Raw genomic sequence first — 110,870 nt, 5'->3', positions numbered from 1 at the left:
GAAGCCGTGGAGCAGGATCTTGTCGAGCTCGGCGACGTCCCGGCCGAGCTCCGCGCAGGCCTTGCCGAGCCTCTCGATCTGGCCGGCCAGGGCCGCGCGGGACTGCTCGGGCGTGCCCTCCTCGTACAGCTTCGGGTCGCCGGTGGTGACCCAGGCCTGCCCGTGCCGGGCCGCGAGCCGCAGGCCGCGCGGGCCGGTGGCCGCGACCGCGAAGGGCAGCCGGGGCCGCTGGACGCAGCCGGGGATCGCGCGGGCCTCGACCGCCGAGTAGAAGGTGCCCTCCTGGGTCACGGCCTCCTCGGTCAGCAGCCGGTCGAGCAGCGGCACGAACTCGGAGAGGCGGTCGGCGCGCTCCTTGGGCGTCCAGGCCTCCTGGCCGAGCGCGGTGGCGTCGAAGCCGCTGCCGCCCGCGCCGATGCCGAGGGTGACCCGGCCGCCGGAGATGTCGTCGAGCGACATGAGCTCCTTGGCGAGGGTGACCGGGTGGCGGAAGTTCGGCGAGGTCACGAGGGTGCCGAGACGCAGCCGCTCGGTGGCGGTGGCCGCGGCGGTGAGGGTGGGCAGCGCGCCGAACCAGGGGTGGTCGCGGAACGAGCGCCACGTGAGGTGGTCGTAGGTGTACGCGGCATGGAACCCGAGGTCCTCGGCCCGCCGCCAGATCTTCTGCCCCTCGGCCCACCGGTGGATGGGGAGGATCACGGTACTCAGACGCATGACCTCGACGATACGCGGGCTTCCCGCTGCCGCGGATATGCCGACGGAGCGGGGCTCAGCCGGGGAAGCGCAGGAACTCCGGCGGTACGGAGGCGGTGAGCCAGACGCCGTTGGCGCTGACGTGGAAGACATGGCCGGCCCGGTGCATCGCGCCCGCGTCGACGCTCAGGACGACGGGGCGGCCGCGGCGGGCGCCGACCCGGGTGGCGGTCTCGCGGTCGGGCGAGAGGTGCACATGGTGGCGGGCCATGGGGCGCAGGCCAAGCCGACGGATGTCCGGGAGCCGGGCGGCGACCGTACCGTGGTAGAGGTACGCGGGCGGTTCGGCGGGCGGCAGGCCGAGGTCGACCGGGACGGTGTGGCCCTGGCTGGCCCGGATCCGGGTGCCCTCGATCGCGAAGCGCTTCTTGTCGTTGGCGGCGACGACATGGTCGAGCTCGGCGCGGGTGATCGGGAAGCCGTGCGCGGCGGCGGCTCTCAGGAGCGCGTCGATCTCGGTCCAGCCCTGCGGGTCGAGGACGAGTCCGATCCGCTCGGGCTGATGACGCAGATGCTTCGAGAGGTATTTCGACACCTTCACGGTGCGTTTCTCGTCATTCATGAATCCATTGAAGCCGCAGGTTTGTTCCACAGCCAAGTGGGTTTATCCACAGGTCAGTTGCGGATTCTGTGGACAACACCCATGACGAACAAGGGCTATTGCCCGACTTGCCTGCTGTCTGCGGCATTTGAGGCAAGAGTGTCCAATGTTCTTTTCTGTACCTCTCGTTCGGCCGCCGCAGTGACGAACGCCGCCACGTTCTCCGCGCCAACGAGCCGCTCCACGGCGCGAATCGTCTCCGGCGGCAGGGTCACCGCACGCGGCTCCGGCTCCCTCGGAGGCGGGTTGTCCCAGGAGAGATGGTGCTGGAGGTGCCGGGTGGCGAACAGGCGCATCGCCCGCGCCAGTTCGGCGTCCACGGTCTGCTGGGCCAGCGGCCGCAGGCGCCGAACCAGGGTCGCCGCCTCGGCCGCCTCGGCGTCCGACGGAGGCCGGTGGTCCAGATAGCGGGCGAAGACATGCTCGCCGGTGAACTCCAGGAAACGGGCGGCGATGTGCTCGACCTGGCCGCGAAGTTCCCGCAGATGCCCGGTGATTGCGGCGAGCGGCACACCCGCGGCGTGCAACTCGGCGGCCACCGCCAGCTCCTGGGGGCTGGGCACCAGATACTCCTCGGTCTCCCGGTCCGCGATGCGCTCCAGGACCCCGAGCTCGATCGCCTCGCGGACCGCGTCCTCGTCGGGAGTGCCGCCGAAGCGCGCGTCCAGGTCGGCGCGGGAGATCCGGTCGGCCTCCTCGTCCGTCCACGGGCCGTCGACCTCGGCCACCAGACCCAGCACCCCGCCGAGCCCGCGCCCCGCGTCCCAGGCCTCCAGGAGCTCCTTGATGGAGGCCAGGGTGTAGCCGCGGTCCAGCAGGTCCGCGATCTGCCGCAGCCGGGCCAGATGGCTGTCCCCGTACACGTTCGACCGGCCGCGCCGCTCCGGGCGGGGCAGCAGACCGCGGTCCTGATAGGCGCGGATCGTCCGCACGGTGGCCCCGCTGTGATGGGCCAGATCCTCGATCCGGTACTCCGGCTGTGCCGCCCGCTCGGACAAACCCGTTCCCATCGCCCGCTCCCTTCACCCGTCGAGGGATGGTACGACTGCCCCGCCCGCCCCTACGCCGGCGGCCGCAGCCGGGCGAGCGCCCGCAGGGCGCCCGGGGCCAGGCGGGACAGCAGATGGGCACCGCGCGCCTCCGGGGTCACCGGCACGACCGCCCGGTCGTGGAGGACCGCGCCCAGGATCGCGTCCGCGACCTTCTCCGGCGGGTAGTTGCGTATCCCGTAGAGCCGCGAGACCTTCTGCTGCCGCCGCTTCTCCTCGGCCTCGTCGGTCACCCCGGCGAACCGCGCGGTCGCCGTGATGTTGGTGTTCACGATGCCCGGACAGATCGCCGAGACCCCGATGCCCTGCTCCGCCAGCTCGGCCCGCAGACACTCGCTCAGCATCAGCACCGCCGCCTTGGACGTGCTGTACGCGGGGAGCGCGCGGGACGGCTGGAAGGCCGCCGCCGAGGCCGTGTTGACGATGTGGCCGCCCTGGCCGCGCGCCGCCATCTGCCCGCCGAAGATCCGGCAGCCGTGGATCACACCCCACAGATTGACGTCGAGGACCCGCTGCCACTCCTCGCTGGTGGTCTCGAAGAACGAGCCGGTGAGCCCGATCCCCGCGTTGTTGACCAGCACGTCCACCACGCCGTACTCGCTCGCCACCTTCGCGGCCAGCTTCTCCATCGCCTGCTCGTCGGAGACGTCGACGGTCTCGCCCCAGGCCTCCGGCGCCCCGATCAGCCGGGCCATCTCGGCCGTACGGGCCGCGCCCTCCGCGTCCCGGTCCACCGCGATCACCCGGGCGCCGGCCTCCGCGAAGGCGAAGGCGGTGGCCCGGCCGATGCCGCTGGCCGCGCCGGTGACAAGGACCAGCTGCCCGCCGAAGCGCTCGGCGTACTCCGGACGCACGTCAGTCTTCGTGGCCGGACGCGGGGCCCCGGCCGCCGGGTCCTCGTGCGTCTCGACGAACTCGGTGATCCACGCCGCCAGCTGGTCGGGCCGGGTGCGCGGCACCCAGTGCTTGGCGGGCAGGCTGCGCCGGGTCAGGTCCGGCACCCAGTCGGCCAGGCCGTCGTAGAGCCGCTCGGAGAGGAAGGAGTCGCCGGTCGGCGTGATCAGCTGCACCGGCGCGTGCGCGAACGCGTCCGGGCGCGGCCGGGTGAGGCGCGAGCGCACGTTGTCCCGGTAGAGCCAGGCGCCGTGCGCCGCGTCGTCCGGCAGGGAAGCGGTCGGGTAGTCGCCGGCCGGGACCCGCTCCAGGCGCTCCAGGATCCGTGGCCACCGCTTGCCGAGCGGCCCGCGCCAGGCGAGCTCGGGCAGCGCGGGCGTGTGCAGCATGTACACGTACCAGGACTTGGCGCCCTGGCCGAGGAGCTGGCCCACCCGGCGCGGGGTGGGCCGGGTCATCCGGGTCTTGATCCAGTGCCCGAAGTGGTCGAGCGACGGCCCGGACATCGAGGTGAAGGAGGCGATCCGGCCCTCGGTGCGCGGCACCGTCACGAACTCCCAGGACTGCACCGAACCCCAGTCGTGGCCGACCAGGTGCACCGGCCGGTCCGGGCTCACCGCGTCGGCGACGGCGAGGAAGTCGTCCGTCAGCTTCTCCAGGGTGAAGCCGCCGCGCAGCGGGGTCGGCGCGGTCGACCGGCCGTGGCCCCGCACGTCGTAGAGGACCACGTGGAAGCGCTCGGCGAGTCGCGTCGCGACCTCCGACCAGACCTCCTTGGAGTCCGGGTAGCCGTGCACGAGCAGCACCGTGGGGCGGCTCTCGTCCCCCAGCTCGGCCACGCACAGCTCGATCCCGCCCGTGCGGACCCGGCGCTCGCGCGCCTCCTTGAGACTCACGCTCACGCTGCCTTCTCCTCGTTCCACCGCCGCACGTGCGGCAGGTCGTCGTCCAGCCAGAACGCGCTCTGCTCGGGGTCCCTGGAGTCGGTGACGACCAGGATCTCCTCGAACTTCGCGCCCGTACCCCGGAATCCGAGGTGTGGCTCGACCGCCCACAGGCCCGGCTTGGGCGGGTGGTCGGAGAACCTGTACGGCGACCAGAGCGGCGACCAGCCCTCGCGGTGGCCGTGCAGGGCGTCGCTCGCCAGGCCCTTGAGGGACTCGGCGCCGAAGCCGAACAGGGTCGGCGCCCAGCGGCGCTCCTTCACCCGGCCGACTTTGTGGGCGATCACGCCGAAGGGATAAGCCCGGTGCCGGTTCGCATAGCCCTGGCGCACCATGAGCCGGTCCACGTCCTGGTAGATCTCCCGCAGCGTGCGGCGCTCGCGCACCTCGCGCAGGATCAGCTCGCGGTGGTCCTTCAGATCGGCGAGCAGCTTGTCGTGCACCGGGTTCAGACCCAGGCAGCCGGAGTAGCCGATGTCGGCGGCCCGGCCCTTGTACACGGGCGCCATGTCCAGGATGAACGGCATCCCGGCCTCCAGGCGCTTGTTCGTGGGGAAGAACTGGAGCGGGACCTTGAAGTCGACGAAGGCCGTGCGGTCCCCGAACCAGGCGAACGGGCGGTGGAACCAGTCCTTCACGCCCCGCGCGTACAGCCACTCCCGCTGCATCCGCGCCGCCTCGCGCTCGGTCACCCCCGGCCTGAGCTGCGCCGCGACGGCCTCCGCGCACTCGTAGGAGAGCCGCTGGACCTCTCTGAACCCCGCCAGCTCCGCGGTGAGTTCGCGCGTCACTGCCGTACCTGCCGATGCCATGCGACCCCGCCCGTCCCTGTGTGAGCTCGCGTGAGCGTCCGGTAGCCCTACGCGTCCGTAACTTGACATCGATGAATGTGACAATGCTCGGCGGCTGCGTCAAGGGGTGTGCAGCGCCCTGTGGAAAACGAGACCTTGGTCGCTCCGCCCCTACGGGCTTGTACTCCTGGAGTCGGACAAGGATCGAGCCGTTGGGCTGACGACTCGCGTGACCCACGCCACTACCGTCGAAGCGTGACTGTGATCGCGACCGAAGGCCTCAGCAAGCGGTTCCCCCGGGTGACCGCTCTTGACCGGCTCTCCCTGGACATCGGACCCGGTGTGACCGGACTCGTGGGTGCCAACGGAGCCGGCAAGTCCACCATGATCAAAATCCTCCTCGGCCTGTCCCCGGCCACGGAGGGCCGCGCCGAAGTCCTCGGACTCGACGTCGCGACCTCCGGCGCCCGGATCCGCGAGCGGGTCGGCTACATGCCGGAGCACGACTGCCTGCCGCCCGACGTCTCGGCCACCGAGTTCGTCGTGCACATGGCGCGCATGTCCGGGCTCCCGCCGGCCGCCGCCCGTGAGCGCACCGCGGACACCCTGCGCCACGTCGGCCTGTACGAGGAGCGCTACCGCCCCATGGGCGGCTACTCGACCGGCATGAAGCAGCGGGTGAAGCTGGCCCAGGCCCTGGTGCACGACCCGCAGCTGGTGCTCCTCGACGAGCCGACCAACGGCCTCGACCCGGTCGGCCGCGACGACATGCTCGGACTGATCCGCCGGGTCTGGACCGACTTCGGCATCTCCGTCCTCGTCACCTCGCACCTGCTCGGCGAGCTGGAGCGCACCTGCGACCACGTCGTCGTCATCGACGGCGGCCGGCTGCTCCGCTCCAGCTCCACCAGCGACTTCACCCGCACCACCACGACCCTCGCGGTCGAGGTCACCGACTCCGACACCCACCCGGACGGTACGGAGGCACTGCGCGCGGCACTCACCGCGGCCGGCGTCACCCTCCACCCCGGCGTCGAGGACGGCCTGCCGGGCGCCGGCCACATCCTGCTCCTGGAGGCCTCCGGCGACGAGACCTACGACCTGGTCCGGGACACCGTCGCCGGGCTCGGCCTCGGCCTGGTGCGCATGGAGCAGCGCCGCCACCACATCGCCGAGGTCTTCAAGCCGCAGCAGCAGGAACAGGAGGAGGTGGCGGCGCGATGAGCTCCCAGACCCCCGGAGCAGGTCTGACCCCCGGGGCCGTCCAGGCCCCCGAGACCAGCCGGATCCACAACATCGGCTACCGCAGCTACGACGGACCGCGGCTCGGCCGCGCCTCCGCCCGCCGCGCCCTGTTCTCGCAGTCGCTGCGCGGCGCCTACGGCCTCGGCCGCAGCGCCAAGTCCAAGGTGCTGCCGATGGTGCTGTTCGCCGTGATGTGCGTGCCCGCGCTGATCATCGTCGCGGTCGCCGTCGTCACCAAGGCCTCCAAGCTGTCGATCGAGTACACCCAGTACGCGGTCTTCCTCCAGATGGTCATCAGCATCTTCGTGGCCTCCCAGGCCCCCCAGTCCGTCTCCCGCGACCTGCGCTTCCGGACGGTCCCGCTGTACTTCGCCCGCCCGATCGAGCGCGTGGACTACGTCCTCGCCAAGTACGGGGCGATGGCCTCGGCGCTCTTCATCCTGACCGCCTCCCCCCTGCTGATCCTCTGGATCGGATCGCTGCTCGCCAAGATGGACTTCGCCGACCAGACCGCGATGTTCGGCCAGGGCCTGGTGTCCGTGGCCCTGCTCTCCCTCCTCTTCGGCGGCATCGGGCTCGTCATGGCGGCCCTCACCCCGCGCCGCGGCTTCGGCGTCGCCGCCGTCATCGCCGCCCTGGTGATCTCGTACGGAGCGGTCTCCACCCTCCAGGGCATCGCCTACGGCACCGACAACATCGACGTCGTCCAGTGGATCGGCCTGTTCTCGCCGATCACCCTCATCGGCGGCGTGCAGGACGCCTTCCTCGGCGCGCCCACCCAGTTCCCCGGCGGGGAGGGCGCGGGACCCGGCACCGGCGCCGGCGTGGTCTATCTGCTGGTCGTCCTCGCGCTCATCGCCGCTTCGTACGGTGTGCTGATGCGCCGCTACCGAAAGGTCGGGCTGTGACAGAGCCCACCCGTCTCCCACCACCACCCTTCCAAGGAAACGGGCTGCGCCCATGAGCATTCTTTCCATCGACCACGCCTCGCGCTGGTTCGGCAACGTCGTGGCCGTCAACGACGTCACCATGACCATCGGTCCCGGCGTCACCGGTCTGCTCGGCCCCAACGGCGCCGGAAAGTCCACCCTGATCAACATGATGGGCGGCTTCCTCGCCCCCTCCACCGGCACCGTCACCCTCGACGGGCAGCCGATCTGGCGCAACGAGTCGGTGTACCGGCAGATCGGCGTCGTCCCCGAGCGGGAGGCGATGTACGACTTCCTCACCGGCCGCGAATTCGTCGTCGCCAACGCCGAGTTGCAGGGCCTCGGCGACACGGAGGCCCAAAGGGCCCTCACCACGGTGGAGATGGAGTACGCGCAGGACCGCAAGATCGCCACGTACAGCAAGGGCATGCGGCAGCGCGTGAAGATGGCCTCGGCCCTCGTCCACGAGCCGTCCGTGCTGCTGCTCGACGAGCCGTTCAACGGCATGGACCCGCGCCAGCGCATGCAACTCATGGACCTGCTGCGGCGGATGGGCACCGAGGGCCGCACCGTGCTCTTCTCCTCGCACATCCTGGAGGAGGTCGAGCAGCTCGCCTCGCACATCGAGGTGATCGTGGCCGGACGGCACGCCGCCTCCGGCGACTTCCGCCGGATCCGCCGGCTGATGACCGACCGCCCGCACCGCTATCTGGTCCGCTCCAGCGACGACCGGGAGCTCGCGGCCGCGCTGATCGCCGACCCGTCGACGGCCGGCATCGAGGTCGAGCACGGCGCCGAGGGCGGACTGCGCATCCAGGCCGTGGACTTCGGCCGGTTCACCGAACTCCTGCCGAGGGTCGCCAAGGAGCGCGGCATCCGGCTGCTCACGGTCTCGCCCTCGGACGAGTCCCTCGAATCCGTCTTCTCGTATCTCGTAGCGGCCTGAAAGGAGCCCGACCGATGTACAACCCCACTGTCGCCCGGCTCACCTACCGGGCCCTGCTCGGCCGCCGACGGGCCCTGATCCTGTTCGCGCTGCCCGCGCTGCTCATCCTGATCGCCGCCGCGATCCGCGCCTTCAACGGCGCCGACGACCAGGTCGCGGCCGATGTCCTCGGCGGCTTCGCGCTCGCCACCATGGTGCCGCTGATCGGTGTGATCGCCGGCACCGGCGCGATCGGCCCGGAGATCGACGACGGCTCGATCGTCTACCTCCTCTCCAAGCCGGTGAAGCGGCCCACGATCATCTTCACCAAGCTGATCGTGGCCATCGCCGTCACCATGGTCTTCTCGGCCGTGCCCACACTGATCGCCGGTTTCGTCCTCAACGGCAACGGGCAGCAGGTCGCCGTCGCCTACACCGTGGCAGCCCTGGTGGCCTCGATCGCGTACAGCGCGCTGTTCCTGCTCCTCGGCACGGTCAGCCGGCACGCCGTGGTGATCGGCCTCGTCTACGCCCTGGTGTGGGAGGCCCTCTTCGGCTCCCTCATCGCGGGCGCCCGCACCCTCAGCGTCCAGCAGTGGGCGCTCGCCCTCGCCGAGAAGGTCACCGGCGACAGCCTGATCAGCTCCGAGGTGGGCCTGCCCACGGCGATCACCCTCCTGGTCGCCGTCACCGTCGGCGCGACCCTCTTCGCCGGCCACAAGCTGCGCACGCTCACCCTGGCGGGCGAGGAGTAGCGGGTCCGGCCCCCGGGACCGCGGGCCCGGGACCGCACATCCCGGGACCGTACGGCAGCTCCGGCCGTACGGTCCCGGGCCGCACAGCCGCTCCGGGACGACCGGACTACTGTGGGGCCGTACGTGGCCTCGAAAGCCGGACCCGTACGTGGACCGAACACCCTCACCACCCTCGGGAGTCAGTCATGTCAGACCGCTTCGACGTCGTCGTACTCGGAGCTGGCCCCGGCGGCTACGTCGCCGCCATCCGCGCCGCCCAGCTGGGCAAGCGGGTCGCGGTCGTCGAGGAGAAGTACTGGGGCGGTGTCTGCCTGAACGTCGGCTGCATCCCCACCAAGGCGCTGCTGCGCAACGCCGAGCTCGCCCACATCTTCAACCACGAGGCCAAGACCTTCGGCATCAAGGTCGACGGCACGGTGTCCTTCGACTACCGCGAGGCGTTCAGCCGCAGCCGCACGGTCGCGGACGGCCGCGTCAAGGGCGTCCACTTCCTGATGAAGAAGAACGGCATCACCGAGTTCGACGGCCGGGGCACCTTCCTCGACGCGAACACCCTCCAGGTGGCCAAGGCCGACGGCACCACGCAGACGATCGGCTTCGACAGCTGCATCATCGCCACCGGCGCCTCCCCGCGCCTGCTGCCCGGCACCGCCCTCAGCGACCGCGTCGTCTCGTACGAGCAGCAGATCCTCGCCGAGGACGCCCCGCAGTCGATCATCATCGCCGGCGCCGGCGCTATCGGCATCGAGTTCGCGTACGTGCTCAACAACTACGGCACCAAGGTCACCATCGTCGAGTTCCTCGACCGGATGGCCCCGCTGGAGGACGAGGAGGTGTCGAAGGAGCTCGCCAAGCAGTACCGCAAGCTCGGCATCGACGTCCTCACCTCGACCCGCGTCGACGCCATCGACGAGTCCGGCCCGCAGGTCCGCGTCACCGTCACCGGCAAGGACGGCGCCCAGAAGGTCCTGGAGGCCGACAAGGTCCTGCAGGCCATCGGCTTCGCGCCGAACGTCTCCGGCTACGGCCTGGAGAACACCGGTGTCGCCCTCACCGAGCGCGGCGCCATCGACGTCGACGGCCGCTGCCGCACCTCCGTGCCGCACATCTACGCCATCGGTGACGTGACCGCGAAGCTGATGCTCGCGCACACCGCCGAGGCCATGGGCGTCATCGCAGCCGAGACGATCGCGGACGCCGAGACGATGGAGCTCGACTACCCGATGATCCCGCGCGCGACCTACTGCCAGCCGCAGATCGCGAGCTTCGGCTACACCGAGGCGCAGGCCCGCGAGAAGGGCTACGACGTCAAGGTCGCCAAGTTCCCCTTCATGGCGAACGGCAAGGCGCACGGCCTCGGCGACTCGACCGGCTTCGTGAAGATCGTCGCCGACGCCAAGTACGGCGAGCTCCTCGGCGCCCACCTGATCGGCCCGGACGTCACCGAGCTGCTGCCCGAGCTGACCCTGGCCCAGCAGTGGGACCTCACCGTGCACGAGGTCGCCCGCAACGTCCACGCCCACCCGACCCTGGGCGAGGCCGTCAAGGAAGCGATCCACGGCATCGCCGGACACATGATCAATTTCTGAGGTCCCGGGAATCACCCGGCTCGGGGTGATAAGCACTGATATGTGCTGAGCGAAACCCCTCCGGGTGGCAAAACCCCTCCGGGTGGCGAGACCTCTCCGGGTGGCGAACCGTCCCGGCCGATCCGGTCGTGGGTGCGTTCGTCACCCGGTACGCATGTCTGGCTGGCCGTCATCGCGATCACCAGCCTGGTCATCGCGCTGTCCTCGGACGGCCTTGAGCACTATCTGCTGCACCGCAACAGCAGCAATCTCTACGAGCTCTCCCGGCACCCGATGCGGGCCCTGGTCGGCAGCGCCTTCTGGATCGAGAACCCGGCGAGCCTGCTGCTCTACGCCGTGCTCTTCGAGCTCTTCCACGCGCCCGTCGAGCGCTGGCTCGGCACCCTGAAATGGCTGGTCGTCGTCGGCACCGCGCATGTCACCGCCACGCTCGTCAGCCAGAAGGTCGTCCTGGAGGCGATCAAGGACCACGACGTGCCGCGCAGCATGGCGCATGTCGTCGACATCGGGGTGAGCTACGGGCTCGCCGCCTCGGTCGGCATCCTCACGTACCGGCTGCCGCGCCCCTGGCGCTGGTTCTACCTGGCCGGCGCGGTGGCCTTCTTCGCCGTACCGCTGGTCTCCGACCGCACGTACACGGACCTCGGGCACGCGGTCTCGCTGCTGATCGGTCTCGCCTTCTGGCCGCTCACCCGCCCGGAAAAAGCGCTGGTGGGCCGCGAAGGACGCGGCGCACACTGAAGGAGTACGGGAACGGGGCGGCCGCTTCGAGCGCGCGGAGGCGAACCGCGCGGGCCGCCCCGCTCCTCGTACCGAAGTACCGACTTCTACGGCTTACGCGCCGAGCAGCCGCTCCAGGACGACGGCGATGCCGTCCTCCTCGTTGGACTCCGTGACCTCGTCGGCCACCGCCTTCAGCTCCTCGTGTGCGTTGGCCATGGCCACCCCGCGGGCCGCCCAGCCGAACATCGGGATGTCGTTGGGCATGTCGCCGAAGGCGATCGTGTCCGCGGCCTTCACACCGAGCCGGCGCGCGGCCAGGGAGAGCCCGGTCGCCTTGCTGAGGCCGAGCGGCACGATCTCCACGATGCCGGGACCGGCCATGACGATGTCGACCAGACCGCCCACGGTCTCCCGCGCGACCCGGGTCAGCTCGTCGTCGCCCATCTCCGGGTGCTGGATGTAGAGCTTGGTCAGCGGCGCCGACCACAGCTCGGCCGGGTCCTCGTACGGCACGTACGGCAGCGGCCCGTCCTGGGTCCGGTAACCGGGGCCGATCAGGACCTCGCCCTCCAGGCCGTCGCGGCTGGCGGCCAGGGCCAGCGGCCCGACCTCCGCCTCGATCTTGGAGAGGGCGAGCCCGGCGAGCTGCCGGTCGAGGGTCAGCGAGGTGAGCAGCCGGTGCTCGCCCGCGTGGTAGACCTGCGCGCCCTGCCCGCACACCGCGATCCCCTCGTAGCCGAGGTCGTCGAGGATGTGCCGGGTCCAGGGCACGGCCCGCCCGGTCACGACGATGTGCGCCGCACCGGCCGCGGTCACCGCGGCCAGCGCCTCGCGCGTCCGGCCGGAGACGGACTCGTCGGCCCGCAGCAGCGTGCCGTCGAGATCCGTCGCGACCAGGCGGTAGGGGAACGCGGTGCTCACTTGGAGATCGGCTCCAGGACCTCACGGCCGCCCAGGTAGGGGCGCAGGATCTCCGGCACCCGCACCGAGCCGTCGGCCAGCTGGTGGTTCTCCAGGATCGCCACGATGGTGCGCGGGACGGCGCACAGCGTGCCGTTCAGGGTGGCCAGCGGCTGGACGACCTTCTTGCCGTTCTTCTCGTCGCGCATGCGGACGGAGAGGCGGCGGGCCTGGAAGCCGTCGCAGTTGGAGGCCGAGGTCAGCTCGCGGTACTTGCCCTGGGTCGGGATCCACGCCTCGCAGTCGAACTTGCGGGAGGCGGAGGCGCCCAGGTCGCCGGTGGCGACGTCGATCACCTGGAACGGGAGCTCCAGGGAGGTCAGCCACTGCTTCTCCCAGTCGAGCAGCCGCGCGTGCTCGGCCTCGGCGTCCTCCGGCGCGACGTACGAGAACATCTCGACCTTGTCGAACTGGTGGACGCGGAAGATGCCGCGGGTGTCCTTGCCGTACGTGCCGGCCTCGCGGCGGAAGCACGGCGAGAAGCCGGCGTACCGCAGGGGCAGCTTGTCGGCCTCGATGATCTCGTCCATGTGGTACGCGGCGAGCGGGACCTCGGAGGTGCCGACCAGGTAGTAGTCGTCCTTCTCCAGGTGGTACACGTTCTCCGCGGCCTGGCCGAGGAAGCCGGTGCCCTCCATGGCGCGCGGGCGGACCAGCGCGGGCGTGAGCATCGGGACGAAGCCGGCCTCGGTGGCCTGCGCGATCGCCGCGTTGACGAGGGCGAGCTCGAGCAGCGCGCCGACGCCGGTCAGGTAGTAGAAGCGCGAGCCGGAGACCTTGGCGCCGCGCTCGACGTCGATGGCGCCGAGCGCCTCGCCGAGCTCCAGGTGGTCCTTGGGCTCGAAGCCCTCGGCGGCGAAGTCGCGGATGGTGCCGTGGGTCTCGAGGACGACGAAGTCCTCCTCGCCACCGACCGGCACGTCCTGGTGGACGATGTTGCCGAGCTGGAGCAGCAGCGCGCGGGCCGTCTCGTCGGCCTCGTTCTGCTCGGCCTCGGCGGCCTTCACGTCGGTCTTGAGCTGTTCTGCCCTCTGCAGCAGCTCGGCGCGCTCCTCGGGGGAGGCCTTGGGGATCAGCTTGCCGAGCGACTTCTGCTCGGAGCGGAGTTCGTCGAAGCGGACGCCGGACGACCTGCGCCGCTCATCGGCGGAGAGCAGGGCGTCGACGAGGCCGACGTCCTCTCCACGGGCGCGCTGGGAGGCGCGAACACGGTCGGGGTCCTCACGGAGCAGGCGAAGGTCAATCACCCCACCAGGCTACCGGTGCGGCCGGATCGGCCCCTACTCGATATGGGTTTGCGTGTCGCTTTGCCCGAATTGCTTTACTTTCCGGTGAATCGGCGAATTCCCCGTTCCGGAGTTCTGCACAGTGAGGGTGGGTTATCCACAGGCTGTGCGAAAGATCTGTGGACGAATGCGAGCCGTCGATCTTTCCCGCATTTTCCCACTCCTTCGAGTGGGAATCGCTCGCTCCATAGGGTGGGGCCCCGGACCTGGGGTGACAGCGATTTGTCGACCTTCGCGGACCGCCTTGTCGACTTGTCCCCAGGTCGAGGAGCGGCCCTGTGGATAACTCGGGGTAACGCTAGGCCCGCCCGTCCTGGGCGCGCGCCAGCCAGTCGGAGGCGTCGGTGAACTCCGTGTCCGAGGTGCCGCGGCGCAGCGGCGCGACGTCCTCCACCGCCACCCCCGCGCGCGGATACGAGCCGAGGAAGCGCACCTTCGGGCAGATCCGCTTCAGGCCCATCAGCGCCTCACCGACCCGCCGGTCCGAGATATGGCCCTCGGCGTCGACGGCGAAGCAGTAGTTTCCGATGCCGGCGCCGGTCGGCCGCGACTGGATGAGCATCAGGTTGACCCCGCGCACCGCGAATTCCTGGAGGAGTTCGAGCAGGGCGCCCGGATGGTCGTCACCGAGCCACAGCACCACCGAGGTCTTGTCCGCGCCCGTCGGCGCCGCCGGCCGGGCCGGCCGGCCCACGAGCACGAAGCGCGTCTCCGCGTTCTCGGCGTCGTGGATCTCGGTGACCAGCGGTTCGAGCCCGTACGTCGCCGCCGCGAACTCACCTGCGAAGGCCGCGTCGAAGCGGCCCTCCTGGACCAGGCGCGCGCCGTCCGCGTTGGACGCGGCCGACTCCCACACGGCGTCGGGCAGATTGGCCCGCAGCCAGTTCCGTACCTGCGGCTGGGCGACCGGATGACCGGTGACCGTCTTGATCTCCGACAGCTTCGTCCCCGGCCGTACGAGCAGGGCGAAGGCGATCGGCAGCAGCACCTCGCGGTAGATCATCAGCGGCCGGCCGGAGGCCAGCTCGTCGAGGGTCGCGGTGACGCCGCCCTCGACCGAGTTCTCGATCGGCACGAGCGCCGCCGCCGCCTCGCCGTTGCGCACGGCGTCCAGCGCGGCCGGGACCGAGACCATCGGGACGAGCTGCCGGGTCGCGGCCTCGGGCAGCGTGCGCAGCGCGGCCTCGGTGAAGGTGCCTTCGGGACCGAGATACGTATACCGGGTGGCGGACATACCGTCACCCTAACGGCAGCGTGCCCCGGGAGGCCGGGGCACGCTGCGGCAGACCACGGGGGACCGGCCCCGGGCTCCTACGACTCCAGCAGGCGCTGGCCCACGTACTCGCCCTCCGCCGGACCGCCCGGCGCCGCGAACAGACCGCTCGACTCGTGCCGCAGGAACGCCGACAGGGCGTCGCCCCGGTCGAGCTTGCGCTGCACCGGCACGAAGCCGCGCAGCGGGTCCGCCTGCCAGCAGACGAAGAGCAGCCCGGCGTCCGGCGTGCCGTCCGCCGCGATCCCGTCGTGGAAGGAGAACGGACGGCGCAGCATCGCCGCCCCGCCATTCTGTGCGGGGGCGGAGATCCGGGCATGGGCGTTGCTGGGGATGGCGGGCTTGCCGTCCGGGCCGAGCTTGTTCAGGTCCAGCGGGGTCGTCTCGGTCCCGCCGGACAGCGGCGCGCCGTCCGACTTCCGGCGCCCGATCACCTGCTCCTGCTTGTCGAGCGACAGCTGGTCCCAGTCGTCGAGCAGCATCCGGATGCGCCGGACGACCGCGTACGAGCCGCCCGCCATCCAGTCCTGCGCACCGGTCGCGTCCTGCGGCACGAAGATCCGCCGGTCGAAGTCGGGTGCGGTCTGCTGGGGGTTGTTGGTGCCGTCGACCTGGCCCATCAGATTGCGAGCGGTCATCGGGCGGGCGGTGGCGCCGGCCGAGCGGTTGAAGCCGTTCATCTGCCAGCGCACCCGGGCCGCGTCGCCCGCGTCCTTCTGGAGCGCGCGCAGCGCGTGGAAGGCGACCAGCGCGTCGTCCGCGCCGATCTGCACCCACAGATCGCCCTCCGAACGCTTCGGGTCGAGCACGTCCGAGGAGAAGGCCGGCAGCGGATCGAGCTGGGGGGGGCGGCGCGCGGTGAGGCCGGTGCGGTCGAAGAACGTACGGCCGAAGCCGAAGGTCACCGTCAGGGAGGACGGGCCGGCGTCCAGCGCGATCCCGGTGTCGGCGGTCGTGGGCTTGCCCGCCATCAGTGCCTTCGCCGTGGCCGACCAGCGGCGCAGCAGCGCGGCGGCCTCCTTGCGGCCCGCGCCCGGCGCGAGGTCGAAGGCGACCAGATGGCCCCGGGACTGAAGCGGAGTGGTGATCCCCGCTTGATGTTTCCCGTGAAACATCACCTCGGTCGAACCGACCGTGGTCAGGGCCGGGGCACCGTCGTCTCCCACCTTCCCGGTGTCGGAACCGCCCCCGGAAAGAGCCGAGGAGATCCCGGCGCCGCCGGCCGCGCCGATCACCAGCCCGGCCGCGCCGGCGGCCCCGACGGTGCCGAGGATGCGGCGCCGGGAGATTTCGAGCTTCTCGTCGTTGACGGGGGCGTTCGCGGGGGCGTTCGCGGGGTCGTTCTCGGGGTTGTTCACGCGGTTGTTCACGAGGGTCAGCCGATCTTGACGTTCTTCTCGATGGTGGTCTGGTCGATCTCGGAGGTACGGACGGTCACCTGCATCAGCCACTCGCCGGCCATCGGCAGCTGGACGCCGGTCGCCGTCCAGTGCCCGGTCTGGACGCGGTCGGGCAGCACCGGCAGCGGGCCGATGTCCTTCGACGTGAGCGTGAAGGAGACCTTCACCTCGGGCACGTCCAGGGCTCGGCCGTTCGGCCGCAGCACGAAGAGGTGCAGGGCGTTGGCGCCGGTGCGGCCGGGGTCGAGGGTGAGCTGCACGGTGCCCTTGCCGTCCGGGCCGCCGGTGTCGAAGGGCAGCCGGACGTCGATCGGACGGTTCGGCACCGCGGCCGCGCCGGCCGCGGCGCGTCCCTGGCCGGCCTGCTCCTCGGTACGGGCGGGCTCGGTGGAGGTGAGCACGGTCGTCACGGCGAGGAGCACGACCGCCACGGCGGCCTCGGTCAGCACCGAGCGGCGGAGGCCGGCCCGCTCGGGGTCGGCGTCCCGCGCCTTCCTGCGCTGCGCGGTGGCGACGGCGGCCCGCTGCCGGGCGAGCTGCGCGGCCCGCTCGGCGTCCGGCTCCCCGGCCTCGGCCTCGGTCTCGGCCTCGGCCTCGGTCTCGGCCTCGGCCTCGATGTCGGGTGTTTCATCGGAGGCTTCACCGAGGCCGGTGTCCGCCCCCTCCGGCTGCTCCGCGAGCCGCCGCACCCACCTCCGCGACACCCACCCGATGCCGACCAGGACGGCCACCAGGCCGGCCTTGACCATGAGCAGCTGTCCGTAACGGGTGTCGACGAGCGCCGACCAGGTGCCGACCTGCCGCCAGGACTGGTAGAGCCCGGTCGCGGCGAGGACGACGACCGAGCCGAAGGCCAGGTTCGAGTAGCGCTCGACGGCGGAGCGTTCGACCGAGGGCGCCCGGTGGAGCGCGACGAGCAGCGTGGTGAGCCCGCCGAGCCAGGCGGCGACGGCGAGCAGGTGCAGGATGTCGACCGGCATCGCGATGCCCGGCTGCAGCCCGGTCGAGGCGTGCTCGGCCAGCGCCCACGTACCGGCGATGCCGGCCGCGACGACGGTGCCGCCGAGGGCGAGGCCGAAGGCGAGGTCCTTGTGCTCCTTCTCGTCGCGCCGCCGGGCGTAGGCGCCGAACAGCACGGCGACGAAGAGCGCGGCCGCGCCGAGCAGCAGCAGCCGGGAGGAGAGCGCGGCGCCGGTCTTGGTCTCCAGGACGGCCCGCAGCCCGCCCAGGTCGAAGACGTCGCCGAGCTGTCCGGTCCTGGTGTACGGGTGCCGGAGCAGCAGCAGCGCCAGGGTGGCCCCGGTCAGCGTGAGCCAGCCCCGGACGACCAGTCGCTGCACCGGGCGCACGGCGGCCCCGCGCGGCCAGCAGGCCAGGACGAAGGCCCCGCCGCCGACGAGGACGACGAACCCGGCGTACGAGAGGTAGCGCGCGATCCCGTACAGCGCGCCGACCAGGCCGCCGCCGACCGGGGTGTCGGGCAGCGCGACGGAGGTGGCGGAGGGGGCGCCGACGGAGAAGGTGAAGGCGCCCGAGACCGGGTGGCTGTCGGCGGAGACGGTCTGCCAGGCCACGGTGTAGGTGCCGTCGGGCAGCCCGGGCAGCAGCGCGACGCCGTACCGGACGGTCGAGCCGCTGCACAGGTCCTGTATCTCGCCGGTGTCGACCCGCTTCCCCGCCGGGTCGAGGACCCGGATGGAGTCGCCGCTCATGGCGACCTCCTCGGAGAAGGTGAGGTTGACGTCCTTGGGGGCGGTGGCGACCACCGCCCCGTCCTGCGGGTCGCTGCCGGTCAGCGCCGCGTGCGCGGACGCGGGGCCCGCACCGGCGAGCAGTGCGCCGAAGAGCGCGGCGGCGACGAGCAGCAGCCGGATCAGGACATGCCTCCGGGCGGGGGCATGGCTGCGGGCCGGCCGCCCGAGGCGCGGGGCGGTGGTCGTCATGGGTCGGTCACTCCCTCACAGGTCAGTGCTGCTTCGGGTTGTGGTTCGGTGCCTCGACGGGAAGCTCGACCTTGATCGGGTCGGCCTTCTCGAAGTGCAGCTCGATGGCGACCTTGTCGCCCTGCTTGGGCTTCTGCTTGATGTTCATGAACATGATGTGGCTGCCGCCGCGTTCGAGCTTGAGCTCGCCGTTCGCCGGGATGTCGAAGAACTTCACCTGCTGCATCTTCTGGTTCTTCGTCTCGTGGATCTGGACGTCGTCCGAGAGACCGCTGGTGACGGAGAGGAGCTTGTCGGCGGTGGCGCTGTCGTTCTTGATGGTGAGGAACCCACCGGCCATGTCCATCACGGGCTGGGGCATGAACGCGCCGCTGACCTCCAGCTTCGGCTTGCCCTCGGCGCCCTTGGCGGAGGCGGTGTCGTCCGACGAGCAGCCCGTCAGGCCCAGGGCGAGGGCGGCGGTCAGCGCGGTGGCGGCGGACAGGGCGGTGGCGGTGCGGCGGTTCACGGGTTCTCTCCCTTGATGAGCTTCGGCAGATCGGCGGCGTACTGGTCGGCGGTGGTGCTCTCGCCGTAGAGCACATAGCCCTGGTCGGTGGTCGGCGAGAACGCGATCACCTGGGCGCCGTGCATGGAGACGACGTCGCCGCTCGCCTCCTTCTTCGGCGGGTCGATGCCGATGCCGATGGAACGGGCCCCGGCCTGGATGGCCGAGAAGTCGCCGGTGAGTCCGGTGAAGGACGGATCGCCGGCGGCGGGCAGCCACTTGCCGAGCTCGGCGGCGGTGTCCCGCTCCGGGTCGGTGGTGACGAAGACGACCTGGAGCTTGTCCTGGTCGGCCTTGGGGAGCTCCCTGCGGGCGATGGCGATGTTGCTCATCGTCATCGGGCAGACGTCCGGGCAGTGCGTGTAGCCGAAGTAGATGAGGGTCGGCTTGCCCTTGGTGCGTTCGCGCAGGTCGTACTTCTCGCCCTTGGTGTCGGTGAGGACCAGGTCGGGCTTGGTGAACGGCCGGTCGAGGACGGTGGCGGCCTTGGTGCTGTCGGTGCCGCCGGAGATCTGGGTGACCGCCCCGTGCTCGTGGCCGGACGCCGTGTCGTCGCCACCGCCGAGGCCGACGGCCGCGGTGACGCCGATGGCCGCGACGATCGCCGCCGCGGAGATCAGCAGCGGGGCCCGGCGGCCGGGGCGGCCGCCGTCCTTCCCGCCCTCGGCACCGGGGATCTGACCAGGCGTCTTCTTGCCGGACTTCGTGCCGGACTTCGTGTCGGACATGGTGATTCTTTCGGTGAGGGTGACGGCCGTCAGGCCGAGCGGCGGCGCCCGGCCAGGACGCCGAAGGCGATTCCGGCGACACCCACGAGGATGCCGACCACGCCGAGCACGCGTGCCGCGGTGTCGGACGTGGCGGCGGCGGTCTCCTCGTGCGCGCCTGCCTTGTCGTCGTGGCCGGCCTTGTCGTCGGCGGCCGGGCCGGCGCCCGCGGCGGCGCCGTGGTGGTCGTCGGCCGCGGCGGACAGCTTCAGGACCGGCGCCGGGCTCTCGGGCTCGGCGGCGCCCTCCTTGGGCTCCTCGATCCAGCGCACGACCTCGTTGTTGTCGTAGGTCTGGATCGCCTTGAGGACGAGCGTGTCGGTGTCCTCGGGCAGCTTGCCCAGGGAGAGCGGGAACTGCTGGAACTGGCCGGGGCCGATCTTCGAACCGTCGGCGGTCCAGGTGACCTTGGCGACGGCCTGGTCGATCTTCTTGCCGTGCAGCTCCAGCGGCTTGGCGAGCTTGGCCTTGGTGACCTCGACCTTCCAGCCGGGCACCGGCTGCGCCATCACGGACGCCAGCGGGTGGTCGGTCGGGAAGTCGACCTCGACCTTGACGGTGGAGGCGTTGTCGCGCTCGTTCGGCACCTTCACGTTGACGGTCGCGTAGCCGCCCTTGGCGGCCTGGCCCACCGGCTGCACGCTCACGTGCGCGGAGGCGGTGCCGGCGAGCAGCAGGACGGCGGACGCGGCGACACCGCCGGCGACGGCGGCGCGGGCGAGGAACGTACGGGACAGGGCGGTACCGGACAGGGACGTACGGGAAACGCTCATGGCGAAAGACACTCCAGCTCAGGAGAGGTACGAAGACAGGGGCGAGCGGTCCGCGCGCGGATGACGCGGACACCGCGGACCCGGCTCCGTGGCCGTGCCGGCCGGTGCGGAGCGGTCCGCGTCAGGCTGCGAGGACGCAGCGGGCGGCGGCCGGTGGGCCGCGCCTGATCACCGTGTGCTGAAGTGCCTCGGCCACCGGCGGCGGCGAGGAGTCGAAGGCGGTACGGGGCAGGCCGCGCGGCCCGGTGGCCGGAGCGCCCGGCAGACCGGCGAGCAGCGCCCGTACGAGGGAGAGCGCGCCGCGCAGCGAGCGGACGAGCGCGCACTCGGCGAGCTCGACGGCACCCTGCGTGGAGAGCGTCACCAGACGGCCGAGGGCGAGGTCGCCCCGGCGCAGCAGCCAGCCGGTCGCGAGCGCGGCGAGCAGGTGGCCGAGCAGCATCGGCAGGCTGGGGAGGAGAGCGGCCTGCCCGGCGGCCGCCCCCGCGGCGTCCGTCATGCCGGCCATGCCCGTCATGCCCGCCATGTGCGTGTGCGCCCCGGCCGAGGCCGGGACGGTGAGTCCGGCGTCGCCGACGATCCGGGCGGCGTCGGCGGGGCTGAGCGCGGTGGCGCCGTCCCCGCAGACCAGCTTGGCGGCGAGCCGGATCAGTGCGTCGTCGGCCTGCGGGCCGAGCGCGATCCGGCGCTGCCCGAGCCCGAACAGGATGTGCAGGGCGAGCTGTCCGCCGGCCAGCGCGGTGACGATCGCGGGCAGCGAGCGCTGCCGGTCGGTGAAGAGCACCGTGACGCCGAAGACGCCGAGGAAGCCGGCGACCAGCGACCACAGCGCGATGCCCGCACACGCGGCGAGCGCGTGGCCGAGCCCGGACAGCACGACGCAGACCGCGGTGAACACCGCGGCCCTCAGCAGACGTGGTGCGAGCGCGGGGGCAGACATGGCGGGCCCATCATCGCACCAGCCTCACCCCCTTCATACGGCAGGTCCGGAAGGTCGCTCTTGGGCGTCTTCCGGGGGCTTCCGGGAGTCTTCTCGGGGTCTTCGCGGGCGACATACACCGGGCCGCCGGACGCGCACATCCGCCGAACAGGTGCAGTCGACACCGCAAGGGGCTTATCGACCACGCCGCACGGCAATACGTATCGGTATGTCGTGCCGCAGCATGTCGAGCCGCAGCCAGGAGGCTGGAGCATGAGCATCTGGTGGTCCCTGCATCTGCGGCGCGAGGCCGCGAGCGTCCCGCTCGCCCGGCGTCTGCTGCTCGGCACGATGGAGACGGCCGGGGTCGACCCGGATGTGTCGTACGAGCTGTCGGTGGCGCTCACGGAGGCCTGCGCCAACGCGGTGGAGCACGGCGGCACCGCCACCGGCCGGGGAGGCCCGGCCTCGGAGGCGTACCGCGTCACCGCCTACCTGGACGGCGAGACCTGCCGTATCGAGGTCGCCGACACGGGCCCCGGCTTCTCCGGCACCGTCCCCGCACCGGCCGCCGCGGACGCCGAGAACGGGCGCGGCCTTCGCCTGATCGAGGAGCTCGCCGACCATGTGCACTTCGGGCGTACGGGCCGGGGCGGCGCGCTCGTCAGCTTCGACAAGATCATCAAGTGGCGCGCGGACGCGCCGCTGGCGCTGACCTGAGCCCCCTGGGGCCCGGGACGCGAGAGCCCCCGCCGGCACCAGGCCGACGGGGGCTCTGCGTACGTACGGGAGAGGTCAGCCCTGCAGGCCGGCCATCCACGCCTCGACCTCGTCGGAGCGGCGCGGCAGCTGGTCGGAGAGGTTCCGGTTGCCGTCCTCCGTGACCAGGATGTCGTCCTCGATCCGGACGCCGATGCCGCGGTACTCCTCCGGCACCGTCAGGTCGTCGGCCTGGAAGTAGAGCCCCGGCTCGACGGTCAGGCACATGCCCGGCTCCAGGGTCGTGTCGACGTACGCCTCGGTGCGCGCGGCGGCGCAGTCGTGGACGTCCATGCCGAGCATGTGACCGGTGCCGTGCAGGGTCCAGCGGCGCTGCAGACCGAGCTCCAGGACACGCTCGGCCGGGCCCTCGACCAGGCCCCACTCGACGAGCTTCTCGGCGAGCACGCGCTGGGCGGCGTCGTGGAAGTCGCGGTAGGCGGCGCCGGGCTTCACCGCGGCGATGCCCGCCTCCTGGGCCTCGTACACGGCGTCGTAGATCTTGCGCTGGACGTCGGTGAACGTGCCGTTGACGGGCAGCGTGCGGGTGACGTCGGCGGTGTAGAGCTCGGTGGTCTCCACGCCGGCGTCGAGCAGCAGCAGGTCGCCGGAGCGGACCGGGCCGTCGTTGCGGACCCAGTGCAGGGTGCAGGCGTGCGGTCCGGAGGCGGCGATGGTGCCGTAGCCGACGTCGTTGCCCTCGACGCGGGCGCGCAGGAAGAAGGTGCCCTCGATGTAGCGCTCGCTGGTCGCCTGGGCCTTGTCGAGGACCTTGACGACGTCCTCGAAGCCGCGGGCGGTCGAGGCGCAGGCCTTCTCCAGCTCGGCGACCTCGAAGGCGTCCTTCACGAGGCGGGCCTCGGAGAGGAAGACCCGCAGCTCCTCGTCGCGCTCGGCGGTCACCTTGTCGGTGAGCGCGGCCTCGATGCCGGCGTCGTGGCCGCGCACGGCGCGGACCGGGCCGGTGGCCTCCTTGAGCAGCTCGGGCAGCGTGCGGACGTCCTTCGCCGGGATGCCGAGCAGCTGCTCCGCCTCGGCGAGGGAGTGACGGCGGCCGACCCACAGCTCGCCCTGGCCGTCCAGCCAGAACTCGCCGTTCTCGCGGTCGGAGCGCGGCAGCAGGTAGAGCGTGGCCTCGTGGCCGTCCTCGACCGGCTCCAGGACGAGGACGCCGTCCTGGGTCTGGTCGCCGGTGAGGTACGCGTACTCGGTGGAGGCGCGGAAGGCGTACTCGGTGTCGTTCGACCGGGTCTTCAGGTTGCCGGCCGGGATCACCAGGCGCTCGCCCGGGAAGCGGGCGGACAGCGCGGCGCGGCGGTCGGCGGTGTGGGCGGCCTGGGCGATCGGCGCGAGGCCGTGCAGCTCGGTGTCGGCCCAGCCGGACTTCATGTTCTCGGCGAGCTCGTCGGAGACGCCCTGGTAGAGGCCGTTCTTGCGCTGCTTGATCGCCTGCTCTTCGGACTCCTCCGGGGTCTCCGGGTTGTCCGTCGTGAGCTCCTCGGCCACGGGTCTGCCTCCTTTGGGTACGACACTGAACCGCCACCATCGTACGGGCGTGCGGTCAGGTGCCAAAGGCCGAAGACCCATTACCGACGGGTCACCGTGGCGACGACGTGTCCGGGCTCACGCGAAGCGGCTCGCTCGAAGCGCTCACTCGAAGCGGCTCGCTCGAAGCGGGCGACCCGGTGCCGGCTCACTCGAAGCGGGCGGCGAGCAGCACCACGTCCTCGCCGTCGTCGGCGCCGTGGGTGCCGTGGGTGCCGGCCGTGTCCAGGCCTTCGGGCAGCACCGTCCGCAGGACATGGTCCGCGATCGCGCCCGGATCGGCCCGGTCCGCCTTCGGCACGCTCGCGGCGGCGGCGTGCAGCCGGGCGAAGGCCCGGTCCATGGCGTCGCCGGTCCGCCGGAGCAGCCCGTCGGTGTAGAGAAGCACCGTTTCTCCGGGGGCGGGAGACAGTTCGACGCTGGGCGCCTCCCAGCAGGAGAGCATGCCGAGCGGCGCGGACAGCGAGGTCTCCACGTACTCGGTGCGCTGCTCGCCGATGAGCAGCGGCGGGGTGTGACCGGCGCCCGCGAGCACGATCCGGCGCGCGGCCGGCTCGCAGAAGGCGAAGAGCGCGGTGGCCGAGCGGGCGGGTTCGGTGAGCCGGAGCAGCAGTTCCAGGTCGGAGAGGACGGCGACCGGGTCCTCGCCCTCCATCACGGCGTACGCGCGCAGCGAGGCGCGCAGCCGGCCCATGGCGGCCAGGGCGCTCGGCCCGCTGCCGGAGACGGAGCCGACGGCGAGCCCGAGGGCGCCCTCGGGCAGCGGCAGCGCGTCGTACCAGTCGCCGCCGCCGTGCGGGCCGGTGCGGTGCCGGGCGGCGAGCTGCACGCCGGGGACCCGGGGGAGGCGGCTGGGCAGCAGTTCCTCGGCGACGGTGGCGATCCGGACGCGGGCCCGCTCGACCTCCAGGAGGCGGGCCAGGTGCTCGGTGGCGAACCTGCCGTACAGGCCGATGAGGTGGCGCTGCCGTTCGGTGGGCTCGGCCGGTTCGTCGTACAGCCAGACGAGGGCGCCGAGCTTTCCGGCCGCCTCGGTGGCGAGCGGCAGGGCGTAGCTGGCGGCGTAGCCGAGGCGGGCGGCGACCTCGCGGTGGCGGGGGTCGAGGTCCTCCTCGGAGCGCAGGTCGGGGTGGGCGACGGGGCGGGGCAGGGCGCCCTCGGGGAGCGGGTCGAGTCCGTCGAGGATGCGGCCGTACGAGGTGACGCTGCGCGGGACGGTCTCGATGGTGCCGAGTTCGGCGTGGGCGAGACCGAGGCCGACGGTGAGGGAGGGGCCCTGGCCGTCGGCGGGTTCGAGGACGGCCATGCCGCGGCGGGCGCCGACGAGGGCGGCTCCGGCGCGCAGTACCTCGCGCAGTGCGCCGTCGAGCGAGCCGGTCCTGATCAGGGACTCGGTGAGCTCCTGGAGGAGGGTGAGGTCGGAGACCCAGCCGGCCAGGCGGTCCTGGAGCTGGAGCGCTCCGCCGATCGGACCGCTGCCGACCGGACCGCCGGCGGCCGTCGTGGGGAGCGGCGCGCCGAGGGAGGCCGTGGCGGGGATCCCGGCACGGGCCCCGGGGTGGGCCGTAGTGTGCGGGGGAGAAGGAACAGTGGAATCGATTCCGGCCACTTTCGGCGCGCGTGGTGTACTCATGGCACTCGGCTTTCCGACCTGCGCGTTTCATGCAATAGCATCGCAAACCCCCAAGTCATTCTGCGCCGCTATCCATCGATCCACATCTACACGCACATGTAGATCGATGTCCAGCATTGTCACCATGGGACTTCTGGTGTCCGTGAGATGCGGCGAGAGGGTTGAAGACTAGGGGAAGTTGGCTGAAAATTGCCCCCGGTGTGCACCATTTGCGGTCGACTGGCGTCGTTTGAAAGCGCGTCATTGAGAGCGTGACGGGTACGTAATCGGTGACGGGCAGGGGCAGTTGGAGACGCCCCTGAATACGGACGCGGAACCCGAGCGTCCACATCACCGCATGCCGCACCCCTACCCCGAGTGGCGGGGAACGTGTTCCGGCGGGATCGCCGCCTGAACGCCCGCCGCCCGCCGAGAGCACGCCGAGAGAGCCCGCACGGGCCGGGCGAGGCTCGTCAGTGCCAGGACGCGCAGTGAGTACGCGAGTGATACGCGCAGCGATGCGCTCAGTGATACGCACGGTGAAGGCAGCGCCACGTAGGGTGACATCCGCGTGGTGTGTGGATTCGGCGTTCAACGGAAAGGAACGAGCGCTCATGCGCGAGATCCTCGGAAGGCGACGCAGGCTCCGGTTCGGGCGCGGCAAGCGCGGGGCGGGCACGGAGGGCATGCAGGGCCCGGCGGAAGTGCGGGCCTCGACGGAGGTACGGGAGCCGGCGGAGGCGCGGCGCGACGCGGCGCTGCTGTTCGGCACCGAGTGGGGCTGGCCGGTGCTGCCGGGCGTGGGGCTGCGGGTGGACGCGGCGGCGGCCGGTGCCGGCGACGGTGACCCGTCGCGGGAGGAGTCGGTGACGGCGGGGCCGGCCGCGGGGCCGGGCTCGGGGCCGGGCGTACGGCGCAGGGCGCCGTGGTGGGCCGGCGGGACGTCGGCCCGGGCCCGGGCGGCGCGGACGGGCGGTCTGTGGGCGGCGGTGGCCGCCGGGTCGCTGTCCGGGGCGTTGCCGGGGTCCGGGACCCGGGCCGGGTCCGGGGCCGGGTCCGGGGCCGGGTTCTTGTCCGGAGTCCTGTCCGGAGTCCTGTCCGGGGCGGCGCGGGGCGGCTCCTCGTCCGGCTCCTCGGGCTTCTCCGGCTCCTCGTCCGGCGGCGGGTCGCTGCCCGCCGTCGTGGGCTGCGCCTGTCCCGATCCCCAGTGCGTCGTGCCCGGCGCGCACCCCCTCGACCCGGGGCTGCTCGCGGCCACCACCGACGCCCGCATGATCCGCTGGTGGTGGACCCGCCGCCCCGAGGCCCCGGTCCTGCTCGCCACCGGCGGTCGCGCCCCCTGCGCGGTCAGCCTCCCGGCCGTCGCCGGCGCCCACGCGCTCGCCGCGCTCGACGCGCAGGGCATGCGGCTCGGCCCGGTCGTGGCCACGCCCACCCGCTGGGCGATCCTCGTCGCCCCGTACGGCCTCGAACGGCTCGGCGAACTGCTCCACACCAAGGACAGCGTGCCCAGCTCGCTGCGCTTCCACGGCGACGGCGGCTATCTGCCGCTGCCGCCCTCGGCCACCGGGACCGGGCAGGTGCGCTGGGAGCGCGCCCCGCTCGCGGGCTCGGCCCGGCCGTGGCTGCCGGACGTCGAGGCGGTCGTGGACGCGCTGGTCGAGGCGAGCACGAGCATGCCGGGCGGCGGCAGCCGGCTCGCGTACTGAGCGGTGGCCCGAGGGGCGGGCGTTCACCCGAACGGGTGCGGAACGGCCCGCCATCCAGCAGAAACGCGCGCGCGGCCGGCCGGGAGTCCGCCGGCCGCGGCTATCTTCGCCGGAGGATCCGTTCGGGAGGATCCGTTCCCGAGGAGCAGGTGAGCCGACGATGGGGCGCAAGAGTGGGCGCAGGACTCCGGCACGCATCAGTCCCGCGCGCCTGCGCGCCCTGGGGCTCGGCGCCGCCGTTCTGATCGCCGTGCTCGTGCCGGTCGTGGCGGCGGCGGGCCCGGCAGGCGACAGGGACGGGGGCGGAGGCGGCGACGCGAAGCCGAAGGGGCTGCTCCAGGATCTGGGCGGCCTTGACCTGGCTCCGTCCCGTACCGAGGAGACGGCGGACTCCTCCGTCACCCGCTGCGGACCCGAACTCGCCTCCCCCGACGGCGTCGAGGCGCAGACCTGTGTGGTGGCCGAGGGGCCGGACACCTGGGCGCGTACGTACTACCGCAACGCGACGGGCCAGGAGCTCGACGCCGTCCTCACCCTGATGGCGCCCGGCGGGCGGACCGTACAGGTGAGGTGCGCGATCGCGGCGCGGGACGAGCCGGGGACGTGCGAGACGCCGAGGGAGCGGGGCCGGGGCGCGGCCGAGGCGCACACGGCGGTCGCGGAGTTCGCGGGAAAGGGCGAGGACGGCAACGCACCGCTGCTGCTGCGCTCGGGAAGCAACACGGCGGAGCCGGAGAGCAGTTGAGCCGCCGAGGGGCTCCCGATGGGCAGCCGAGTGGCGGACGAATACGGAATTCGATCTTCCGGACCGCCGACCGGATCATGAACGCATCGGTGTCCGGGCATGAGAACGCCCGATCGCTGGCGACGGGGGATGCACCAGCGACCGGGCTTCAAGAACGGTAACAAGAGATTGGCCGTTCGCAAATTCGATCTCGGTTATTCGGACAGGGATTTAGCCCTTCCGAGGGCGACTTGTGGCGGACATCACCGACTGGTCGGTCTGTCAGTCACGGATACCACCCCGGGTATCAGCTGAGCGTCACCTGACGGTTGGTGAGACCGCCGCGCGCCCGGCGCTCCTCGATGCTGAGCGGAGCGTCCGAGGCGAGCGCCGCCGCGAGCCGCTCGGCGAACTCGGCGGCCGGCTTCTCGCAGTCCTCCGCCGTCATCGAGGTCGGCAGGTCCCACACCGGGACCATGAGCCCGTGTGCGCGGAACGAGCCGACGAGGCGGGTGTCGGCGCCGAGCGAGGAGGTGCCGGCGGCCTGCAGCCGGGCGAGCGCGTCGAGCAGCTGCTCCTCCGGGTGCGGCATGACCCAGCGCAGGTGGTTCTTCTCCGGCGTCTCGCACCAGTACGCGGAGTCCACGCCGGCCAGCTTCACGGTCGGGATGGCGGCGGCGTTGGCCCGCTCCAGGGAGGCGGTGACCTCGGGGTTGGAATTGTCCGCGGACTCCGGAATCCAGAATTCGAATCCCTCGTGCACGACCGGCGAGAAATCGCCGTCCGCGTCGAGCAGATCCTGAAGTCGCGGACCCTCCGCCGGTACGCGGCGGGGCGCGACCGGCGTGCCCGGCTCGGCCACCAGGGCGCGCTCCAGGGTGTCGGCGAGGTCGCGGCCGAGGTCGCCGGAGGACGAGTCGTTCTGCAGCGCGAGCAGCACGGAGCCGTCGTCGCGGCGCAGCGCCGGCCAGGCCATCGGCAGCACGGTCGCGAGCGTCACGGACGGCACGCCCTCGGGCAGCCCGGCCTTGAGGGTGAGCGGCACGGTCGCGGCGGGCACCAGCTCGCGCAGCGCGACCCAGTCGCACTCGCCCGGCAGGCCCTCGAAGGGCCGCTGGACCAGCTCGGTCCCGGCGTGCGCGGCGGCCCGCCCGTGGCACGCCTTGTAGCGGCGACCCGAACCGCAGGGGCACGGCTCGCGCGCGCCGACGACCGGGATCTCCCCGTTCGTGACCTGTGCCTGGCCGGTGCTTCCGGCCTTCGCGGGCTTCGTCTGGGGGCGCTTCTTGGCCATGGTGTGGCTTTCTCCCGATCGCGGCGGTGCTGTCTCGGGCGCGAGCCTAGCCGTCCGCGGTCCCCGGCGCGGGGAGGCCGGTGCGGCTTCCCCCGGGAGGGGTGGGGAGTCCCTGAGGCCCGGGCGGTCCGGGAGGTGCGGGCGGCCTTGGTGGTCCGGTCGGCCCGGTAGGTGCGGGAGCGAGGTGTGCGGGGCGCGCTGCTCCCCGTACACCTCGCGGACCCCGTTCGTCCTGCCCGCCTCGTACGCCTGGTACGTCATTCCAGGTCGTCGTACGCGTCGAGGAACCCGAGTCCGAGTCCGAGCCCGGAGCCGCCGCCGACCCGGGCGGCGAAGTCCTCGCCGCGGTGGCCGCCGGTGACCTGGACCCAGACGGTCACCTCGCCGGTCGCGCTGTCCCGTACGCCCCAGTCCTGGGCGAGCGCGCTGATGATGTTCAGCCCGCGGCCGCCGTGGGCGGTGACCGACGGGGTGGCCGGAACGGGACGGGTGGGACCGCCGCCGTCCGTGACCTCCACCGTGAGCCCGCCGGACCGGTCGATGCTCCAGGCCGCCCGTACATCTCCGTCGCCCATGTCCGCGCGGCCCAGCGGTCTGCCGTGCCGGCAGGCATTGCTCAGCAGTTCGGAAAGGATCAGTACCGCGTCGTCGACGACCGAATCGGCCATTCCGCTGCGGTGCAACTGCTCCCGCATCCGGTGCCGTGCCTCACCCACGCCCGCAGGGCCATGGGGTACGGCCATGCTCGACGACGTGGGCACTTCCTGTGCCACCACCAACGCCACCCCCGAGACCTCCTTTGCCCCACGCCACGTGGTGAATGCCCCAATGGCCTGGACCGGAAACCGGCCAGTACGCCTCCGGTGACGCACTCGTGACGATCGCGTACGTCCCGAACGCGCCGGGGCACACCCCGCACCCGTGTGGTGGCCGGGGCAAAAGGGACGAGAGTGTAGGAAAGCGGTCCGAGAGTTACGGTCCGGGAGTTGCGGGTTGGGAGCTGCGGGCCGGGGTCAGGCGCGGCCGAGGTGGGCGAGGACCTGCTTGGGCCGGTTGGTGATGATCGCGTCCACGCCGAGCCGTACGCACAGCTCCACGTCCTCCGGATCGTCCACGGTCCACACGTGGACCCGGTGGCCCGCCTTCTGGAGCCGCAGGATGACCGCCGGGTTGTGCCGCACGATCCGGACCGAGGGGCCGGCGATCCGCGCACCGGCCGGCAGCCCGCCGACCCGCAGCCGCGGGGTGACGAACTGGGAGAGCGAGACGGTCGGCATGCTCGGCGCGGCCTTGGCGATGCGGTACAGCGAGCGCGCCGAGAAGCTCATGATCCGTACGGCCGACTCCTCGGGCGTCGCCGGCTCGGCGAGGCCGAAGCGGCCGAGGAGCTGGAGGAGCTTCTCCTCCACCTGCCCGGCCCAGCGGGTGGGGTGCTTGGTCTCGATGGCGAGCTCGATCCGGCGGCCGGCGTCGGAGACCAGCTCCAGGAGGCGTTCGAGGGTGAGGACGGAGGTGGCCTCGGGGTCGCCCCAGTCGGGGCTCTCGCCGGACTCGTCGCGGCCCTTCCAGGTGCCGAAGTCGAGGGCGGCGAGGTCCGCGAGCTCCAGGGCGGAGACGGCGCCGCGGCCGTTGGAGGTGCGGTTGACGCGGCGGTCGTGGACACAGACGAGGTGCCCGTCGGCGGTGAGCCGGACGTCGCACTCCAGGGCGTCGGCGCCGTCCTCGATGGCCTTCACATAGGCGGCCAGGGTGTGTTCGGGGGCGTCCTCGGAGGCTCCGCGGTGGGCGACCACCTGGACGGGGAGGCGGCGGGTCGGCCGCTGCGGTGCGTGGGTCACCGCGACATGGTACGGGTGTCCGTTATAGCCCCAAGTAAACAATGGGGGTCGGACGCACAGCTCCGGCTTACAGTGGCCTGACGTGCTGTGGGAAAAGCTGTTCGCAGCACCATCGTCACCACCACCACCACGTCACCACCACCATTCCACCGCGACGGCCTGCGCAGTGAACGAGGAGAGAGCTGTGAGCACCGAGAACGAGGACGAGGGCACGGAGGTTCCGGCGGTCCCGGCGGCTCCTGCGACTCCGGCGGCTCCTGCGAACCAGGCGGAGCAGGCGGACCCGGCCGTCCCTGCGGAACCGGCCACCGCGTCGACCCCTGCGGCGCCTCCCACGCCTCCCACGCCTTCCGCGGCGACTCCCCCGCCGGCAGTGCCCGAGCCGGACACGGCCACCATGCCCGTCGCTCCCCCGGTGGTCCCCCCGGTGACTCCTCCGTCGGCTCCGGCCGCCGGCGGCTGGCCGCCCGCCCCGCCGGTGACCCCGGCGTGGGGCGCGCCGCAGGCGGCGCCCGGCCCGGAGGCCCCGCGCAAGCGCACCGGCGGCCTGGTCGCGGCGGTCCTGGTCGCGGCGCTGGTGGCCGGCGGAGTCGGCGGCGGCATCGGCTACTGGGCGGCGTCGCAGCGGGACGGCGACTCGACGGACTCGACCACGGTGTCCTCGGGCGAGGCCCCCTCCTCCTTCAAGCGCGACCCCGGCACGGTCGCGGCGGTCGCGGCGAAGGCGCTGCCCAGCGTCGTCACCATCCAGGCGAAGTCCGGCGGCGCGGAGGGCGAGGGCGGCACGGGCACCGGCTTCGTCTACGACAAGGAAGGCCACATCGTCACCAACAACCACGTGGTGGCGTCGGCGGCGGACGGCGGCACGCTGTCCGCGACCTTCTCCAACGGCAAGACGTACGACGCGGAGGTCGTCGGTCGGGCCGAGGGCTACGACGTGGCCGTCATCAAGCTGAAGAACGCGCCGTCGAACCTGACGCCGCTGCCGCTCGGGAACTCCGACCAGGTGGCGGTCGGCGACTCGACGATCGCGATCGGCGCGCCCTTCGGCCTGTCGAACACGGTCACCACGGGCATCATCAGCGCCAAGAACCGCCCGGTCGCCTCGGGCGACGGGGGCGGCGGCAAGAACTCGTACATGAGCGCCCTGCAGACCGACGCGTCGATCAACCCGGGCAACTCCGGCGGCCCGCTGCTCGACGCGAGCGGCGCGGTGATCGGCATCAACTCCGCGATCCAGTCGGCGGGCAGCGGCTTCGGCCAGTCCCAGGCGGGTTCGATCGGCCTGGGCTTCGCGATCCCGGTCAACCAGGCGAAGAACGTCGCCGAGCAGCTGATCAAGACGGGCAAGCCCGTCTACCCGGTCATCGGCGCCACGGTGAACATGCAGGACCACGGCGAGGGCGCCGTCATCGCCGACACGGGCTCCGCCGGCACCCCCTCGGTCACCCCCGACGGCCCCGCCGCCAAGGCCGGCCTGAAGCCGGGTGACGTCATCACCGCCTTCGACGACCGCCAGATCGACAGCGGCCCGACCCTGATCAGCGAGATCTGGACCCACAAGCCCGGCGACACGGTCAAGCTCACCTACGAGCGCAACGGCAAGCCGACCACGGCCACGGTCACCCTCGGCGAACGCACGGGCGACAGCTGACCTAGAGTGCCTCGCCATGGCGAGACATGACGAGACGATCCCAGACCCGCTTCCGGAACAGAAGCGGGTCTGGCCGCGTAACGCGGCCTGGGCGCTGGTGGCCGCGGGCGCGGCCTTCCTCGCGCTGAAGCTCACGGGCACGGGCGCCCCGGAGGACGAGACCGCGACATCGGCCACCCCTGCCACCCCTGCCGCTCCGGCCCCGACCACCCCGGTCGCATCGGCGCCGGCCGCGTCCCGCCCGATGATCCCGCTCGCCGAGGCCTTCCCCGCCCGCGTGCCGGACGGCTCGGGCGGCCACTTCACCAAGGTCGGCGCGGCCGTCCTCGACTCCTGCAAGGAACCCGACTCCGTCGGCCCTCGCCTCGCGGCCCTCATCGACGGCACCAAGGGCTGCGTCGGTGAGCAGGTGGCGCTCTACAAGGACGCCGAGAACAACCAGTACAACATCGCGGTCTTCACGATGAAGGACCCCGCCGACGCCGTCCACGTGGTGTCCCAGCTCTCCGTGGCCTTCGACGACTACCAGGTCGGCGCCCAGGCCCCGCCCCCCGGCTCCGGCCTCCGCACCCTCCCCCCGACCAGCGGCATGGTCCAGTCCTTCGCCGGCGTCGGCCGCTCCATGACCGTCGGCCTGGCCCAGTGGTCCGACGGCCGCACCGCCGACTTCCAGAAACTCGTCGACCAACTCGCCCCCCTCCAGAACGCCGTCACCCACCACGTCGGCACCTACGAGACCACCTCCTGACCCGCCACCCGGCCATGCCCCCGCCCTCCAGCCGGTAGGCTGTTGCCCGCCCCGCGCCAGGTGAGGCGGGGCGAGGGTGGGTTGCCCGAGCGGCCTAAGGGAACGGTCTTGAAAACCGTCGTGGCGAGAGTCACCGTGGGTTCAAATCCCACACCCACCGCTTGCAGGTCAGAGAAGCAGCAGGTCAGAGGGCGGGCCCCGAAATCCGGGGCCCGCCCTCTGCATTCCCCCTGTCTCACCCTGACTCGCCCGTATCCCGGTCCTGACCAGCGCGTGCGGGCCAGTGGCGGGCCAGGATCGGCGACTCAGCCGCCGTTGAGCCCCTGCTCGATAAGGGCGTTCGCCTTGTCCTGCTGCCCTCGCAGGATCTTGGCGTAGAACCGGAAGAGGACGGTGAGGCTGTGCCCAGCCCGCCGGGCGACTTCCACCGGATCCACACCGGAGTTGATCCACAGGGACACCCCCGCGTGCCGGAGGGAGTACGGCACATCGACGAGCGGCTTCTTCGCCTCCGTTGCCGACAGAGCCTTGAGTCGGGCGGAGTCCCAGAGTTCGCGGTATTCGGTCGACCGTACGCGCCCGCCCATGGCCGCGCGGAACAGCCGACCGTCGTCGGCCACGCCGTACCTCTCCTTGTGCTCCCGCAGCATGGCGGTCAGCACGGGCGGGATGGGCACGGACCTGGTGGCCGTTCGCGCTCGGCGCTTGAGTCCGCGCTGCTCGTACGACTTCCCGTCGTCCGTCCATCCCGATCCGACCTCGGGCCGGCTCCCGGCGAGGACCAGCTCGCCCCACCCCTCCTTGGGCAAGGTACAGTCCTCGGCGCGCAGGGCCGCGATCTCCAACGGCCGCATGGCGGCGCAGTACAGGCAGCCGAAGAACGCGGCCAGGTGGTCGCCGCGCTGGCTGAGCTGCCGGACGGCGTCGATCAGGGCGCCGGCCTGCTCCGGGTTGGGGACGTAGCGGAAGTCGACTTCGTCGTCCTTCTCCGGTGCCGACCAGTCGACGCGCCCGAGGGGGTTGGAGGTGAGGGTGCCACCGGCTGACGCGCTAGGTGGGGTTTGTCGGGCTGCGCGCGAGGCCAGCAGCGTCAATCTGCGCGCGGTTAAAGGTTCCTTCCTCATCAAGGCCCACGAACGGCGCGGGCTCGAGCAGCCTCGGCGGCGCGGCCAGGCAGCCCATGGGCCGAGGCGGCAAGTTGCCCCACACCCCACGGGACCAGCTCCACCGCCAGCCGTGAACGTGCCCAGTCCTCGTTAGTAATCGCCAGCACCAGCCCGAGGGCGAGCAGTCCGCCAGGCGCCAGTGCTGCGTCGGTCACGGAAAGTGCCGCCCATCCCAAACGATGCCGACGACACGATGTACGAGGACGACGCAGGGTTCGCTATATGGCGACGCCGGAGCGGGTGAACCCCGCAAGCGGTGACAGGTGGGGCTGAGCACTGCTCCGGGCTCTTCTTGCACCCTCATGCGCGTCAGCACAGCAAGCATGGCTTTTTTTAGCGGCGCTTCCGCCGCTTCCTGCGCTGCCCTGCTTTACCACCAGAGGCGCGCAGCTTCTGGGCTTCAAATGGTCTGCCCAGGGCGGTGAGAACCCAGGCGAGGTTGTCGGCGGAGGTCAGGGTGCGGGGGTGCTGATCGCCCAGGGTTCGGCGGCTTCTGGCATGAGTGTCCCTGAGGAGCTGCTCTGCTGCCGTGAACCGTCGAAGTTCGGCAAGGGTTTTGCCGACGTTGTTGGCGGAGGTGAGGGTGTCGGGGTGGTCCTGGCCCAGGGTGCGTCGGCGGCGTTCGAGGGTGTCCTCGTGCAAGCGGCGTGCCTCCTCGTGTTCCCCGAGATCATTCAGGATGCCTGCGAGGTTGTTGGCGGAGGTGAGGGTTTCGGGGTGGTCCTGGCCCAGGGTGCGTCGGTGACGTTCGAGGGTGTCCTCGTGCAAGCGGCGTGCCTCCTCGTGTTCCCCGAGATCATTCAGGGTGCCTGCGAGGTTGTTGGCGGAGGCGAGGGTGTCGGGGTGGTCCTGGCCCAGGGTGCGTCGGCGGCGTTCGAGGGTGTCCTCGTGCCGGCGGCGTGCTTCCTCATGATTCCCGAGCCTGCCCAGGATGCCTGCGAGGTTGTTGGCGGAGGTGAGGGTTTCGGGGTGGTCCTGGCCCAGGGTGCGTCGGCGGCGTTCGAGGGTGTCCTCGTGCAAGCGGCGTGCCTCCTCATGATTCCCGAGCCTGCCCAGGGCGCCTGCGAGGTTGTTGGCGGAGATGAGGGTTTCGGGGTGGTCCTGGCCCAGGGTGCGTCGGCGGCGTTCGAGGGTGTCCTCGTCCATGCGGCGCCCTTCCTCGTACTCCCCGAGAAGGTCCAGGGCGATGGAAAGGTCGTTGGCGGACTTGAGTGTGTCGCGGTGGTCCTCGCCCAGCGTGCGGCGCCGACGTTCAAAAGCGTCCTCGATGATGCGGCGCGCCGCCTCATACTCCCCGAGATTGATGGTGGCATGGCCGAGGTATTGCGCGATGCCGAGCGTGTGGGGGTGGTCCTCGCCCAGGGTGGTGACCCAGAGAGAGTGGAGTGTGGCGGTCAGGTCGCGGCCGACGCGGGCCTGTCCGCTCTCGCAGAGGTAGTGGGCAGCCTGGATGAGTGTTTGGTGCACTAGCGGGTGCTGGGCGGAGGTGTGCAGGCGGGCGATGAGGTGGGAGGTCAGGGCGGCCCAGGTCGGCCAGTGGACCGGGTCCACCGCGTCGCACGGCGCGATGGCGGCCAAGAGGGTGGTGACGTCGTTCTCTGCCGCGGTGGTGTCGGATTCGCTGGTGTGGTCGCGGACGATGGCCTGGGTGAGCCGGTGGATCTGGAAGGTTTCGTGGTCGACGCGGGCCAGGCCGGAGCGGGACAGGTGCTGGAGTGCGGTCTGGGGCCACATGAAGTCGTCGGGGTCGACGGTGAGCGTGGCCAGCCGGCCGCGGGTGGTCTCCAGCCAGGCGGTGGGGACGGGGTCAGGGCCCAGGAACGCGGCCAGGCGGAGTAGTTCGGCGTCCCGGGGGTGGTTCTCGGTCAGGCGGGTGGTGGCGATGTCGACGGTGGCTGCCAGGTGGGCGGGGTAGCCGGGCGGACCGCCGTTGGCCATGAGCTGCGCGGTCTTGTCGGTGAGCAGCTGGCGGTAGCGGTCCGGGGTCATGCCGGTGGTGATGACGCCAGCGGCCTGGGCCAGGGCCAGGGGAAGGTCGCCGAGGTCGGCGGCGAGGGTGTCGGCCTGCTGTGCGGGGATGTCGGGGATGCGGGTCGCCAGGTAGGCGACGGAGTCGCTGCGGGAGAACACATCCAGGCCGTGGCTGGGGACGAGGTCCTTCCAGCCGGAGTTGCGGGAGGTAATCAGTACGTGGCCGGGGCCGGCGGGCAGCAGGTTCTCGAAGTCGTCGGGGTCGTCGGCGTTGTCCAGGACGATCAGCCAGCGCTCCCGGGTGCGCAGGTGGTCGAGCAGGGTGCGGGTCGTGTGGTCGGTGCCCGCCCCGGGGGCGGCGATGCCCAGGCGTGCGGCCAGTTCGGTGTAGTGGGCGGGGATCTGGTCGGCCTGTTCGGCGTCGATCCACCACACAGTGTCGTACTGGCTGGCAAAGCGATGGGCGTATTCCAGGGCGAGCTGGGTCTTGCCGATCCCGCCCAGGCCGTGAAGGGCCTGCACCACCGTCTGCCGACCGCCCAGCAGCTCCTCCCGCACCCGCGTCATCGCCGTCTCGCGGCCGGTGAAGTGCGGATTGCGGCGCGGCACGTTCCACACCCCCGGCACGCCGGCGCCGCCGGGCAGTCGCGGACGCCCGCCGCCCGCGTCCTTGCCTGCCGCCGCTTTTGCCATGCCGGGGAACGGCGGAGGTGCGAGCGGGCCGGTGGGGCCGTCGACTGCCTCCCGCAGTGCAGTAATCGCGTCCTGCTCGTCCAGCCCGTGCAGATCCCTGCGGATCACCGCAGCCAGGATGTCGGGGACATCGCCGACATGGAGGGGCTCGACCGTCAACGGCACGAGCCGCCGCCGACGCCCGACGACGGACGTCCACTCCTCACGCGTCCAGCGCGCAGAATCGAAATAGTTGTTGGAGAACAGCGCCACCACGGCAGTGGCGCGCTCCAGGGCCTGGTCCATCCGCTCGACGAAGTTGTCACCGGTGCGCCAGTCCCACACGTCCAGCTCCACGCGGTGACCGGCCTCCCGCAGATGCCAGGCCACCCACTCCGCCCAGGCCCGGTCTGCTCCGGCATAACTGACGAACACCGACTCCGCTGCCCCCGACATGGCCTGTCCCCCTCCCGCGCGCCCCCGCCCCGCGCCCGCCGCAGATAGTCCACCCATGATCCGGCATATACGGTGGGCCCAGGGCGTGAATCCAGAAACCCGGTCACAAGGGGGCAGCATGGTACGGGCACCGAAGAGCATCGACGTCAAGCTCAACCTGCACGTGGTGGAGATCTCCGGCACCTGGGAGCCCAACGACACTGAACGGCGCGCCGCCTGGGAGCTCTACGTCGAGCTGGTCACCCGCGTCTCCGTCGTGCCGCTACGAGCCGACGAAGGGCTGCTGCGCGAAGCACTGAGCAGCCTCTACTCCCTGTTCACCACCACCCGGGACGTGCTGCGCACGTACGGCCCGGAGGTCGCCGAGCCCAAGAAGAACAGTCAGTACAACTTCGGCTACCTCTCCGTGGCCATGCTCAACTACAGCATCCGCCCCCTGCTTGCCACCTGGCACCCCGCCCTGGAGGACTGGGAGAACCACCGCCCCGCCGACCGCTCCCGCCGCGACCACGAACAGGCATGGCCCCACGCCGGCGAACTGCGAGCCGCCCTGAGGGAGACGCGCGGAGCTCTGACCGCCTACGCCGACCTCCTCGCCAGCGCCTGCGGCGTCCCCAACCTCCTCGAAGCCGTACCAGCCGAAACCCCGTAGACGCGGAGCACCGCCTCATCACGTAATGGAGCGTGCCGTTCTGCGCGCGGGCCAGGCTGAGCCGGGTGACGGCGCTCAGCAGGGCACCACCGGTCAGGCGGGTGGCCAGAGCCTTGGCCACGGGTGGGGAAGCGGTGTCGGGCAGATGGCCGGCGCAGGTGGTGACCGGGAACGGCTCCGGCGCCAGCAAGGTAAGCGCGGACAGCAGGGCGGCCGCGCCGGGGTGGTCGGCGGCCAGGCGGGTGGTGGTGAGGCGGACCTGGGCGGCCAGGGAGACCGGATAGCCGTCCGGGCGGCCCTGGGTCAGGACCTCGGCGGTGCTGCGCGCGAGTTCGGCGATCAGGTCGGTGCCGGACAGGCCGCCGGCCAGGAGGGAGGCGGCCTGGGCCAGAGCAAGCGGGAGATCGTCCAGAGTGTGGGCGATCCCGTCGGCGTCGGTGTCGTCCAAGGCGCCGCCCTGGGAGCGCAGCAGGGCGACGGACACGGTACGGGGGAGGACGTCGACGTCCAGAGGGGTGGCGTGGGTGTTCCAGCGCGGGTTGCGGGAGGTGATCAGCACATGCCCGTTGCCGCCGGGCAGATATTGGGCCAGGGCCTCGGGGTCCTCGGCATTGTCGAAGATGAGCAGCCAGCGTGACCGGGTGCGCAACTCACCCACCAGCGCGGCTACCGCCTCCGCGGCAGGTGTGTCGGCGGGTGTGGCACCGGTGCGGGCGGCGAGCTGGGGCAGCTGGTCGGGGATGAGGGCCGGATCCTCGGCCGCGATCCACCAGGCAGTTCGTACTCGCCGGCGAAACGATGCGCGTACTCGATGGCGAGCTGGGTCTTGCCCACCCCACCCCGGCCGTACAGCGCCTGCACGGCCACCCGGCTGCCTGCCGCCAACTCCTGACGCAATTGGACCAGCAGGTTGTCGCGGCCGGTGAAGGACGCATTGCCGGATCGCTGGCGCCTCCACCTCGGCGACACGAACCGGAGTGATCTTCTCCTTCATCGCCAGAACAGCCGTCCACTCCGGCGTGGTGAACCGCTCCAGTTCGAAGTAGGCCGGGGAGAACAGCGCCAGAAACCGGCCCCGCTCCAACGCGGCGTTCATCTTCAGGACGAAGTTGTCCCCCGAGCCCCAGTCCCAGTAGTCCAGCTCAACCTGGTGTCCGGCGTCGGCCAGCTGCCAGGTGACCCACTCCGCTCACGCCCGATCCGCACCCGCATGACTGACGAACCACACCTCGCCAGGCACCGCACTGCTGCTCATCCCGACCCCCGCAACACGCCAAACCGGACACCGAGGCTAGGACCCCTGACCCGAACCGCACACCCTTCAGCCACACCCCCAGACCCTTGATGCCCGCCCCCACCCGAGCGCCGAACTCGTGTGACATTCGTTGGCCCTTCGGAGTACTGCGGGCCATGCGTGGGCCAGCGTGTGGGAGGCAGGGGCTCGTGGGCGGGAAAACCCCAGCTCAGCGCGGTGTCGCATGGCGAGATCGCGGCGGCCTTGAAAACCGTCGAGGCAGCGATGTCTCCGTGGGTTCAAATCCCACACCCACCGCGCGACACGAACGGCCCCTGCCCGGGACATCCGGGCAGGGGCCGTTCTGTTGCCGACTCCGGTGTCACTGGCTGCTGTTGGAGTCCGGCAGGTCTACTCCGCGGGGTTCTCCGGGGACCGAGTCGCCGCGGGGGTTCGCGCCGCGGGGGTTCGTGCCGTGATCGAGGCTGCCGAGGTCAGGGTCGCGTGGATCTCGGGGGATGGGAGGCCGGTGGTCAGGGCGGCGTCGGTGAGGGCGGCGAGGAGGGGCGGGGGGTTCGGGGACTCGTAGGCGCGGCAGGCCGCCCAGAACAGGCGGGTGTTGCGCTGGCCGCGGGGGGACGCGAGGACGAAGTCGACCAGGGATTTCGGGGATGCGGGCGCCGTACGGCCCGGAGGGGGGTCCGCGCGGCGGGGCGGTGGGGGCGCCGTCAGGGCCAGGAGGGTCGGCGGGCACGGGGCCGGGGAGAGGTGGGCCGTGCCCGGGGCCAGGCGGTAGGTGCCGCGCGGGGTCGTCGAGCCCGGGCCGACCAGGTAGCCGCCGGCGCCGCGGATGTCGACGCCGGGCGCGAGGCGGCTCGCCGAGTTCGGGACCACCGTGTCGGGCGGGCCCGTCAGCCAGAGGTGGCGGCCGCCGGAGGGTGTGAGGACCGTGACCGTGGGCGGCACCGTGAAGCCGTGCCGCCGGGCCAGCGCGTCGAGCGCCGCCACCCCGTCCGGCCCGCCCTCCCGTACGTCGAGGTCCACGCCGATCAGCCGGTGCGGCGCCCGCCCGCACGCGATCCCGTACCCCGTGGCCCAGGGTGCCGCCGCGAACAGGGCCCGTACCGCCGCCGGATCCGTCGTCGCGTCGTACACCCCGTGCCCCGGCCGCCCGCACTCGCCCCGGCAGGGCACCGGCCGCCGTTCGCCCCGGTGCGGCGAGCGGAGCGCGGGGAGCTTGGTGCGGGACAGGGGGATGACGGGGAGCCCGCGCTCCGCCGCCGTCAGGGCGTGCGCGAGGGCCAGGGCGGCGGTCTGCCGGGCAGAAGCGGCCATGGCTTCATTTTCGTACGCAAGTTCGAAAATGGGAAGAGGGGGAAGGCGCGTACGCCGAGGGGGTTTATCGACTTGTCCTCACGCTTGCGAGGGAATCGACCACTCCGAGGTGGTTCGCCGGGGATTCGGTGGGCAACTCTGGTCTCGCGACGTCGAGCACCACGACCGGGGCGGTCGGCCAACTTCCCTGGTCACAGCAGTAGTTGAGGCAGTTCCGTTGACGCAGTCCAGTTCCTGGAGGAACACACATGGCAAGCATCCGTACCGCCCGCGTTCTCGCCGCTGTCGCCGCCCTGCCCCTCGCCGCCGCGCTGTTCGCGGGGGTCGCGCAGGCCGACAACGGTGGATTCGCGAACGACGGATCGAATGCGAGCGTCGCCACGATCATCGGCAGCGGTGTCGCCGGCAACAACAGTGGCAACTCCACCACCACCCAGCAGGTGGCGACCGGCTCCGGCGCCTCCAACCAGAACAACACCGCGAGCGTGAACGGCTCCGCCCTCACCCACATCGACCAGGACAACGCGGTGGTCAACTTCTTCCCGTGGTGGTGACCGGCCCGACGGGGGAGTGCACGGGGGGGGAGTGCACAGGGGGTGAACGGCGGCCCGCCCGGCGGTACTTCGGTACCGCCGGGCGGGCCGTGCTCATGTTCCGGAGTCGTTGCCGAGCCGTTCCCCCCTCCCCCAGTTCCCGTTCCCGTTCCCGTTCCCGTTCCTCCGGGCCTTCCCGTTCTTCGAAGCCTTCCTTGACAGCAGACGCGCCTCTGACTGAATCTGACGGACAGTCAGGAATCTCAACGAGAGGCCCGTCGCCGTGCACCTCGCCCCGACCGAACGGCAGCTACGGCTGCGCGCCGAGCTCCGCGCGTACTTCCGCGACCTGATGCCCGACGGCCCCCCGCCCGCCGCCGACGCCGCCACCGCCGACACCACCGCCCAGCGCGCCCTGCTGCGCCGCATCGGCGCCGACGGGTGGCTCGGGCTCGGCTGGCCCGAGGAGTACGGCGGCCAGGGCCGCGGGCCCGACGAGCAGTTCGTCTTCTTCGACGAGGCCTATCGGGCCGGCGCCCCCGTCTCCATGGTCACCCTCAACACCGTCGGCCCCACCCTCATGAAGTACGGCACCGCCGAGCAGAAGGCTGCCCTCCTCCCCCGCATCCTGCGCGGCGAGACCGTCTTCGCCATCGGCTACAGCGAACCCGAGGCCGGCACCGACCTCGCCTCGCTCAGGACCAGGGCCACCAGGGACGGCGACTCCTGGCTCGTCGACGGGCAGAAGATCTTCACCTCCAACGCCCAGAACGCCGACTGGATCTGGCTCGCCTGCCGCACCGCGCCCCACCCCGAGACCCCGCGCCACCGGGGCATCTCGATCATCCTGGTCCCCACCGACGCGCCCGGCTTCTCCTGGACGCCCCTCCACACCGTCGGCGGCCTCACCACCACCGCCACCTACTACGACTCCGTCCGCGTCCCCGCCGGCAACCTCGTCGGGCCCGAGAACGGCGGCTGGGGCCTCATCACCAATCAGCTCAACCACGAACGGGTCGCCCTCGCCGCCATCGGCATGCAGGCCGAGGACTTCTACGAGGCCGCCCTCCGCACCGCCCGCACCCCCGATCCCGACACCGGCCGGCGCCGGATCGACGAGCCCTGGGTACGGCTCCGGGCCGCCGAGGCGTACGCCCGGCTCGCCGCGACCCGGCTGCTCAACTGGCGCCTGGTCGCGGACGTGGGGGCCGGGCGGCTCGCGCCCGGCGACGCGAGCGGCGTGAAGTTCGCCGGCACCGAGTCCGCCGTCGAGGTCTACCGCATGTGCCAGGAGATCGCCGGTCCCGCCGCGCTCGTCCGCGACGGCTCGCCGGGCGCCTTCGACGGCGGCGAGCTCGAACGCATGAACCGCGCCGCCCAGATCAACACCTTCGGGGGAGGAGTGAGCGAGGTGCAGCGCGAGATCGTCGCCACGATGCGGCTCGGGATGAAGGGGAGGGGGCGGAGATGAGCACCGACGACTCCGACGCGCTGTACGAGGCGCTCAAGGGCTTCGAAGGGCGCCCCACCTCCTCCGCCTCCGTCGGCAGGGACCCCGTCAACGAGCCCATGATCCGGCACTGGTGCGAGGCCATGGGGGACACCCATCCGGCGTACGCGGGGCCCGACGCCATCGCGCCCCCCACCATGCTCCAGGCGTGGACCCTGGGCGGGCTTTCCGGACATCCCGCCGACTCCGCCGACTCTGCCGACTCCGCCGACTCCGCCGACGGAACCCGCCGCTCCTCCGCGTACGAGGAGCTGTCGGCCCTCCTCGACTCCGCCGGCTGCACCTCGATCGTCGCCACCGACTGCGAGCAGGAGTACGTCCGTCCCCTCCGCCCCGGCGACACCGTCACCTTCGACGCCGTCATCGAGTCCGTCTCGCCACGCAAGACCACCAGGCTCGGCACCGGGCACTTCATCACCACCCGCATGGAGATCCGCGCCGACGGCGAACTCGCCGGCACCCACCGCTTCCGCGTCCTCAAGTACGCCCCCGCCGCCAAGACGGCAGAAGCGCGCCAAGGGGACCCCAAGCCCCTCCGGCCCCGGCCCGTCGTCAACCGCGACAACGCCGGCTTCTGGGCGGGCGTCGCCGAACACCGCCTCCTCGTCCAGCGCTGCGCCGAGTGCGCGACCCTCCGCTTCCCCTGGCTGCCCGGCTGCAACGCCTGCGGCTCGCGCACCTGGGACACCGTCGAGGCGAGCGGCGCGGGCACCGTCTACTCGTACGTCGTCATGCACCACCCGCCCTTCCCCGCCTTCGCCCCTCCCTACGCGGTCGGGCTGATCGAACTCGCCGAGGGCGTACGGATGATCGGCAACGTCGTCGGCGTCCCGTACGACAAGGTCCGCATCGGGATGCCGGTCCGGCTGGAGTTCCAGCGGGTGGACGACGACCTCGAACTGCCCATGTGGCGAGCGGGAGTGGAGGACTGACATGGACTTCGAACCCACCGAGGAGCAGGCGGCCGCCCGCGACCTCGCCGCCCGCCTCTTCGGCGACCTCAGCACCCACGAGCGGCTCAGGGCCGCCGGCACCGGCACGGACGCCGAGCTGTGGAAGGCGCTGTGCGCGGCCGGTCTCGTCGAGGCCGTCGAGGAGACCGGACTGCTCGGTCTGGTACTGCTCGCCGAGGAGCAGGGGCGTACGACGGCGCAGGTGCCGTTCACGGCGAGCGCGGTGTACGGGCTGCTCGCCGTCGCCCGGCACGGTACGGACGAGCAGCGCGCCCGGCTGCTGCCCGGGCTGCGGGACGGTACGACGGTGGTGACCGGGGCACTGCTCCACGGCGGGTGGATCCCCTGGCTGCGGGACGCCACCCACGTCCTCGTGGCGGACGAGACGAAGGCCCTCCACCTCGTCCCCGTCGATCCGGACGCCGTCGAGCCCGTCGAACTCACCGCGCCCTGGTCCGCCGGGCATACGGCTCTCCTCCCCGCCTCCGGGGAGCGGATCGGCGGCCCCGGACCGTACGCGTACGAGGACGTGCTCACCGCCGCCCGGATCGCGTTCGCCGGGCTCCAGGCGGGGGTCTGCGCCGGGTCGCTGGCGCGCGCGGTCGCGTACACCTCCGTCCGCGAGCAGTTCGGGCGCCCGCTCTCCTCGAACCAGGCGGTCCAACTCCGCGCCGCCGACGCCCACATGGACACCGAGGCGATCCGGGTCACGGCGTACGAGGCGGCCTGGCGGTACGACCAGGGCCTGCCGGTCGCCGAGCACGCGCTGACCGCCGCGTGGTGGGCCTCCGAGGCGGGCAAGCGGGTCGTGCACGCCGGACAGCATCTGCACGGCGGGACGGGGGCGGACCTCGACCACCCCGTGCACCGGCACTTCCTCTGGGGGCGGCAGCTCGACGCGTACCTCGGCTGCGGCACCGAACTCCTCGCCGAACTCGGTGACGTGATCGCCGAGGGAAAGGGAGAAGCGCGATGACACCCGGTGACGAGCTGGAGCCGCTCGCGATCCCCATCACCCGCACCCTGATCGTCGCCGGGGCCATCGCCTCCCGCGACTACCAGGACGTGCACCACGATGCCGAACGGGCCAGGGAGAAGGGCTCCCCGGACATCTTCATGAACATCCTCACCACCAACGGCCTGGTCGGCCGCTACGTCACCGACCGCCTCGGCCCGACCGCCGTCCTCCGCAAGGTCGCGATCCGGCTCGGAGCCCCCAACTACCCCGGCGACACGATGACGTTGACCGGGACGGTCACGGAGGTCGCGACGGACGACGACGGCACCACGGTGCACCTGAAGGTCGTCGGCGCCAACGGCCTCGGCCACCACGTCACCGGAACCGTCGTCGCGGAGATTCCCGTCGAGATTCCGGTCGAGATTCCGGCGGAGATTCCGGTGGAGGTCCCCCGATGAGCCTCCGCTCCCCCGACGCGCTCGGCGGCCGCGCCGCCCTCGCCGGCATCGGTGCCACCGAGTTCTCCAAGGACTCCGGCCGCAGCGAGCTCACCCTCGCCGTGGAGGCCGTGCACGCCGCCCTCGACGACGCCGGGCTCGTCCCCGCCGACGTCGACGGCCTGGTCACCTTCACCATGGACACCAGCCCCGAGATCACCGTCGCCCAGGCGGCCGGCATCGGCGAGCTGTCCTTCTTCTCCCGCGTCCACTACGGCGGCGGCGCCGCCTGCGCCACCGTCCAGCAGGCCGCGCTCGCCGTGGCCACCGGGATCGCCGAAGTCGTCGTCTGCTACCGGGCGTTCAACGAACGCTCCGGCCGCCGCTTCGGCTCCGGCGTGCAGCGACGCGAGCCGTCCGCCGAGGGCGCGGCGCTCGGCTGGCAGCTGCCGTTCGGGCTGCTCACCCCGGCCTCCTGGGTCGCCATGATTGCCCAGCGCTACCTCCACACGTACGGGCTCACGCCGGAGGCCTTCGGGCATGTCGCCGTGACCGACCGCCGCCACGCCGCGACGAACCCCGCCGCCTACTTCCACGGCAAGCCGATCAGCCTCGCCGACCACGCCGCCTCCCGCTGGATCGCCGAGCCGCTGCGGCTGCTCGACTGCTGCCAGGAGACCGACGGAGGGCAGGCGCTCGTCGTCACCTCCACCGAGCGGGCCCGCGACCTGCGCCGCCCGCCGGCCGTGATCGTGGCCGCCGCGCAGGGCGCCGGGCGCAACCAGGAGGCGATGACCAGCTTCTACCGGGACGGGCTCACCGGCCTGCCGGAGATGGGTGTCGTCGCCCGGCAGCTCTGGCGCACCTCCGGGCTCGCGCCCGGCGACATCGACGTCGGCATCCTCTACGACCACTTCACCCCCTTCGTGCTGATGCAGCTGGAGGAGTTCGGCTTCTGCGCGCCGGGCGAGGCGGCCGCCTTCGTGGCGGCGGACGCGCTGCCCCTGAACACCCACGGCGGGCAGCTCGGCGAGGCGTATCTGCACGGGATGAACGGCATCGCCGAGGCCGTCCGGCAGGTGCGTGGCAGCTCCGTGAACCAGGTCCCCGGCGCGGCCCGGACGCTGGTGACGGCCGGCACCGGGGTTCCGACGTCCGGGTTGATCCTGGGCGCGGACGGCTGACGCGACCGCCCCAGCGGTGGCCGCGTGCGGCGGGGCGCCTTTCACTCGCGCCATGACTGCCAGAAGTGCCCTGAGGAACGCCCTGCCGCTGCCGCGCGCGGCCCGCCTGCCGCTCCGTTCCCGGCTCCGTTCCCGGCTGCGTTCCCCGTTCCGTACCCGGCTCCGTACCCCGCTCCGCACGTGGCTCCGCCCCTGCCCCGTCCGCACCACCGCCGTGGCCCTCATGGCGTCCGCCGCCCTCCTTGCCGCGCCCGCCCACGGCACCCCCGCGCGGCACGACATCGGCGCACCTCGTTCCTTCGCCCCCCGCTACTTCGCCGGCCGGGCCTTCGACACCTGCGAGGCGCCGTCGCTCGCCGTGATGCGGGCGTGGCGCTCCTCCCCGTACCGCGCCGTCGGGGTGTACTTCGGCGGCCGCGGCCGCGGGTGCCCGCTCCAGCGCGAGCTCAGCGCGGGCTGGGTGGCGCAGGTGCACGCGCAGGGCTGGCGGATGCTGCCGCTGTTCGTCGGCTCGCAGCCGCCGTGCGTGCTCGCCGAGGCCAAGCGGCGGTACGCGATCGGGCGCGGCCCCTGGAGCCAGGGCACCCGGGAGGGCGGGGAGGCGGTGCGGGCGGCCCGAGGGTTCGGCTTCGCGGCCGGCAGCCCGCTCTACCTGGACATCGAGGCGTACCGTACGGACGACGCCGACTGCGCCGCCACCACCCTGCGCTTCGTCCGGGCGTGGAACCGCGAGGTGCGGCGGCTCGGCTATCTGCCCGGCTTCTACAGCAGCGCCGGGACCGGCGTCCGGCTGCTGGAGCGGGCCCGGCGGGCGGGCACGAAGGACCTGCCGTCGGTGGTCTGGTTCGCGCGCTGGCGGGGCGGGCCCGCGCTCGACACGGAGCGCGAGCTGGCGGCGCCGGCCTGGCAGCCGCACGGCCGGATCCACCAGTACGCGGGCAATGTCACCGAGTCGTACGGCGGGCGGCGGATGCGCGTCGACAGCAGCCTCGTCGACGCGCCGGTCGCCCGCGTCACGCCCTGAGTACCGGGGAGGCCGCCCGGAGGGGTTCGCCCCAAGTCCGCCCCCGAGCCCCTTACGGGAACCCCGGCGGGCCCCGAGACCCGGCGGACCCCGAGACCGGGCGGACCCCGAGATTCCCCGGCCGGGGCTCCACCCAGAGGAGGTCCAGCCATCCCCACCCCTACAACCTGAGGGGGAGTGCGGGTCGGGACCTGGGGCCGATCCCCGGGCGGGGACCCGCTCATAGCGTGGAACCATGACTCCGCCGCCTTCTGGCCCCGTCTGCGCAGGCGCCTCCACGGCCGCCGGCCGCCGGCCCGCCACCGTACCCGCGCCGTACGCCGCGTACCCGTCGTTCACCTCGTACGTCCGGGCCCGCGGCCCCGTCCTCCTGCGCACCGCGCGCTCGCTGACCGCGAACGCCTCGGACGCGGAGGACCTGCTCCAGACGGCGCTCGCCAAGACCTTCGTCGCCTGGGAGCGCATCGAGGACCACCGCGCCCTGGACGGCTACGTCCGGCGGGCGCTCCTGAACACCCGTACCTCGCAGTGGCGCAAGCGCAAGGTCGACGAGTACGCGTGCGGCGACGAGCTGCCGGAGCCGGCCGGGGTGCCCGCGCCGGACCCGGCCGAGCGGCAGGTCCTGCACGACGCGATGTGGCGGGCGGTGATGAAGCTCCCGGACCGCCAGCGGGCGATGGTCGTCCTCAGGTACTACGAGGACCTGAGCGAGGCGCAGACCGCCGAGGTGCTCGGGGTCTCGGTCGGCACGGTCAAGAGCGCCGTCTCGCGCGCGCTCGGCAAACTCCGGGAGGACCCGGAACTCTCCCCGGTACGGTGACCCGGATCACCTTGCCACGCCGGTCCCGGTGGGCATGGGTGGCGTTACCCTCAGTTACGCCAGTAATCACTGGCGATTTCAGTACTCTCGGGTAGTGACATACCGCGCGGTACGGGCGCAGAATCTGGGCACCACTTTTCTGCCACGTAGCGCCCACCGGGAGGACGCCGTGCTGAGCACCATGCAGGACGTACCACTGACCGTGACCCGCATCCTGGAACACGGGACGAGGATCCACGGGAAGTCCGTCATCACCACCTGGACCGGGGAGGCGGAGCCGCAGCGCCGCACCTTCGCCGAGACAGGGGCCCGAGTCGGGCAGCTGGCCAACGCCCTGCGCGACGAACTCGGTGTGACCGCCGACGAGCGGGTCGCCACCCTCATGTGGAACAACGCCGAGCACGTCGAGGCGTACTTCGCGATCCCCGCCATGGGCGCGATCGTCCACACGCTCAACCTGCGTCTGCCGGCCGAGCAGCTCGTGTACATCGTCAACCACGCCGCCGACCGCGTGATCCTCGTCAACGGCTCGCTGCTGCCGATCCTCGCCCCGCTGCTCCCGCAGCTCCCGACCGTCGAGCACATCGTCGTGACCGGCCCCGGCGACCGTTCCGTCCTGGACGGCGCGGCGCCGCGCGTGCACGACTACGAGGAGCTGATCGCCGGCCGCCCGACCACGTACGCCTGGCCGGAACTCGACGAGCGCAGCGCCGCCGCCATGTGCTACACCTCCGGCACCACCGGCGACCCCAAGGGCGTCGTCTACTCCCACCGCTCCATCTACCTGCACTCCATGCAGGTCAACATGACCGAGTCGATGGGCCTGAACGACAAGGACACGACCCTGGTCGTGGTCCCGCAGTTCCACGTCCTCTCCTGGGGTCTGCCGCACGCCGCCTTCATGAGCGGCATCAACATGCTGATGCCGGACCGCTTCCTCCAGCCGGCCCCGCTCGCCGAGATGATCGAGCGCGAGAAGCCGACCCACGCCGCGGCCGTCCCCACCATCTGGCAGGGCCTGCTCGCCGAGGTCACGGCCAACCCCCGCGACATCAGCTCGATGGCCCACGTCACCATCGGCGGCGCCGCCTGTCCGCCCTCCCTCATGGAGGCGTACGACAAGCTGGGCGTCCGGCTCTGCCACGCCTGGGGCATGACGGAGACCTCCCCGCTCGGCACCATGGCCCACCCGCCGGCCGGGCTCACCCCGGAGGAGGAGTGGCCCTACCGCGTCACGCAGGGCCGCTTCCCGGCCGGCGTCGAGGCGCGGCTTGTCGGCCCCGGCGGCGAGATCCTGCCCTGGGACGGCGAGTCGGCGGGCGAGCTGGAGGTCCGCGGCAACTGGATCGCCGGCGCCTACTACGGCGGCGCGGACGGCGAGCCCTTCCGTCCCGAGGACAAGTTCAGCGCGGACGGCTGGCTCAAGACGGGCGACGTCGGCGTCATCAGCTCCGACGGCTTCCTCACCCTCACCGACCGCGCCAAGGACGTCATCAAGTCCGGCGGCGAGTGGATCTCCTCCGTCGAGCTGGAGAACGCCCTCATGGGCCACCCGGCCGTCGCCGAGGCCGCCGTCGTCGCCGTCCCGGACGAGAAGTGGGGCGAGCGCCCGCTCGCGACCGTCGTCCTCAAGGAGGGCGCCGAGGCCGGCTACGAGGAGCTGAAGGCATTCCTCGCCGCCGAGGGCGGCATCGCGAAGTGGCAGCTCCCGGAGCGCTGGGCGATCGTGCCGGCGGTCCCGAAGACGAGCGTCGGCAAGTTCGACAAGAAGGTGATCCGCAAGCAGTACGCGGACGGCGACCTGGACGTCACGCAGCTCTAGCGGAGCGCTGGACCGGGATCGGCACCGACCGGCTCCCCCTGGGGGGCTAGTTGGTGCCGATCTTCGCGAGCAGGTCCACGATCCGGGCCTGCACCTCGTCGCTCGTCGAGCGCTCGGCGAGGAACAGCACCGTCTCACCCGAGGACAGCCTCGGCAGCTCGGTCTCGTCCAGGTCGGTCGAGGTGTAGACGACCAGCGGCGTGCGGTTCAACTGCCCGTTCGCGCGCAGCCAGTCGATGATCCCGGCCCGGCGGCGGCGCACCTGCATCAGGTCCATCACCACCAGGTTCGGGCGCGTCTGCTGGGCCAGCGCGACCGCCTCGGTGTCGGTCGCCGCCCGCGCCACCTGCATCCCGCGCCGTTCGAGCGTCGCCGCGAGCGCCTGCGCGATGTCCTCGTGCTCCTCGATGACGAGGACCCGGGAGGGGTGCTGTTCGCTGTCCCGGGGCGCCAGCGCCTTGAGCAGGACGGCCGGATCGGCGCCGTACGCCGCCTCCCGCGTCGCCTGCCCGAGGCCGGCCGCGAGCAGCACCGGCACCTCGGCCGCCACGGCGGCCTGCCGCAGCGACTGGAGCGCGGTCCGGGTGATCGGGCCGGTCAGCGGGTCGACGAAGAGCGCGGCCGGGAAGGCGGCGATCTGCGCGTCGACCTCCTCGCGGGAATGCACGATCACCGGCCGGTAGCCGCGGTCGCTCAGCGCCTGCTGGGTGGACACGTCGGGCGCGGGCCAGACGAGCAGCCGGCGCGGGTTGTCCAGCGGCTCCGGTGGCAGTTCGTCGTCGACCGGCTGCGGCAGCGGCTGGTTCGACACCTCCACCGCCCCGCCGGGACCGTCCAGCGGCTCCGGCCCCTCCGCCGAGCCCTCGGCGGGCGCCTCTATGGCGTACGCACGCCCCTCGGGCGCCGGAGCGGGAGCCGGGACGGCCGGGACCGGAATCGGTGCCGGAGCCGGCGGTACGGGAGATGCGGGTACGGGCGAGGGGACGGGTACGGGGACGGGCGAGGGTACGGGGGCCTCCACCGGCGGGTGGGCCTTCGCGGCGGGCGCCTCGGGGGCGGCCTCCTGACGGCCCTCCGCCGCCGGATTGCCGAGCTTGCGGCGGCGGCCCGAGGGCGTGGCACCGGGCGGCGTGGCACCGGGCGGCGTGGCGGCGGTGGGCAGCGGGGTGGCGGCGGGCGCAGGAGCCGAAGCCGGAACGGGCGTCGGCGTCGGCGTCGGAGCCGCCGGCTGGACGAACGGCACGCCCTGGCCGAGCGTCCGCACGCTGAAGGCCCGTCCCTGGGTCCCGCCGTCGCGCGGGGCGGGCGCGGTCGGGACCTCGGGCGGCAGCGGTACGGAGCCGGTGCCGGTGCCGGTGCCGTTCGCGGCGGGCGGCGCGGGCAGCGGGTGGGGCTGCGGCGGGGTGTGGTCGTCCTCCGGGAGCGTCCGTACGGGCGCGTGCGCCTCGTACGTCTCGTGCGCCCCCTCGGCGCGGTCCGCGTCGGCGGGCGGCAGCGCGAACGGCGTGCGCGGCCCGGCCTCGGCCGCCGCGGCCCGCTCCTGCGCGGCGGCGAGCGCCCGGCGGCGGCGGCCGGTGGGCTGCTCGGCCGGCTGCTCAGCCGGGTGTTCGGGCGTGGAGGCGACGGCGGGCAGCGCGAGTGCGGGCGAGGGAGCCTGGGCTTGCGCCTGGGCCTGGGCGGCGGGGGCCTCGACCGGGACGCCCTGCGGCGGCACGGCGGCCCCGAGCGCCGGGCGCCCCTGCGCGCTCTCGGCGGAGGTGAGCACGGCGCCCTCGGCGGGGCGGCCGCGCCGCCGGCCGGTACCGGACGCGGCGGCGACGGGGCCGGCGGCCGGGGCGCTCTGCGCGGGGATCAGCTCGGCCGGGGTGCCGGCGGCGGGCGTGTCGCCGGCGCGCCCGCGACGGCGCCCGGTCGGCCGGGGCGCCGGCGCGCCCTCGGGCGTCATCGGGCTCTCCAGGAACGCGTCCGTGGACGCCCGGCGCGCGCGCCGACGGCCGCCACTCTCCTGGGCCGGCGCGTCGGCCGCCGGGCCGGCGGCGGGCGTGAGCTGCGAGGGCAGCGCGGGAAGCTCACCGGCGACGGGAGCGGGAGCGGGAGCAGCGGGCTCGGCGGGCGCGGGTGCGGGCACGGGGGTGTGCTCCGTAACCTCCGCCGTCTCCGTCGTCTCCACGGCCTCCGCCGTCTCCGGGCGCTCGGACAGGACCGGCGGCGGGGGTACGGTGCCGCGCCCGGCGCCGAGCGGAAGCTCGACCACGTACGCGCCGCCCGTCGTCCCCGGCACCTCGTGGGTCTGCACCACACCGCCGTGCGCGGCGACGATCCCGCGGACGATCGGCTGGTGGACCGGGTCGCCGCCCGCGTACGGGCCGCGGACCTCGATCCGTACGACATCGCCGCGCTGGGCGGCGGCGACCACGATCGTCGAGTCGGTGTAGCCGCCGCCCTGCGGGGCGGCCTTGCTCTTGCCGGTGGCGTCGACGCCGGCCACGTCGGCGACGAGGTGGGAGAGCGCGGTGGTGAGCCGGTTCGCGTCGACCTCGGCCTCGATCGGCGGCGCGTGCACGGCGAACTGCGCACGGCCGGGGCCGATCAGCTCGACGGCTCCGTCGATGCCGCCGGTGACGATGCCGGAGAGGAGGACGACGTCCTTGTCGAGCTCCTCGGCGCCGGCGTCGAGCCGCTGGAAGCCGAGGACGTTGTCGATGAGGGTGGTCATCCGGGCGTAGCCGGCGGCCAGGTGGTGGAGGAGCTGGTTGGCCTCGGGCCACAGCTGTCCGGCGTCGTCGGCGGCGAGCGTGCCGAGCTCGGCACGCAGCTCCTCCAGCGGGCCGCGCAGCGACTCGCCGAGCACGGCAGCCAGCTGCTCGTGCCGGGCGGTGAGGGAGTCGACCCGCTGCTTCTGCTCGGCCAGCTCGCCCTCGTGGCGCTCCTTCTGCTGCCCGAGCTCCTCCTCGTACCGCTCCTTCTGCTGTTCGCGCTCGGTGGTCAGCTTCTCGGTGAGGTCGGCGAGCTCGGTGGCGTGCGACTCGACGAGCTGCTCGTACGGGCGGCGGTCGGTGAAGGTCATGACGGCGCCGACGAGCTGGTCCCCGTCCCGTACGGGCGCGGTGGTCAGGTCGACCGGCACCCGGTCGCCGCTCTTCGACCAGAGCACCTGTCCGCGGACCCGGTGCTTGCGCCCGGACTTGAGGGTGTCGGCGAGCGGGGACTCCTCGTACGGGAAGGGCTGCCCGTCGGCGCGCTTGGCGAGGATGAGGGGGTGCAGCTCGGCGCCGCCGAGCTCGCCGGCCCGGTAGCCGAGGATCTGCGCGAAGGCGGGGTTCACGAGGACGACCCGGCCGTCGGTGTCGGTGCCGACGACGCCCTCGGACGCGGCGCGCAGGATCATCTCGGTCTGGCGCTGGGAGCGGGCGAGTTCGGCCTCGGTGTCGAGGGTGCCGGTGAGATCGCGGACGACGAGCATGAGGAGCTCGTCTCCGGTGTAGCCGCCGGTGTAGCCGCTGGACGGGTCGTAGGCCTCGCGCCCGTCCTCGAGGCTGGCGCTGGTGACCTCGACCGGGAACTCGCCGCCGTCGGTACGGCGGGCCATCATCCGGGTCGGCCGGGTGCGGCCCCGGTCGTCGGAGCCTTCGGGGCGGCGCATCGAACCGGGGATCAGGCGCGAGTCGAAGTCCGGGAGGAGGTCGAGGAGCCCGCGCCCGACGAGGGCGGTGCCGGGCGACTCGAACATGCCGAGGGCGATGGTGTTGGCGTTGACGACGGTGCCGTTGCAGTTGACGAGCACGAGGCCGTCGGGGAGGGCGTCGAGTATGGCTGCGAGGCGAGCAGCGCCTCGGGATGGCCTGCTGCTCACGAGACGCTTCCTCCCTGAACCACCTGCAACCGCACTTGTCCGCCCATCTTGCCGTCCGGGCCGCGGCCTGTCACGGAGGGAGTCTAAGGGAGGGCGGGACTCCGCCTCTGGAGACGGGGTGGAGGTTCCGTGCCGCCACCACGGATCGCTCCCTTCCCCCCTTCCCCCGCTTCTCATCCCTTGATGTTGGGGAGGACGGGCCGGAGGTTCTCCCAGCGGTCGATCTCGCAGCCGTTGGCACGGGAGAAGCGGGCGTCGACGTGACGGCCCTGCCACGTCCCGCTGATGCGCGCGACGGCGGGGCCGCCGTACTGCTGCGTGCACAGCTGGTCGGCGGGCACGGGCGCGAAGGGGTCGGCGCCGGCCTGCGCGAGCTGGTCGAGCCGCTTGCAGGCGTTCCCGGCGGCCGGATGCGTCCCCCCGGCCGTCCCGCCCTTGTCCCCGGCCCCGGTCCTGTCCCCGCCGCACTTCAGCTCGAACGTGCCGTCGGCCTCCGGGTGCCCGCTCTTCTCGATGCTCACGGTGAGGGAGTCGTGCGCGGGCGTGGCGAGCAGGGGCAGCGGGGGCAGCGGCCCGAGCCCGAGGGCGGAGGCGGCGAGCGTGGTGAGGAGGAGCGGATGCAGCATGACGGACTCCCGTGGAGGTGCGGGCCTGCGCGTACTCCTGACTAACGCTCCGGGCTCCCTCGCGTTGCGCAACGCGGGATGCGCCGGGTGGGGGCGCGGCGGAGGGGGTGCACGGGGGTGAGGGCTTTGCCCTGGCCCCCCGGGTCCTAGTACGGTGAAAGCGATTGGTGGCACGCAGCTCATCTGTGTCATCATCTGCACGCACCACTCGCGCACGCGCGGGGTGCGAGGAGGCGTCGCCTAGTCCGGTCTATGGCGCCGCACTGCTAATGCGGTTTGGGCCTTAAAGCCCATCGAGGGTTCAAATCCCTCCGCCTCCGCCCCACCGAAGCCCCGGTCCCCAGGACCGGGGCTTCACCCGTTCCCGGCCACGCGCGGAGCCGTCCGCCGACCGCGCACCGCACCCGCATGTGACCCCGGTCTCTTTCTCGCCCTTTCCGCCCCGGAGCACCCCCCTCCACGGCTGGCCGCGCCCGCCCCCAGTCCCGTGATCGTCCGGCGTTTTCGCAGGTCACAAGGGGTGGGCCCAATGGATTTCACATGGCGGCGGCAGTCATGTAATGTTCTTCCTGTCGCCGCGAGCGGGCCGAAAGGCCGGGGAGCGGAGGCGGAAAACAAAACAAGCACTCGTAGCTTAACGGATAGAGCATCTGACTACGGATCAGAAGGTTGCAGGTTCGAATCCTGCCGAGTGCACACAGCTCAGAGGCCCCCTGGACATCGTCCAGGGGGCCTCTGACATCAGCGGGTGACATCAACGTCCCCGGCCGAACCGATCAGGCGGCGGGATTCTCCTCGGACTGCTGTCCCTCGTCCGGGTCGGCGTCGTCGAGCCCGAGGGCGTCGTCCATGCGGTCGGCGGCGGCCCGCAACGTCGTCCGCATGACGTGCGCGTGGGCTGCGGGGGACTGGAGCCATGACGGAAGACCGCTCGTGCTCGCCTGCGGGCCGGCTGGCATCATCCTCCGACGACCGCTGGTCACGGCGGTGCTCAAGGGAGGGGATCGGCTGTGGTTGTGGGTATCGCGCTGTTCGTACTGGGACTGGCAGGCGTGGCGTGGGGGGCGATGTTCCTCTTCAACGTGCGGGGCGCGGCGGACAAGGCCGCGGCACGGCGCAACGCCGTCAGGGCTGTGACCGCAGCGCGGACGCTGAATATAGGGCTCACGGAGCCATCGCGATTCGGTGCCTGGTTCTTTCGGCTCATGGGCGGCATCGCTCTTCTCAGCTCGCCCGTGCTCGCGCTTGCCGGCCTCGTCATCGCCACGCTCGAGTGACAGCTTGATCTGTAAGTGACCGACAGACGCCCGCTCCTACAAGGCAGGGAAGGCGGCGTGGAAGTGGCCGCCGGCGTGGCGAGGCGGGGAATCGGTTGGCCGGGGATCACGGGCCGCCGGCGCGGCTGGTGACCGTCGTGCCGTACAGCAGCTCCGTACCGCAACCCCGGTGACCGACCCCGTTCCGTAGCGCCCCTACTGGCCCAGCGCCAGAGGCGCGTGCCGCCTCGCGGGCCGGAAGGCCGTCCACTCCGCCGCCTGGGTGCGGGTCAGAAGTGGTCGCAGGCCGTCTTGCGGAAGTCGTCGATCGACGTGGTGGACACGGTGTTGCCGATCTCGTATCGCACTTGGCCGGGTGACAGGTCCTTGAGGTCCGCGACGGTGAAAGACACCGCCGCCGAGGACCAGGAGCTGTCGGTGGTCCAGCCGAACATGCGGTAGGTCTGGTTCGGGTCCAGCGTGTGCAGGGGTTTCTCGGCGGACCAGCCGTCGTCGGCGGCTGTGGCGTCCGTGGTCAGGGGCCAGGTGGAGAAGTCGGTGAGAGCCTCGGCCCGCTGCCAGCTGCCGACAGTGGCCTCTTTCTCCGGGTCGTCGTCATCGAGGTGGAGGAGCGCGCCGTCGATGTGGTCGTGGCACATGACGATCACGCCGAGTGGCTGCCCGTCCGCCGTCACCGAGACGCCGGTCACTCCCGCGACGGGAACGCTGCAGCCCGCGACGGCGGGGATCGCGGCGAGGGCGGTGGTGGTCGCGACCAGGCGACGGGTCCATGTCAGCACGGACGCATCCTGCCGCTCGGGGGTGGATCGTGACCAGGTCTGCTGCGATCTCTGCGGCGGCGGCGGTTCAACAGTGCGAGAAATGAGGTGAGTTGATGGGCTGGGCGCTGCGAATGTGTCCGGGGCATGTCACAGGGCTGTGACCGCTGCTGACCCGGTGCCCTCGCCTGGCGCACGATGGTCCTACCGAATGACGCCATCTGGGGGGATCATGCGCATCCGTATCACCATCGCGGTCGTCGTCGCCGCGCTCGCCTTCACCGCCGTCGGGTGCAGCGGCAGTGACAGCGACAGCGGCAGCGGCAGCAAGGCCGGCGCCACCACGAGCGCCCCGGCCGCCGACAGCGCCACCAAGGACGCGGGTCTGCCGCCCGAGCCCACCGGCGCCGAGCGGGCCGCCGTCCTCGCGGTCCTCTTCGATGTCGGCGGCGGCGGGCTCACCGGCGACGAGGACAAGGCCATCGACGCGTCCCGCAAGCAGTGCGCGGCCCTCGACAGCGGTGTGGCGGACCCGGATCACGCCGCCGCGCAGCAGTTCTCGTACGACGGGCGCACGCTGACCGACGACGACGGCAAGCACATCAACATCGGGCTGCGTAAGACGCTCTGCCCCGAGTCCTGATCGGCCGCCGCCCTTCGATAGGGTCCCCGGTCCGGACTGGACGGTCCGGATGGACGGCACGAATGGAGGGGGCTCCTGATGGGGTTCGTCGCGGGGATGGCGAAGGTCGCGGGCGGGGTGGCCGTGGGGGTGGGCCTGCTCGTGGGGTGCGGGGCGCCGGGCGAGGACCCGGCCCCCGCGGGTGCCGGCGCCACGCCGACCCCGGCGGCCACTGCCACCGCCACGGCCTCGGGAGCGGCCGACGCCGAGGCCGTACGGCTCGGGGCCGCCGAGCTGCAGGGGCGGTGGTGGAGCTGGGCCGCGACCGAGCCCGAGCGGACGAACCCCGTGGCCGACCCCGACGGCACGATGTGCGGCCGGAACCAGCCGCAGGACGTCTGGTTCCTGGCCGGGACCTTCGGCGGGCGCACCGAGCGGGCCTGCGACGTTCCCGGGGACCGGCCGATCGCGTTCCCGCTCGTCAACAGCACGGGGACCGCAGCGGATTGCGTGGACTTCATGAAGGGCGCCAAGGGCACCGCGACCCTCGACGGACAGGCCGTCCCGCCCGAGCGCCGCACCGGCGACGCCATCAAGGTCCGCACGGCCCGCGGCAACGCCGTCACCGGCGCGGCCGGGCGCCTGAACGCGACCGGCTGCGGCCTGTGGGTGCAACTGCCCCCGCTCGCCCCCGGCAAGCACACCCTCGTCATCCGCGGCGAGGCAGCGGACTTCTCGACCGGCGTCGATTACACGCTGACGGTCAAGGCCGCCTAGCGTGGCCTCCCCCGGGCCGGACGGCGGGCCGACCCGGTACGGCGCGGTTCCTGGGGTGGTTACGTCCAGGCCGGAGTCACCGACGGGGCAGGGGCGCTGCTGATCGCCGGGGTGGTGTCCGCCTGCACCGTGTTCCTCGCCGCCTGGACGGTCGGGCTGCCCGCCCGGGTGGCGGTCGACGACGGTGATCACGGCGGACACCGCCGCGCCGGCCGCGACCGGGATGCCCCCGTCACTCCGCCGCGCCCACCCCCGTACGGCTACCGCGGCAGAGCACCTCGCCGCCGCTAGCGTCCTGGGCATGGACAACCGGTACGTCTGGTACGCCGCCTACGGGTCCAACATGCACCGCGCGCGGCTCGTGCGGTATCTCGACGGCTGTCGCGACCGGGCCGCGCCGCGCGCCTCGCGGGCGGTCGAGCTGGACGGAGTGCTGTACTTCGCCACCGAGTCCGCCGTGTGGGGCGGCGGGCGCGGGTTCTACGATCCCGACGCGGCCGGGCGGGCGTTCGCGCGGGCGCATCTCATCAGCGGCGGGCAGTTCTCCGACATCGCCGCCCTGGAGATGTACGGCGAGCCCGGCGCCGATCTGGACCTCGCCGAGGTGGTCGCACGCGGGCGTGTGGCCTTCGGGCCCGGGCGGTACGAGACGGTGGTCTGCGCCGGTGAGCTCGACGGGCGGCCGCTGCTCACCCTCACCGCGCCGTGGGCCCTGGCCGAGGTGGAACTGCGCCCGCCCTCGGAGGCGTATCTGCGGCATCTCGCCGCCGGGCTGCGCGAGTCGGGGGCCTGGACGGACCAGGAGATCGCCCGCTATCTGGCCGGCCGCCCAGGCGCCGCCGGCACCTGGACCCCGCCCGACGTCCTCGCCCTTCTGGACCTGTCCGAGACCTCACCGGCCTCGCCACCACCGCCGGCCCCACCACCCCCGCCCGGCACGTAAACCACTCCTCTCACCTACCGCACCTCGAACACTCCCCATCTCCCCGAACACCCGCACCCCACCGCCCACTTGTGCCGCCCCGGTTACCCCGAAAACCCCAGCTCACACCCACCCTCGGTGCAATCCGGGCGATTTCCCACACCTTCGGGTGAACTGAACTGATTTCCATGTCAGTTGAATATGCCCACGGCCTAGCCTGCAGGTGGAGGTGGAGCCCCCACATGAACGCCATGGACGCCATCGACGCCATCGACATCGACGACTTCGTGTACGCCGCCACGGGAGCGCGGCTGCGCCGGCTCACGCTGCCCGACGGGACGCACTGGTTCCCGGCCGTGGACGCGGCCCGTCAGCTCGGGTACGCCAGCGCACGGGCGGCGCTGCGCGCGCATGTCGCGGACGCGCTGCACGCCACGGTCGCCGAGCTGCCGATCGAGGTGAAGGGCCCCCGCGGGACGCGGAACGGGCTGAAGAAGAGTACGCGGATGGTGTGCCTGGAAGGCCTCGTCCAACTGGTCAACGCCTCAGGGAAGGCCGCGGCCGGGCCGTTCCGGGCCTGGGTCGCCGAGCTGGTCGTCGGGGTGCAGCGCGACGGGTCGTACGGGCTCGATCCCGCGCCCGCGACCGACGGGTTCGTCCTTCCGCAGCCGCTCCTCGACGTGCTCGTACGCCTTGAGGAGGCCGCCCTGCGGCCCGACACCGAGTGGGGCGAGCTGCTGCGCGCGGCCGGGCGGGACCTCCACCGGCTCGCCGAATCCCTGGACCGGCTCACCCTCCCCGTCCAGCGCACCGGTCCGTCCCCCGCCGCCGAGGCGCCGGGCGCCGCACCCGTCGCCCGTACCCCGCAGGAGCTGCTCGACTCCTGGTGCGCGCGGAACGCCGTCGTCGGCCCCGACGCGCACGCCGTCGCCGCCTATCTCGCCCCCGCCCTCGTCCGCGGCGGGGTCCGCTACCGCCTGGAGGAGGTGGCGCGCCGCACCGGGCTCACCGCGGAGCGGGTCCGCGACTGCGTCCGGACCCTCGTCGAGCGCGGCTGCATGCGGCACGCCGGCGGCACGGGCACGGACGGCGGGCTGCTCTACGCCCTGCCCTGAGGAGCCCCCGACCCTGAGGCGCCCCGACCCTGAGGAGACCGGCGTCTGTCAGTGGCGGGTACGACACTGGGGGCATGGTGTGGCGAAGTGCCGGGATCTCCTGGCAGGGCGGTGTGCCCCGGCTCCGCTGGGCGGGCGGCGGCGGGCGGGTCAGCGCGCTGCCGTACGGGCGTGAGCTCGGCTTCCGGGCCGTCGGCGGCGTGCGGCGCTGCTCCGGCGCCCGCGGCAACCCCTGCCCCCTGACCGCCGTCGTACCCGGACGCAGCACCGGCGGGCGGTGCGCGGAGTGCGCGCGGCTCGACCGGGCGCACTCGGTGGCCGCCGACACGATCGCCGACGACCCCCGGCCGTACCGCGTGTATCTCGCCTGGTTCGGGCCCGGGATGGTGAAGGTCGGCATCACGGCGGAGCAGCGCGGCTCCGCCCGCCTGCTCGAACAGGGCGCCGTCGCCTTCGGCTGGCTCGGGCGCGGGCCGCTGATGGGCGCCCGGCGGACGGAGGAGGTGCTGCGGCACGCCCTCGCCGTACCCGACCGCATCCCGTACGCCCGGAAGCGGGCCGTACGGTACGCGCTGCCGCCCGCCGAGGAGCGCGCCCGCGAGATCACCGAGCTGTACGAGAAGGCGGCCGGCGTGCCCGCCTGGGCGGAGACCCTGGAGGTGCTGCCCTGCGAGGTGCACGACCATGCGGAGGCCTTCGCGCTCGACGGCCTTCAGGGCTCTCCGCCCGGCCGGGTCGTCACCGAGCTCGTCGACGACGGGGTCGTCGCGGGGCGGCTCGTGGCCGCCGCCGGGCCCGATCTTCATCTCCTCGGCGCGGGCGCGGGCGCCGAAGCCGACGTCCGGCCCCTGGTCCTCGACACCCGGCTGCTCACCGGCTGGGAGCTCGTCGCCGCACCCGCCGGGCACCCGGTGACCGTGCCCACCGCCGAGGCCCCGGCCCCGACAGCCCCGACCTGCGAGGACACCGCCGCCCAGGCCTCCCTCTTCTGACGATCCCCAACGTTGAACCGTAAAGTCTTGGATCCCTTCGGGCGTGATCCATGGACAGTACAGGCGGTCCCGCCGCAGGGTGATCACATGACCCAGAGCCTGGTGGCGGGCCTCGAACCGCCCTACTACACCGCTGTCTTCACCTCCCTCCGACCCGACGACCCCGAGGGTTACGCCGAGACCTCGGCCCGGCTGCACGAGCTCGTCCAGGGCATGCCCGGCTTCCTCGGCTACGAGTCCGCCCGCACCCCCGGCGGCCTCGGCATCACCGTCGCCTACTTCCGCGACCTGGAGGGCCTCGCCGCCTGGCGCCGCGAGCCCGAGCACCTCGCGGCGCAGCGGCGCGGGCGCGAGGAGTGGTACTCGGCGTACAGCCTCCACATCGGGAAGGTCGAACGGAGCCACAGCTTTGTCCGCGACTGAACCGACTGAACCGACTGAACCGGCCGATCCGACTGATCCCACCGGACCGACCGGACCGACCGACGAAGCAGCGGGCGTACGCGCCTGGGCCGGGCGGCTCGGGCTGCCCGGGCTCGTCGACGTCCACACCCACTTCATGCCGCGCAACGTCCTCGACAAGGTGTGGGCCTACTTCGACTCCGCCGGGCCGCTCACCGGCCGCCCCTGGCCCATCACGTACCGCGAGGAGGAGCAGCGCCGGGTCGAGCTCCTCCGGGAGTTCGGCGTCCGGGCCTTCACGGCGATGCTCTACCCGCACAAGCCCGGCATGGCCGGCTGGCTCAACGACTGGGCCGCCGACTTCGCCGCCCGCGTCCCCGACTGCCTTCACACCGCGACCTTCTTCCCCGAGCCCGGCGCCCCCGACCAGGTCCGCCACGCCCTCGACCGCGGCGCGCGGATCTTCAAGGCGCACGTCCAGGTCGGCGCCTACGACCCGAACGACCCGCTCCTCGACGGCGTCTGGGGCACGCTCCAGGACTCCGGCACCCCGGTGGTGATCCACTGCGGCTCCGGGCCGGCCCCAGGGCCGTACACCGGTCCCGGACCGGTCGGGCGGCTGCTCGCCCGGTATCCGCGGCTGCGGCTCGTCGTCGCGCACATGGGCATGCCGGAGTACGGCGACTTCCTCGACCTCGCCGAGCGCTACGAGCACGTCCACCTCGACACCACCATGGCCTTCACCGACTTCAGCGAGAGCCAGGCGCCCTTCCTGGCGACGACTGCGACGGCGCCGGCGGTGGAGCTGAAGCGGCTGGACGGGCTGCGCGAGCGGATCCTGCTCGGCACCGACTTCCCCAACATCCCCTATCCGTACGGGCACCAGCTGGACGCCCTCGAACGCCTCGGGCTCGGCGACGACTGGCTCCGGGCGGTCTGCCACGACAACGGCGCCCGGCTGTTCCGCCTCCGCACGCCCGAGTGAGCACGCTCCTTTCTCAGGGAATTCACAGGAAAGCGAAAGGCGGGTCTCACCCGCTCCGGGGACCGTGGCCCCATGACTGCGACCACGCCCCGTACGCGTACCGATCTGCTGCGGCCCGACGGCACCGCCGTCCGCGTCCTCGTCGTCGACGACGAGGCCTCGCTCGCCGAACTGCTGTCGATGGCCCTGCGCTACGAGGGCTGGCAGGTGCACAGCGCGGGTGACGGGGCCGGGGCGCTGCGGCGGGCCCGGGAGTTCCGGCCCGACGCGGTCGTGCTCGACATGATGCTGCCCGACATGGACGGCCTGGCCGTCCTCGGGCGGCTGCGGCGCGAACTGCCCGATGTGCCGGTGCTGTTCCTGACCGCGAAGGACGCGGTCGAGGACCGGATCGCCGGGCTCACGGCGGGCGGCGACGACTACGTCACCAAGCCGTTCAGCCTGGAGGAGGTCGTGGCCCGGCTCCGCGGCCTCATCCGGCGCTCCGGCGCCGCCGCGGCGCGCACCGAGTCGCTGCTCACGGTCGGCGACCTCACCCTCGACGAGGACAGCCACGAGGTCACCCGGGGCGGCGAATCGATCCACCTCACCGCGACCGAGTTCGAGCTGCTGCGCTTCCTGATGCGCAACCCGCGCCGGGTGCTCAGCAAGGCGCAGATCCTGGACCGGGTGTGGTCGTACGACTTCGGCGGGCAGGCGAACGTCGTCGAGCTCTACATCTCCTACCTCCGGCGGAAGATCGACGCCGGGCGCAGCCCGATGATCCACACCCGGCGGGGGGCCGGTTACCTGATCAAGCCGGGGGAGTAGGACCCGTGCGGTTCCTTCGTCCGGGCGCTCGTCCGTGGTCGCTGCGCACCCGGCTCGTCGTCTCCGCCGTCGGCCTGATCGCGGTCGTCTGCGCCGTCATCGGCACCGTCACGACGATCGCCTTCCGCTCGTATCTCTACGAGCAGGTCGACAAGCAGCTCCTCGCCGTCTCCAACCGGGCCGCCGGGCCGCCGGCGAACCTGCCCGGGCCCGCGCCGGACGGCGGGCACGAGCCGCTGCGCTTCGTCGTCGGGCCGGGCGCGCCGCTGGGCACGCTCGGGGCGGTGGTCGAGGGCGGCGAGGACGGCGTGGTGGTGTCGGCGTCGGTGTCGGCGCCGCCGAAGGACGGGCCGTACGGGCTTCCGGAGGCCAACGCCCAGGACCTGGACGCGGCGCAGACCGCTGCCCTCGCCGCCGTCCCGCGCGACAGCGACCCGCACACCGTGTCCCTGCCGGGCGGGCTCGGCGACTACCGGGTGCAGTACGCGACCGGCAAGAACGGCGACTTCCTCATCGGGATACCGCTCGCCGAGCTCCAGGACTCCCTCTCGACCCTGGTCGTGGTCGAGCTGAGCGTGACCGGCGCGGGCCTCGTCGCCGCCTCGCTCGCGGGGACGGTGCTCGTACGGGTCGCCCTGACGCCGCTGCGGAGGGTGGCCGGGACGGCGGCGCAGGTCGCCCGGCTGCCGCTGCACAGCGGCGAGGTGGCGCTCGACCACCGGGTGCCGGAGGCGCAGGCCGATCCGCGCACGGAGGTCGGGCAGGTCGGCGCGGCCATCAACCGCATGCTGGACCACGTCCATTCGGCGCTCGACGCGCGGCAGCGCAGCGAGACCCGGGTGCGGCAGTTCGTCGCGGACGCCAGTCACGAGCTGCGCACGCCGCTCGCCTCGATCCGCGGGTACGCGGAGCTGACCCGGCGCGGCCGCGAGGAGTGCGGGCCCGACACCCGGCACGCGCTCGGGCGCATCGAGTCCGAGGCGGAGCGGATGACGGGCCTGGTGGAGGACCTGCTGCTGCTCGCGCGGCTGGACACCGGGCGCCCGCTTGCGTACGAGAGCACCGATCTCGCCCTGCTCGTCGTGGACGCCGTCTCCGACGCGCGCGCGGCCGGGCCCGGGCACCACTGGCGGCTCGAACTCCCCGAGGGCGCGGTGAAGACCGACAGCGACCCGGCCCGGCTGCACCAGGTGCTCGTCAACCTGCTCGCCAACGCCCGTACCCACACCCCGCCCGGCACGACCGTCACGGCGCGGCTTCGCGAGAACGGCTCCCACGCGGTCATGGAGGTCGAGGACGACGGGCCCGGCATCCCCGCAGAGCTCCTGCCCGCCGTCTTCGAGCGCTTCGCGCGCGGCGACGCCTCCCGGGCCCGGAGCACGGGCAGCACGGGCCTCGGCCTGGCCATCGTCCGCGCGGTCACGCTCGCCCACGGCGGTGAGGTGACCGTCGACAGCGTGCCGGGCCGCACCCTCTTCTCCGTACGCCTGCCGAAGCGGCGCTGAACTCACAGCCTTGCCACAGCCTCACCACACCGCCGTGACAGCGGGCCCGGCGAGCGTCTGTGGCATGCGAACGCTTCCCGCCCGGGAGCACCTTCCCGTGGGCGCGGCCGGCCGGCCCGTCCTCGACGTGGTGATTCCCGTCCACAACGAGGAGAAGGACCTGGAGCCGTGCGTGCTGCGGCTGCACGAGCACCTCTCCCGCACCTTCCCGTACGCCTTCCGCATCACGGTCGCCGACAACGCGTCCACCGACACCACACCCCACGTGGCGCGGGCGCTCGCCGCCCGCCTCCCGGACGCCGTCCGCTCCGTACGGCTTGAGGAAAAGGGGCGGGGCCGGGCGCTCCGTACGGTCTGGTCGGCGTCCGAGGCCCCCGTCCTCGCGTACATGGACGTGGACCTGTCCACCGACCTCAACGCGCTGCTCCCCCTCGTCGCGCCGCTCATCTCCGGGCACTCCGACCTGGCGATCGGCTCGCGGCTCACCCGTTCCTCCCGGGTGGTCCGCGGCCCCAAGCGGGAGTTCGTCTCCCGCGCCTACAACCTGATCCTGCGCGGCTCGCTCGCCGCCCGCTTCTCGGACGCCCAGTGCGGGTTCAAGGCGATCCGGCGGGAGGTGGCCGAGCAGCTGCTCCCGATGGTCGAGGACACGGGCTGGTTCTTCGACACCGAGATGCTGGTGCTCGCCGAGCGGGCCGGGCTGCGGATCCACGAGGTGCCGGTGGACTGGGTCGACGACCCTGACTCGACCGTGCACATCGTCCGTACCGCCACCGACGACCTGAAGGGCGTGTGGCGGGTGGGGCGGGCGCTCGCGACCGGCTCGCTGCCGCTCGACCGGCTCGCCCGGCCCTTCGGCGACGATCCGCGCGACCGCGAACTGACGGGCGTGCCGGGCGGGTTGGCCCGCCAGCTGGTCGGATTCTGCGTCGTGGGCGCCCTCTCCACCCTCTTCTACCTCGCGCTCTACTCCCTCTTCCGGCTCGGTCTCGGCGCCCAACTCGCCAACGGCGCCGCGCTTCTCCTCTCCGCCGTCGCCAACACGGCCGCGAACCGGCGGCTGACCTTCGGCGTACGCGGGCGGGAGCGGGCCGCCCGGCACCAGGCGCAGGGGCTCGTCGTCTTCGGCATCGGCCTGGCCCTGACCAGCGGTTCGCTCCTCGCGCTCGGCGCGGCGACGGGCGACCCGGCCCACTCCACCGAACTCGCCGTGCTGATCGTCGCCAACCTGGCGGCGACGGGCGTGCGCTTCCTTCTCTTCCGCCTCTGGGTCTTCCCGGCCCAGGGGCGCTCCACGAACGGAACTTCCCGATGAACTCGTCGAACGCGCTGGTACGGCGCTGCCTGCGCGGGCGGGCCGAGGACGCCCCCTGGGTGCGGCCCGCCTTCCTCGGTCTGCTCCTCGCGACCGCCGCCCTCTACCTCTGGAACCTGAGTGCGAGCGGCTACGCCAACTCCTTCTACTCCGCCGCCGTCCAGGCCGGCGGGGAGAGCTGGAAGGCCTTCTTCTTCGGCTCGCTCGACTCCGCCAACGCCATCACCGTCGACAAGCCGCCGGCCGCGCTGTGGCCGATGGCCCTGTCCGTACGCCTCTTCGGACTCGGCTCCTGGCAGATCCTGGTGCCCGAGGTGCTGATGGGGGTGGCCACGGTCGCGGTCCTGTACGCGGCGGTACGGCGCCGGTTCGGCGCGGGCGCGGGCCTGATCGCGGGCGCCGTGCTCGCCCTCACCCCGGTCGCGGCGCTGATGTTCCGCTTCAACAACCCGGACGCGCTGCTCGCGCTGCTCATGACCGTGGCCGTCTACTGCGTGCTCCGGGCCCTCGAACGGGACAGGGGCGCGGCGAAGTGGCTGGTGTGGGCGGGGATCGCGCTCGGCTTCGCGTTCCTCGCGAAGACCCTCCAGGCCTTCCTGATCCTGCCGGTGCTCGCGCTCGTGTACGTGGTGTGCGCGCCGGGCGGCCTCGGGCGGCGGCTCGGCCGGCTCGGCCTGGGCGGGCTCGCGCTGCTCGTGTCGGCGGGCTGGTGGGTGGCCCTGGTCGAGCTGTGGCCGAAGTCCTCGCGTCCGTACGTCGGGGGCTCGCAGAACAACAGCTTCCTGGAGCTGACCTTCGGCTACAACGGCCTGGGGCGGATCAACGGCGACGAGGTCGGCAGCGTCGGGGGCGGGGGTGCCCGGGGCGGCGGGATGACTCGCGAGCTCCCGGCGGGCCTGGAGCTGCCCGGCGGGGCCGGTGGCCCGGGCGGCGGCGGTGGGCGCGGGGGCGGCGGCTGGGGCGAGACGGGTCTCGGCCGGATGTTCGGTGAGCAGGTCGGCGGCCAGATCTCCTGGCTGCTGCCCGCCGCGCTGATCCTGCTCGTCGCCGGGCTGGTGGTGACCTGGCGGGCGGCGCGCACGGACACGGCGCGCTCGGCGTTCCTGGTGTGGGGCGGTTCGCTGCTGCTGACGACGGGCGTCTTCAGCTTCATGGCCGGGATCTTCCACGAGTACTACACGGTGGCGATGGCCCCGTACATCGCCGCCCTCATCGGCATGGGCGCGGCCGTGCTGTGGGAGGAGCGGGCGCAGCTGCTCGCCTCGGCGGGGCTCGCCGGTTCGGTCGCGGTGACCGCGGTGTGGGGGTGGGTGCTGCTCGGGCGGACGCCGGACTGGCTGCCGTGGCTGCGCTGGGCGGTGCTCGTCGCCGGGTGCGCGGCGGCGGTGGGGCTGCTGCTTGCGGGGCGGCTCGACCGGTGGGGCGGCCGGCGGGTCGGGCTCGGACTGGCGGGCCTCGGGCTCGCCGCCGGGCTCGCGGGGCCCTTCGCGTACACCCTGGCGACGGTCGCCGACGGGCATCAGGGCTCGATCGTGACGGCGGGGCCCGCGGGCGCGGCGCGCGGCGGCTTCGGTGGCGGTGCAGGTGGCGGCATGAGGGTCGAAGGGCCGGGCAGCGGACGGGTGTTGTTCCCCGCGGGTGGCCCCGGTGGCCCCAGCGGCCCTGGTGGCCCTGGCGGCCTTGGCGGTGGTCAGGGGCAGCAGCCGCAGGGCCAGCCGCCCGGCATGGGCGGCCAGGGCGGGTTCCCCGGCATGCCCGAGGCCGGTGGTGCCGGTGGCGGCGGCATGGGCGGTCTCCTCAACGGCGCGAGCGTCGGCACCGAGGCCAGGCAGAAGCTCCTCGCCGACGCCGATTCCTACACCTGGGTCGCCGCCGCCATCGGCGCCCAGAACGCGGCCAGTTACCAGCTCGCCACCGAGAAGCCGGTGATGGCGATCGGCGGTTTCAACGGCAGCGATCCGTCGCCGACCCTCGCGCAGTTCAAGCAGTACGTGGCCGAGGGGAAGATCCACTACTTCATCTCCTCGGGCGGCGGCTTCGGCGGCGGGGGCGGGGGCGGCGGCAGCGAGATCTCGTCCTGGGTCGAGGAGACCTTCGCGAAGGTCCCCGTCGGCAACGCGACCTTCTACGACCTGACCAGCCGGAAGTAGGTGGCCGGAAAAAATCCCTATACAGCGTACGAGAGGGTCCTTTACGGTGTACGAGAACTGAGTCTCGTACACCGTAAAGGAGTGTCTTCATGCCGGCGACGACCGCCGCGAACGACAAGGCCGCCGCCCCCGGCGGCCACCCGCAGCGCTGGCTGATCCTCGGCGTCATCTGTCTCGCCCAGCTCACCGTGCTGCTCGACAACACCGTGCTCAGCGTGGCCATCCCGTCGCTGACCACGGAGCTCAAGGCCTCCACCAGCGACATCCAGTGGATGATCAACGCGTACTCGCTCGTGCAGTCCGGCCTGCTGCTCACCGCGGGCAACGCGGCCGACCGTTACGGGCGCAAGAAGATGCTCGCCATCGGCCTGGCGCTGTTCGGCCTCGGCTCGCTCACCGCCGGACTCGCCGACTCCACCGGGCAGTTGATCGCCGCCCGCGCGGGCATGGGCGTCGGCGGCGCGCTCCTGATGACCACGACCCTCGCCGTCGTCATGCAGATCTTCGACGACTCCGAGCGGGTCAAGGCCATCGCGCTGTGGGCCACGGTCGGTTCGCTCGGCTTCGCCGCCGGGCCGCTGATCGGCGGCGCGATCCTGAACCACTTCTGGTGGGGAATGATCTTCCTGATCAACATCCCGGTGGCCGTGATCGGTCTGGTCGCCGTCCTCAAGCTGGTCCCGGAATCCAAGAACCCGCAGGGCGAGCGGCCCGACCTGGTCGGCGCGCTGCTCTCCACCATCGGCATGACCTCCGCCGTGTACGCGATCATCACCGGCCCGGCGCACGGCTGGACGTCCGCCCAGGTGCTCGTCCCGGCCGCGCTCGGCATCGCGGTCCTGGGCGCCTTCGCGCTGTGGGAGCTGCGCGTCCCGTACCCGATGCTCGACATGCACTTCTTCCGCGACCAGAAGTTCGTGGGCGCGGTCGCCGGCGCGATCCTGGTCATGTTCGGCATGGGCGGTTCGATGTTCCTGCTGACCCAGCACCTGCAGTTCGTGCTCGGGTACGAGCCCCTGGAGGCGGGGCTGCGGATGGCGCCGCTCGCGCTCACCGTGGTCGTCCTCAACCTCTCCGGGGTGGGCCCGCGGATCGTGATGAAGCTCGGCACGCCGCTCACCGTCGCCGTCGGCATGACGCTGGTGGCGGGTGGTCTCACCTCGATCGCCGTGCTCGGCGGAGGCACCGGGGGAACCTACTGGGGCATGCTGCTCGGCCTGGTCCTGATGGGCGTCGGTCTCGCCGTCTCCAATCCCGCCATGGCCAACGCGATCATGAGCGCCATCCCGCCGGAGAAGGCCGGCGTCGGCGCCGGGGTCAACGGCACCCTCGCGGAGTTCGGCAACGGCCTCGGCGTCGCCGTCCTGGGCGCCGTCCTCAACGCCCGTTTCGCCGCCCTCGTCACCGTCACCGCGACCTCCCTCCCGGCCGCCCTGGCCGCGGCGGGCAGCGACGCCGAGCGCGGGCAGATCTCCGACGCCTTCGCCTCCGGTCTGCAGACCAGCCAGCTGGTCGGAGCGGTCGCCGTCTTCGCCGGCGGTCTCCTCGCGGCGGCCCTGCTGACGCGGGCGGAGCGCGCGGAGGAGCGGGCGAAGGAGCACGCCATGGCTGCCTAGCATGGTCTCGGATCACCGACGGGATCGACGGCGGGGATCACGACAGGGTTCGCTGACAGACGGAGGGGCGCGATGGTCAAGGCGGCCGACAGGGCCAAGAACCCGGCGCGTTCCAGCGTCTGGCTGGAGAACCGGGCCGCCCGCGGCGGGGGCGGCCCGGCCGGGCTCGACCGGGAGCGGATCGTCGGCGCGGCGATCAGGATGCTCGACGAGGAGGGCCTGGCCAAGCTCTCGATGCGCAAGCTCGCGACCGAGCTGAACGTCACCGCGATGTCCCTGTACTGGTACGTGGACACCAAGGACGACATCATCGAGTACGCGCTCGACACCTGCTACGGGGAGGTCGACCTGGCCGCCGTCGACGCCGCCGACGGCTGGCGGGACCGGATCCGGGCACTCGCCCTGGACTACCGGCAGATGCTGGTCCGGCACCCCTGGATGTCGCCGTGCGCCGGTCAGTACCTGAACATCGGCCCGAACGCGCTCGCCGTCGGCGTCAAGATCCAGGAGACGATCAGGGACACCGGCCTTCCGCTCGACCGCCAGCCCGGCGCGATGACGGCGGTCTTCCAGTTCGTGTACGGCTACGGGACGATCGAGTCCCAGTTCCAGCGCCGTGCGGCGGAGGCCGGTATGTCGCAGGACGACTTCTACGACGAGTCGGTCAAGGCCTTCCGTGACGATCCGTCGTTCGCCGAAGCCCTCGCGCCGATGACGGACATCCTCGAAGAGCGGGCTTCGCACGGCAGCGTCACCGAGATCTGGGACCGCGACTTCGACTACGCCCTGGACGTCCTGATCGCCGGGATCGAGACGATGGTCGCCCGCGTCGGAACATGACGGAGCGGCGGGCCGTCCCCTTTTTCAGGGGCGGCTCGCCTCCGGGGCGCTTGAGTCGCCGTCGACGGTCGACCGTGCTCGACCGCTCGTTCCTCGCGGTCTCCGCGCGCTCTCCCTTTCGACAGCGCCGCGCCCCTTCGGCTCGCCACCCCCTGCCCGCCGCTCCGTACGGAACCCGCCCGCGCCTCCGCTCGAAGCGCGGCCGGGAGTTCTTCGGGTGGTCCTACTTGCCGGCCTTGACCGTGTTGCTCTTCAGCGCGACCTCCTTGATGAACAGCGTCACCAGGAAGGCGACGAGCGCGAAGGGCGCCGAGTAGAGGAAGACGTCGCCGACGCCGTGGCCGTACGCGTTCTCCATGACCGTACGGATCGGGGCGGGCAGCTTGTCCATGTCGGGGATGCCACCGCCGCCGCCCTGGCCCATGGCCGCCGCGGCCTTCGGGCCGAGCTCGGCCAGGCCGTCCTTGACGTAGTCGGTGACCCGGTGGGCCATGACCGCGCCGAGCGCCGAGACACCGATCGCACCGCCCAGGGAGCGGAAGAAGGTGACGGTGGAGGAGGCGGCGCCGAGGTCGGAGGGGGCGACCTGGTTCTGGGTGCACAGGACCAGGTTCTGCATCATCATGCCGAGGCCGAGGCCCAGGACCGCCATGAAGAGCGCGATGTGCCAGTACGCCGTGTCGTAACGCATCGTGCCGAGCAGGCCGAGGCCGCCGGTGGCGAGGGCACCGCCGCTGACCAGCCAGGCCTTCCAGCGGCCGGTCTTGGTGATGACCATGCCGGAGACCGTCGAGGAGACGAGCATGCCGCCGATCATCGGGATGGTGAGGACACCGGACATCGTCGGCGACTCGTCGCGGGCCAGCTGGAAGTACTGGCTGAAGAAGACCGTGCCGGCGAACATCGCGACACCGACGAAGAGCGAGGCCGTGGAGGCCAGCGCGATCGTGTGGTTGCGGAACAGGCGCAGCGGGATGATCGGCTCGGCGGCCCTGGACTCGACGAACAGGAAGACGGCGCCGAGGAGGACGGAGCCGCCCAGCATGACGGCGGTCTGCCAGGACATCCAGTCGTACTTGTCGCCGGCGAAGGTGACCCAGATGAGGAGCAGGGAGACGGCGGCGCTGATGAAGAAGGCGCCGGCCCAGTCGACCTTGACCTGACGCTTCACGACGGGGAGCTTCAGGGTCTTCTGCAGGACGAACAGCGCGATGAGCGCGAAGGGCACGCCGACGTAGAAGCACCAGCGCCAGCCGAGCCACTCGGTGTCGGTGATGACACCGCCGAGCAGCGGACCGCCGACGGTGGCGACGGCGAAGACGGCGCCGAGGTAGCCGCTGTACCGGCCGCGCTCACGCGGGGCGATCATGGCGGCCAGGATGATCTGGGAGAGGGCGGTCAGACCGCCGGTGCCGATGCCCTGGACGACGCGGCAGGCGATCAGCATGCCGGTGTTCTGGGCGAGACCCGCGACGACCGAGCCGGCCACGTAGATGACCAGGGATATCTGGACGAGCAGCTTCTTGGAGAAGAGGTCCGCGAGCTTGCCCCACAGCGGGGTGGTCGCCGTCATCGACAGGAGGGCGGCGGTGACGACCCAGGTGTAGGCGGACTGGCCGCCGCCGAGGTCGGTGATGATCTGCGGGAGGGCGTTGGAGACGATCGTCGAGGACAGGATGGCGACGAACATGCCGAGCAGGAGCCCGGACAGCGCCTCCATGATCTGCCGGTGCGTCATCGGGGCGCCGGAGGGGCCGGAGGCGTCGGTTCGGGCGTCCCGTGCACCCGTGGCAGGTGCGGTGGTGGCCATGAGTTTCCTTTGCGTGAAGTCGTCAGTTCGTCGGTTCGTCGGTTCGGCGGTTCGTCGGTCGGCCTGGGTGGGGTCGGCCTGTTCGTCGGTCGCGGCCGTCGTAGGCCGTGCGCGTCGTCAGTCGCGGGCGTGGTGGGCCCGGCAGTCCCCGAAGGAGTCGCGGAGGCGGGCGAGCAGGGTGGTCAGCTGCGCGACGTCGTCGTCGGACCACTCCGCGAGGTGGCGGGCGAAGGCGTCGGTGACCCGTCGGTCGAGTTCGCCGAGCATCGCCTGGCCCTCGTCGGTGAGCCGCAGGATCCGGGAGCGCTTGTCGTCCGGGTCGGGCAGTCGTTCGACCCAGCCGTGCTCCACGGTGTGCGCCACATGGCGGCTGCACACGGACATGTCGACGGCCATCAGCTCCGCCAGCCGGCTCATCCGCATGTCGCCGTGGTGCTTGATGAGGGCGAGCACCGCCGCCGCCGCGCCCTGGCAGTGGACGGGCAGCACACGGGCGAGGCCGCGCTTCACGGCACCGAAGGCGCTCACCGCGCGGGCGAGCTCCTCGTACCGGCTCAGCGTCTCCATCGAGCTCCCCAATCTTGTTGCTTAGGGCAACCATAGAGATGGATGGTTGCTTCAGGCAAACTAAATCGGTCAAAGCGCGCTAAAGAATCGGCAAAGGGGGAGGGGAGGTGGGGGTACGGGGCAGGGGGCGCGACCGGGGCTTGGGTGCGGAACCCCGACTTCGCTAGGGTCCGGGCCATGGCACACAACCCCCAAGCACCGTACGGCCAGGGCGGCCAGGGCGCCGATGGCTCCTACGACCCCGCCGGCAGCACCCAGATGTTCCGCGCCTTCGTCGACGAGGGCACCCCACAGCGGCAGCCCCAGGCCGCCGCGTCCGCCCCCTCCTCCGGCCCGCGCGTCGGCCTGATCGTCGGCATCGTCGTCGCGATCGCCGTCCTGGCGGGCGTGGCCTGGCTGGCGCTGGGCTGACGGTCGCGGGAGAGGGCGGTCGGACCGCCCTCTCCCTGCTTCACGGCGATCACGCCGGTTCGCCGAAGCCGTCGAGGAGCAGCTTCGCGGTCTTCTCGGCCCCGTCCGTACGGACGGCGGACGCCAGCTCCCGCGCCGCGGCCGCGGTCCGCGGGGCGAGGACGGCGGCCAGGGCGGCCGACAGGGACGGCTCGGTCGGCACCGGCCCGTCGTGCGCGGCGCCCACACCCAGCGCGGCCACCCGGCTCGCCCAGTACGGCTGATCCACCAGCTGCGGCACCACCACCTGCGGCACCCCGGCCCGGGCTGCCGTCGCGGTGGTGCCCGCGCCGCCGTGGTGGACGACGGCGGCGACCCGGGGGAAGAGGGCCTGGTGGTTGGCCTCACCGACCGCGAGGCAGTCGTCCGCGTCGTCGATCAGGCCCAGCTCGGCCCACCCCCGGGACACGAGGACCCGACGCCCCTGTCCCCGTACCGCCTCGATCGAGACCCGCGCCGCATCGGCCGCCCCCTGCATCGACATGCTGCCGAAGCCCACGTACACCGGCGCTTCCCCGGCCCGGAGGAACGCCTCGACCTCGGCCGGGAGCGGGCGCTCGTCCGGCAGGGTCCAGGCACCCGTCTGTACGACATCGAGCTCGGCCGGCTCCTGCCACGGCCCCAGCACCGGGTCGGCCGCAAGCAGCGGCCGGCCGCCGATCGCGTAGCCGCGAACGCTCGCCAGGGGCGGCAGCCCGACCGACTCGCGGAAGGCGGTGAGCCCGGGGCCGTAGACCGCGTTCTGGCCCTCGACGTCCAGCTCCCACAGCGTCCGGTTGTCGGTGACGCCCTCGGGGAGGGGACGGCCGGGCAGCGGGTACGGCGGGTGGTGCGGCGACGGCAGCATGCCGGGGAAGTACGCGACGTAGGCGTACCGAAGTCCCCGCTTCCCGGCCGCCGACCGAGCCCCGGCCACGGCCGGGAACAACCCGGTCGCGACCACCGTGTCCGCCCCCTCGCCGGCCACGGTCACGGCCTCGTACTGCGCCGCCGCCACCATGGTCACCCGCTCGGTGAACGAGGGCGCCGCTGCGGCATTCGCCCCGGCCACCAGCGCACGGACCGACAGCCGAACGGGCACGAACTCCACCCCGACCCCGGCCAGTCGCTCCGCGAACTCCTCGTCCTCCGGCGCACACACCCGCACCTCGGCACCGAGCCCGCGCAGGACGACGGCCAGCGCGACCATCGGCTCGACGTCCCCACGCGATCCGTAAGACGACAGCACCACTCGCATACCGGTTCCCCCTCTGTCCGATCAGCAACGGGCGCCGATTCTGCGCCACCACGGGGGCCTTGCCGCAAGACCCCCCGCGCGCTGTACGTTGAAAGTGGCGAGGAGCGGACTCCTCGCGCCGGTCCCCGACGCGGGGGCGGGGTGGGCCCTACGGGTGGCCGTTGCTCGCGGGTTTCTGGTGTGGCCGCCCTCTTTCCGAGTGTGGCCCCCGGAGTCCCCGCGTCAAGGGCGCCTCCGGCGTCGCTTCGCGATGGGCTTCGCCCACCCTTGACCCGGTGCCACCGGGGTCCTTTTCACACTCGGAGGGCGGCCGGGGGCGGGGCCGCGCGGATCGGTCCGGGTAGCCATCCCCGCCGTCGGCGGGTGGCGGCCCGGTGGTGGGTGGGCCCGGTTCGCGGCCGCTGTCCGAGGACCACTTCCCCGCCGTTGACGGGTGCGCCGAAGCGAAATGGGGCGGCTGGGGCCCGACTCGGCGACTCATGGCGGTCTTAGGGTCGGGGCGCATGCCCCGCTGGTCGCCCCCGGTGGGTGGTGCAACCCCCGCTCGCGCGAGCCCTTGGGCCGCCATCGACACCGACAGACCGCCCCTGGAGTCACACGAGTCCCACGTGTCCCACGTGTCCCGCCCAGGGGCGGGGATGGCGGGCTTTGCACCGCTAGCGTGGGGACGCATGACCCATAACGGGATTGAGATCACTGCCGACTTGGTCCGGGAACTGCTGCACGAGCAGCATCCCGATCTGGCGGACCGTCCTTTGGAACTCGGCGCGCGGGGCTGGGACAACCAGTTGTGGCGGCTCGGCGACGACCTCGCCGTTCGGCTGCCGTGGGCGACGGAGTCGGCGGACGAGTTGCTGCGCAAGGAACACGCCTGGCTGCCCGTCCTCGCGCCGGATCTTCCGTTGCCGGTTCCCGTTCCGCAGCGACTCGGTGAGCCCTCCGAGCGGTTTCCGCGACCGTGGATCGTCACCACCTGGGTGCCGGGCGAGCCCGCCGACCGTGTCCCCGCCACGCGGGCCGCGGAGTCGGCCGACGCCCTGGCCGCCTTTCTGACGGCGCTTCACCGGCCCGCTCCCGCCGGGGCACCCGTCGGCCGCGGGCGCGGTGGGCCGCTGGCCGGGCACGCGGAGGGGTTCGCCAGGCAGTTCACCGAGGCCACCGAGGCGGGTCTGATCCCCGACCCGGACGCCGTCCGCGCGGTCTGGGAGGACGCCGCCGCCGCGCCCGACTGGGCGGGCCCGGCCGTGTGGCTCCATGCCGACCTGCATTCGGCCAACGTTCTCACCGCGAACGGCACCCTCACCGGCGTGATCGACTTCGGCGACCTCTGCGCGGGCGATCCGGCCTGCGACCTCGCCGCCGCGTGGACACTCCTGCCGGACGGCGCAGCCGACCGCTTCCACGCCGCCTACCGGCCGACTCCGGATGCCGCGACCCTGCGTCGCGCCCGCGGCTGGGCCGTGCTGCGCGCCCTCGCCTGCCTGCTCATCGGACACGCCGGCACCCACGGCCGTCCCGGCGGCAAACCCACCTGGGGCCCACCCGCCGCCGCGACCCTGCGCCGCCTCGTCATTCGGTGACACAGCCGGTCCAGAATGCCGCCATGGCCGAAGCAGAGCGCACACGCTCATTCCAACTGCTCGAACGCGCCTACCTGCCCGAGGAGTTCTTCACCCCTCTGATGACGGGGCCGTCTACGACCCGGACCCCAGCTTCTGCCGCGCACGGCGTACCCATCACGCCTGCACGACCAGCACCTCCGTCGCTGGGTCGCTGCCACGGACCGCGACGACGTCTGTACACCGCCCGGCGGTGCAAAGCCCGCCATCCCCGTCCCTTGGTGGGGCAGATGGGACTCGTGTGACTCCAGTGGCGGTCTGCGGGCGTCGATGGCGGCCCAAGGGCTCGCGCGGGCGGGGTTCGCACCGCCCGCCGGGAGTGACCAGCGGGGCATGCGCCCCGGCCCGACGGCGGTGGTCGGCCGCCGAGCCGGGCCCGGGCACCCCATTCCACTCCCGCGCACCCCGGACCGGCGGACACGGCCCCGCCCGCCCCCGCCGCGAACCGAGCCCCCACCCACTCACCCGCCACCCGCCCACGGCGGGGACGGCTGCCCGGACCGATCCGCGCGGCCCCGCCCCCGGCCGCCCTCCGAGTGTGAAAAGGACCCCGGTGGCACCGGGTCAAGGGTGGGCGCAGCCCATCGCGAAGCGACGCCGGAGGCGCCCTTGACGCGGGGACTCCGGGGGCCACACTCGGAGTGAGGGCGGCCGCACCAGAAACCCGCAAGAAGCGGCGACCCGTAGAGCCTCGGGGCCCGGCGAAGGACCGGGTGAGCAGCAGAAACCAGGTCGACGCGGATCGGCGGGGCACCCGATGATGCGTTCATGTCCCTGAAAGAGACCCTTGCCCGAGTCGATGCCGACCTGGCCGCCGGCCGGGTTCCCATCGCGCGCCAGCGGTTGCGTGGTCTCGTCTCGTCCTTTCCGTACGACCTGACGCTCCGCAGGCGTCTGGCCGAGGTGTACCGGCTCTACGGCGACGCCGCCGAGGCCGGACGCTGGATGTACCTCGAAGAAGACCGCGACGCCGACGAGACCGCCGCCTTCGAGGCGCGGTACGGCTCTCCCGGGTGGCGGATGAAGGCCCTCGCCTGGCGCGGCCCCGAGGCGCTGGCTGCCACCGCCTTCGCGGAGGGGCAACTGGTCGCGGTGCGGACCGCGTGCGCCGAGGAGCTGGGGCACCCCGTCGACTGGGACGACCCGGCGTCGTACCGGGACGACCCGGAAGAGGAGTACGAGGCGCCCTCTGGGCCGTGGACGGTCAGCGGTGTGTTGGCAGGCGTCGGCTGCCTGGTGGGTGTCCTCGCGTTCCTCGCGGTCTGGGTGAACGGAGTCGTCGCCCTCTTCGACTGACTCAGGTCACCGGGACAGGCTGTGGACGAACGAGTCCCAGGCTGCCCGCCCGAAGACGACGGCAGGCCCCTCCGGGGCCGAGGCCGGGGAATCCGGGGGCGACTTCGAGGCGGTTTCCGCCGTCGTTGCCGCTGGCTGACGCGCCCGCCCGCGCCCCTCGCGGACTGTGCCGAGTGCGGCGAACTCGCGGGCTCCCGCGCGGCCGCCCGCGTCCGGTGCGACTGGAGCGCCGAGACCGACGCGAACGTCCTCCTGCGCCGCCACCTGGCCGACGTACATCCGTCGCCGGAGACGCAGCGAAATCCTGCGCCTCCTCCGTCCTAGGAGTGCTAGGTTCTCGCCTAGAGCTCCTAGGAAGGAATCCGCAACGCCCATGGTCCGTGCCGGCATCACCCCCGACCTCCTCGTCCGCGCCGCCGCCGAGCTCGCCGACGAGGCCGGGTTCGAGAAGGTCACCGTCTCCGCCCTCGCCCGCCGCTTCGGGGTGAAGGACGCGAGCCTGTACTCGCACATCAAGAACCTGCGTGACCTGCGTGTCCGGCTCGCCCTCCTCGCCTCCGGCGAGATGAACGACGCCATCGGCGCCGCCGTGGCCGGGCGTTCGGGGCGGGACGCGCTCGTCGCCTTCGCCGACGCGTACCGCGACTACGCCCTCGCCCACCCCGGCCGCTACGCCGCCACCCAGCAGCGGATCGAGCTCCACGAGGTCCAGGACACGGCCGTCTTCCAGCGGGCCGTGGAGCTGACGTACGGCATGCTCCGCGGCTACGGCCTCGGCGAGCCGGACCTCACGGACGCCGGGCGGCTGCTCCGCGCCACCTTCCACGGGTTCATCCACATCGAGCTGAGCGGCGGCTTCCAGCACACCCGGCCCGTCGCCGCGTCCTGGGCGCGCTCGCTCGACGCACTGCACACCACACTCGAGAACTGGGGGAAATGACCATGGGCAGCAGCATCAGCGTCGGACACGTGAAGGTTCCCGGAGCCACCCTCCGCTACGAAGCCCGCGGCACCGGCCCCGTCCTCCTCCTCATCCCCGGCGGTGCCGGGGATGCCGGGATGTTCGAGGGGATGGCGGACCTGCTCGCGGACGCCGGGCACACCGTCGTCTCCTACGACCAGCGCGGACTCTCCCGCAGCCCGCTTCACACGCCCCTCACCGACCAGCGGGTCACCGACTGGGGCGCGGACGCGCTCGCCGTCCTGGACGCCGTCACACCCGACCGGCCCGCGTACGTCTTCGGCAGCAGCTCCGGCGCCATCATCGCCCTCGCGCTGCTCGCCGCCCGCCCCGACCGGGTGCGCCGGCTGGTCGCGCACGAGCCGCCGCTCGTGGAGCTGCTCGCCGACCCGGCCCCCTACCGCGACCACTTCGCCGAGGTGCGTGAGCTGCACCGTACGAAGGGACTGGGCGCGGCCATGGCCCGGTTCGCCGAGACGCCGGACGGGCGCAGGCCCGTGGGGGAGCAGGCGGCTGCCGAACTCCCGCCCTCCGTCCGGCCGATGGCGGCCCGCATGGGTGCCAACATGCCCGTCTTCCTGGAGCACGTCCTGTGCCCCTTCTCCTCCTCCCGCCCCGACGTCGACGGGCTGCGCGCCGCCGCCGGGCGGCTGGCCCTCGGCGTCGGGCGCGAGTCGGCGGACCAGGTCGCGCTCGTCGGCCCGGCGCGGCGGCTCGCGGAGCTGACCGGGGCCGCGGTGGTCGAGTTCACCGGCGGGCACCTGGGGTGTGTGACCCACCCGGAGGAGTTCGCGAAGGAGCTGCTCGCCGCCCTGCGGCCTACTGCCAGGAGGCCGTGACCTTCCTCGTGTCGACGTGCATGCCGATCGGCACCCGCCAGGAGTCCACGCACACCGTGTAGGTCCGGGTACGGGTGGTCCCGGCCTGGATCGGCGCGGGCAGCGGCTGGCTGGAGGTGAGCGTCGCCCAGTCGACGCCGAGCGCGCCGATGACGTGGGTGGCGAAGGTGACCGTGCCCGAACGGGCCGCCGTGCCACCGGTGTTGCGGAAGGAGACGGTGACGTTCTCGCACCAGCGCCGGTCGGTGTCGGTGAGCACAGGGGCGGAGAGCGTGAGTACGGCGGGGGCCGGCGGCGTGGTGGAAGCGGGGGCGGTGGGGGTCGGCGTCGTCGGCGTCGGCCTCGGCGACGGTGCCTGTGGGGCCGATGGCGGGGCCGGGGTCGTCGTGCCCGGGGTTCCGGGCTTTCCGGGGGTACGGGGCGGGGTCGGCGCCCCGCTCACGGGCGGGGGCGCCGTGGCCGTACCGCCGCCGCTCCCTCCCGCCGCCGGCGCTCCGCCGGAGGACGGGCCCGGAGACGGGCGCGAGGTGCTGGAGGTCAGTTCCGGGCCGGTGGACTTCGGGTCCAGCGGGACCAGGGTGACCGCGCCGTCCGGCGGCACCGCGCCCTTGGGCGAGGAGTCGGCGCCGACCGCCGCGTACCCCTCACCGTCGTCGCTCCCGCCGCACGCGGTCAGCGCCCCGCCGAGGCAGAGCGCGACCAGCGTGACCACCATGAGTCCCGGCCGTCGCTTCCGTCGCCACATGGCGTCAGTGTGCGTGACGCGCCATCAGCTCGGAAGCGAAACGGGAGAATTCAGTTCACGACAGTGGATTTCCGGTCGCTCAGTCCGCGATCAGGCCCTCGCGCAGCTGCGCCAGCGTCCGCGTCAGCAGTCGCGAGACGTGCATCTGCGAGATGCCGACCTCCTCGCCGATCTGCGACTGGGTCATGTTCGCGAAGAAGCGGAGCATGATGATCTGGCGCTCGCGGGGCGGGAGTTTGGCGAGCAGCGGTTTGAGCGACTCGCGGTACTCGACGCCCTCCAGGGCCGTGTCCTCGTAGCCGAGGCGGTCGGCCAGAGAGCCCTCGCCGCCGTCGTCCTCGGGGGACGGGGAGTCGAGCGAGGAGGCGGTGTACGCGTTGCCGACGGCGAGTCCGTCGACCACGTCCTCCTCCGACACCCCGAGCACCGCGGCGAGTTCGGGCACGGTGGGGGAGCGGTCGAGCTTCTGCGCGAGCTCGTCGCTGGCCTTGGTGAGGGCGAGCCGGAGCTCCTGGAGACGGCGCGGCACGCGCACCGACCACGAGGTGTCGCGGAAGAAGCGCTTGATCTCGCCGACCACGGTCGGCATCGCGAACGTCGGGAATTCCACGCCGCGTTCACAGTCGAAGCGGTCGATCGCCTTGATCAGGCCGATGGTGCCGACCTGGACGATGTCCTCCATCGGCTCGTTGCGGGAGCGGAAGCGAGCGGCCGCGTAGCGCACGAGGGGGAGGTTGAGTTCGATGAGGGTGTCGCGGACGTAGGTCCGCTCGGGGCTGTCCGCGGCGGCGCCCTCCTCGTCCAGGGCGCGCAGCCGCAGGAAGAGGGAGCGGGAGAGGGTGCGGGTGTCGAGGGCCTCCGACGAGACGGCGACGGAGGCGGTGACCGGGACGGGGGCGGTGTCGGCGGTCTGCGTGACACCCGTCTCCGCGGCGGGAGTTGCGTCGGGGGAGGCCGGGGCCGTGGCGGCGTCGGCCGCGACGACGTCTGCCGTCAGGACGTCGGTCGCCGGCGTGCTTTCGGCGGCGTTCGGCGCCGTCGTCTGCGTGGGCATGGGCGTGAGCGTGAGCACCTTCGAGCTGCCCTCTTCTGCGGACATGCCACCCCCTTTGAGGTCGCGGACGGTCGTGGTGGCCACGACCATCTGAGGAACGCAGCCTGCCTCCACCTGAATACCGGAGGCGCGGCCGTGCCAAACGCGGTTCCAGCAGAATGTCACATGTCGGCAACACGCTGTAGTGACTTGTCGACAAGGAGTCGTTGAATATCCGCAGGAAACAGGGGGTGTGGGGCATTTGACGGGGTGTGAAACCGCCCGGAAACGGTCTACCCGTTCCGGTTACGCCTCGATCCTGTTTGCGGATCTCAACCGGGCGAAGCTCCGGGCGAGGAGCCTTGACACATGCATCTGCGAGACGCCGAGCTCCTGGCTGATCTGAGACTGGGTCAGGTTGCTGTAGTAACGCAGCATCAGGATCCGCTGCTCGCGCTCGGGGAGCTGGACGAGCAGATGCCGTACGAGATCGCGGTGCTCGACGCCGGCGAGTGCGGGGTCCTCGTAACCGAGCCGGTCGAGCAGGCCGGGCAGCCCGTCGCCCTCCTGGGCCGCCTCCAGGGAGGTGGCGTGGTACGAGCGGCCGGCCTCGATGCAGGCGAGCACCTCGTCCTCGCCGATCTTGAGACGTTCGGCGATCTCGGCGGTGGTGGGGGAGCGGCCGTGCGCGGTGGTGAGGTCCTCGGTGGCACCGTTGACCTGGACCCACAGCTCGTGGAGGCGGCGGGGGACGTGCACGGTGCGCACGTTGTCCCGGAAGTAGCGCTTGATCTCGCCGACGACCGTCGGCATGGCGAAGGTCGGGAACTGGACGCCGCGGTCCGGGTCGAAGCGGTCGATGGCGTTGATCAGGCCGATGGTGCCGACCTGGACCACGTCCTCCATCGGCTCGTTGCGGCTGCGGAAGCGGGCGGCGGCGTAGCGCACGAGGGGGAGGTTTGCCTCGATGAGGGCGCCGCGTACGCGGTGGTGCTCGGGGGTGCCCGGTTCCAGGTTCTTGAGCTGGCCGAAGAGCACCTGGGTGAGGGCGCGGGTGTCGGCGCCGCGGGTGCTCTGGGGGCGGGGGCGCGGGGGCTCCGGGGGGTGGGGAGCCGTCTCCGCGGGCCGGGTCTCCGGAGTCCGGAGGGCCGTCTCCGCGGGCCCGGCCTCGTTCTGGGGCTGGGGCGGGACTTGAGGCGCTGTACTGGCCGGCACGTTCACGCCACCCCTTCACGTCAACTTCGGTCGACTCATCCGTCAAAAGCGGTCATAGCATCACAAGACATGTCCACTGTGTGCAAGCACCGCATAACGACGTGTTGGGAGTGGGTGTGCGGGGTAAGCATTCGGGCCCCCCGCCGGTGTCGGCGAGGGGCCCGAACGGGGGACGGGGGCTCAGCCCTCGATCTCGTAGTCGGCGATGACCCAGGTGGAGAACTCGCGCCACAGACCGACGCCCGCCTGGTGGGCGGGGTGGTCCAGGTAGCGCTGGAGGGCGTCGGTGTCGGCGACGGCCGAGTTGATGGCGAAGTCGTACGCGATCGGGCGGTCGGTGATGTTCCAGTCGCACTCCCAGAAGGTCAGCTCCGGGATCTGCGCACCGAGGGCGCGGAAGGCCTCGACGCCGGCGACGACACGCGGCTCGTCGCGCTGGACGCCGTCGTTGAGCTTGAAGAGGACCAGATGGCGGATCACTGTCGTCTCCTAATTCACGAGTTCGGTCATGAACTGACCGACTCCTTGAGCGGCGCTCGATATGCCCTCGAACCCTACCTGGACGAGGTCCGCCGCCCTCTTAGGGGAAGTGATGATCGTGTACAGGATAAAGACCGTGAGTGCGTACATCACGATCTTCTTCGCCTGCGCCATCCGTCTGCCCTCCCCTTGAGCCGCCCCTGAGCGGTGGCCGAGTCTAGCCGAGCGCCTTTCGTCGGTGTCCGATCATGTGAATTTCGCGAACTTTATGGACCAACGGCCCTGGCATCGGGGTCTTTCGGCGACTCCCGGAAGGGTGACGGACGAGCAGGATGGATGTCGAGCCCGGCGGATCTGGCAGGAATCCGAAGGGCTGAGGAACCGGTCCTCACTGCGGGGTCCCGCGCCGCGCGCTTTCCCCCCTGACTGCGGCGCGGGACTTGCAGGACCGGTTCTCATCGGGGGGAGCGGAGTGTCCCCCCGATGCCGCTCCCCCCGTCCCCCGGCCCCTGGCCCGTCCCCCCCGGCTGCCCCCTCGTACACGTGAGACCGCATGCAGAACGCCCCCTGAAGCGTGGTGCTTCAGGGGGCGTTGTCAGCGGTAGCGGAGGGATTTGAACCCTCGGTGAGTTTCCCCACACTCGCTTTCGAGGCGAGCTCCTTCGGCCGCTCGGACACGCTACCGAGAGAGAGCTTAGCCCAAAGGCGCCGTGGACTGAAATCCGTATCCCGCAGCAGGCCAGGGGCGGTGTCCGCGAAGGGGTCAGCGCTCGCGGAAGAAGCGGGTCAGGCGGTCCGAGCACGCGGACTCCAGGACGCCGTGGATCACCTCGGGGCGGTGGTTGAGGCGCCGGTCGCGGACCAGGTCCCAGAGGGAGCCCGTGGCGCCCGCCTTCTCGTCCCAGGCGCCGAACACCACCCGTTCGACCCGCGCCTGGACGAGCGCGCCCGCGCACATCACGCACGGCTCCAGGGTCACGACGAGCGTGCAGCCGGTCAGTCGCCACTCGCCGGTCGCCGCCGCGGCCCGGCGCAGCGCGAGGACCTCGGCGTGGGCGGTCGGGTCGCCGGTGGCCTCGCGCTCGTTGTGACCGCTCGCGATGACGGTGCCGTCCGGGGAGAGCACGACCGCGCCGACCGGTACGTCACCGGCCGCCGCGGCCAGCTCCGCCTCGGCGAGGGCGAGCCGCATCGGCTCCCGCCAGGGATCCCGTACGGGGTCCGGGAGGGGACCTCGTACGGGCTCCCGTACGGGATCACTCGCGCGGTCCGTCTGCGGGCCGCCCTCGGCCGGGCGGCCGGGGCCGGATGGTGCGAACTGCTGCGCCGCCACTAGCGCACGGCCTCCAGGATGTCCGAGGCGCCGATGGCGTCGGCGATCTCGCCGAGGGCGTCCTCGGTCAGGCCGAGGAGGTCGCGCTCGGACATGCCGAGGTCGGCCAGGATGCGGCCCTCGCCGAGCGGGCCGGCCGGGGCGACCCCGGCGGAGACCGCCGCGTCGTCGTCCTCGTCGTCGTGCTCCGGCTCGCCGTCCTCGGTGCCGTCCAGGTCGGTCAGTTCGTCGAGCGCGTCGTCCCGGTCGTCGTCACCGAGGAGTTCCGAGGTGAGGATCTCCCCGTAGGAGGAGCGGGCCGCGGCGGCCGCGTGGGAGACGAAGACCCGGGGGTCGTCCTCTCCGTCGACGCGGACGACGCCGAACCACGCGTCCTCCTGCTCGATGAAGACGATCACCGTTTCTCCGTCGTCGGTGGCGGACTCACGGGCCAGATCGGCCAGGTCCGCCAGCGTCTCCACGTTGTCGAGCTCGATATCGCTCGCTTCCCACCCGTCTTCGGTGCGCGCGAGCAGTGCGGCGAAGTACACCTGACTCTCCCACTGATCAGAGGTGTGATGACCGGGCGGCGCGCTCCTGAGGCCCCGCCCAATCGGCATCGTGACAGAAACCTCGCCGTCAGGAGAGGTCTTCGGCTCTTGCGTCGTGCATCAGTCTGAACGACGCCCGGTTCGGGCGGGCGCGCGACCCCGGCGCACGGAGGGGGCGCACGGTGACCGCCGCCCACACCGCCGGCCTACCACCGGAACGTACGCATCCGCATCGCCTGCCGCATCCGCGCCGCCCGGGCGCGCCGCGGCTGTACGCGGTCGCGCAGCGCCTTCGCCTCGTTCAGCTCGCGCAGGAACTGCGCGCGGCGCCTGCGGCGCTCCGCGTCCGTCTCCGGCCTGTCCGGCTCAGCTGCTCTGTCGGGCATGGACACACCACCCACCACGCATGACGCACGGGTCCCTGTAGCCCCCACCTTCCCTCTCCGGTCCGGGTTGACGCCAGTCCCCGGCCAGGTCCCGGCTACTGTTGAGGCATGCGTCTCCACGTCGTCGATCACCCGCTGGTCGCCCACAAGCTCACCACCCTGCGCGACAAGCGCACGGACTCCGCCACCTTCCGCCGGCTCGCCGACGAGCTGGTCACCCTGCTCGCCTACGAGGCCACCAGGGACGTGCGCACCGAGCAGGTCGACATCGAGACCCCCGTCACCGCGACGACCGGCGTGAAGCTGTCGTACCCGCGGCCGCTGGTGGTCCCGATCCTGCGTGCCGGTCTCGGCATGCTCGACGGCATGGTGCGGCTGCTCCCGACCGCCGAGGTCGGCTTCCTCGGCATGGTCCGCAACGAGGAGACGCTGGAGGCGTCGACCTACGCGACGCGGATGCCGGAGAACCTGTCCGGCCGCCAGGTGTACGTCCTCGACCCGATGCTCGCGACCGGCGGCACGCTCGTCGCCGCGATCCAGGAGCTCATCAAGCGCGGCGCCGACGACGTGACCGCGGTCGTGCTGCTCGCCGCCCCTGAGGGCGTCGAGGTCATGGAGCGCGAGCTGGCGGGCACGCCGGTGACCGTCGTGACCGCCTCGGTCGACGAGCGGCTCAACGAGCACGGCTACATCGTGCCGGGCCTGGGCGACGCGGGCGACCGCATGTACGGCTCCGCCGAGTAGGGCCCGAGCCCGAGCCCTCTGGGCCCCCTTGCGGGGGCTCAGAGGTTCAGCAGCGGCCCGGGGGCCTCAGCAGCGGCCCGGCACCGGCTTCGGCTTGTTGAGCGCCACGAGCGCCGCGTCCGCCGTCGCCTTCGGGTCGAGCGTCTTGAAGGCCGTACCGATGATCAGGTCGACGTCCGCCGTGGTGCGGGCGTCGACCTTTGTCGTCGCGCCCTTCAGCTGGGTGCCGACCACCGAGAACGTGCCCTTGGTGGCTCCGGGGGAGCCGAGCAGCATCCCGGAGCCGGGGACCTTCTTGTCGTACTCGGCGGGCGCGTTCCCGACCTTGCCGATGAGGAAGCCACGCTTCTTCAGCTCGTCCGCGGTCGTCTTGGCGAGCCCGCTGCGCGGGGTCGCGTTGTAGACGTTGACCGTAATCTGGGCGGGCTTGGGCAGCGGGGCACCGGCGGCCTGCGGGCTCGGCGTGGGCTTGGGCGCGGCCTTGCAGTCGGCCTGTCTGCCGGCGGCGGTGGTGGTCTTCTCGTCGCCGCCGGAGAAGACGTCGACGAGCTGCAGCGTCCCCCAGCCGGCCGCGCCGAGCACGAGCACGGCGGCAGTGGCCCCGAGGACGATCCTGCGCCGGCGGTGGGGGCGGCGCATGCGGGGGTAGACATCCCCCGTGATGCGGTACTTTCCGCCCATTCCGGGGGGAGTGAGCATGCTCATGAACGCAGCGTAATGCCGCCCGTGGAGGATGCCTACTGGATGATCATGTGATCGCGTCCGGATGGGCGCGAAGTGGCCCCGAAAGGATCACCCGGCAAGAGCTGGCCGGGTGCGCCTCAGTCCATTTCGAGCACGCGGGCGTGCAGGACCTGCCGCTGCTGGAGCGCGGCCCGGACCGCGCGGTGCAGTCCGTCCTCCAGGTAGAGATCGCCCCGCCACTTCACGACATGCGCGAAGAGGTCGCCGTAGAACGTCGAGTCCTCGGCGAGCAGCGTCTCCAGGTCCAGCTGGCCCTTGGTGGTCACCAACTGGTCGAGGCGGACCGGGCGCGGTGCCACGTCCGCCCACTGCCGGGTGCTTTCCCGGCCGTGGTCGGGATATGGCCGGCCGTTTCCGATGCGCTTGAAGATCACACGGAAAGCCTACCGGTCAAGCGGCTCCCGGCGCAGCCACGCGGACCCGGTGCGATGCTGGGACAAACCGTCACGAAGGGCACAGGATGAGCGAGCTTGAGCAGCCGTCGGGCACCTCGGCGGACGCCGACACCCGCCCCTGGGCGCAGATCGGCGCCGGGTACGCCTTCGACGGCCCCGCGCTCGATCTGGGGGCGCTGCTCTGGGACGGCACGTGTCACCCGGACGCGCAGGTCCGCATCCCGCTCCCGATGCTCAACCGGCACGGTCTGGTCGCCGGCGCGACCGGCACCGGCAAGACCAAGACCCTCCAGCTGATCGCCGAGCAGCTGTCCGCCAAGGGCGTGCCCGTCTTCCTCGCCGACATCAAGGGCGACGTCTCCGGGATCGCCGCGCCCGGCGCGGACGGCGAGAAGGTGCGCGAGCGGGCCGGGCAGGTCGGCCAGGACTGGACGGCGACCGGCTTCCCCTGCGAGTTCTACGGCCTGGGCGGCACCGGCCCCGGCATCCCGATCCGGGCCACCGTGACCGGCTTCGGACCGGTGCTGCTCTCGAAGGTGCTCCAGCTCAACCAGACCCAGGAGCAGTCCCTCGGCCTGATCTTCCACTACGCCGACAGCAAGGGCCTGGAGCTGGTCGACCTCAAGGACCTGCGGGCCGTCGTCGCCTTCCTCGTCTCCGACACCGGAAAGGCGGAGCTGAAGGGGATCGGCGGCCTGTCGACGGTGACCGCCGGGGTGATCCTGCGCGCGCTCACGGCCTTCGAGCAGCAGGGCGCGGGCGCGTTCTTCGGGGAGCCGGAGTTCGACGCCGCCGAGTTCCTGCGCACGGCGCCGGAGGACGGGCGCGGCATCGTCTCCGTACTCGAACTGCCCGCCGTACAGGACAAGCCGCAGCTGTTCTCGACCTTCCTGATGTGGCTGCTCGCCGATCTGTACGGGGACCTGCCGGAGGTCGGCGACCTCGACAAGCCCAAGCTGGTCTTCTTCTTCGACGAGGCGCATCTGCTGTTCAACGGGGCGTCGAAGGCGTTCCTGGAGTCGATCACGCAGACCGTACGGCTGATCCGCTCCAAGGGCGTCGGGGTGTTCTTCGTGACGCAGACCCCGAAGGACGTGCCCGGCGACGTGCTCGCCCAGCTCGGCAACCGGGTGCAGCACGCGCTGCGCGCCTTCACGCCGGACGACGCCAAGGCGCTGAAGGCGACCGTACGGACCTTCCCGAACTCGGCGTACGACCTGGAGGAGGTGCTCACCGGGCTCGGTACGGGCGAGGCCGTGGTCACCGTACTCAGCGAGAAGGGCGCCCCGACCCCGGTGGCGGCGACCCGGCTGCGCGCCCCGCAGTCCCTGATGGGGCCGTTCCCGGCGCCCGAGCTGGAGGCGGCGGTGAAGGGCTCGCTGCTGTACGGGCGGTACGCGGAGGCTGTGGACCGGGAGTCGGCGTACGAGAAGCTGACGGCGGAGCAGCGGGCGGCGGAGGCGGAGGCGCTGCGCGCGGCGGAGGAGGCCGCGGCGGAGGAGCGAGAAGCGACAAGGGCTCCTCGGCAGAAGAAGGAGGAGCCCTCGCTCGCCGAACAGGTCGTCGGGAGCGGCCTGTTCAAGTCACTCGCCCGATCGGTCGGCACCCAGCTGGGCCGGGAGATCAGCCGCTCGATCTTCGGTACGGCGCGACGCAGGCGCTGACTGGCGTTGACTGGCGTTGACTACTCCGTGACCTCGTCGTGGTCGCCGTGCAGACCGCCGCCGCTGCCCGCGTCACCGGTGGTCGGGACGGAGACGACGGGCTTCTTGAGCGAGCTGATGTCGTGGGCGTAGGTGCCCACGGCGTTGGCGATGACGTCGATGTTGACGTCGAAGGCGGTCATGTCGATGTTGGTGATGTCGTCGCCCTTGGCGTGGTAGTTCACGTCGTACGCGACGCCCGCCTCGCCGCCGAACTTCTCGGCCTGGCCCGCGGTCTTGATGCCCTCGGCGCCGGTGAAGGTGCCTCCGGAGGGGATGCCGGCCTCGATGAACGGCCCGTAGTCGGAGCGGCCGGTGAAGTCGGTGCCCTCGTGCGGGGCGCCGATCCGGTCCATGAAGTTGGTGATGTCCCGCTCCAGTTGGGCGGAGCCGGCCGGACCGGCACCCGCGCCGACGGCGTCGGAGTCGTCGCCGTCGTAGACGAAGAGTCCGTAGTTCGGCGAGGCGATCATGTCGAAGTTGAGGTAGAGCTTGATCTCCTGCCTGCCGAGGGAACTCAGGTTGGCGACGTAGTGGTCGGAGCCGAGCAGGCCGACCTCCTCGGCGGACCACCAGGCGAAGCGGACCTTGTTGCGGACCCTGTCCTTGTCGTGGGACTTGGCGAGCTCCAGGGCGGTCTGGAGGAGGCCTGCGGAGCCGGAGCCGTTGTCGTTGATGCCGGGGCCGGCGGTGACGGAGTCGAGGTGGGCGCCGAGCATCACGGTGTTGGCGGCGTTGCCGCCCGTGGTCTCCGCGATGACGTTGTTGGTGGAACGCTTCTCCTGGAGCTGGCGGATCTCGAAGGAGAGGTTCACCGGCCCCTTGGCGAGGTCGGCGGCGAGCTTCTCGCCCTCCGCCAGGGTGATGCCGCCGGTCGGGATCTTCCCGGAGGCCGCGTCGCCGAGGGTGCCGGAGAGCACGCCTTCGGTGTTGTTGTAGACGATCGCGCCGACGGCACCGGCCGCGGCGGCGTTCACCTGCTTGGCGGCGAAGGTGCAGCCGCCCCGCTTGACCAGGGCGATCTTGCCGGTGAAGGCGCCGGCGGCGAAGTCGCCCGGCTCGCAGCCGTTGGTACCGTCCGCGTCGACCGGGGCGGCGGCCAGGTCGGCCTTGATGCCGCCGACCGGGGTCGACTTGGTGTAGGTCATCGCCCTGATCGGCAGATCGCGCGGGGTGGGGGAGAGGACCGCGGCCTTCTCGGCGAGCGTCTGGGTGTAGATGAAGTCGAACTGCTGGTACGTGACGGCGTAGCCGGCCTTCTTGAGCTGCGTGTACACGTACGCGGCGGAGGCGTCGTGACCGAGGGTCCCGGCCGCGCGGTTGCCCTGGGCCGAGTCGGCTATGGCCTGGAACTTCTGCAGGTGCTTGTAGGCGTCCTGCGCGGTCGTCTCGCGGACCAGTTTCCTCGCGAGCCTGGCGGCGTCGCGGGCCTCCGCGGCCCCGGGTTCGGGAGTGGCGGTGGCGGGCGCGGCGAGCATCAGCGGGGTGGCGAGTGCTGCGACGGCCAGAACGGCGGCTGCTCTGCGCTGGGATGAGTTCACAGAAGTCCTTCCCGGTGCGGACGAGTTGGAGGGGAAGTTAGCGATCGCCGGGGACTTCTGGGAACAGATGCCACGCAATTCCTGTCAGGTTGAGGAGGATTGGCATGGGGAATCGTCAATTCCCCGTGTGCTGTGCCTGCTTGGCGTGTCTGGACTATTTGGTCGACTTCGCCGAAGTGGCGGTCTTGGCGGTCTTGGCTGCCTTGGCCGCGGCCTTCATCTCCTGCTTGTGGGCGCGCACCTTCGCCAGCGAGTCCGGGCCGGTGATGTCGGCGGCCGAGCGGTAGCAGTCCTTCTCGCCGTACGGGCCCGCCGCCTCCCGCCAGCCCGTCGGCTCCACCCCGTACTGCTTGCCGAGCAGCGCGAGGAAGATCTGCGCCTTCTGCTTGCCGAAGCCCGGCAGCGCCTCAAGGCGGGTGAGCAGCTCCTTGCCGTTCGCCGCGTCCCGCCAGACCGCTTCCGCGTCGCCGCCGTACTCGTCGACGAGGAAGCGGCACAGCTGCTGGATCCTCTTGGCCATGGATCCGGGGTAGCGGTGCACGGCCGGCTTCTCGGAGAGCAGGGCGGCGAAGGCCTCCGGGTCCTGGGCGGCGATCTCGTGCGCGTCGAGGTCGTCGTGGCCCATGCGGGTGGCGATCGTGTACGGGCCGGAGAACGCCCACTCCATCGGCACCTGTTGGTCGAGGAGCATGCCGACGAGCGCGGCGAGCGGGGAGCGGCCGAGGAGCTCGTCGGCGTCGGGCTGCTGGGCGAGGTGGATGGCTGGGTTCGGGCTCGGACTCATGCTTCGATGATTCGGCGGAACGGCCCGGCCCGCCCGGCGGCTTACTCCGGCAGATCACGCCGTCGGATCACCCGGCGGTTCACGCCGTCGGTTCATCCCTCCCGAAGCGTCTCCCGAAGCGTTCGAGGGCGGTCGTGACCAGGTCGCGGGTCTCGGTGCCGCCCAGGTGCCCCGAGCTCTCGACGACGCGCAGCTCGGCGTCCGGCCAGGCCCTGGCCAGCTCCCAGGCGGTGACCAGCGGCCCGCCCATGTCGAGCCGGCCGTGGATCAGCACGCCGGGGATGCCGGCGAGCCGGTGCGCGTCACGGATCAGGGCGCCCTCCTCCAGGAACGCGCCCTGCGAGAAGTAGTGCGCGCAGATCCGGACGAAGGCGAGGCGGGCGGCGTCGGGCCGGTCGGCGTACGGGGTGCCCTGGCCCTCCATCGACAGGACGGCGTCCTCCCAGGTGCACCAGTCGTTCGCCGCCCGCTCCCGTACGGCCGGGTCGGGGTCGTCCATGCGGGCGGCGTACGCGGCGAGCAGGTCGGGGGTCGGGGTGCCGTCGGGGGCGCCGACGGCGGTCCGGAAGCGCTCGTGGGCCTCGGGGAAGTAGCGGCAGACGCCGCCGTACAGCCAGGCGGTCTCGGAGCGGCGGGTGGTCGTGACGGCCGCGAGGACGATCTCGCTGACGCGGGCGGGGTGCGCCTCGGCGTACGCCAGGATCAGGGTGGAGCCCCAGGAGCCGCCGTACAGCAGCCAGCGGTCGATGCCGAGCCGCACCCGCAGCCGCTCCATGTCGGCGATCAGGTGCGCGGTGGTGTTGACCTTCAGGCCGGCGGCGGGGTCGCTCGCGTGCGGGGTGGAGCGGCCGCAGCCGCGCTGGTCGAACTGGACGATCCGGTAGACGGCCGGGTCGAAGGCCAGGCGCGCGTTCGGCGAGGAGCCGGAGCCGGGGCCGCCGTGCACGATCAGCGCGGGCTTGCCGTCGGGGTTTCCGGCGACGGACCAGTGGACGTGGTTTCCGTCGCCGACGTCGAGCAGGCCTTCGTCGTACGGGTCGAGGGGCGGGAAGAGGGGGCGGGTCTCGCGTACGGGCGGGGGTTCCGGTGGGGACTCCGGTGCGGGTTCCGGTGCGGTGGCCATCCGGCCGACGCTACCGGTTGCCGCGCACCCGCACCGCCGGGTTTTCGCACCAGGCGAGGACATCCGGCCAGGCGCCGTAACCGTGGTCGGGATTGAGGTGCCCGCCGCCCGGTACGTGGTCGAGGTCGAGGCCGAGCGGGACTCCGTAGTGCAGGTCGGCGCCCTCGGGGCAGTACGGGTCGCCGTCCCCGTACACCAGCCGGGTCGGCGCCTTCGGGCGTACGGCGTCGGGGCCGAGGCCGAGGTCGGGGCGGAGGTCGAGGCCGTCGGCGAACTCGGCGATCTCCGGGATGGAGGCGGTGACCTGCGGCGACGGCGGAGCGACGAGCAGCACCCGGTCGGCGTCGGGCGCCCGCCCGGCCGCGACGGCGCGCAGCCACAGCAGTACGGACAGGCTGTGCGCGAGGACGACGAACTCCCCGTCACCGGCTGGCCGTTCGCCGTGCTCGTCGAGCGCCGCCAGCCAGTCCGCGAGCCGTGGCGCGTCGGGCTCGGGCAGCTGTGGATACCGCACCTCGTGCCCGCGTTCGGCCAGCGCACCGGCGAGCCAGTGCTGCCAGTGGCCGGGCGGGCGGTGGTTCTGGAAGCCGTGGAGGACGAGGTAGGTGCTCATGGCTTGATCGTGCGGGTGGGGGCGGGCCGGGGTCCAGGGTGTTTCAGGGGGTGGACGGGGGAGGAGTGGGAGGAGTGCCGCCCGGGGCGTCGCCCATGGCCCGGAGGGCGAGCAACTGCCGTATGCCCTCCTTCAGTTCGGCGGCCGAGAGCTGCTGGTCCTGCGACAGGTGGTGCATCAGGCTCGGCGAGAAGGGGGCGAGGAGGAGGTGGGCGAGGAGGGCGGCGTTGGTGTCGGGGCGGGCCCGGGAGACGAGGAGGGCGACATGGGTGTGCATCGCCAGGTACGCGCCGCTGGTGTAGCGCGCGACGGGCGCGGCGGTCTGGGCGGCGAGCAGGATCGCCTGCTGTTCCACGACGCGGTCGACCAGGGCGTCGAGGAACGCGTCGAGGCGTTCGCCGGCGGGTGCGCCGGGACCGAGCGGCGGCGGGCCGCTCAGATACGCCTCCTGGAACTGCCGCTCGCGGTCGTCGAGCAGCGCCCACAGCAGCTGCGACACGTCGCCGAAGCGTCGGTAGACGGTGCCGACGCCGATGCCGCTGGCGTGGGCGACCTGGTTCATGGTGACGGCCTCGGGGCCCTGCTCGGCGACGATCCGGGCGGCGGCGTCGAGGATCTTGCGCCGGTTGCGGGCGGCGTCGGCCCGCTCGGGCGCGGGCGCGCCGATGCCCGGCAGGAGGTTGAGGAGGGGGGTGCCCGGACCGGCTCCGTCCGCTCCGTTCTCGCCCCGCCGACTCGTCGTGCTCATCCGCCGCTCCCTGCCTTCCCTCGCCTGCGTGCCTCGCCTGCGCCGCGTCCCGCGCGTCCCCCTCGCGTCCGTTCCTGACTTCGAGCATACCTGCCCCTCTTGCAAAGTGGATAGATGTCCGGTTAGCTTGGACTCGTTAAAACGGAAATCAATCCGCTTTCTGGTTTCCCCTGATCCTGATCCCCGATCCCTGATCCCCGGTCCTCAGGAGGACTCGCCATGTCCGTCAAGGTCGCCGTCATCTACTACTCGGCCACCGGGAACGTCCACCGGCTCGCCCAGGCCGTCGCCGAGGGTGCCGAGAAGGCCGGCGCCGAGGTCCGGCTCCGCCGGGTGCCCGAGCTCGCGCCCGACACCGCCATCGACTCCAACCCCGCCTGGCGCGCCCACGTCGACGCCACCGCCGAGACGGTCGAGGTCGCGACCCTGGACGACCTGGAGTGGGCGGACGCCTACGCGCTCGGCTCGCCGACCCGTTTCGGCAACATCGCCGCGCAGCTGAAGCAGTACGTCGACACCTCCGGCGGCCTGTGGAACCAGGGCGTCATGGCCGACAAGCCCGCCACCGCCTTCACCAGCGCCTACAACACCCACGGCGGCAACGAGTCCACGCTCCTGGCGCTCTACAACACCTTCCACCACTGGGGTTCGGTCATCGTCTCGCCCGGCTTCACCGACCAGTCCGTGTACGCGGCCGGCGGCAACCCCTACGGCACGGCCCACCCCGGCTCCAACGGCGAGCCCGACGAGAAGGTCCTGGCCGCCGCCCGTTACCAGGGCGAGCGCCTGACGAAGATCGCCAAGCGGCTGAACGGCATCGCGGTCGACTGACCTCCCGCCGGCCGCCCGTACCCCTGGGGGAGATACCCCCAGGGGTACTTCTGTTAGGGTCGCCCGTATACCCCAGGGGGTAAAACGTTCCTGGAAGGAGTGCGGGCGTGTTCTTCGCGGACACCGTCGATGAGGCCGGAGAGGTCGAAGAGGCCGGAGGGGCCGAAGAGGTCGAAGTGCCGGGCCTCGGCAACCGTAGCCGTCGCATACGGGAGAGCGACCCGGCTGCCGGTCGATGCTGACCGCCCTGACGGCGCTGGCCGCCGGGGCCGTGGTCGGGCTCGCGCTCGGTGCGCTGGGCGGCGGAGGCAGTGTGCTCGCCGTCCCGGCGCTGATCTATCTGCTCGGCTTCAGCCCGGCCGCCGCCGCGACCGCGAGCCTGCTGATCGTGCTCGGCACGGCCGCCACCGCGCTGTACGGGCACGCCCGCGACGGCCAGGTCCGCTGGCGCACGGGCGCGGTGTTCGCCGCGGCCGGCCTGGTGCCCGCGGCGCTGGGCGGGCTGCTCTCCGCGCAGCTCCCGGACTGGCTGCTCACCCTCGGGTTCGCGGTGGTGGCCGGGTTCGCGGCGATACGGATGGTCCGCCGGGCCGCCCCGGAGGGAGCGCATCCCGCCGGTGAGCAGGCGGTACGGCGCTCGGGCACGGCCGTCGCGGGTGCGGGCGCCGGGCTCGGCGCCGTGACCGGGGTGCTCGGTGTGGGCGGCGGCTTTCTGACCGTACCGGCGCTCGTGCAGGTCGTCGGCCTGCGGATGCGTCCGGCGGTCGGTACCAGCCTGCTGGTCGTCGCGGTCAACGCGCTCGTCGCGCTGCTGGCCCGCTCGGGGAGTCCGGTGCCGGTGGACTGGGCGGTCGTCGCCCCGTTCGCGGGCGCGGCGATCCTGGCGGCCTGGGACGGCCGGCGGCTCGCCTCCCGCATCCCGGCGGACGCGCTGCGCCGGGCCTTCGGGGTGGTGCTGCTGGTGGTCGCGGCCCTGATGCTGGTGGACCTGGCGGTGTAGGCCCGGTCCTTCGGTCGCGGGTCCTTCGGGGCGGGTGCTTCGGGTCAGGCCAGGGATCAGGCCAGGGAGAGGAAGAGCTTCTCCAGGCGGGCCCGCATCTGCTCGGGGTCCTCGCCGTTCTTGCGCCCGTTCTCCATGTCCGTCAGGCACTGCTGGAGCCCGGTCGCGATGATCGCGAAGCCGGCCCGGTCGAGGGCCCGGGACGCGGCCGCCAGCTGGGTCACGACCTCCTCGCAGTCGCGGCCTTCCTCGATCATCCGGATCACCCCGGAGATCTGTCCCTGCGCCCGGCGCAGCCGGTTCAGCACGGACTTCAGCTCGGCACCCGCGAGATCCAGTTCCACAAGCACTCCTCAACCGATACCCCACGGGGTAACTTGATCCCCACGCCACGGGGTCCGTCGACAACCAAGGATGACACCTGCCATGCCCACCTCCATTCCCGCTTCCCCGGCTTTTCTCGACGTCGACCAGGCCCACGCCCGGCTCGCGGAGCTGATCGTCGTCGACGTCCGCACCCCCGGCGAACACGCGGGAGGCCATGTGCCCGGCGCCCTGAACGTGCCGCTGGACCGGCTCGACAAGGCCGTCCCCGCCCTCAAGGACGCGGCGGCCCGTGGCGAACTTCTCATCGTGTGCCAGTCCGGCAACCGCTCCCGCACCGCCTGCGACCGCCTGGCCGCCCACGGCATCCCGGCCATCAACCTGAACGGCGGCACCACCGACTGGGCCGCCCGCGGCCACGCCCTCGACCACCCGGCGGGCGGCGCCCCGGCCCGTACCCCCTGGGCCATGGACCGCCAGGTCCGCCTCACCGCCGGCACCCTGGTCCTCCTCGGCCTCCTCCTCGGCCTCCTGATCCACCCCGCCTTCCAGCTGCTCTCCGCGGCCATCGCGGGCGGCCTGGTCTTCTCGGCCCTCACCAACACCTGCGGCATGGCCGCCATGCTCGCCAAGCTCCCCTACAACCGCACCACCAGCTGCGCCGTCGACCTGGACGCCACCCTGTCCCGACTCCGCCAGGGCTGACCGGCAGCCGGGCTTTTCTGCCGCCGGGTTCAGGCTCCGGCAGCCGCATCAGGTGGGGCGGACGGGGTGAGGCGAGCCGCTCGGGTCTGGAGGTAGCGGCGTTCCGGGATGCTCTGGGTGGTGCGGGCGGCGGTGCGGTAGGCGTCGGCGGCGGCCTGGTGGGCGCCGGTGCGTTCGAGGAGGTGGGCGCGGACGGCGGGGAGGCGGTGGGAGTCGGGGAAGCGGGGTTCCAGGGCCGCGAGGGCGGTCAGGCCCGCCTGCGGGCCCTCGACCATCGCGAGGGCGACCACCCGGCCCAGCTCCGCCATCGGGTCCGGGGTCTTCGTCAGAAGGACGTCGTAGAGGGCGAGGATCTGCGGCCAGTCCGTGGTGTCCGGGCCGTCCGCCTCGTCGTGGAGGGCGGCGATGGCCGCCTGGAGCTGGTACGGGCCCGGCGGGCCCTCCGCCAGCGCCTCCTCGACGAGCGCCGTGCCCTCGGCGATCGCCGCCCGGTCCCAGCGCGCCCGGTCCTGCTCGTCCAGCGGGATCAGCTCGCCTCCGGGGCCGGTACGGGCCGCGCTTCTGGCCTCCGTCAGGAGCATCAGGGCGAGGAGCCCGGTCACGGCGCCCTCGCGCGGCAGCAGCCGACGGGCCGCCCGGGTCAGCCGGATGGCCTCGCGGGCCAGGTCGGCGCGGTGCAGGGCGGGGCCCGAGGTGGCGGTGTAGCCCTCGTTGAAGATCAGGTAGAGGACCTGGAGGACGGAGGCGAGCCGCGCGTCCCGGTCGGCGGGACCGGGCGGGTGGAACGGGTGGTCCGCCCCCGCCGCCCGCAGTCTCGCCTTCGCCCGGCTGATCCTCTGCGCGACCGTCGCCTCCGGCACCAGGAATCCCCGCGCGATCTCCGCCGTCGTCAGACCGCCCACCGCCCGCAGTGTCAGCGCGATCCGCCCGGCCGGCGGCAGCACCGGGTCGCAGCACAGGAACAGCAGCGTCAGCGTGTCGTCGTCGGCCGGTGCCGCCCGCGCCTCGCGCGGCGCGAGCCGCAGCGCCGTCCTCTCCCGCCGGCCCCGCGCCTCCTCCGCCCGCAACTCGTCCGTCAGGCGGCGCGACGCCACCCGGATCAGCCACCCGCGCGGATTGCCCGGCACCCCGTCCCGCGGCCACTGCGCGGCGGCCGCGAGCAATGCCTCCTGCACCGCGTCCTCGGCGGTGTCGAAGTGCCCGTAACGGCGTACGAGCGCGCCGAGGACCTGCGGTGCGTGCAGGCGCAGCAGATCCTCGACGCCCTCCCCGCCCGCGCGGAGCCCGCCCGAGCTCACACCGCGCCCCCGCCGAGGTCGCTGCCGCCCGCCTCGTCGATCGGGCGGATCACCACCGGGTACTCCGGCGCACCGGCCGGCTGGGGGCACTGCGCCACACGTGCCGCGATCTCCGTGACCCGCTCCAGGCTCGCGCAGTCCACCACCCAGTAGCCCGCGAGCACCTCCTTCGTCTCCCCGTACGGCCCGTCGGTGACGACCGGCCGCCCCTCGCTGTCGGCGGTCACGAACCGGGTCCTGGCCGGTTCGACGAGCCCCTGTCCGTCGACCCACTCGCCGCTCTCGGCGAGATCGTCGTTGATCGAGTTCATGTACGCGAACATCGCCCGCAGGTCCTGCTCGCTCCACGCCGGGCTCTGCGGCGAGGCCTTCCCGTTCATCGCGTCGTAGTCGGCCTGCGAGCCCTGCACCATCACCAGGTACTTCATGACGTTCTCCTCGTCCGGAGGGAGGGTGTGCTGTGGTTCTTTCACAGGGGACGTCGGAGCCGCGCCGCGTTTCTCGACACCGTTCCGCCACTCAGCCCGATGCCGTCCGTGATGTCACCCGGAGGAACGAGCGGTCCCGCTCCGCGACCCGCTCGACAGCGACCCCCCACCGCCGTCGAGCACCCGGGCCGCCATCCCGCGGCGCCGGGCGGCCTCGGTGAGGAGGAGGGCGGTGGATGTGCGCTGGGCGTATATCAGGAGCAGATCGGTGGCGGTGCCGGGACCGGTGCGGGGGTCGGTGCGGGTGCGGGTGTCGGTCATGTGGTGAGTTCCCTTTCGAGGGGGGTGCGGAAGCGGGGTGTGATCCGGACGTCGCCGACCCAGGCGGCCAGCCGGGCCACTTCGGCCTCGATCGCCCGAGCAGCGTCCCGGCCCAGCTCCGCACCCGTGTCCCCGTCCGTGAGCAGCCGCCATACGAACTCGCCGTCCGCGCGCTGCGCCCAGCCGCCCACGATTCGCCCGTTCCACCACACCGTCGGGCCGATGTTTCCGCTCCGGTCGAAGAGCGCGGCGCGGTGGGCCGGGTCCAGGTACCAGTCGCGGGACTGCCATCCCATCGCCGTCGGGTCGAGCGCCGGCAGCAGCGCCGCCCAGGGCTCGGCCGGCGGCGACACGGGTTCGAGGTCGTCCGCCAGGACGAAGCCGGTGCCCTCCTCCAGCGCGACGCGTTGCGCTCCGAGGGCGGTCAGCGCCCGTCGTACGTCCGTGACCTTCCAGCCCGTCCACCACTTCAGATCGGCCTCGGTCGCCGGACCGTACGCGGTCAGCCAGTGCCGTACGAGCTCCGCCTGCGCCTCGGCCGGCACGAGCTCGGCGTACGGAGGGGCGGGCGCCCAGCGGAAGCGGCTTGACGTCCAGCCGCCCTGCGGGCGCCCCCGGGCGATCCGGCCCTCCATTCCGAGCACCCGCAGCACCCGGCTCGCCACCGACTGCGGCCCCTCCTGATTGGTCCCCACCCCGTACACGAACTGCGCCCTCAACCTCGGTACCGCAGCCCCGAGTTCGGTCCCCGTAGCCTCGCCGCGCCTCGCCAGCTCGGCAAGGACCTGCCGCTCGGTCTCGGCGAGCCAGTCGGCGTCGTAGTCGCTGCCTGCCGCCAAGTGCTTGACGAGCGTGGTGCGTTCGCGGGTGGAGGCGGCGTCGGTGGTGGAGACGTGGACGACGGCGGCGAGCCGGGCCGGGACCACGAAGAGGGTGTGCCGCATGCCGTGCATCCGGGCCAGCGTCCGCTCCTCGTACAGTGCCCGCTCGACCTCGGCCACCGGCTCGCGGCCGGCCGCGAGCCGTGCGCCCACCGCCAGAAACACCGTCGCCGCGTCCGTCGCGTGCAGTGCCACCAGCGAGTCGGTCACCTCCTCCGCCGTCCCCGCCCGTGCCGCCCCGGCAAGCCGGTGCCGCACGGCGAGCCGGGCCCTGCGCTCCTCCGGACCGATCGTCCTCTTCGTCTCACTCATGGGCCCCAGGATGGCCTCAGGCGGCACGGGCGGCGAGGAAATCCGTCACCGTCGCCACGAACGCGTCCTCCCGCTCGAAGAACACGACATGCCCGGCGTCGATCTCCGCGTAGCTGCTGCCGCCGATCGCCGCCGCGAGCGCCCGGCTGTTCTCCACCGGTACGGTCGCGTCCTGCGTGCAGCCGATGACGAGGGTCGGCGCCGTGATCCGGGGCAGCAGCTCCCGTATGTCCACGGCCCGGTCGACGCCGACATGCCGCAGTGTGCCCGACGTCGGCGGCATGTTCGGGATCAGCGCCTCGACGCCCTCGCGGCCGATGCCGTTGAGAAAACCCCGGCTGAAGCCGGTCATTGTGACGAACCGGCCGAAGGCCGCCGGGTCGTTCTCGCCGAGCCGCTGCCACAGCGTGAAGTTGTTCCGCAGGTACTCGTCGCCCTCGGTGTACGTCCAGCCGGCGACCAGGACCAGCCGCTTCACCAGGTCGGGGCGGAGCGCGGCGACGGCCGCCGAGACCGGGGAGCCCATGGAGAAGCCGAGCAGGTCGACCGGCCCGAGCCCGGCGTCCTCGATGACGGCGATCACCTGCTCGGCGAGCGCCTCGACGGTCAGCGGCGCGCCGTCGTCGACGGTCCGGTCGGCGCCGGAGAGATCGGGCGTGATCACCGTCCGGGAGCCGGAGAACCGGGGCGCGGTCTGCCCCCAGTTGATGACGGCGCCGCCGGAGCCGGTGCCGTGCACGAGAAGGAGGGGAGAGCCGGTGCCGGTGGTGTCGTAGTGGACGCGGGCGCCGGCGACGGTGACCGTACGGGCCACGACGGGCGGGATGGAGGTGGCGGAAGCGGGAGAGGTGGTGGTGGACATGTCCGGTGCTCCTCGGGGTCGTCGGTGGCTGACACCGATGACTCTGCCGCCCGCGGCGAGGGCCCGGGAGAGCCCTCCCGAGCCTGGGATCGGCAGTCCCTGGATGAGGTCCTCGCGCTGCGGCAGGATGACGGACATGACGATCGACCGCCGCGAACTCGCCGATTTCCTGCGTCGTTCCCGCGAGCGGGTGCGCCCGCAGGACGCGGGGCTGCCCGCCGGGCCCCGGCGCCGCACCCCCGGGCTGCGCCGCGAGGAGGTCGCCCACCTCGCGGCGATGTCGGCGGACTACTACATCCGCCTGGAGCAGGCCCGGGGCCCGCAGCCCTCGCCGCAGATGCTGGCGGCGCTCGCCCGCGCCCTCCGCCTGAGCAACGACGAGCGCGACCACCTGTATCTGCTCGCCGGCCACCGCCCGCCCGCCGGTCCCGCGGCCGGCGACCACGTGGCGCCCGGCCTTCTGCATCTGCTCGACCAGCTGACCGGCACGCCCGCACAGATACTCAACGACCTCGGCGACGTCCTCGCGCAGAATCTGATGGCCCGGGCGCTGCTCGGCGGCGTGTGCACGGTCTCCGAGCACGGCCGCAACGTGGTGTGGCGGTGGTTCACGGACCCGGACGCGCGCACCGCGTACCCGGAGGAGGAGCACGACCACTACAGCCGGCTGCATGTCGCCGACCTGCGCGCCGCCTTCGGCCGACGGGGCGGTGACGCGGCCGCGACCCGGCTCGTGGAGCGGTTGAGCGCGGCGAGCGAGGAGTTCGCGGACCTGTGGGTACGGCACGAGGTGGCGGTCCGCCGGCTCAGCCGGATGCGGGTGCTGCACCCGGTGGTCGGACGGCTGGACCTGGACTGCCAGGTGCTGCTCGCCCCGGAGGGCGACCAGCGGCTCGTCATATTCACCCCGCCGCCGGGCACGGACATGGGGGAGCGGCTCGCACTGCTCGGCGTCGTGGGCACCGAGCAGTTCGCGCCCATGGAGATGGACATCGATATGGAGATGGGGATGGGGATGGGGATGGAGTAGGGGCGGCGTCAGCCGGCGGCGGCCCGTTCGCCCTCCTCGGCCGTCCCGCCGAGTATCCGATAGCGCATGCGCGGCAGCCCAGGAGTTGGAGTCGGCTCCAACGCAAGGGAGTTGCACGTCGGCGAGGCACGCGCGGCCCTAGCGGCCGCGGTGGGCGAGGGAGTGGGCGACGAGGGCGTTGGCGTGGCCGTGTCCGAGCCCGTGCTCGCTCTTGAGCCAGGCGACGAGCTCCATGTGCCTGGCGAGCGGGGAGGCGTCGATGAGCTCGAGCCACTCGGTGACGGGGCGCCCGTACTTCTTCTCGATGGAGGGGAAGTAGCTGGCGGGACCTTTGACCGGGGTCTTGGTGGGGGTGGCGGACATGGGGTGACCTCGTCTCGTACGGGCGCCGGGGCGGTGTGCTGACGGCTGCCAGGGGCTTCGGGGGCTTCAGGGCGCCGCACGTGCGGCTTTCATGGAAGTAGACATGGGGCGCGCCCAGAACTCATCGGCGCGCCCGCGAACTCTTTCGACTGCGGGCGGCCGCCCTCCCGTCGCCGCGTGTCGCGCGAATTCCGCCGTCCCGTGGGTGGGTTGCTCCTACGCTCGTTCCGTGACCGAGAACGAGATCAAACTCAAGGCCATCGCCGCTCTGACGGCGCTGCGCGGCGGCGTCGACGAGAGCCTGGTCTCGGATCTGCTGGGTGAGGTGATCCCGGGGCAGTTCTCGGTGCCGGCCGGGGCGACCGCGGAGGAGGTCGGTCTTTCGGTCCTGAGCCAGTTGTCCGAGCCGCTGAGCGCGCTGGTCAACGGTTTCATCGTGGCCTTCGAGGCCGTCGCCGACGCGCATGACGCGTCCGGCGCGGAGCCGGGCACCGAGCCGATCCTCCAGGAGCTCGCGCTGCGGCTGGCCAGCGACAACTTCGAGGACTGACCCCCCTCCGGCCGCAACAAGGCAATCCCGCGAGTGGGTACTCGGAGTCACTCGGCGGGGTGATCACCGGTGTGATCACCGCGAGCCGGCGGTGCGCCTGCGTGAACCGGTACGGCGCGGCTGCCGAGGATGCGCCCATGCGCCTCTCCTCGACTCTGCTGCCGCGCCGTGTCCTCGTTCCGTTCGTCGCCGCCGTCGCCCTGCTCACCGCCGGGGCCTCGGCCACCGCGGGCGCGGCCGAAGCCTGCGGCTCGATCATCACGGCCCCGCTCGCCCCGCCCGTCTCCGCCGACGACCCGTGTCCCAGCACCGACCCGGTCGTGTGCCGGATCCGCGTCCTGCCGATGGACCAGAAGGTCGAGGCCCAGCGCACCCGCATCCGTTACCACCAGCTCCTGGAGGACATGCACCGCACGGAGGCCGACATGCGCGCGGCGGGCGCCTCCGAGGAGGAGATCGCCCGCGAGCTCGTCGACATGCGCAACCAGGCGAAGGAGATCACCCGCGCCGGCATGACCCCGGACGAGGTCCGCATCCTGGAAGAGCGCAACATCGCCAAGTACGGCAACCCCCTCGGCCCGACGGCCGACCAGCTGTACGCGAAGTACGGCTCCTGGGAGAAGGTCACCGACGCGTCCATGCGCACCAGCTACGCCGTCGACCGCGAACTGAGCCTGGAGTACCGGCCCTGCCCGGTGTGATCGGCAACCGTACGTCCGCGGGTTTCAGCACTCCTGGCGGCGCAGGGCGGCGTACGAGCCCGCCGCCGCCAGGACCGCCCACAGCAGCAGGACGGCGCCGCCCGCCAGTGGCGACAGGTCGCCCGCGTCCTGGTGGGTCTGCATCAGGCGCAGGCCCGCGCGGTCCGGGAGGAGACGGGCCAGGGAGCGCAGCCGGGGGACGGCGGCGAGGGCGCCCGAGACGACGAAGAGGAGGGGGAGCAGGATGCCGAGGGCGGCGAGGGAGCGGCGCACCAAGAAGGTGAGCGCCGCCGCGAGCACCGCGAGCAGCGCCGCGTAGACGCCCGCCCCGGCCAGGGCCCGTACCGCCTCCGCGTGGAGCGGGGCCGGGGCGCCGAGGACGGCGCTGCCGGCGGTCAGGGCGACGGCGCCGGTGAGCAGGCCCCAGGCGAGGCCGGTGGCGCCGAGCACGGTCAGTTTGGCCGCGAGGAACCGGCCGCGGCGCGGTACGGCGGCGAGGCTGGTGCGGATCATGCCGGTGCCGTACTCGTTGCCGACCGCGAGCACCGCGAGGACCACCAGGGGGACCTGGCCGAACTGCAGGCCGGTGAAGGCGAGGCCCACGGGGTCGAGCGCCCGCTGCTGAGCGGGGTCCGCGTGGCGGAACTCGGGGCCGATGAGCGCGCAGAACAGCAGGCTGACGAGAACGGTGAGCGCGCCGCCGAGGGCGAGCAGGGTCCAGGTGGAGCGCACCGAGCGCAGCTTCGTCCATTCGGCGGCGACGAGGTCGCTCAAGCTGCCGCCCGTGCCGCCGCCCGTGCCACCACCGAGGACGCCACCCGGGCCACGATCCAGGCCACGATCCATGCCGCCGCCCGGGCCACGCCGGTCACTTGTGTCATGCATGGGCCGCGGCCGCCTTCCGGGGAGTGGGAACAGTGGGGGGCGTCGACCGGTACTCCACCGCCTCCGCCGTCAGGCGCATGTACGTCTCCTCCAAGGAGGGGCGCAGCGGGGTGAGTTCGTGGACGCTCCACGCGTTCCGGGCGGCGATGTCGCCGATGCGGGCGCCGGCCAGGCCCGTCACCGTGGCCCGGCCGGTGGAGGGGGCGTCGTACGTCACCTCCGCGCCCGCCTCCCGCAGCGCGCCGGCCAGTTCGTCGAGCCGGGGCGAGACGAGGCGGACCGGCGGCAGGTCCGTTTCGAGGAGGGAGGCGAGGCTGCCGTCGGCGAGCACCCGGCCCCGGCCGATCACCAGGACGTGGTCGGCGGTGGCCGCCATCTCCCGCATGAGGTGGCTCGACACGAGCACCGTGCGGCCGTCGTCGGCGAGGGCGCGCAGCAGGCCGCGCAGCCACTGGATGCCCTCGGGGTCGAGGCCGTTCATCGGCTCGTCGAGGATCAGCGTCCCGGGGTCGCCGAGGAGGGCGACGGCGATGCCGAGCCGTTGCCGCATGCCGAGCGAGAAGCCCCGCACCGGGCGCCGCGCGGCCGGGCCGAGCCCCACCAGGTCGAGAACCTCCTCCACGCGCGCGCGTGGGATGCGGTGCGTGCGCGCGAGCCAGGAGAGATGGGCGCGGGGGCTGCGCGCGGGGTGGCAGGCGGACGCGTCGAGCAGCGCGCCCACCGTACGCAGCGGGTCGCGGAGTTCGGCGTAGCGGACGCCGCCGACGAGGGCGTGGCCCGCGTCGGGGGTGCCGAGGCCGAGGACCATGCGCAGGGTGGTGCTCTTGCCGGCGCCGTTGGGCCCGAGGAACGCCGTGACACGGCCCGGCGCGGCCGTGAACGACAGACCGTCCAGGACCCGGCGCCCGCCGTACGACTTCATGAGCCCGCTGACCTCGATCACGCGCCCGCCTCCGTCCCGGCGGTCCCGGTCTCGGCGGTCCTGGTCTCGGCGGTCGTGGTCTCGCCGGTCCGGGTCTCGTTGGTCCTGGTCCCGTCGGTCCGGGTCTTGTCGGTCCCGGTCCGGCCGCTTGCTGCGGTTTCCAGGGTGAGCGTGACGTCCACCAGGTCCGCCACCGAACTGTCGGAGTGCGAGACGACGACAAGCGTGCGGCCCTCGGCCCGCCAGCGGGCCAGGTCCTCGCGCACCGCCTGCTCGGCCGCCGCGTCGAGCCCGTTGAACGGTTCGTCGAGCAGCAGCAGGCGCGGCTCGTGCGCGGTGGCGCAGAGGTAGCCGAGCTTCTTCCGCTGCCCCAGGGAGAGGTCGCCGACGAGTACGTCGAAGCGGTCGCCGAGTCCCAGGTCGCCGGCGCGCTCCCGCAGGTCCCGGGCACGTAGCCCCCACACGCCCGCGACCAGGCCCAACTGCTCGTCGGCGGTGAGGTGTTCGTACAGCGGCGGCGGCTCCTGGACGAAGCCGCGCAGAGTCCGTACGACGGGGTCGGCGGGCGCGTGCCCGGCGACGGTGACGCGGCCCGCGTCGGGGGCGGCGAGACCGGCGATCACGTGCAGGAGCGTGGTCTTGCCGCTGCCGTTCGGGCCGGTGACGCGCACCGCTGTGCCCTCGGGCACGTGGGCGGTGACGTCGCGCAGGACGTAGCCCTCGCCACGGCGTACGACGAGGTTCTCGATGTCGATCACGAGGAGCTCCGGGAGGTGGTGGCAGGGGCGGGTCGGTCTTCGGTCGCCGCGGTCGTGGTCGTGGTCGTGGCCGCGGTCGTGGGCCTCTGCGGCTCGGGCGACCCGGTCGGCTCGGCCGGCCCGCTCCGTCCGCCGGGGCGCAGATCGCTTCGCGCCGTGACCCGCAGCCCCGCCCACCCCGCCCCGAGCGAGAGCACGAGCAGCAACCCGTGGACGAGGTCGACCCCCGCGCCCCCACCCGTCCCCGGGACCAGCGCGGCGCTCAGCCCCGCGCCCGCCGTGACCGGCACGGTGAGGAGGGCGACGAGGAGGCCTTCCGTGACCTCGGCGGCCGGGGCGCGGGTGACCCGGCCCTCGGCGAACGTCTCGGAGCGGGGCACGCAGAAGTACGTGAGGACGACGGCGCAGCCGGTGGCCAGGGACACGACGGCGTACACGAGGACCGCCCGCGCCCACCCGGCCGCGCCGTGCACGCCGCACAGCGCCGCGGCGCCCAGGCAGAGCGGCCCGGTCACGGCGGCCACCGCCACCGACGCGGTGACGGCCTTGGCCGCCACCCAGGCCCCGGCCGGACGCGGCGACTGCCGCAGCATGTCCCAGCACGCCCGGTCCGCCTCGATGCCGCAGACCTGCACGACCTCACCCGTCGTGATCAGCGCGGCCGCCACGAAGAGCCCGCCCACGGCGGCGAACGGCAGGTGCCAGAGCGCCCCTCCGAGGCCGAGGAACAGGCCCAGGCACGCCGTTCCGAGCAGCACGCTCAGCCGCTGCAGCCGCGCGAGGCCGCCGACCGTCTGCGGATGCCCGCGCAGGAACCGCAGCCAGGTGACCCGGCCGACGAGGGCGTACGGCGAAGAGGACCACGCGCCGTCCGCGCCTCCGGCACGGCCCGCCCGCCCGGCCGCCGCGCGCGCCCGGTCCAGGGACTCGGCGCCCAGGGACTCGGCGCCCAGGGACTCGGCGCCCAGGGACTGGGAGTCCGGGGACCTGGCGTCCGGGGACTGGGAGTCCGGGGACCCGGCGCCCGGGGACCGGCGATCCACCGGCTGGGCGTCGCGGCGCACGGTGGCGCGTACGCGGAGTACGGCCGCGGCGGCCAGGACAAGGGTGACAGCGACGTACACCGCCGCGGTCCGGCCGGCCATGTCCGGCCGGTGCGCCACGGTCCACAGGTGGGGACGCGCGGCGGCGAGGGCGTTCCCGGCGAGCCGGGCCGCGTCCTCCTGGGAGGGGCCGTCGTCGCCCGCCAGGGCACGTACGAACGGCGCCGCCAGGGCACCGGCGAGCCCGCCGGCCGCCGCCGACACGATCACACGCGGCAGGTGGGGGAGCCGTACGACGCGGACCATCAGGGCCGTCACCAGGGCGACGTGCAGCGCGACGCCGGTCACGGCCGCGCCCGCGCAGTGCAGCAGGAACACGGGAAGGAGCCGGCGTCCCTCCGCGCCCGCCGCGAGCCAGGGGGCCCCGATCGCGACGGCGGCGCACAGGACCGCGGCGGCGAGCGCGGCGGCGGGGACGACGAGCCGGGCGGTGACGAGCTGGGCGCGGGACACCGGAAGCGTCCGCAGCACGTTCGCGTCGGGCGGGCTCACGAGGGCGCGGGCCTTGGCCGGTTCGGCGGTGAGGACCTGGTGGAGGAACCACAGGGCGACGGGCGTCCACGTCCAGGCGGCGAGGTCGTCCGTGCGGACTCCCGTCCCGGGCGGGACCAGGGCGCCGAGCGTGCGCCCGACGACGGTCAGCGCGCCGAGCCCGGCGGCGGCCCCGGCGCCGGCGATCACCCAGGCCGCCTTCCGCCGCCGCCGCGCGTCCGGGCCCGCGCCGACGAGCAGGTTGAGCCGTCTGCGGGTGTCGGCGAGGCAGAGCGCGGCGACGGTGCGGAACCAGGTGGGGCGGGCGTACGAGGTCGGCACAGGGATCCGGGACGTGCGGGTCCGGGGGCGCGGCGGTGTCATGAGGCCGCGCCGGCCCGCGGCGTCGCCGTACCGCCGAACCGCTGCGCGGGGCACAGCAGGGTCGCCGGGACGATCAGGGCCACGAACAGCACGGCGAGGAACTTCGGCGCGGGCGCGGTCGGCACGTACAGCGCGAGGAGGCCGAGCGGCGCCCACCACAGCACGCCGCCCACGATCATCAGGACGCTGCCCCAGCGGGCGAGGGCGACGAGCAGTCCTACGACGACCAGGACGACACCGCTGACCAGCCAGACGGCGCTGAGGAGCTGGAGGATGTCCATGACGTTCCCCGGGTCGCCGCGCAGGTCGCCGGAGGCCTCCACGGCGCGGCGGGTCTCGTCCGTCGTGGCCCGGAAGACGGCGGCGTACGCCAGTGCGCTCACCCCGGCCGCCGCCGCGAGCACCCCGCCCGCGATCCGCACACCCGGCCGGGCGATGCCGTCGACCACCACGACCCAGCAGCGCAGCAGGAACTGGATCAGCTTGGGGTTCCCAAGGGTGCTGAAGAGGAGGCGGTGCAGCATGGTTCTCCGAGGTGGGGCGGGTGGGGGTGGGGTGGGACTGGGGGAGGTGGTGGGACGGGACCCGGGGCGGAAGGGGTCAGGACGGCAGGGACCAGAGCGCGGTCGCGTACAGCGTGGTGAGTACGGCCGCGACGGCGGCGGCCCGTGGCCAGGAGGCCCCGACGGCGCGGCCCGTGAGCAGCAGCGCGCAGGACAGCAGCGGCAGCCAGGCGTCGAGGTGGGTCACGGACGGCACGGCCCATGCGAGCGAGCCGCCCGTGACGAGCCGGGCCAGCGACCAGCAGACGAGCTTGGCGAGCACGAAGGCGATCCAGCCGAGCGTGTACGCGCGCCGCAGAGCGGTGAAGTCGGTGAAGGTGGTGAAGTCAGTGAAGCCGCCGGGCTGGCGCGGCTGCCGTTCCCCGGGCAGCAGCAGCCGCAGGGGCAGATGGCGCAGGGCGAGCGTGCCGAGGACACCCATGAGGGCGCCGAGAACGCCGAGGGTCACGATGTTGGCGAGCGCCGAGGTCGACCAGGCGATGCCCGTGCCGATGCCGATCGCGCCGTCGGACACGTCGCCGACGCGGTCGTGCACGCGCGCGCGTATCTCGCCCCAGAGCGGGACGCCGAAGCCCAGGGTGGCGACGACGAGGGCGCAGACGCCGAGGGCGTGGGCGCGGCGGCCGGGGAGGCGGGCGGCCGGGAACCCGTCGGTGGTGGGGGTGGGAGTGGGGGTGGAGGCGGGTGCGGTGGCGTCCTCGCCCCGGTAGGCGGGAAGCCCGGCCGCGCTCCCTGACAGCCCGCCGGCTCCGTTCTCCGGTGGAGGCGCCGCGTTCCCCGGCAGCCCGGCGGCTCCGTTCTCCGGTGGAGGCGCCGCGCTCCCTGACAGCCCGCCGGCTCCGTTCTCCGGTGGAGGGCCGGCCTTCTCCCCCGTACGTCCCGTGCCCGTGTCCTGCGCAGTAGTGCTCACGTACTCACCCATGTTTCGATTCCCGCCGCCACGACCAGTCCTCCCAACGCCACACCCCACAGCCGACAGGCGTCCGGGAACCCCGAGCGCGCCAGGAAGCCCGAACGCCCTCCGTTCCCCGGCCTCCCCGTGAGCCCGGCGCGCGCCCAGCCCACCAGCGGTACGAGTCCGGCCGCGGCGGCCAGCGCGAGGCAGGCCAGCTCCAGGAGCATGTGCGGCAGCAGGTGCCGTACGACGCCGCCCGCGCCGAGGACGGCGCTGCCCTGCCCTCCGTAGTAACCGGCGAGGACGCCGGTCAGGAGCGTCAGCGGGATCGTCATCACGCCGAACGTGACGACGCCCAGGAAGAGGGCTGCGGAGACGCCGACGTTCCGCATGAGGATCTCCGTGAACAGGTTCCAGTCACCGTGCTTGGGGGCGTGGCTCACGCCGGTGGGGTCGGCGGGCGCCCAGTGCCAGCCCGCGCCGAACGCGGCGGTCCACAGCAGGGCGCCGCAGGCCACGGCGGGCCACTGCCTCCGGAACAGCCCGCCGGCCGTGGCGGTGGTGATGGTCGTCGTCTCCATGTGCCTCTCGCCGCCCACCCGTTGCTCCCGCCGCATGTGTGTCCGTATCCGTGCCGGTGGTTCGGTCCCGGCGGCGCCGGCCTGCCGGCCCATCGGCCCGCCGGCCCCCGCGTGGTGCGGGAGCCGGCGGGCACCGGTGCGGGTGCTGCTCAGGCGATGACGGCCTTCTTGCCGCCCTTCTTGATGGCCTGCTTGACGCCCCAGATGACGATGGAGCCGACCGCGAGGCCACCGGAGACCAGGCCGATGGCGGAGGCCACGTCCATGCCGGTCATGATCGCCTGGTAGGCGGTGGAGGCCGAGTCCTTGCTCATGTTGAGCGCGCTCTTCAGGAAGAAGGGGGTCGCGGTGGCCGCGACCATGAAGGCACCGAGGACGGTGGCGGTGACGGCGGCGGCGGACAGGGGACGGCGGACTGCCGAGCGGTTCATGAAGAGTGTTCCTTCGGTTCGTTCCTTACGATCGGAACGTGCGCCCGCCCCGATTGGCGCGGGGCGGGCCCACATTCCGGCCCTTGCGGGCGCCCGGCGTCATGCCGAGTCCTGTTGATCATGGAACGGGGCGGAGTCGGCCTGTACTGCCTGTCGGCGGGTCCGTTCGGCAGTTACCCGGGCGTAGCCGGGGCGAATAGGAATGATGCGTACGAAATCCAGGCGATCCGGATCATTCGGCGGCTGCCTGACATGCACCCTCATACATGCACCGCAATACTTTGAAGTAACTTGACCTCGACCACGCTTGACGTCCAGTCGATCGATCGAGTTCTCGGGGGAACCGTGCTGCATGTGTCGATTGCCCACCACCATCCGCTGATTCGCGAGGCCCTCGCGCAATCCCTTTCGCTGCGCGGGGAGTTCGAGGTCGCCAGTCATGGCGACGTCGACGACGTGCTCGCCCGGGTGCGGACGGGGCCGCCCTCGGTCGTGCTCGCGTCCCGCGGGCTGCCCGGAGTGGGCAGGCTGCTCTCCGCGCTGCGGAGCGGCGAGGCGCCGGGTGCACCGGGCGTCCCGGTCGCCCTGCTCGGCGAGGCCGGGGTCGCGCGTCCCGCCACCGTCGGTCTGCCCCCGGGCGCCTCCGGCTACCTCCCCGAGGACGCCGACGCGAGCGCTCTCTCGCACGCCGTCCACACCCTCGCCTCGGGCGCCGCCGTGCTTCCCGCCTCGTGGATCCGCCACACCGGCGCCGCGGCCGTCCGCACGGAGATCCGCGAGACGGGCGAGACGGGCGGCGCCCCGGCGTCCCTGCCCCTCTCCCTGCGCGAGCGCGAGGTCCTCGTCCTCCTCGGCCAGGGCCTCACCAACCAGCAGATCGGCAAGCGCCTCGGCCTCGGCGCGGGCACGGTCAAGTCGTACATCAGCGCCGTCTACACGAAATGCGGCGTCGACAACCGCGTCCAGGCCGCCCTCTTCGCCCACGGCATAGAGGTCCTGGCAGCCTGACCCCGCCCCGCCCCGCCCACCTGCCCGACCACCTGCCGGGCCCGCTCCCGCCCACCCGGCACCCCACCGCCCGCCCCGGAGCGACGTGGATCCCGGAACGACGGAGGTCCCGACCGCACTGCGGTC

The 110,870-nt window shown here is 72.6% G+C and carries 109 protein-coding genes, 4 tRNA genes and 2 pseudogenes (1 of these 115 running past the window's edge); 55 read left to right on the top strand and 60 right to left on the bottom strand.

Annotated features, from left to right (window positions below; translation table 11 throughout):
* The 5 genes from AB0C73_RS25515 to AB0C73_RS25495 form a co-directional block, all read right to left on the bottom strand.
* Nucleotides 1-714 carry the 5' portion of an LLM class flavin-dependent oxidoreductase gene (locus AB0C73_RS25515; RefSeq protein ID WP_362534282.1) on the bottom strand. The gene continues 183 nt to the left of window position 1, outside the view, so only the first 714 of its 897 coding nucleotides appear in the window; the start codon lies at nt 712-714; its stop codon lies off the left edge, out of view.
* Nucleotides 715-769: 55 nt separating this feature from the next.
* Nucleotides 770-1,315 carry an RNA 2'-phosphotransferase gene (locus tag AB0C73_RS25510; protein WP_362534279.1) on the bottom strand — a complete coding sequence of 182 codons (546 nt, stop codon included), beginning with the start codon at nt 1,313-1,315 and terminating at the stop codon, nt 770-772.
* 95 nt (nt 1,316-1,410) lie between these two features.
* Nucleotides 1,411-2,364, bottom strand: coding sequence for a MerR family transcriptional regulator (locus AB0C73_RS25505; RefSeq protein ID WP_362534276.1), 954 nt, complete (start codon nt 2,362-2,364; stop codon nt 1,411-1,413).
* A 50-nt stretch (nt 2,365-2,414) separates the two neighbouring features.
* The gene (locus AB0C73_RS25500) at nt 2,415-4,193 is read right to left on the bottom strand and encodes an SDR family oxidoreductase (protein WP_362534413.1); all 1,779 of its coding nucleotides are present in this window, start codon (nt 4,191-4,193) and stop codon (nt 2,415-2,417) included.
* Nucleotides 4,194-4,195: 2 nt separating this feature from the next.
* On the bottom strand, nt 4,196-5,053 hold the full coding sequence (locus AB0C73_RS25495; protein ID WP_362534273.1) for a M24 family metallopeptidase: 858 nt from the start codon (nt 5,051-5,053) through the stop codon (nt 4,196-4,198).
* 240 nt (nt 5,054-5,293) lie between these two features.
* Here AB0C73_RS25495 and AB0C73_RS25490 point away from each other — a divergent pair, with 240 nt between their 5' ends.
* The 6 genes from AB0C73_RS25490 to AB0C73_RS25465 all read left to right on the top strand — a co-directional run bounded on the left by AB0C73_RS25490 (nt 5,294) and on the right by AB0C73_RS25465 (nt 11,216).
* On the top strand, nt 5,294-6,256 hold the full coding sequence (locus tag AB0C73_RS25490) for an ABC transporter ATP-binding protein (RefSeq protein ID WP_362534410.1): 963 nt from the start codon (nt 5,294-5,296) through the stop codon (nt 6,254-6,256).
* Nucleotides 6,253-7,185 (top strand): ABC transporter permease, encoded by a 933-nt coding sequence (locus AB0C73_RS25485; RefSeq protein ID WP_362534271.1) that lies wholly within the window; start codon nt 6,253-6,255, stop codon nt 7,183-7,185. The genes AB0C73_RS25490 and AB0C73_RS25485 overlap by 4 nt, the downstream gene beginning before the upstream one ends.
* A 52-nt stretch (nt 7,186-7,237) precedes the next feature.
* Nucleotides 7,238-8,152 (top strand): ABC transporter ATP-binding protein, encoded by a 915-nt coding sequence (locus tag AB0C73_RS25480; protein WP_362534268.1) that lies wholly within the window; start codon nt 7,238-7,240, stop codon nt 8,150-8,152.
* Between the two features lie 14 nt (nt 8,153-8,166).
* Nucleotides 8,167-8,886 carry an ABC transporter permease subunit gene (locus AB0C73_RS25475; RefSeq protein ID WP_362534265.1) on the top strand — a complete coding sequence of 240 codons (720 nt, stop codon included), beginning with the start codon at nt 8,167-8,169 and terminating at the stop codon, nt 8,884-8,886.
* Between the two features lie 185 nt (nt 8,887-9,071).
* Nucleotides 9,072-10,475, top strand: a complete 1,404-nt coding sequence (gene lpdA, locus AB0C73_RS25470; protein WP_362534262.1) for a dihydrolipoyl dehydrogenase — start codon at nt 9,072-9,074, stop codon at nt 10,473-10,475.
* Nucleotides 10,476-10,595: 120 nt separating this feature from the next.
* Nucleotides 10,596-11,216 (top strand): rhomboid-like protein, encoded by a 621-nt coding sequence (locus AB0C73_RS25465; protein WP_362534407.1) that lies wholly within the window; start codon nt 10,596-10,598, stop codon nt 11,214-11,216.
* Between the two features lie 93 nt (nt 11,217-11,309).
* Here the strand turns inward: AB0C73_RS25465 and AB0C73_RS25460 are convergent, their stop codons facing one another.
* The 9 genes from AB0C73_RS25460 to AB0C73_RS25420 all read right to left on the bottom strand — a co-directional run bounded on the left by AB0C73_RS25460 (nt 11,310) and on the right by AB0C73_RS25420 (nt 21,087).
* Nucleotides 11,310-12,119 (bottom strand): HAD family hydrolase, encoded by an 810-nt coding sequence (locus AB0C73_RS25460; RefSeq protein WP_362534260.1) that lies wholly within the window; start codon nt 12,117-12,119, stop codon nt 11,310-11,312.
* Nucleotides 12,116-13,405: a serine--tRNA ligase gene (gene serS / locus AB0C73_RS25455; protein WP_362534257.1), complete on the bottom strand. Its 1,290-nt coding sequence runs from the start codon at nt 13,403-13,405 to the stop codon at nt 12,116-12,118. Before serS ends, AB0C73_RS25460 begins: the two co-directional genes overlap by 4 nt.
* A 337-nt stretch (nt 13,406-13,742) precedes the next feature.
* Nucleotides 13,743-14,678 (bottom strand): prephenate dehydratase, encoded by a 936-nt coding sequence (gene pheA, locus AB0C73_RS25450; RefSeq protein WP_362534254.1) that lies wholly within the window; start codon nt 14,676-14,678, stop codon nt 13,743-13,745.
* Nucleotides 14,679-14,755: 77 nt separating this feature from the next.
* Nucleotides 14,756-16,006 carry an iron uptake transporter deferrochelatase/peroxidase subunit gene (gene efeB, locus AB0C73_RS25445; protein WP_362534404.1) on the bottom strand — a complete coding sequence of 417 codons (1,251 nt, stop codon included), beginning with the start codon at nt 16,004-16,006 and terminating at the stop codon, nt 14,756-14,758.
* An 86-nt stretch (nt 16,007-16,092) separates the two neighbouring features.
* Nucleotides 16,093-18,060 carry a copper resistance protein CopC gene (locus tag AB0C73_RS25440; protein WP_362534252.1) on the bottom strand — a complete coding sequence of 656 codons (1,968 nt, stop codon included), beginning with the start codon at nt 18,058-18,060 and terminating at the stop codon, nt 16,093-16,095.
* A 22-nt stretch (nt 18,061-18,082) separates the two neighbouring features.
* Nucleotides 18,083-18,568, bottom strand: coding sequence for a copper chaperone PCu(A)C (locus AB0C73_RS25435; protein ID WP_362534249.1), 486 nt, complete (start codon nt 18,566-18,568; stop codon nt 18,083-18,085).
* Nucleotides 18,565-19,335: an SCO family protein gene (locus AB0C73_RS25430; protein ID WP_362534246.1), complete on the bottom strand. Its 771-nt coding sequence runs from the start codon at nt 19,333-19,335 to the stop codon at nt 18,565-18,567. The genes AB0C73_RS25435 and AB0C73_RS25430 overlap by 4 nt, the downstream gene beginning before the upstream one ends.
* A gap of 29 nt (nt 19,336-19,364) precedes the next feature.
* A complete protein-coding gene (locus AB0C73_RS25425) occupies nt 19,365-20,147 on the bottom strand; it encodes a YcnI family protein (RefSeq protein WP_362534243.1) in 783 nt (260 codons plus the stop codon).
* Between the two features lie 121 nt (nt 20,148-20,268).
* The gene (locus AB0C73_RS25420; protein ID WP_362534240.1) at nt 20,269-21,087 is read right to left on the bottom strand and encodes a hypothetical protein; all 819 of its coding nucleotides are present in this window, start codon (nt 21,085-21,087) and stop codon (nt 20,269-20,271) included.
* Nucleotides 21,088-21,339: 252 nt separating this feature from the next.
* On the opposite strand from AB0C73_RS25420, the gene AB0C73_RS25415 reads away from it, so the two are divergent.
* Nucleotides 21,340-21,786 carry an ATP-binding protein gene (locus AB0C73_RS25415; RefSeq protein WP_362534238.1) on the top strand — a complete coding sequence of 149 codons (447 nt, stop codon included), beginning with the start codon at nt 21,340-21,342 and terminating at the stop codon, nt 21,784-21,786.
* A 75-nt stretch (nt 21,787-21,861) separates the two neighbouring features.
* Here the strand turns inward: AB0C73_RS25415 and AB0C73_RS25410 are convergent, their stop codons facing one another.
* Together AB0C73_RS25410 and AB0C73_RS25405 are read right to left on the bottom strand one after the other, a co-directional pair.
* On the bottom strand, nt 21,862-23,331 hold the full coding sequence (locus AB0C73_RS25410; protein ID WP_362534236.1) for an aminopeptidase P family protein: 1,470 nt from the start codon (nt 23,329-23,331) through the stop codon (nt 21,862-21,864).
* Nucleotides 23,332-23,518: 187 nt separating this feature from the next.
* Nucleotides 23,519-25,003 carry a PP2C family protein-serine/threonine phosphatase gene (locus tag AB0C73_RS25405; RefSeq protein WP_362534233.1) on the bottom strand — a complete coding sequence of 495 codons (1,485 nt, stop codon included), beginning with the start codon at nt 25,001-25,003 and terminating at the stop codon, nt 23,519-23,521.
* Nucleotides 25,004-25,596: 593 nt separating this feature from the next.
* On the opposite strand from AB0C73_RS25405, the pseudogene AB0C73_RS25400 reads away from it, so the two are divergent.
* The 3 genes and pseudogenes from AB0C73_RS25400 to AB0C73_RS25390 form a co-directional block, all read left to right on the top strand.
* Nucleotides 25,597-25,788: pseudogene (locus AB0C73_RS25400) on the top strand (hypothetical protein); the annotation flags it as partial.
* A gap of 363 nt (nt 25,789-26,151) precedes the next feature.
* Entirely contained in the window at nt 26,152-26,691 is a 540-nt protein-coding gene (locus AB0C73_RS25395; RefSeq protein WP_362534401.1) for a bifunctional DNA primase/polymerase, read from the top strand.
* A gap of 160 nt (nt 26,692-26,851) precedes the next feature.
* Nucleotides 26,852-27,436 carry a hypothetical protein gene (locus AB0C73_RS25390; RefSeq protein WP_362534230.1) on the top strand — a complete coding sequence of 195 codons (585 nt, stop codon included), beginning with the start codon at nt 26,852-26,854 and terminating at the stop codon, nt 27,434-27,436.
* A 286-nt stretch (nt 27,437-27,722) separates the two neighbouring features.
* On the opposite strand, the gene AB0C73_RS25385 is transcribed toward AB0C73_RS25390, so the two are convergent.
* The 3 genes from AB0C73_RS25385 to AB0C73_RS25375 form a co-directional block, all read right to left on the bottom strand.
* Nucleotides 27,723-28,709, bottom strand: a complete 987-nt coding sequence (locus tag AB0C73_RS25385) for a DUF5926 family protein (protein WP_362534228.1) — start codon at nt 28,707-28,709, stop codon at nt 27,723-27,725.
* Between the two features lie 257 nt (nt 28,710-28,966).
* Nucleotides 28,967-29,581: an ATP-binding protein gene (locus AB0C73_RS25380; RefSeq protein WP_362534226.1), complete on the bottom strand. Its 615-nt coding sequence runs from the start codon at nt 29,579-29,581 to the stop codon at nt 28,967-28,969.
* Nucleotides 29,582-29,722: 141 nt separating this feature from the next.
* Nucleotides 29,723-30,547 (bottom strand): glycerophosphodiester phosphodiesterase, encoded by an 825-nt coding sequence (locus AB0C73_RS25375; protein ID WP_362534224.1) that lies wholly within the window; start codon nt 30,545-30,547, stop codon nt 29,723-29,725.
* Nucleotides 30,548-30,731: 184 nt separating this feature from the next.
* Here AB0C73_RS25375 and AB0C73_RS25370 point away from each other — a divergent pair, with 184 nt between their 5' ends.
* From AB0C73_RS25370 to AB0C73_RS25360, 3 genes are all read left to right on the top strand, one after another.
* A complete protein-coding gene (locus AB0C73_RS25370; protein ID WP_362534222.1) occupies nt 30,732-32,201 on the top strand; it encodes a trypsin-like peptidase domain-containing protein in 1,470 nt (489 codons plus the stop codon).
* Nucleotides 32,202-32,217: 16 nt separating this feature from the next.
* Nucleotides 32,218-32,949 carry a hypothetical protein gene (locus tag AB0C73_RS25365; protein WP_362534219.1) on the top strand — a complete coding sequence of 244 codons (732 nt, stop codon included), beginning with the start codon at nt 32,218-32,220 and terminating at the stop codon, nt 32,947-32,949.
* Between the two features lie 75 nt (nt 32,950-33,024).
* Nucleotides 33,025-33,109: transfer RNA gene (locus AB0C73_RS25360), tRNA-Ser, on the top strand.
* Nucleotides 33,110-33,254: 145 nt separating this feature from the next.
* Here the strand turns inward: AB0C73_RS25360 and AB0C73_RS25355 are convergent.
* Entirely contained in the window at nt 33,255-34,043 is a 789-nt protein-coding gene (locus AB0C73_RS25355) for a hypothetical protein (RefSeq protein ID WP_362534217.1), read from the bottom strand.
* A 405-nt stretch (nt 34,044-34,448) separates the two neighbouring features.
* The gene (gene fxsT / locus AB0C73_RS25350) at nt 34,449-37,214 is read right to left on the bottom strand and encodes an FxSxx-COOH system tetratricopeptide repeat protein (protein WP_362534215.1); all 2,766 of its coding nucleotides are present in this window, start codon (nt 37,212-37,214) and stop codon (nt 34,449-34,451) included.
* 118 nt (nt 37,215-37,332) lie between these two features.
* Here fxsT and AB0C73_RS25345 point away from each other — a divergent pair, with 118 nt between their 5' ends.
* Both AB0C73_RS25345 and AB0C73_RS25340 read left to right on the top strand, forming a co-directional pair.
* Nucleotides 37,333-37,866 carry a hypothetical protein gene (locus tag AB0C73_RS25345; protein WP_362534214.1) on the top strand — a complete coding sequence of 178 codons (534 nt, stop codon included), beginning with the start codon at nt 37,333-37,335 and terminating at the stop codon, nt 37,864-37,866.
* Between the two features lie 25 nt (nt 37,867-37,891).
* Nucleotides 37,892-38,503, top strand: coding sequence for a hypothetical protein (locus AB0C73_RS25340; RefSeq protein WP_362534212.1), 612 nt, complete (start codon nt 37,892-37,894; stop codon nt 38,501-38,503).
* 318 nt (nt 38,504-38,821) lie between these two features.
* Here AB0C73_RS25340 and AB0C73_RS25335 read toward each other — a convergent pair.
* A pseudogene (locus AB0C73_RS25335) lies at nt 38,822-39,043 on the bottom strand (toll/interleukin-1 receptor domain-containing protein); the annotation flags it as partial.
* Nucleotides 39,044-39,511: 468 nt separating this feature from the next.
* Complete coding sequence (locus tag AB0C73_RS25330; protein WP_362534211.1) at nt 39,512-40,435, bottom strand: bifunctional DNA primase/polymerase; 924 nt, start codon at nt 40,433-40,435, stop codon at nt 39,512-39,514.
* A 248-nt stretch (nt 40,436-40,683) separates the two neighbouring features.
* Between AB0C73_RS25330 and AB0C73_RS25325 the strand changes: the two genes are divergently transcribed.
* From AB0C73_RS25325 to AB0C73_RS25285, 9 genes are all read left to right on the top strand, one after another.
* A complete protein-coding gene (locus AB0C73_RS25325; protein ID WP_362534208.1) occupies nt 40,684-40,989 on the top strand; it encodes a hypothetical protein in 306 nt (101 codons plus the stop codon).
* Between the two features lie 262 nt (nt 40,990-41,251).
* Nucleotides 41,252-42,439, top strand: a complete 1,188-nt coding sequence (locus tag AB0C73_RS25320; protein ID WP_362534206.1) for an acyl-CoA dehydrogenase family protein — start codon at nt 41,252-41,254, stop codon at nt 42,437-42,439.
* Complete coding sequence (locus AB0C73_RS25315) at nt 42,436-43,410, top strand: OB-fold domain-containing protein (RefSeq protein ID WP_362534203.1); 975 nt, start codon at nt 42,436-42,438, stop codon at nt 43,408-43,410. Before AB0C73_RS25320 ends, AB0C73_RS25315 begins: the two co-directional genes overlap by 4 nt.
* Nucleotide 43,411: 1 nt before the next feature.
* Nucleotides 43,412-44,407, top strand: a complete 996-nt coding sequence (locus AB0C73_RS25310; RefSeq protein ID WP_362534200.1) for an acyl-CoA dehydrogenase family protein — start codon at nt 43,412-43,414, stop codon at nt 44,405-44,407.
* Nucleotides 44,404-44,847: a MaoC family dehydratase gene (locus tag AB0C73_RS25305; RefSeq protein ID WP_362534198.1), complete on the top strand. Its 444-nt coding sequence runs from the start codon at nt 44,404-44,406 to the stop codon at nt 44,845-44,847. Before AB0C73_RS25310 ends, AB0C73_RS25305 begins: the two co-directional genes overlap by 4 nt.
* Nucleotides 44,844-46,010, top strand: a complete 1,167-nt coding sequence (locus AB0C73_RS25300) for a lipid-transfer protein (RefSeq protein ID WP_362534196.1) — start codon at nt 44,844-44,846, stop codon at nt 46,008-46,010. Before AB0C73_RS25305 ends, AB0C73_RS25300 begins: the two co-directional genes overlap by 4 nt.
* Before the next feature lie 52 nt (nt 46,011-46,062).
* Nucleotides 46,063-47,034, top strand: coding sequence for a DUF1906 domain-containing protein (locus AB0C73_RS25295; protein WP_362534193.1), 972 nt, complete (start codon nt 46,063-46,065; stop codon nt 47,032-47,034).
* A gap of 235 nt (nt 47,035-47,269) precedes the next feature.
* Nucleotides 47,270-47,854 (top strand): SigE family RNA polymerase sigma factor, encoded by a 585-nt coding sequence (locus AB0C73_RS25290; RefSeq protein ID WP_362534191.1) that lies wholly within the window; start codon nt 47,270-47,272, stop codon nt 47,852-47,854.
* Between the two features lie 169 nt (nt 47,855-48,023).
* Complete coding sequence (locus tag AB0C73_RS25285; RefSeq protein ID WP_362534399.1) at nt 48,024-49,676, top strand: long-chain fatty acid--CoA ligase; 1,653 nt, start codon at nt 48,024-48,026, stop codon at nt 49,674-49,676.
* 46 nt (nt 49,677-49,722) lie between these two features.
* On the opposite strand, the gene AB0C73_RS25280 is transcribed toward AB0C73_RS25285, so the two are convergent.
* On the bottom strand, nt 49,723-53,529 hold the full coding sequence (locus AB0C73_RS25280) for a PAS domain-containing protein (protein ID WP_362534189.1): 3,807 nt from the start codon (nt 53,527-53,529) through the stop codon (nt 49,723-49,725).
* A 173-nt stretch (nt 53,530-53,702) separates the two neighbouring features.
* The gene (locus AB0C73_RS25275) at nt 53,703-54,155 is read right to left on the bottom strand and encodes an SSI family serine proteinase inhibitor (protein WP_362534186.1); all 453 of its coding nucleotides are present in this window, start codon (nt 54,153-54,155) and stop codon (nt 53,703-53,705) included.
* Between the two features lie 229 nt (nt 54,156-54,384).
* Here AB0C73_RS25275 and AB0C73_RS25270 point away from each other — a divergent pair.
* The 3 genes from AB0C73_RS25270 to AB0C73_RS25260 all read left to right on the top strand — a co-directional run bounded on the left by AB0C73_RS25270 (nt 54,385) and on the right by AB0C73_RS25260 (nt 55,432).
* A tRNA-Ser gene (locus tag AB0C73_RS25270) sits at nt 54,385-54,475 on the top strand.
* A gap of 303 nt (nt 54,476-54,778) precedes the next feature.
* A tRNA-Arg gene (locus tag AB0C73_RS25265) sits at nt 54,779-54,851 on the top strand.
* Nucleotides 54,852-55,171: 320 nt separating this feature from the next.
* The gene (locus AB0C73_RS25260; protein WP_362534183.1) at nt 55,172-55,432 is read left to right on the top strand and encodes a hypothetical protein; all 261 of its coding nucleotides are present in this window, start codon (nt 55,172-55,174) and stop codon (nt 55,430-55,432) included.
* Nucleotides 55,433-55,701: 269 nt separating this feature from the next.
* On the opposite strand, the gene AB0C73_RS25255 is transcribed toward AB0C73_RS25260, so the two are convergent.
* Nucleotides 55,702-56,211 (bottom strand): hypothetical protein, encoded by a 510-nt coding sequence (locus tag AB0C73_RS25255; protein ID WP_362534181.1) that lies wholly within the window; start codon nt 56,209-56,211, stop codon nt 55,702-55,704.
* 211 nt (nt 56,212-56,422) lie between these two features.
* Between AB0C73_RS25255 and AB0C73_RS25250 the strand changes: the two genes are divergently transcribed.
* The 13 genes from AB0C73_RS25250 to AB0C73_RS25190 all read left to right on the top strand — a co-directional run bounded on the left by AB0C73_RS25250 (nt 56,423) and on the right by AB0C73_RS25190 (nt 70,241).
* Nucleotides 56,423-56,833, top strand: coding sequence for a hypothetical protein (locus AB0C73_RS25250; RefSeq protein WP_362534178.1), 411 nt, complete (start codon nt 56,423-56,425; stop codon nt 56,831-56,833).
* Nucleotides 56,834-56,911: 78 nt separating this feature from the next.
* Nucleotides 56,912-57,589 (top strand): signal protein, encoded by a 678-nt coding sequence (locus AB0C73_RS25245; protein WP_362534177.1) that lies wholly within the window; start codon nt 56,912-56,914, stop codon nt 57,587-57,589.
* A 301-nt stretch (nt 57,590-57,890) separates the two neighbouring features.
* Nucleotides 57,891-58,532, top strand: a complete 642-nt coding sequence (locus AB0C73_RS25240) for a histone deacetylase (RefSeq protein WP_362534175.1) — start codon at nt 57,891-57,893, stop codon at nt 58,530-58,532.
* 221 nt (nt 58,533-58,753) lie between these two features.
* Complete coding sequence (locus AB0C73_RS25235; RefSeq protein WP_362534173.1) at nt 58,754-59,626, top strand: Bro-N domain-containing protein; 873 nt, start codon at nt 58,754-58,756, stop codon at nt 59,624-59,626.
* 74 nt (nt 59,627-59,700) lie between these two features.
* A complete protein-coding gene (locus AB0C73_RS25230) occupies nt 59,701-60,618 on the top strand; it encodes a DUF2797 domain-containing protein (RefSeq protein WP_362534170.1) in 918 nt (305 codons plus the stop codon).
* An 87-nt stretch (nt 60,619-60,705) separates the two neighbouring features.
* Nucleotides 60,706-61,041, top strand: coding sequence for an antibiotic biosynthesis monooxygenase (locus tag AB0C73_RS25225; RefSeq protein WP_362534168.1), 336 nt, complete (start codon nt 60,706-60,708; stop codon nt 61,039-61,041).
* Between the two features lie 103 nt (nt 61,042-61,144).
* The gene (locus AB0C73_RS25220) at nt 61,145-62,005 is read left to right on the top strand and encodes an amidohydrolase family protein (RefSeq protein ID WP_362534397.1); all 861 of its coding nucleotides are present in this window, start codon (nt 61,145-61,147) and stop codon (nt 62,003-62,005) included.
* Between the two features lie 72 nt (nt 62,006-62,077).
* Nucleotides 62,078-62,815, top strand: coding sequence for a response regulator transcription factor (locus tag AB0C73_RS25215; protein ID WP_362534165.1), 738 nt, complete (start codon nt 62,078-62,080; stop codon nt 62,813-62,815).
* A 5-nt stretch (nt 62,816-62,820) separates the two neighbouring features.
* A complete protein-coding gene (locus AB0C73_RS25210; RefSeq protein ID WP_362534162.1) occupies nt 62,821-64,320 on the top strand; it encodes a HAMP domain-containing sensor histidine kinase in 1,500 nt (499 codons plus the stop codon).
* 64 nt (nt 64,321-64,384) lie between these two features.
* A complete protein-coding gene (locus AB0C73_RS25205) occupies nt 64,385-65,635 on the top strand; it encodes a bifunctional glycosyltransferase family 2/GtrA family protein (RefSeq protein WP_362534159.1) in 1,251 nt (416 codons plus the stop codon).
* Nucleotides 65,632-67,785, top strand: coding sequence for a glycosyltransferase family 39 protein (locus AB0C73_RS25200; protein ID WP_362534156.1), 2,154 nt, complete (start codon nt 65,632-65,634; stop codon nt 67,783-67,785). Before AB0C73_RS25205 ends, AB0C73_RS25200 begins: the two co-directional genes overlap by 4 nt.
* A gap of 89 nt (nt 67,786-67,874) precedes the next feature.
* Nucleotides 67,875-69,401, top strand: a complete 1,527-nt coding sequence (locus tag AB0C73_RS25195; RefSeq protein ID WP_362534153.1) for an MFS transporter — start codon at nt 67,875-67,877, stop codon at nt 69,399-69,401.
* A gap of 72 nt (nt 69,402-69,473) precedes the next feature.
* A complete protein-coding gene (locus tag AB0C73_RS25190) occupies nt 69,474-70,241 on the top strand; it encodes a TetR/AcrR family transcriptional regulator (protein ID WP_362534151.1) in 768 nt (255 codons plus the stop codon).
* Between the two features lie 223 nt (nt 70,242-70,464).
* Here the strand turns inward: AB0C73_RS25190 and AB0C73_RS25185 are convergent, their stop codons facing one another.
* Complete coding sequence (locus AB0C73_RS25185; protein WP_362534148.1) at nt 70,465-72,051, bottom strand: MDR family MFS transporter; 1,587 nt, start codon at nt 72,049-72,051, stop codon at nt 70,465-70,467.
* A 117-nt stretch (nt 72,052-72,168) separates the two neighbouring features.
* The gene (locus AB0C73_RS25180) at nt 72,169-72,618 is read right to left on the bottom strand and encodes a MarR family transcriptional regulator (protein WP_362534145.1); all 450 of its coding nucleotides are present in this window, start codon (nt 72,616-72,618) and stop codon (nt 72,169-72,171) included.
* Between the two features lie 177 nt (nt 72,619-72,795).
* Between AB0C73_RS25180 and AB0C73_RS25175 the strand changes: the two genes are divergently transcribed.
* Nucleotides 72,796-73,029, top strand: a complete 234-nt coding sequence (locus tag AB0C73_RS25175) for a hypothetical protein (RefSeq protein ID WP_362534142.1) — start codon at nt 72,796-72,798, stop codon at nt 73,027-73,029.
* Nucleotides 73,030-73,078: 49 nt separating this feature from the next.
* Here AB0C73_RS25175 and AB0C73_RS25170 read toward each other — a convergent pair whose 3' ends face one another.
* A complete protein-coding gene (locus AB0C73_RS25170; RefSeq protein WP_362534140.1) occupies nt 73,079-74,305 on the bottom strand; it encodes a glycosyltransferase in 1,227 nt (408 codons plus the stop codon).
* A 671-nt stretch (nt 74,306-74,976) separates the two neighbouring features.
* Between AB0C73_RS25170 and AB0C73_RS25165 the strand changes: the two genes are divergently transcribed.
* The 4 genes from AB0C73_RS25165 (at nt 74,977) to AB0C73_RS25150 (ending at nt 79,020) form a co-directional block, all read left to right on the top strand.
* Nucleotides 74,977-75,885 (top strand): aminoglycoside phosphotransferase family protein, encoded by a 909-nt coding sequence (locus AB0C73_RS25165; RefSeq protein ID WP_362534138.1) that lies wholly within the window; start codon nt 74,977-74,979, stop codon nt 75,883-75,885.
* A gap of 807 nt (nt 75,886-76,692) precedes the next feature.
* Nucleotides 76,693-77,220, top strand: a complete 528-nt coding sequence (locus AB0C73_RS25160; protein ID WP_362534136.1) for a DUF6584 family protein — start codon at nt 76,693-76,695, stop codon at nt 77,218-77,220.
* Nucleotides 77,221-77,593: 373 nt separating this feature from the next.
* Complete coding sequence (locus AB0C73_RS25155) at nt 77,594-78,160, top strand: TetR/AcrR family transcriptional regulator (RefSeq protein ID WP_362534135.1); 567 nt, start codon at nt 77,594-77,596, stop codon at nt 78,158-78,160.
* 2 nt (nt 78,161-78,162) lie between these two features.
* Complete coding sequence (locus AB0C73_RS25150) at nt 78,163-79,020, top strand: alpha/beta hydrolase (protein ID WP_362534132.1); 858 nt, start codon at nt 78,163-78,165, stop codon at nt 79,018-79,020.
* Here the strand turns inward: AB0C73_RS25150 and AB0C73_RS25145 are convergent.
* From AB0C73_RS25145 to AB0C73_RS25105, 9 genes are all read right to left on the bottom strand, one after another.
* Entirely contained in the window at nt 79,001-79,765 is a 765-nt protein-coding gene (locus AB0C73_RS25145) for a hypothetical protein (RefSeq protein ID WP_362534129.1), read from the bottom strand. The two genes, AB0C73_RS25150 and AB0C73_RS25145, sit on opposite strands and share 20 nt — an antisense overlap.
* Nucleotides 79,766-79,844: 79 nt before the next feature.
* On the bottom strand, nt 79,845-80,864 hold the full coding sequence (locus AB0C73_RS25140; protein ID WP_362534127.1) for an RNA polymerase sigma factor SigF: 1,020 nt from the start codon (nt 80,862-80,864) through the stop codon (nt 79,845-79,847).
* A 240-nt stretch (nt 80,865-81,104) separates the two neighbouring features.
* A complete protein-coding gene (locus AB0C73_RS25135) occupies nt 81,105-82,019 on the bottom strand; it encodes an RNA polymerase sigma factor SigF (RefSeq protein WP_362534125.1) in 915 nt (304 codons plus the stop codon).
* Nucleotides 82,020-82,193: 174 nt separating this feature from the next.
* On the bottom strand, nt 82,194-82,493 hold the full coding sequence (locus tag AB0C73_RS25130) for a Dabb family protein (RefSeq protein ID WP_362534122.1): 300 nt from the start codon (nt 82,491-82,493) through the stop codon (nt 82,194-82,196).
* Between the two features lie 9 nt (nt 82,494-82,502).
* Nucleotides 82,503-82,667: a hypothetical protein gene (locus AB0C73_RS25125; protein ID WP_362534120.1), complete on the bottom strand. Its 165-nt coding sequence runs from the start codon at nt 82,665-82,667 to the stop codon at nt 82,503-82,505.
* 425 nt (nt 82,668-83,092) lie between these two features.
* A tRNA-Ser gene (locus AB0C73_RS25120) sits at nt 83,093-83,177 on the bottom strand.
* 79 nt (nt 83,178-83,256) lie between these two features.
* Nucleotides 83,257-83,685, bottom strand: coding sequence for a tRNA adenosine(34) deaminase TadA (tadA, locus tag AB0C73_RS25115; protein WP_362534394.1), 429 nt, complete (start codon nt 83,683-83,685; stop codon nt 83,257-83,259).
* A 140-nt stretch (nt 83,686-83,825) separates the two neighbouring features.
* Nucleotides 83,826-84,356, bottom strand: a complete 531-nt coding sequence (locus AB0C73_RS25110; protein ID WP_362534117.1) for a hypothetical protein — start codon at nt 84,354-84,356, stop codon at nt 83,826-83,828.
* 206 nt (nt 84,357-84,562) lie between these two features.
* The gene (locus AB0C73_RS25105; protein ID WP_362534115.1) at nt 84,563-84,742 is read right to left on the bottom strand and encodes a hypothetical protein; all 180 of its coding nucleotides are present in this window, start codon (nt 84,740-84,742) and stop codon (nt 84,563-84,565) included.
* Nucleotides 84,743-84,850: 108 nt separating this feature from the next.
* Here AB0C73_RS25105 and upp point away from each other — a divergent pair, with 108 nt between their 5' ends.
* Nucleotides 84,851-85,486, top strand: a complete 636-nt coding sequence (gene upp / locus AB0C73_RS25100; protein WP_362534113.1) for a uracil phosphoribosyltransferase — start codon at nt 84,851-84,853, stop codon at nt 85,484-85,486.
* A gap of 66 nt (nt 85,487-85,552) precedes the next feature.
* On the opposite strand, the gene AB0C73_RS25095 is transcribed toward upp, so the two are convergent.
* Complete coding sequence (locus AB0C73_RS25095; protein WP_362534110.1) at nt 85,553-86,191, bottom strand: LytR C-terminal domain-containing protein; 639 nt, start codon at nt 86,189-86,191, stop codon at nt 85,553-85,555.
* A gap of 116 nt (nt 86,192-86,307) precedes the next feature.
* Entirely contained in the window at nt 86,308-86,604 is a 297-nt protein-coding gene (locus AB0C73_RS25090; protein ID WP_009067182.1) for a type II toxin-antitoxin system VapB family antitoxin, read from the bottom strand.
* 86 nt (nt 86,605-86,690) lie between these two features.
* On the opposite strand from AB0C73_RS25090, the gene AB0C73_RS25085 reads away from it, so the two are divergent.
* The gene (locus AB0C73_RS25085; RefSeq protein ID WP_362534107.1) at nt 86,691-88,289 is read left to right on the top strand and encodes a helicase HerA-like domain-containing protein; all 1,599 of its coding nucleotides are present in this window, start codon (nt 86,691-86,693) and stop codon (nt 88,287-88,289) included.
* A 20-nt stretch (nt 88,290-88,309) separates the two neighbouring features.
* On the opposite strand, the gene AB0C73_RS25080 is transcribed toward AB0C73_RS25085, so the two are convergent.
* The 5 genes from AB0C73_RS25080 to AB0C73_RS25060 form a co-directional block, all read right to left on the bottom strand.
* Nucleotides 88,310-89,869: a M28 family metallopeptidase gene (locus AB0C73_RS25080; protein ID WP_362534105.1), complete on the bottom strand. Its 1,560-nt coding sequence runs from the start codon at nt 89,867-89,869 to the stop codon at nt 88,310-88,312.
* Between the two features lie 154 nt (nt 89,870-90,023).
* Nucleotides 90,024-90,653 carry an HhH-GPD-type base excision DNA repair protein gene (locus AB0C73_RS25075; RefSeq protein ID WP_362534103.1) on the bottom strand — a complete coding sequence of 210 codons (630 nt, stop codon included), beginning with the start codon at nt 90,651-90,653 and terminating at the stop codon, nt 90,024-90,026.
* 79 nt (nt 90,654-90,732) lie between these two features.
* Nucleotides 90,733-91,776 carry a prolyl aminopeptidase gene (gene pip, locus AB0C73_RS25070; protein WP_362534100.1) on the bottom strand — a complete coding sequence of 348 codons (1,044 nt, stop codon included), beginning with the start codon at nt 91,774-91,776 and terminating at the stop codon, nt 90,733-90,735.
* 10 nt (nt 91,777-91,786) lie between these two features.
* Nucleotides 91,787-92,389: an alpha/beta hydrolase gene (locus AB0C73_RS25065; RefSeq protein ID WP_362534097.1), complete on the bottom strand. Its 603-nt coding sequence runs from the start codon at nt 92,387-92,389 to the stop codon at nt 91,787-91,789.
* A 43-nt stretch (nt 92,390-92,432) separates the two neighbouring features.
* Entirely contained in the window at nt 92,433-93,137 is a 705-nt protein-coding gene (locus AB0C73_RS25060; RefSeq protein WP_362534095.1) for a helix-turn-helix domain-containing protein, read from the bottom strand.
* A 219-nt stretch (nt 93,138-93,356) separates the two neighbouring features.
* Between AB0C73_RS25060 and wrbA the strand changes: the two genes are divergently transcribed.
* From wrbA to AB0C73_RS25045, 3 genes are all read left to right on the top strand, one after another.
* On the top strand, nt 93,357-93,968 hold the full coding sequence (wrbA, locus tag AB0C73_RS25055) for an NAD(P)H:quinone oxidoreductase (RefSeq protein ID WP_362534092.1): 612 nt from the start codon (nt 93,357-93,359) through the stop codon (nt 93,966-93,968).
* A gap of 107 nt (nt 93,969-94,075) precedes the next feature.
* The gene (locus AB0C73_RS25050) at nt 94,076-94,210 is read left to right on the top strand and encodes a hypothetical protein (protein WP_362534090.1); all 135 of its coding nucleotides are present in this window, start codon (nt 94,076-94,078) and stop codon (nt 94,208-94,210) included.
* Nucleotides 94,204-94,968 carry a sulfite exporter TauE/SafE family protein gene (locus AB0C73_RS25045; protein ID WP_362534088.1) on the top strand — a complete coding sequence of 255 codons (765 nt, stop codon included), beginning with the start codon at nt 94,204-94,206 and terminating at the stop codon, nt 94,966-94,968. The genes AB0C73_RS25050 and AB0C73_RS25045 overlap by 7 nt, the downstream gene beginning before the upstream one ends.
* A gap of 56 nt (nt 94,969-95,024) precedes the next feature.
* Here AB0C73_RS25045 and AB0C73_RS25040 read toward each other — a convergent pair whose 3' ends face one another.
* Nucleotides 95,025-95,312 (bottom strand): metal-sensitive transcriptional regulator, encoded by a 288-nt coding sequence (locus tag AB0C73_RS25040; protein ID WP_362534085.1) that lies wholly within the window; start codon nt 95,310-95,312, stop codon nt 95,025-95,027.
* An 82-nt stretch (nt 95,313-95,394) separates the two neighbouring features.
* On the opposite strand from AB0C73_RS25040, the gene AB0C73_RS25035 reads away from it, so the two are divergent.
* The gene (locus tag AB0C73_RS25035; RefSeq protein WP_362534082.1) at nt 95,395-95,997 is read left to right on the top strand and encodes a rhodanese-like domain-containing protein; all 603 of its coding nucleotides are present in this window, start codon (nt 95,395-95,397) and stop codon (nt 95,995-95,997) included.
* Between the two features lie 29 nt (nt 95,998-96,026).
* On the opposite strand, the gene AB0C73_RS25030 is transcribed toward AB0C73_RS25035, so the two are convergent.
* The 5 genes from AB0C73_RS25030 to AB0C73_RS25010 all read right to left on the bottom strand — a co-directional run bounded on the left by AB0C73_RS25030 (nt 96,027) and on the right by AB0C73_RS25010 (nt 100,099).
* Nucleotides 96,027-97,295, bottom strand: coding sequence for a sigma-70 family RNA polymerase sigma factor (locus AB0C73_RS25030; RefSeq protein ID WP_362534079.1), 1,269 nt, complete (start codon nt 97,293-97,295; stop codon nt 96,027-96,029).
* A complete protein-coding gene (locus AB0C73_RS25025; RefSeq protein WP_362534077.1) occupies nt 97,292-97,723 on the bottom strand; it encodes a YciI family protein in 432 nt (143 codons plus the stop codon). The genes AB0C73_RS25030 and AB0C73_RS25025 overlap by 4 nt, the downstream gene beginning before the upstream one ends.
* Nucleotides 97,724-97,837: 114 nt before the next feature.
* Nucleotides 97,838-98,044, bottom strand: a complete 207-nt coding sequence (locus tag AB0C73_RS25020) for a hypothetical protein (RefSeq protein ID WP_362534075.1) — start codon at nt 98,042-98,044, stop codon at nt 97,838-97,840.
* Complete coding sequence (locus tag AB0C73_RS25015; RefSeq protein ID WP_362534074.1) at nt 98,041-99,237, bottom strand: winged helix DNA-binding domain-containing protein; 1,197 nt, start codon at nt 99,235-99,237, stop codon at nt 98,041-98,043. The genes AB0C73_RS25020 and AB0C73_RS25015 overlap by 4 nt, the downstream gene beginning before the upstream one ends.
* Before the next feature lie 16 nt (nt 99,238-99,253).
* Nucleotides 99,254-100,099 carry an alpha/beta hydrolase gene (locus tag AB0C73_RS25010; protein ID WP_362534071.1) on the bottom strand — a complete coding sequence of 282 codons (846 nt, stop codon included), beginning with the start codon at nt 100,097-100,099 and terminating at the stop codon, nt 99,254-99,256.
* Between the two features lie 127 nt (nt 100,100-100,226).
* Here AB0C73_RS25010 and AB0C73_RS25005 point away from each other — a divergent pair, with 127 nt between their 5' ends.
* On the top strand, nt 100,227-101,129 hold the full coding sequence (locus tag AB0C73_RS25005; protein ID WP_362534069.1) for a helix-turn-helix transcriptional regulator: 903 nt from the start codon (nt 100,227-100,229) through the stop codon (nt 101,127-101,129).
* Nucleotides 101,130-101,267: 138 nt separating this feature from the next.
* Here the strand turns inward: AB0C73_RS25005 and AB0C73_RS25000 are convergent, their stop codons facing one another.
* The gene (locus AB0C73_RS25000; protein ID WP_362534067.1) at nt 101,268-101,492 is read right to left on the bottom strand and encodes a DUF4287 domain-containing protein; all 225 of its coding nucleotides are present in this window, start codon (nt 101,490-101,492) and stop codon (nt 101,268-101,270) included.
* A 229-nt stretch (nt 101,493-101,721) separates the two neighbouring features.
* Between AB0C73_RS25000 and AB0C73_RS24995 the strand changes: the two genes are divergently transcribed.
* A complete protein-coding gene (locus tag AB0C73_RS24995; RefSeq protein WP_362534064.1) occupies nt 101,722-102,042 on the top strand; it encodes a hypothetical protein in 321 nt (106 codons plus the stop codon).
* A gap of 137 nt (nt 102,043-102,179) precedes the next feature.
* On the top strand, nt 102,180-102,743 hold the full coding sequence (locus tag AB0C73_RS24990) for a hypothetical protein (protein WP_362534062.1): 564 nt from the start codon (nt 102,180-102,182) through the stop codon (nt 102,741-102,743).
* A 24-nt stretch (nt 102,744-102,767) separates the two neighbouring features.
* On the opposite strand, the gene AB0C73_RS24985 is transcribed toward AB0C73_RS24990, so the two are convergent.
* The 8 genes from AB0C73_RS24985 to AB0C73_RS24950 all read right to left on the bottom strand — a co-directional run bounded on the left by AB0C73_RS24985 (nt 102,768) and on the right by AB0C73_RS24950 (nt 109,736).
* Nucleotides 102,768-103,628 (bottom strand): ABC transporter permease, encoded by an 861-nt coding sequence (locus AB0C73_RS24985; protein ID WP_362534059.1) that lies wholly within the window; start codon nt 103,626-103,628, stop codon nt 102,768-102,770.
* Nucleotides 103,621-104,571 (bottom strand): ATP-binding cassette domain-containing protein, encoded by a 951-nt coding sequence (locus tag AB0C73_RS24980; RefSeq protein WP_362534057.1) that lies wholly within the window; start codon nt 104,569-104,571, stop codon nt 103,621-103,623. Before AB0C73_RS24980 ends, AB0C73_RS24985 begins: the two co-directional genes overlap by 8 nt.
* A complete protein-coding gene (locus AB0C73_RS24975) occupies nt 104,568-105,308 on the bottom strand; it encodes an ABC transporter ATP-binding protein (RefSeq protein WP_362534054.1) in 741 nt (246 codons plus the stop codon). Before AB0C73_RS24975 ends, AB0C73_RS24980 begins: the two co-directional genes overlap by 4 nt.
* Complete coding sequence (locus AB0C73_RS24970; protein ID WP_362534051.1) at nt 105,305-107,224, bottom strand: hypothetical protein; 1,920 nt, start codon at nt 107,222-107,224, stop codon at nt 105,305-105,307. Before AB0C73_RS24970 ends, AB0C73_RS24975 begins: the two co-directional genes overlap by 4 nt.
* 38 nt (nt 107,225-107,262) lie before the next feature.
* Nucleotides 107,263-107,790: a hypothetical protein gene (locus AB0C73_RS24965; protein ID WP_362534049.1), complete on the bottom strand. Its 528-nt coding sequence runs from the start codon at nt 107,788-107,790 to the stop codon at nt 107,263-107,265.
* A gap of 76 nt (nt 107,791-107,866) precedes the next feature.
* Nucleotides 107,867-108,751 carry a hypothetical protein gene (locus AB0C73_RS24960; protein ID WP_362534046.1) on the bottom strand — a complete coding sequence of 295 codons (885 nt, stop codon included), beginning with the start codon at nt 108,749-108,751 and terminating at the stop codon, nt 107,867-107,869.
* Nucleotides 108,736-109,305 (bottom strand): stage II sporulation protein M, encoded by a 570-nt coding sequence (locus AB0C73_RS24955; protein ID WP_362534043.1) that lies wholly within the window; start codon nt 109,303-109,305, stop codon nt 108,736-108,738. Before AB0C73_RS24955 ends, AB0C73_RS24960 begins: the two co-directional genes overlap by 16 nt.
* A 149-nt stretch (nt 109,306-109,454) precedes the next feature.
* Nucleotides 109,455-109,736, bottom strand: a complete 282-nt coding sequence (locus AB0C73_RS24950) for a hypothetical protein (protein WP_362534041.1) — start codon at nt 109,734-109,736, stop codon at nt 109,455-109,457.
* A gap of 354 nt (nt 109,737-110,090) precedes the next feature.
* Between AB0C73_RS24950 and AB0C73_RS24945 the strand changes: the two genes are divergently transcribed.
* On the top strand, nt 110,091-110,744 hold the full coding sequence (locus tag AB0C73_RS24945; RefSeq protein ID WP_362534038.1) for a response regulator transcription factor: 654 nt from the start codon (nt 110,091-110,093) through the stop codon (nt 110,742-110,744).
* The last annotated feature ends 126 nt before the right edge of the window (nt 110,745-110,870 follow it).

It is taken from the genome of Streptomyces sp. NPDC048623 (assembly GCF_040650755.1).
GTDB lineage: Bacteria > Actinomycetota > Actinomycetes > Streptomycetales > Streptomycetaceae > Streptomyces.
The sequence above is the reverse complement of the archived record's forward strand: the minus strand, read 5'-3'. Positions and strand labels throughout refer to the sequence as shown.

Excerpts from the sequence above, each read along its gene's own strand:
- AB0C73_RS25405 (WP_362534233.1), bottom strand. The coding sequence starts at position 25,003 with ATGAGTACACCACGCGCGCCGAAAGTGGCCGGAATCGATTCCACTGTT.
- AB0C73_RS25475 (WP_362534265.1), top strand. The coding sequence starts at position 8,167 with ATGTACAACCCCACTGTCGCCCGGCTCACCTACCGGGCCCTGCTCGGC.
- AB0C73_RS25035 (WP_362534082.1), top strand. The coding sequence starts at position 95,395 with ATGCCCACCTCCATTCCCGCTTCCCCGGCTTTTCTCGACGTCGACCAG.
- AB0C73_RS25385 (WP_362534228.1), bottom strand. The coding sequence starts at position 28,709 with ATGGCCAAGAAGCGCCCCCAGACGAAGCCCGCGAAGGCCGGAAGCACC.
- AB0C73_RS25440 (WP_362534252.1), bottom strand. The coding sequence starts at position 18,060 with ATGACGACCACCGCCCCGCGCCTCGGGCGGCCGGCCCGCAGCCATGCC.
- AB0C73_RS25230 (WP_362534170.1), top strand. The coding sequence starts at position 59,701 with ATGGTGTGGCGAAGTGCCGGGATCTCCTGGCAGGGCGGTGTGCCCCGG.
- AB0C73_RS25205 (WP_362534159.1), top strand. The coding sequence starts at position 64,385 with ATGCGAACGCTTCCCGCCCGGGAGCACCTTCCCGTGGGCGCGGCCGGC.
- lpdA (WP_362534262.1), top strand. The coding sequence starts at position 9,072 with ATGTCAGACCGCTTCGACGTCGTCGTACTCGGAGCTGGCCCCGGCGGC.
- AB0C73_RS25125 (WP_362534120.1), bottom strand. The coding sequence starts at position 82,667 with ATGGCGCAGGCGAAGAAGATCGTGATGTACGCACTCACGGTCTTTATC.
- AB0C73_RS25290 (WP_362534191.1), top strand. The coding sequence starts at position 47,270 with ATGACTCCGCCGCCTTCTGGCCCCGTCTGCGCAGGCGCCTCCACGGCC.
- AB0C73_RS25485 (WP_362534271.1), top strand. The coding sequence starts at position 6,253 with ATGAGCTCCCAGACCCCCGGAGCAGGTCTGACCCCCGGGGCCGTCCAG.
- AB0C73_RS25390 (WP_362534230.1), top strand. The coding sequence starts at position 26,852 with ATGGGGCGCAAGAGTGGGCGCAGGACTCCGGCACGCATCAGTCCCGCG.
- AB0C73_RS25015 (WP_362534074.1), bottom strand. The coding sequence starts at position 99,237 with ATGAGTGAGACGAAGAGGACGATCGGTCCGGAGGAGCGCAGGGCCCGG.
- AB0C73_RS25295 (WP_362534193.1), top strand. The coding sequence starts at position 46,063 with ATGACTGCCAGAAGTGCCCTGAGGAACGCCCTGCCGCTGCCGCGCGCG.
- AB0C73_RS25425 (WP_362534243.1), bottom strand. The coding sequence starts at position 20,147 with ATGAGCGTTTCCCGTACGTCCCTGTCCGGTACCGCCCTGTCCCGTACG.
- AB0C73_RS25020 (WP_362534075.1), bottom strand. The coding sequence starts at position 98,044 with ATGACCGACACCCGCACCCGCACCGACCCCCGCACCGGTCCCGGCACC.
- AB0C73_RS25310 (WP_362534200.1), top strand. The coding sequence starts at position 43,412 with ATGGACTTCGAACCCACCGAGGAGCAGGCGGCCGCCCGCGACCTCGCC.
- AB0C73_RS25300 (WP_362534196.1), top strand. The coding sequence starts at position 44,844 with ATGAGCCTCCGCTCCCCCGACGCGCTCGGCGGCCGCGCCGCCCTCGCC.
- AB0C73_RS25095 (WP_362534110.1), bottom strand. The coding sequence starts at position 86,191 with ATGAGCATGCTCACTCCCCCCGGAATGGGCGGAAAGTACCGCATCACG.
- AB0C73_RS25105 (WP_362534115.1), bottom strand. The coding sequence starts at position 84,742 with ATGCCCGACAGAGCAGCTGAGCCGGACAGGCCGGAGACGGACGCGGAG.
- AB0C73_RS25495 (WP_362534273.1), bottom strand. The coding sequence starts at position 5,053 with ATGGCATCGGCAGGTACGGCAGTGACGCGCGAACTCACCGCGGAGCTG.
- AB0C73_RS25190 (WP_362534151.1), top strand. The coding sequence starts at position 69,474 with ATGGTCAAGGCGGCCGACAGGGCCAAGAACCCGGCGCGTTCCAGCGTC.
- AB0C73_RS25175 (WP_362534142.1), top strand. The coding sequence starts at position 72,796 with ATGGCACACAACCCCCAAGCACCGTACGGCCAGGGCGGCCAGGGCGCC.
- AB0C73_RS25145 (WP_362534129.1), bottom strand. The coding sequence starts at position 79,765 with ATGTGGCGACGGAAGCGACGGCCGGGACTCATGGTGGTCACGCTGGTC.
- fxsT (WP_362534215.1), bottom strand. The coding sequence starts at position 37,214 with ATGTCGGGGGCAGCGGAGTCGGTGTTCGTCAGTTATGCCGGAGCAGAC.
- upp (WP_362534113.1), top strand. The coding sequence starts at position 84,851 with ATGCGTCTCCACGTCGTCGATCACCCGCTGGTCGCCCACAAGCTCACC.
- AB0C73_RS24965 (WP_362534049.1), bottom strand. The coding sequence starts at position 107,790 with ATGCTGCACCGCCTCCTCTTCAGCACCCTTGGGAACCCCAAGCTGATC.
- AB0C73_RS25340 (WP_362534212.1), top strand. The coding sequence starts at position 37,892 with ATGGAGCGTGCCGTTCTGCGCGCGGGCCAGGCTGAGCCGGGTGACGGC.
- AB0C73_RS25245 (WP_362534177.1), top strand. The coding sequence starts at position 56,912 with ATGGGGTTCGTCGCGGGGATGGCGAAGGTCGCGGGCGGGGTGGCCGTG.
- pheA (WP_362534254.1), bottom strand. The coding sequence starts at position 14,678 with ATGTCCGCCACCCGGTATACGTATCTCGGTCCCGAAGGCACCTTCACC.
- AB0C73_RS25215 (WP_362534165.1), top strand. The coding sequence starts at position 62,078 with ATGACTGCGACCACGCCCCGTACGCGTACCGATCTGCTGCGGCCCGAC.
- AB0C73_RS25045 (WP_362534088.1), top strand. The coding sequence starts at position 94,204 with ATGCTGACCGCCCTGACGGCGCTGGCCGCCGGGGCCGTGGTCGGGCTC.
- AB0C73_RS25200 (WP_362534156.1), top strand. The coding sequence starts at position 65,632 with ATGAACTCGTCGAACGCGCTGGTACGGCGCTGCCTGCGCGGGCGGGCC.
- AB0C73_RS25165 (WP_362534138.1), top strand. The coding sequence starts at position 74,977 with ATGACCCATAACGGGATTGAGATCACTGCCGACTTGGTCCGGGAACTG.
- AB0C73_RS24960 (WP_362534046.1), bottom strand. The coding sequence starts at position 108,751 with ATGGGTGAGTACGTGAGCACTACTGCGCAGGACACGGGCACGGGACGT.
- AB0C73_RS24990 (WP_362534062.1), top strand. The coding sequence starts at position 102,180 with ATGCGCCTCTCCTCGACTCTGCTGCCGCGCCGTGTCCTCGTTCCGTTC.
- AB0C73_RS25330 (WP_362534211.1), bottom strand. The coding sequence starts at position 40,435 with ATGGCCGCTTCTGCCCGGCAGACCGCCGCCCTGGCCCTCGCGCACGCC.
- AB0C73_RS25075 (WP_362534103.1), bottom strand. The coding sequence starts at position 90,653 with ATGAGTCCGAGCCCGAACCCAGCCATCCACCTCGCCCAGCAGCCCGAC.
- AB0C73_RS25150 (WP_362534132.1), top strand. The coding sequence starts at position 78,163 with ATGGGCAGCAGCATCAGCGTCGGACACGTGAAGGTTCCCGGAGCCACC.
- AB0C73_RS25140 (WP_362534127.1), bottom strand. The coding sequence starts at position 80,864 with ATGTCCGCAGAAGAGGGCAGCTCGAAGGTGCTCACGCTCACGCCCATG.
- AB0C73_RS25505 (WP_362534276.1), bottom strand. The coding sequence starts at position 2,364 with ATGGGAACGGGTTTGTCCGAGCGGGCGGCACAGCCGGAGTACCGGATC.
- AB0C73_RS25365 (WP_362534219.1), top strand. The coding sequence starts at position 32,218 with ATGGCGAGACATGACGAGACGATCCCAGACCCGCTTCCGGAACAGAAG.
- AB0C73_RS25010 (WP_362534071.1), bottom strand. The coding sequence starts at position 100,099 with ATGTCCACCACCACCTCTCCCGCTTCCGCCACCTCCATCCCGCCCGTC.
- pip (WP_362534100.1), bottom strand. The coding sequence starts at position 91,776 with ATGGCCACCGCACCGGAACCCGCACCGGAGTCCCCACCGGAACCCCCG.
- AB0C73_RS25420 (WP_362534240.1), bottom strand. The coding sequence starts at position 21,087 with ATGTCTGCCCCCGCGCTCGCACCACGTCTGCTGAGGGCCGCGGTGTTC.
- AB0C73_RS25160 (WP_362534136.1), top strand. The coding sequence starts at position 76,693 with ATGTCCCTGAAAGAGACCCTTGCCCGAGTCGATGCCGACCTGGCCGCC.
- AB0C73_RS25085 (WP_362534107.1), top strand. The coding sequence starts at position 86,691 with ATGAGCGAGCTTGAGCAGCCGTCGGGCACCTCGGCGGACGCCGACACC.
- AB0C73_RS25415 (WP_362534238.1), top strand. The coding sequence starts at position 21,340 with ATGAGCATCTGGTGGTCCCTGCATCTGCGGCGCGAGGCCGCGAGCGTC.
- AB0C73_RS24985 (WP_362534059.1), bottom strand. The coding sequence starts at position 103,628 with ATGCATGACACAAGTGACCGGCGTGGCCCGGGCGGCGGCATGGATCGT.
- AB0C73_RS24955 (WP_362534043.1), bottom strand. The coding sequence starts at position 109,305 with ATGGAGACGACGACCATCACCACCGCCACGGCCGGCGGGCTGTTCCGG.
- AB0C73_RS25305 (WP_362534198.1), top strand. The coding sequence starts at position 44,404 with ATGACACCCGGTGACGAGCTGGAGCCGCTCGCGATCCCCATCACCCGC.
- AB0C73_RS25315 (WP_362534203.1), top strand. The coding sequence starts at position 42,436 with ATGAGCACCGACGACTCCGACGCGCTGTACGAGGCGCTCAAGGGCTTC.
- AB0C73_RS25240 (WP_362534175.1), top strand. The coding sequence starts at position 57,891 with ATGGACAACCGGTACGTCTGGTACGCCGCCTACGGGTCCAACATGCAC.
- AB0C73_RS25235 (WP_362534173.1), top strand. The coding sequence starts at position 58,754 with ATGAACGCCATGGACGCCATCGACGCCATCGACATCGACGACTTCGTG.
- AB0C73_RS25000 (WP_362534067.1), bottom strand. The coding sequence starts at position 101,492 with ATGTCCGCCACCCCCACCAAGACCCCGGTCAAAGGTCCCGCCAGCTAC.
- AB0C73_RS25170 (WP_362534140.1), bottom strand. The coding sequence starts at position 74,305 with ATGCGAGTGGTGCTGTCGTCTTACGGATCGCGTGGGGACGTCGAGCCG.
- AB0C73_RS25430 (WP_362534246.1), bottom strand. The coding sequence starts at position 19,335 with ATGTCCGACACGAAGTCCGGCACGAAGTCCGGCAAGAAGACGCCTGGT.
- tadA (WP_362534394.1), bottom strand. The coding sequence starts at position 83,685 with ATGCGGCTCGCCCTCGCCGAGGCGGAGCTGGCCGCGGCGGCCGGTGAC.
- wrbA (WP_362534092.1), top strand. The coding sequence starts at position 93,357 with ATGTCCGTCAAGGTCGCCGTCATCTACTACTCGGCCACCGGGAACGTC.
- AB0C73_RS25005 (WP_362534069.1), top strand. The coding sequence starts at position 100,227 with ATGACGGACATGACGATCGACCGCCGCGAACTCGCCGATTTCCTGCGT.
- AB0C73_RS25065 (WP_362534097.1), bottom strand. The coding sequence starts at position 92,389 with ATGAGCACCTACCTCGTCCTCCACGGCTTCCAGAACCACCGCCCGCCC.
- AB0C73_RS25275 (WP_362534186.1), bottom strand. The coding sequence starts at position 54,155 with ATGCTGCATCCGCTCCTCCTCACCACGCTCGCCGCCTCCGCCCTCGGG.
- AB0C73_RS25510 (WP_362534279.1), bottom strand. The coding sequence starts at position 1,315 with ATGAATGACGAGAAACGCACCGTGAAGGTGTCGAAATACCTCTCGAAG.
- AB0C73_RS25250 (WP_362534178.1), top strand. The coding sequence starts at position 56,423 with ATGCGCATCCGTATCACCATCGCGGTCGTCGTCGCCGCGCTCGCCTTC.
- AB0C73_RS25345 (WP_362534214.1), top strand. The coding sequence starts at position 37,333 with ATGGTACGGGCACCGAAGAGCATCGACGTCAAGCTCAACCTGCACGTG.
- AB0C73_RS25060 (WP_362534095.1), bottom strand. The coding sequence starts at position 93,137 with ATGAGCACGACGAGTCGGCGGGGCGAGAACGGAGCGGACGGAGCCGGT.
- AB0C73_RS25155 (WP_362534135.1), top strand. The coding sequence starts at position 77,594 with ATGGTCCGTGCCGGCATCACCCCCGACCTCCTCGTCCGCGCCGCCGCC.
- AB0C73_RS25195 (WP_362534153.1), top strand. The coding sequence starts at position 67,875 with ATGCCGGCGACGACCGCCGCGAACGACAAGGCCGCCGCCCCCGGCGGC.
- AB0C73_RS25180 (WP_362534145.1), bottom strand. The coding sequence starts at position 72,618 with ATGGAGACGCTGAGCCGGTACGAGGAGCTCGCCCGCGCGGTGAGCGCC.
- AB0C73_RS25185 (WP_362534148.1), bottom strand. The coding sequence starts at position 72,051 with ATGGCCACCACCGCACCTGCCACGGGTGCACGGGACGCCCGAACCGAC.
- AB0C73_RS25225 (WP_362534168.1), top strand. The coding sequence starts at position 60,706 with ATGACCCAGAGCCTGGTGGCGGGCCTCGAACCGCCCTACTACACCGCT.
- AB0C73_RS25480 (WP_362534268.1), top strand. The coding sequence starts at position 7,238 with ATGAGCATTCTTTCCATCGACCACGCCTCGCGCTGGTTCGGCAACGTC.
- AB0C73_RS25325 (WP_362534208.1), top strand. The coding sequence starts at position 40,684 with ATGGCAAGCATCCGTACCGCCCGCGTTCTCGCCGCTGTCGCCGCCCTG.
- AB0C73_RS25025 (WP_362534077.1), bottom strand. The coding sequence starts at position 97,723 with ATGAAGTACCTGGTGATGGTGCAGGGCTCGCAGGCCGACTACGACGCG.
- AB0C73_RS24950 (WP_362534041.1), bottom strand. The coding sequence starts at position 109,736 with ATGAACCGCTCGGCAGTCCGCCGTCCCCTGTCCGCCGCCGCCGTCACC.